100 protein-coding genes, 7 tRNA genes, 7 pseudogenes, 3 CRISPR repeat arrays and 3 other annotated features (2 of these 120 only partly in view) are annotated in these 115,343 nt (G+C 44.9%); of the genes and pseudogenes, 92 read left to right on the top strand and 22 right to left on the bottom strand.

Annotated elements, in window-relative coordinates:
• Positions 1-897: the 3' portion of a type I-B CRISPR-associated endonuclease Cas1b gene (gene cas1b / locus EYS13_RS08295; protein WP_227761724.1), read on the top strand. 96 nt of this gene lie to the left of the window's left edge; the window shows 897 of its 993 coding nt (coding positions 97-993); the start codon falls outside the window, past its left edge; the stop codon is at positions 895-897.
• A gap of 21 nt (positions 898-918) precedes the next feature.
• Positions 919-1,182, top strand: coding sequence for a CRISPR-associated endonuclease Cas2 (cas2, locus tag EYS13_RS08290; RefSeq protein ID WP_227761723.1), 264 nt, complete (start codon positions 919-921; stop codon positions 1,180-1,182).
• Positions 1,183-1,378: 196 nt separating this feature from the next.
• Positions 1,379-1,943: direct repeats of the CRISPR family, unit length 30 nt; unit sequence GTTTATAGCCTACCTATGAGGAATTGAAAC.
• 272 nt (positions 1,944-2,215) lie between these two features.
• On the opposite strand, the gene EYS13_RS16515 is transcribed toward cas2, so the two are convergent.
• The 10 genes and pseudogenes from EYS13_RS16515 to tnpA (EYS13_RS16510) all read right to left on the bottom strand — a co-directional run bounded on the left by EYS13_RS16515 (position 2,216) and on the right by tnpA (EYS13_RS16510) (position 13,416).
• Complete coding sequence (locus EYS13_RS16515) at positions 2,216-2,443, bottom strand: DUF5348 domain-containing protein (RefSeq protein WP_227761721.1); 228 nt, start codon at positions 2,441-2,443, stop codon at positions 2,216-2,218.
• Between the two features lie 153 nt (positions 2,444-2,596).
• Positions 2,597-3,397: an ExeA family protein gene (locus EYS13_RS08280; protein ID WP_227761720.1), complete on the bottom strand. Its 801-nt coding sequence runs from the start codon at positions 3,395-3,397 to the stop codon at positions 2,597-2,599.
• A gap of 18 nt (positions 3,398-3,415) precedes the next feature.
• Positions 3,416-4,680: pseudogene (locus tag EYS13_RS08275) on the bottom strand (transposase).
• A 145-nt stretch (positions 4,681-4,825) separates the two neighbouring features.
• Positions 4,826-5,371: a DUF6431 domain-containing protein gene (locus EYS13_RS08270; protein ID WP_227761719.1), complete on the bottom strand. Its 546-nt coding sequence runs from the start codon at positions 5,369-5,371 to the stop codon at positions 4,826-4,828.
• A 115-nt stretch (positions 5,372-5,486) separates the two neighbouring features.
• Positions 5,487-6,771: direct repeats of the CRISPR family, unit length 30 nt; unit sequence GTTTATAGCCTACCTATGAGGAATTGAAAC.
• 33 nt (positions 6,772-6,804) lie between these two features.
• A complete protein-coding gene (gene tnpC, locus EYS13_RS08265) occupies positions 6,805-8,400 on the bottom strand; it encodes an IS66 family transposase (RefSeq protein WP_227761718.1) in 1,596 nt (531 codons plus the stop codon).
• Between the two features lie 84 nt (positions 8,401-8,484).
• Positions 8,485-8,832: an IS66 family insertion sequence element accessory protein TnpB gene (gene tnpB, locus EYS13_RS08260; protein WP_227761717.1), complete on the bottom strand. Its 348-nt coding sequence runs from the start codon at positions 8,830-8,832 to the stop codon at positions 8,485-8,487.
• A 2-nt stretch (positions 8,833-8,834) separates the two neighbouring features.
• Positions 8,835-9,131, bottom strand: a complete 297-nt coding sequence (gene tnpA, locus EYS13_RS08255) for an IS66 family insertion sequence element accessory protein TnpA (protein ID WP_227761716.1) — start codon at positions 9,129-9,131, stop codon at positions 8,835-8,837.
• A 124-nt stretch (positions 9,132-9,255) separates the two neighbouring features.
• Positions 9,256-11,013: direct repeats of the CRISPR family, unit length 30 nt; unit sequence GTTTATAGCCTACCTATGAGGAATTGAAAC.
• 75 nt (positions 11,014-11,088) lie between these two features.
• Positions 11,089-12,683: pseudogene (gene tnpC, locus EYS13_RS08250) on the bottom strand (IS66 family transposase).
• A 79-nt stretch (positions 12,684-12,762) separates the two neighbouring features.
• Positions 12,763-13,116, bottom strand: coding sequence for an IS66 family insertion sequence element accessory protein TnpB (gene tnpB / locus EYS13_RS08245; protein ID WP_227767725.1), 354 nt, complete (start codon positions 13,114-13,116; stop codon positions 12,763-12,765).
• A gap of 114 nt (positions 13,117-13,230) precedes the next feature.
• Positions 13,231-13,416, bottom strand: coding sequence for an IS66 family insertion sequence element accessory protein TnpA (gene tnpA / locus EYS13_RS16510; protein WP_423055306.1), 186 nt, complete (start codon positions 13,414-13,416; stop codon positions 13,231-13,233).
• Between the two features lie 381 nt (positions 13,417-13,797).
• Between tnpA (EYS13_RS16510) and EYS13_RS08235 the strand changes: the two genes are divergently transcribed.
• From EYS13_RS08235 to EYS13_RS08215, 5 genes are all read left to right on the top strand, one after another.
• Positions 13,798-14,121, top strand: coding sequence for a hypothetical protein (locus tag EYS13_RS08235; RefSeq protein ID WP_227767720.1), 324 nt, complete (start codon positions 13,798-13,800; stop codon positions 14,119-14,121).
• A gap of 78 nt (positions 14,122-14,199) precedes the next feature.
• Positions 14,200-14,499, top strand: coding sequence for a hypothetical protein (locus EYS13_RS08230; RefSeq protein WP_227767717.1), 300 nt, complete (start codon positions 14,200-14,202; stop codon positions 14,497-14,499).
• Positions 14,500-14,534: 35 nt separating this feature from the next.
• Positions 14,535-14,693, top strand: a complete 159-nt coding sequence (locus EYS13_RS16700) for a hypothetical protein (RefSeq protein WP_487251813.1) — start codon at positions 14,535-14,537, stop codon at positions 14,691-14,693.
• Between the two features lie 162 nt (positions 14,694-14,855).
• Positions 14,856-15,614, top strand: a complete 759-nt coding sequence (locus EYS13_RS08220) for a type IV toxin-antitoxin system AbiEi family antitoxin domain-containing protein (protein ID WP_227767715.1) — start codon at positions 14,856-14,858, stop codon at positions 15,612-15,614.
• Positions 15,607-16,551 carry a nucleotidyl transferase AbiEii/AbiGii toxin family protein gene (locus tag EYS13_RS08215; RefSeq protein WP_227767713.1) on the top strand — a complete coding sequence of 315 codons (945 nt, stop codon included), beginning with the start codon at positions 15,607-15,609 and terminating at the stop codon, positions 16,549-16,551. Before EYS13_RS08220 ends, EYS13_RS08215 begins: the two co-directional genes overlap by 8 nt.
• Before the next feature lie 549 nt (positions 16,552-17,100).
• Here the strand turns inward: EYS13_RS08215 and EYS13_RS08210 are convergent.
• On the bottom strand, positions 17,101-17,391 hold the full coding sequence (locus tag EYS13_RS08210) for a hypothetical protein (protein WP_227767710.1): 291 nt from the start codon (positions 17,389-17,391) through the stop codon (positions 17,101-17,103).
• A 156-nt stretch (positions 17,392-17,547) separates the two neighbouring features.
• Here EYS13_RS08210 and EYS13_RS08205 point away from each other — a divergent pair, with 156 nt between their 5' ends.
• From EYS13_RS08205 to clpX, 20 genes are all read left to right on the top strand, one after another.
• Complete coding sequence (locus tag EYS13_RS08205) at positions 17,548-17,826, top strand: hypothetical protein (RefSeq protein WP_227767708.1); 279 nt, start codon at positions 17,548-17,550, stop codon at positions 17,824-17,826.
• 278 nt (positions 17,827-18,104) lie between these two features.
• Positions 18,105-19,352, top strand: a complete 1,248-nt coding sequence (locus tag EYS13_RS08200; RefSeq protein ID WP_227767707.1) for a SpoVR family protein — start codon at positions 18,105-18,107, stop codon at positions 19,350-19,352.
• A 256-nt stretch (positions 19,353-19,608) separates the two neighbouring features.
• Complete coding sequence (locus EYS13_RS08195) at positions 19,609-20,880, top strand: phenylacetate--CoA ligase family protein (protein WP_227767856.1); 1,272 nt, start codon at positions 19,609-19,611, stop codon at positions 20,878-20,880.
• A gap of 28 nt (positions 20,881-20,908) precedes the next feature.
• The gene (locus tag EYS13_RS08190) at positions 20,909-21,340 is read left to right on the top strand and encodes an ACT domain-containing protein (RefSeq protein ID WP_227767705.1); all 432 of its coding nucleotides are present in this window, start codon (positions 20,909-20,911) and stop codon (positions 21,338-21,340) included.
• A gap of 70 nt (positions 21,341-21,410) precedes the next feature.
• Positions 21,411-22,517 (top strand): histidinol-phosphate transaminase, encoded by a 1,107-nt coding sequence (hisC, locus tag EYS13_RS08185; RefSeq protein WP_227767704.1) that lies wholly within the window; start codon positions 21,411-21,413, stop codon positions 22,515-22,517.
• 93 nt (positions 22,518-22,610) lie between these two features.
• Positions 22,611-23,222 (top strand): GerMN domain-containing protein, encoded by a 612-nt coding sequence (locus EYS13_RS08180; RefSeq protein WP_227767702.1) that lies wholly within the window; start codon positions 22,611-22,613, stop codon positions 23,220-23,222.
• Positions 23,223-23,559: 337 nt separating this feature from the next.
• Positions 23,560-25,428, top strand: coding sequence for an N-acetylmuramoyl-L-alanine amidase (locus EYS13_RS08175; protein ID WP_227767700.1), 1,869 nt, complete (start codon positions 23,560-23,562; stop codon positions 25,426-25,428).
• 190 nt (positions 25,429-25,618) lie between these two features.
• Positions 25,619-26,413 carry a glutamate racemase gene (gene murI / locus EYS13_RS08170; protein WP_227767699.1) on the top strand — a complete coding sequence of 265 codons (795 nt, stop codon included), beginning with the start codon at positions 25,619-25,621 and terminating at the stop codon, positions 26,411-26,413.
• A 341-nt stretch (positions 26,414-26,754) separates the two neighbouring features.
• Complete coding sequence (gene rph / locus EYS13_RS08165) at positions 26,755-27,498, top strand: ribonuclease PH (protein ID WP_227767697.1); 744 nt, start codon at positions 26,755-26,757, stop codon at positions 27,496-27,498.
• Complete coding sequence (locus EYS13_RS08160; protein ID WP_227767695.1) at positions 27,491-28,102, top strand: XTP/dITP diphosphatase; 612 nt, start codon at positions 27,491-27,493, stop codon at positions 28,100-28,102. Before rph ends, EYS13_RS08160 begins: the two co-directional genes overlap by 8 nt.
• 180 nt (positions 28,103-28,282) lie before the next feature.
• A tRNA-Gly gene (locus EYS13_RS08155) sits at positions 28,283-28,356 on the top strand.
• A gap of 124 nt (positions 28,357-28,480) precedes the next feature.
• Positions 28,481-28,557, top strand: a tRNA-Arg gene (locus tag EYS13_RS08150).
• 19 nt (positions 28,558-28,576) lie between these two features.
• Positions 28,577-28,653, top strand: a tRNA-His gene (locus EYS13_RS08145).
• Positions 28,654-28,770: 117 nt separating this feature from the next.
• Positions 28,771-28,845: transfer RNA gene (locus tag EYS13_RS08140), tRNA-Gln, on the top strand.
• A gap of 62 nt (positions 28,846-28,907) precedes the next feature.
• A tRNA-Lys gene (locus tag EYS13_RS08135) sits at positions 28,908-28,983 on the top strand.
• A 6-nt stretch (positions 28,984-28,989) separates the two neighbouring features.
• A tRNA-Leu gene (locus EYS13_RS08130) sits at positions 28,990-29,074 on the top strand.
• Between the two features lie 90 nt (positions 29,075-29,164).
• A tRNA-Gly gene (locus EYS13_RS08125) sits at positions 29,165-29,239 on the top strand.
• Positions 29,240-29,473: 234 nt separating this feature from the next.
• A complete protein-coding gene (gene tig, locus EYS13_RS08120) occupies positions 29,474-30,811 on the top strand; it encodes a trigger factor (protein WP_227767693.1) in 1,338 nt (445 codons plus the stop codon).
• A gap of 34 nt (positions 30,812-30,845) precedes the next feature.
• Positions 30,846-31,445 (top strand): ATP-dependent Clp endopeptidase proteolytic subunit ClpP, encoded by a 600-nt coding sequence (gene clpP, locus EYS13_RS08115; RefSeq protein ID WP_227767691.1) that lies wholly within the window; start codon positions 30,846-30,848, stop codon positions 31,443-31,445.
• Between the two features lie 17 nt (positions 31,446-31,462).
• A complete protein-coding gene (clpX, locus tag EYS13_RS08110) occupies positions 31,463-32,722 on the top strand; it encodes an ATP-dependent Clp protease ATP-binding subunit ClpX (protein ID WP_227767690.1) in 1,260 nt (419 codons plus the stop codon).
• Positions 32,723-32,956: 234 nt separating this feature from the next.
• Here clpX and EYS13_RS08105 read toward each other — a convergent pair.
• Positions 32,957-34,203 (bottom strand): annotated as a pseudogene (locus tag EYS13_RS08105) (IS110 family RNA-guided transposase).
• 317 nt (positions 34,204-34,520) lie between these two features.
• Between EYS13_RS08105 and EYS13_RS08100 the strand changes: the two are divergent.
• From EYS13_RS08100 to EYS13_RS08045, 12 genes are all read left to right on the top strand, one after another.
• Positions 34,521-35,816 (top strand): acetyl-CoA hydrolase/transferase family protein, encoded by a 1,296-nt coding sequence (locus tag EYS13_RS08100; RefSeq protein ID WP_227767687.1) that lies wholly within the window; start codon positions 34,521-34,523, stop codon positions 35,814-35,816.
• A 104-nt stretch (positions 35,817-35,920) separates the two neighbouring features.
• On the top strand, positions 35,921-37,648 hold the full coding sequence (lonB, locus tag EYS13_RS08095) for an ATP-dependent protease LonB (protein ID WP_227767685.1): 1,728 nt from the start codon (positions 35,921-35,923) through the stop codon (positions 37,646-37,648).
• Between the two features lie 255 nt (positions 37,649-37,903).
• On the top strand, positions 37,904-40,237 hold the full coding sequence (lon, locus tag EYS13_RS08090) for an endopeptidase La (protein WP_227767683.1): 2,334 nt from the start codon (positions 37,904-37,906) through the stop codon (positions 40,235-40,237).
• A complete protein-coding gene (gene yihA / locus EYS13_RS08085; protein WP_227767681.1) occupies positions 40,234-40,836 on the top strand; it encodes a ribosome biogenesis GTP-binding protein YihA/YsxC in 603 nt (200 codons plus the stop codon). The genes lon and yihA overlap by 4 nt, the downstream gene beginning before the upstream one ends.
• A 122-nt stretch (positions 40,837-40,958) precedes the next feature.
• Complete coding sequence (locus tag EYS13_RS08080) at positions 40,959-41,579, top strand: TetR/AcrR family transcriptional regulator (protein ID WP_227767679.1); 621 nt, start codon at positions 40,959-40,961, stop codon at positions 41,577-41,579.
• Positions 41,580-41,604: 25 nt separating this feature from the next.
• Positions 41,605-43,056 (top strand): menaquinone biosynthesis decarboxylase, encoded by a 1,452-nt coding sequence (locus EYS13_RS08075; RefSeq protein ID WP_227767677.1) that lies wholly within the window; start codon positions 41,605-41,607, stop codon positions 43,054-43,056.
• Positions 43,037-43,891, top strand: a complete 855-nt coding sequence (locus EYS13_RS08070) for a UbiA-like polyprenyltransferase (RefSeq protein ID WP_227767675.1) — start codon at positions 43,037-43,039, stop codon at positions 43,889-43,891. Before EYS13_RS08075 ends, EYS13_RS08070 begins: the two co-directional genes overlap by 20 nt.
• 20 nt (positions 43,892-43,911) lie before the next feature.
• The gene (locus EYS13_RS08065; RefSeq protein WP_227767673.1) at positions 43,912-44,871 is read left to right on the top strand and encodes a MetQ/NlpA family ABC transporter substrate-binding protein; all 960 of its coding nucleotides are present in this window, start codon (positions 43,912-43,914) and stop codon (positions 44,869-44,871) included.
• 9 nt (positions 44,872-44,880) lie between these two features.
• Positions 44,881-45,672, top strand: coding sequence for an ABC transporter ATP-binding protein (locus tag EYS13_RS08060; RefSeq protein ID WP_227767670.1), 792 nt, complete (start codon positions 44,881-44,883; stop codon positions 45,670-45,672).
• Entirely contained in the window at positions 45,647-46,399 is a 753-nt protein-coding gene (locus EYS13_RS08055; protein WP_227767668.1) for an ABC transporter permease, read from the top strand. The genes EYS13_RS08060 and EYS13_RS08055 overlap by 26 nt, the downstream gene beginning before the upstream one ends.
• 310 nt (positions 46,400-46,709) lie before the next feature.
• Entirely contained in the window at positions 46,710-47,975 is a 1,266-nt protein-coding gene (locus EYS13_RS08050; RefSeq protein ID WP_227767666.1) for a nickel-dependent lactate racemase family protein, read from the top strand.
• Between the two features lie 159 nt (positions 47,976-48,134).
• Positions 48,135-48,653: a tryptophan transporter gene (locus tag EYS13_RS08045; RefSeq protein WP_227767665.1), complete on the top strand. Its 519-nt coding sequence runs from the start codon at positions 48,135-48,137 to the stop codon at positions 48,651-48,653.
• Between the two features lie 98 nt (positions 48,654-48,751).
• Here the strand turns inward: EYS13_RS08045 and EYS13_RS08040 are convergent, their stop codons facing one another.
• Both EYS13_RS08040 and EYS13_RS08035 read right to left on the bottom strand, forming a co-directional pair.
• Complete coding sequence (locus EYS13_RS08040; protein ID WP_227767662.1) at positions 48,752-49,603, bottom strand: DegV family protein; 852 nt, start codon at positions 49,601-49,603, stop codon at positions 48,752-48,754.
• Between the two features lie 128 nt (positions 49,604-49,731).
• Complete coding sequence (locus EYS13_RS08035; RefSeq protein WP_227767660.1) at positions 49,732-50,616, bottom strand: DMT family transporter; 885 nt, start codon at positions 50,614-50,616, stop codon at positions 49,732-49,734.
• 148 nt (positions 50,617-50,764) lie between these two features.
• Here EYS13_RS08035 and EYS13_RS08030 point away from each other — a divergent pair, with 148 nt between their 5' ends.
• From EYS13_RS08030 to minE, 15 genes are all read left to right on the top strand, one after another.
• A complete protein-coding gene (locus tag EYS13_RS08030; RefSeq protein ID WP_227767658.1) occupies positions 50,765-51,187 on the top strand; it encodes a hypothetical protein in 423 nt (140 codons plus the stop codon).
• A gap of 247 nt (positions 51,188-51,434) precedes the next feature.
• Positions 51,435-52,529: a glutamine-hydrolyzing carbamoyl-phosphate synthase small subunit gene (carA, locus tag EYS13_RS08025; RefSeq protein WP_227767656.1), complete on the top strand. Its 1,095-nt coding sequence runs from the start codon at positions 51,435-51,437 to the stop codon at positions 52,527-52,529.
• A gap of 107 nt (positions 52,530-52,636) precedes the next feature.
• Positions 52,637-55,864, top strand: coding sequence for a carbamoyl-phosphate synthase large subunit (gene carB / locus EYS13_RS08020; protein ID WP_227767654.1), 3,228 nt, complete (start codon positions 52,637-52,639; stop codon positions 55,862-55,864).
• An 88-nt stretch (positions 55,865-55,952) separates the two neighbouring features.
• Positions 55,953-56,191 (top strand) — a binding site (T-box leader).
• A gap of 169 nt (positions 56,192-56,360) precedes the next feature.
• Positions 56,361-59,015 (top strand): valine--tRNA ligase, encoded by a 2,655-nt coding sequence (locus EYS13_RS08015; RefSeq protein ID WP_227767653.1) that lies wholly within the window; start codon positions 56,361-56,363, stop codon positions 59,013-59,015.
• 39 nt (positions 59,016-59,054) lie between these two features.
• Complete coding sequence (locus EYS13_RS08010) at positions 59,055-60,350, top strand: bifunctional folylpolyglutamate synthase/dihydrofolate synthase (protein WP_227767651.1); 1,296 nt, start codon at positions 59,055-59,057, stop codon at positions 60,348-60,350.
• A 104-nt stretch (positions 60,351-60,454) separates the two neighbouring features.
• Positions 60,455-61,093: a redox-sensing transcriptional repressor Rex gene (locus EYS13_RS08005; protein ID WP_227767648.1), complete on the top strand. Its 639-nt coding sequence runs from the start codon at positions 60,455-60,457 to the stop codon at positions 61,091-61,093.
• Between the two features lie 157 nt (positions 61,094-61,250).
• On the top strand, positions 61,251-61,820 hold the full coding sequence (locus EYS13_RS08000; RefSeq protein ID WP_227767646.1) for a Maf family protein: 570 nt from the start codon (positions 61,251-61,253) through the stop codon (positions 61,818-61,820).
• A 31-nt stretch (positions 61,821-61,851) separates the two neighbouring features.
• Positions 61,852-62,538 (top strand): RadC family protein, encoded by a 687-nt coding sequence (radC, locus tag EYS13_RS07995; RefSeq protein ID WP_227767645.1) that lies wholly within the window; start codon positions 61,852-61,854, stop codon positions 62,536-62,538.
• A 179-nt stretch (positions 62,539-62,717) separates the two neighbouring features.
• Entirely contained in the window at positions 62,718-63,758 is a 1,041-nt protein-coding gene (locus EYS13_RS07990) for a rod shape-determining protein (RefSeq protein WP_227767643.1), read from the top strand.
• A gap of 16 nt (positions 63,759-63,774) precedes the next feature.
• Entirely contained in the window at positions 63,775-64,611 is an 837-nt protein-coding gene (gene mreC, locus EYS13_RS07985; RefSeq protein WP_227767641.1) for a rod shape-determining protein MreC, read from the top strand.
• 1 nt (position 64,612) lies between these two features.
• Positions 64,613-65,113 (top strand): rod shape-determining protein MreD, encoded by a 501-nt coding sequence (gene mreD / locus EYS13_RS07980; protein ID WP_227767639.1) that lies wholly within the window; start codon positions 64,613-64,615, stop codon positions 65,111-65,113.
• Between the two features lie 161 nt (positions 65,114-65,274).
• The gene (gene mrdA / locus EYS13_RS07975; protein WP_227767637.1) at positions 65,275-67,383 is read left to right on the top strand and encodes a penicillin-binding protein 2; all 2,109 of its coding nucleotides are present in this window, start codon (positions 65,275-65,277) and stop codon (positions 67,381-67,383) included.
• 540 nt (positions 67,384-67,923) lie between these two features.
• Complete coding sequence (gene minC, locus EYS13_RS07970; protein WP_227767853.1) at positions 67,924-68,445, top strand: septum site-determining protein MinC; 522 nt, start codon at positions 67,924-67,926, stop codon at positions 68,443-68,445.
• 42 nt (positions 68,446-68,487) lie between these two features.
• Entirely contained in the window at positions 68,488-69,282 is a 795-nt protein-coding gene (gene minD / locus EYS13_RS07965) for a septum site-determining protein MinD (protein ID WP_227767635.1), read from the top strand.
• A 27-nt stretch (positions 69,283-69,309) separates the two neighbouring features.
• On the top strand, positions 69,310-69,603 hold the full coding sequence (gene minE, locus EYS13_RS07960; RefSeq protein ID WP_227767633.1) for a cell division topological specificity factor MinE: 294 nt from the start codon (positions 69,310-69,312) through the stop codon (positions 69,601-69,603).
• 363 nt (positions 69,604-69,966) lie between these two features.
• Here minE and tnpC (EYS13_RS07955) read toward each other — a convergent pair.
• The 3 genes and pseudogenes from tnpC (EYS13_RS07955) to EYS13_RS07945 form a co-directional block, all read right to left on the bottom strand.
• A pseudogene (gene tnpC / locus EYS13_RS07955) lies at positions 69,967-70,684 on the bottom strand (IS66 family transposase); the annotation flags it as partial.
• 95 nt (positions 70,685-70,779) lie between these two features.
• On the bottom strand, positions 70,780-71,277 hold the full coding sequence (locus tag EYS13_RS07950) for a hypothetical protein (RefSeq protein ID WP_227767630.1): 498 nt from the start codon (positions 71,275-71,277) through the stop codon (positions 70,780-70,782).
• A gap of 237 nt (positions 71,278-71,514) precedes the next feature.
• Positions 71,515-71,763 (bottom strand): hypothetical protein, encoded by a 249-nt coding sequence (locus EYS13_RS07945; protein WP_227767629.1) that lies wholly within the window; start codon positions 71,761-71,763, stop codon positions 71,515-71,517.
• A gap of 454 nt (positions 71,764-72,217) precedes the next feature.
• Here EYS13_RS07945 and EYS13_RS07940 point away from each other — a divergent pair, with 454 nt between their 5' ends.
• From EYS13_RS07940 to EYS13_RS07915, 7 genes and pseudogenes are all read left to right on the top strand, one after another.
• Positions 72,218-73,036, top strand: a complete 819-nt coding sequence (locus EYS13_RS07940) for an MFS transporter (RefSeq protein WP_227767627.1) — start codon at positions 72,218-72,220, stop codon at positions 73,034-73,036.
• A gap of 487 nt (positions 73,037-73,523) precedes the next feature.
• Positions 73,524-74,345 carry a radical SAM protein gene (locus EYS13_RS07935; RefSeq protein WP_227767624.1) on the top strand — a complete coding sequence of 274 codons (822 nt, stop codon included), beginning with the start codon at positions 73,524-73,526 and terminating at the stop codon, positions 74,343-74,345.
• Between the two features lie 84 nt (positions 74,346-74,429).
• A complete protein-coding gene (gene tnpA / locus EYS13_RS16260; protein ID WP_265332434.1) occupies positions 74,430-74,552 on the top strand; it encodes an IS66 family insertion sequence element accessory protein TnpA in 123 nt (40 codons plus the stop codon).
• A 175-nt stretch (positions 74,553-74,727) separates the two neighbouring features.
• Complete coding sequence (gene tnpB / locus EYS13_RS07930; protein ID WP_227767622.1) at positions 74,728-75,087, top strand: IS66 family insertion sequence element accessory protein TnpB; 360 nt, start codon at positions 74,728-74,730, stop codon at positions 75,085-75,087.
• A gap of 49 nt (positions 75,088-75,136) precedes the next feature.
• The gene (gene tnpC / locus EYS13_RS07925) at positions 75,137-76,711 is read left to right on the top strand and encodes an IS66 family transposase (protein ID WP_227767619.1); all 1,575 of its coding nucleotides are present in this window, start codon (positions 75,137-75,139) and stop codon (positions 76,709-76,711) included.
• A 432-nt stretch (positions 76,712-77,143) separates the two neighbouring features.
• The gene (locus EYS13_RS07920; RefSeq protein ID WP_227767617.1) at positions 77,144-77,896 is read left to right on the top strand and encodes a hypothetical protein; all 753 of its coding nucleotides are present in this window, start codon (positions 77,144-77,146) and stop codon (positions 77,894-77,896) included.
• A gap of 385 nt (positions 77,897-78,281) precedes the next feature.
• Positions 78,282-79,528 (top strand): annotated as a pseudogene (locus EYS13_RS07915) (IS110 family RNA-guided transposase).
• A gap of 576 nt (positions 79,529-80,104) precedes the next feature.
• Here EYS13_RS07915 and tnpC (EYS13_RS07910) read toward each other — a convergent pair.
• From tnpC (EYS13_RS07910) to tnpA (EYS13_RS07900), 3 genes and pseudogenes are all read right to left on the bottom strand, one after another.
• Positions 80,105-81,677: pseudogene (tnpC, locus tag EYS13_RS07910) on the bottom strand (IS66 family transposase).
• A gap of 30 nt (positions 81,678-81,707) precedes the next feature.
• Positions 81,708-81,896, bottom strand: a pseudogene (locus EYS13_RS16505) (hypothetical protein); the annotation flags it as partial.
• 78 nt (positions 81,897-81,974) lie between these two features.
• Positions 81,975-82,283, bottom strand: coding sequence for an IS66 family insertion sequence element accessory protein TnpA (gene tnpA / locus EYS13_RS07900; RefSeq protein ID WP_227767615.1), 309 nt, complete (start codon positions 82,281-82,283; stop codon positions 81,975-81,977).
• A 302-nt stretch (positions 82,284-82,585) separates the two neighbouring features.
• On the opposite strand from tnpA (EYS13_RS07900), the gene rodA reads away from it, so the two are divergent.
• From rodA to EYS13_RS07760, 28 genes are all read left to right on the top strand, one after another.
• Positions 82,586-83,731 carry a rod shape-determining protein RodA gene (rodA, locus tag EYS13_RS07895; RefSeq protein ID WP_227767613.1) on the top strand — a complete coding sequence of 382 codons (1,146 nt, stop codon included), beginning with the start codon at positions 82,586-82,588 and terminating at the stop codon, positions 83,729-83,731.
• Positions 83,732-84,181: 450 nt separating this feature from the next.
• Positions 84,182-84,946: a M23 family metallopeptidase gene (locus tag EYS13_RS07890; RefSeq protein WP_227767611.1), complete on the top strand. Its 765-nt coding sequence runs from the start codon at positions 84,182-84,184 to the stop codon at positions 84,944-84,946.
• 8 nt (positions 84,947-84,954) lie between these two features.
• Positions 84,955-85,830, top strand: coding sequence for a M50 family metallopeptidase (locus EYS13_RS07885; protein ID WP_227767608.1), 876 nt, complete (start codon positions 84,955-84,957; stop codon positions 85,828-85,830).
• 334 nt (positions 85,831-86,164) lie between these two features.
• Positions 86,165-88,048 carry a TIGR03960 family B12-binding radical SAM protein gene (locus tag EYS13_RS07880; protein ID WP_227767605.1) on the top strand — a complete coding sequence of 628 codons (1,884 nt, stop codon included), beginning with the start codon at positions 86,165-86,167 and terminating at the stop codon, positions 88,046-88,048.
• The gene (locus EYS13_RS07875; protein ID WP_227767603.1) at positions 88,035-88,730 is read left to right on the top strand and encodes a TIGR03936 family radical SAM-associated protein; all 696 of its coding nucleotides are present in this window, start codon (positions 88,035-88,037) and stop codon (positions 88,728-88,730) included. The genes EYS13_RS07880 and EYS13_RS07875 overlap by 14 nt, the downstream gene beginning before the upstream one ends.
• Before the next feature lie 24 nt (positions 88,731-88,754).
• Positions 88,755-90,446, top strand: a complete 1,692-nt coding sequence (locus EYS13_RS07870) for an Rne/Rng family ribonuclease (RefSeq protein WP_227767601.1) — start codon at positions 88,755-88,757, stop codon at positions 90,444-90,446.
• Positions 90,447-90,768: 322 nt separating this feature from the next.
• Positions 90,769-90,840: a sequence feature (ribosomal protein L21 leader region), on the top strand.
• A gap of 12 nt (positions 90,841-90,852) precedes the next feature.
• A complete protein-coding gene (gene rplU, locus EYS13_RS07865; protein ID WP_227767599.1) occupies positions 90,853-91,164 on the top strand; it encodes a 50S ribosomal protein L21 in 312 nt (103 codons plus the stop codon).
• A 2-nt stretch (positions 91,165-91,166) separates the two neighbouring features.
• Entirely contained in the window at positions 91,167-91,511 is a 345-nt protein-coding gene (locus EYS13_RS07860; protein WP_227767597.1) for a ribosomal-processing cysteine protease Prp, read from the top strand.
• Positions 91,511-91,789, top strand: coding sequence for a 50S ribosomal protein L27 (gene rpmA, locus EYS13_RS07855; protein ID WP_277998276.1), 279 nt, complete (start codon positions 91,511-91,513; stop codon positions 91,787-91,789). The genes EYS13_RS07860 and rpmA overlap by 1 nt, the downstream gene beginning before the upstream one ends.
• A 326-nt stretch (positions 91,790-92,115) precedes the next feature.
• Positions 92,116-92,691: a Spo0B domain-containing protein gene (locus EYS13_RS07850; protein ID WP_227767593.1), complete on the top strand. Its 576-nt coding sequence runs from the start codon at positions 92,116-92,118 to the stop codon at positions 92,689-92,691.
• Between the two features lie 111 nt (positions 92,692-92,802).
• A complete protein-coding gene (gene obgE, locus EYS13_RS07845) occupies positions 92,803-94,068 on the top strand; it encodes a GTPase ObgE (RefSeq protein WP_227767591.1) in 1,266 nt (421 codons plus the stop codon).
• Positions 94,069-94,110: 42 nt separating this feature from the next.
• Positions 94,111-94,317 carry a hypothetical protein gene (locus EYS13_RS07840; RefSeq protein ID WP_227767588.1) on the top strand — a complete coding sequence of 69 codons (207 nt, stop codon included), beginning with the start codon at positions 94,111-94,113 and terminating at the stop codon, positions 94,315-94,317.
• A gap of 528 nt (positions 94,318-94,845) precedes the next feature.
• Positions 94,846-95,079, top strand: a complete 234-nt coding sequence (locus tag EYS13_RS07835) for a hypothetical protein (protein WP_227767583.1) — start codon at positions 94,846-94,848, stop codon at positions 95,077-95,079.
• Between the two features lie 53 nt (positions 95,080-95,132).
• Positions 95,133-95,534, top strand: a complete 402-nt coding sequence (locus EYS13_RS07830; RefSeq protein WP_227767582.1) for a nucleotidyltransferase substrate binding protein — start codon at positions 95,133-95,135, stop codon at positions 95,532-95,534.
• Positions 95,531-95,827 carry a nucleotidyltransferase family protein gene (locus tag EYS13_RS07825; protein ID WP_227767580.1) on the top strand — a complete coding sequence of 99 codons (297 nt, stop codon included), beginning with the start codon at positions 95,531-95,533 and terminating at the stop codon, positions 95,825-95,827. The genes EYS13_RS07830 and EYS13_RS07825 overlap by 4 nt, the downstream gene beginning before the upstream one ends.
• Positions 95,828-95,935: 108 nt before the next feature.
• A complete protein-coding gene (gene yhbY / locus EYS13_RS07820) occupies positions 95,936-96,226 on the top strand; it encodes a ribosome assembly RNA-binding protein YhbY (protein ID WP_423055332.1) in 291 nt (96 codons plus the stop codon).
• A gap of 15 nt (positions 96,227-96,241) precedes the next feature.
• Positions 96,242-97,378, top strand: a complete 1,137-nt coding sequence (gene proB, locus EYS13_RS07815) for a glutamate 5-kinase (RefSeq protein WP_227767576.1) — start codon at positions 96,242-96,244, stop codon at positions 97,376-97,378.
• 287 nt (positions 97,379-97,665) lie between these two features.
• Entirely contained in the window at positions 97,666-98,919 is a 1,254-nt protein-coding gene (locus EYS13_RS07810) for a glutamate-5-semialdehyde dehydrogenase (protein WP_227767575.1), read from the top strand.
• Between the two features lie 156 nt (positions 98,920-99,075).
• Complete coding sequence (gene nadD, locus EYS13_RS07805; RefSeq protein WP_227767843.1) at positions 99,076-99,708, top strand: nicotinate-nucleotide adenylyltransferase; 633 nt, start codon at positions 99,076-99,078, stop codon at positions 99,706-99,708.
• A gap of 93 nt (positions 99,709-99,801) precedes the next feature.
• A complete protein-coding gene (locus EYS13_RS07800; RefSeq protein WP_277998267.1) occupies positions 99,802-100,050 on the top strand; it encodes an RNA recognition motif domain-containing protein in 249 nt (82 codons plus the stop codon).
• 72 nt (positions 100,051-100,122) lie between these two features.
• The gene (yqeK, locus tag EYS13_RS07795) at positions 100,123-100,710 is read left to right on the top strand and encodes a bis(5'-nucleosyl)-tetraphosphatase (symmetrical) YqeK (protein WP_227767572.1); all 588 of its coding nucleotides are present in this window, start codon (positions 100,123-100,125) and stop codon (positions 100,708-100,710) included.
• Between the two features lies 1 nt (position 100,711).
• Entirely contained in the window at positions 100,712-101,074 is a 363-nt protein-coding gene (gene rsfS / locus EYS13_RS07790; RefSeq protein WP_227767571.1) for a ribosome silencing factor, read from the top strand.
• Between the two features lie 53 nt (positions 101,075-101,127).
• Positions 101,128-101,337, top strand: a binding site (T-box leader).
• Between the two features lie 160 nt (positions 101,338-101,497).
• On the top strand, positions 101,498-104,020 hold the full coding sequence (gene leuS / locus EYS13_RS07785; protein WP_227767568.1) for a leucine--tRNA ligase: 2,523 nt from the start codon (positions 101,498-101,500) through the stop codon (positions 104,018-104,020).
• Between the two features lie 112 nt (positions 104,021-104,132).
• On the top strand, positions 104,133-104,750 hold the full coding sequence (locus EYS13_RS07780; RefSeq protein WP_227767565.1) for a helix-hairpin-helix domain-containing protein: 618 nt from the start codon (positions 104,133-104,135) through the stop codon (positions 104,748-104,750).
• 97 nt (positions 104,751-104,847) lie between these two features.
• Positions 104,848-107,190 carry a DNA internalization-related competence protein ComEC/Rec2 gene (locus EYS13_RS07775; protein ID WP_227767563.1) on the top strand — a complete coding sequence of 781 codons (2,343 nt, stop codon included), beginning with the start codon at positions 104,848-104,850 and terminating at the stop codon, positions 107,188-107,190.
• Between the two features lie 214 nt (positions 107,191-107,404).
• Positions 107,405-109,096, top strand: a complete 1,692-nt coding sequence (locus tag EYS13_RS07770; RefSeq protein WP_227767562.1) for a sensor histidine kinase — start codon at positions 107,405-107,407, stop codon at positions 109,094-109,096.
• A gap of 3 nt (positions 109,097-109,099) precedes the next feature.
• Entirely contained in the window at positions 109,100-109,885 is a 786-nt protein-coding gene (locus EYS13_RS07765; protein ID WP_227767559.1) for a LytR/AlgR family response regulator transcription factor, read from the top strand.
• A 125-nt stretch (positions 109,886-110,010) separates the two neighbouring features.
• Positions 110,011-111,447, top strand: a complete 1,437-nt coding sequence (locus EYS13_RS07760; RefSeq protein WP_227767558.1) for a carbon starvation CstA family protein — start codon at positions 110,011-110,013, stop codon at positions 111,445-111,447.
• A gap of 121 nt (positions 111,448-111,568) precedes the next feature.
• On the opposite strand, the gene mreB is transcribed toward EYS13_RS07760, so the two are convergent.
• Positions 111,569-112,612, bottom strand: a complete 1,044-nt coding sequence (mreB, locus tag EYS13_RS07755) for a rod shape-determining protein (RefSeq protein WP_227767556.1) — start codon at positions 112,610-112,612, stop codon at positions 111,569-111,571.
• A gap of 167 nt (positions 112,613-112,779) precedes the next feature.
• Between mreB and holA the strand changes: the two genes are divergently transcribed.
• A complete protein-coding gene (holA, locus tag EYS13_RS07750) occupies positions 112,780-113,808 on the top strand; it encodes a DNA polymerase III subunit delta (protein WP_227767554.1) in 1,029 nt (342 codons plus the stop codon).
• A gap of 108 nt (positions 113,809-113,916) precedes the next feature.
• Here holA and rpsT read toward each other — a convergent pair whose 3' ends face one another.
• Positions 113,917-114,183: a 30S ribosomal protein S20 gene (gene rpsT / locus EYS13_RS07745; protein ID WP_227767551.1), complete on the bottom strand. Its 267-nt coding sequence runs from the start codon at positions 114,181-114,183 to the stop codon at positions 113,917-113,919.
• Between the two features lie 161 nt (positions 114,184-114,344).
• Here rpsT and EYS13_RS07740 point away from each other — a divergent pair, with 161 nt between their 5' ends.
• Both EYS13_RS07740 and spoIIP read left to right on the top strand, forming a co-directional pair.
• Positions 114,345-114,674: a phage holin family protein gene (locus EYS13_RS07740; RefSeq protein ID WP_227767840.1), complete on the top strand. Its 330-nt coding sequence runs from the start codon at positions 114,345-114,347 to the stop codon at positions 114,672-114,674.
• 135 nt (positions 114,675-114,809) lie between these two features.
• Positions 114,810-115,343, top strand: the beginning of a protein-coding gene (gene spoIIP, locus EYS13_RS07735) for a stage II sporulation protein P (protein ID WP_227767550.1). 612 nt of this gene lie beyond the right edge of the window; the window shows 534 of its 1,146 coding nt (coding positions 1-534); it begins with the start codon at positions 114,810-114,812; the stop codon falls past the right edge of the window.

Below are 115,343 nucleotides of genomic sequence, written 5' to 3'. Positions count from 1 at the left end.
GTAGAGGATATCAGCGATATCTTTGTTTTCGGGGAAGTCAGTTTTAACAAAAAATTGCTGGAGCTGTTGTCGCAAAAGGAAATTCTATTACACTACTTTAATTATCATGGCTATTATATGGGCACTTTTTATCCCCGTGAACACTTAAATTCCGGGTATATGATCCTGAAACAGGCGGAGTTTTACCAGGATAAGCTAAAGCGGTTGGAACTGGCCAAAGCTATTATTACAGGGGCGCTGAAAAATATCAGACAGGTGCTGAAATACTACGACAATAGGGGCAAGGAGCTTAAATCATTCCTGGAGCGCATTGAGGAATACGAAGCGCAAATCGATTCCTGCAGAGAAATTACGGAACTAATGGCTGTGGAGGGAAATGCCAGGGAGTGTTACTATCAAGCTTTTGATATTATCATCGATAACAAAGATTTTGTCTTTGAGCAGAGAAGCCGCCGCCCACCCAAAAACCATCTTAACAGTTTGCTTAGTTTTGGCAATTCCATTATTTACACAATGGTCCTTAGCGAAATTTACAAGACCCATCTGGATCCAAGAATAGGTTTTTTGCACTCCACAAATTTCAGGAGCTTTACCTTGAACCTGGATATAGCGGAGATCTTTAAACCTATACTGGTGGACAGGGCAATATTTACATTGCTGGGCAAAAAGATGATTACCAAAAAGGACTTTGAAAAAAACATGGAAGGCATAGTACTGAAAGACGGCGCAAAAAGGCTGTTTGCTGAAGAAATAGACGGCAAGCTTAAAACCACAATAAAACACCGGGAACTGGGGAGAGAGGTTTCTTATCGGCGTTTAATCAGAATGGAATTATACAAGTTGGAAAAGCATCTAATGGGCGAGCGGGAATATAAGCCTTTTGTCGCCAGGTGGTAAAACCTTGAGTAGGTGAATGGAATGTTTGTAATCCTGGTGTATGATGTGAATGTTAAAAGAGTCAATAAAGTGCTGAAAAAAGCCAGAAAATACTTGAACTGGGTCCAAAATTCTGTACTGGAAGGAGAGATCAGCGATGCCAATTATAAAAAGCTAAAAATGGAGTTGCAAAAAGTAATCAATGAAGAAGAGGATTCCTGTCTTTTTTATACCTTTAGGACAACAAGGTATACCAATCGGGAGTCCATGGGAGTAAAAAAAGGCGGAGAAGGAGTTTTTATTTAGCTTATAACTGTCGTCGAACTACAGTAGTGCAAAAAAGCCCAGGGTTCGACGACAACCAGCAGGACCTTGTATCCCTTGCGAGATCTGGAAGTCTGGACAGTTATATGGATTTTTGGCTATTGACATTAACAGTTGTACAAAATATCATTAAACCTAAGAGGCTTGAAAAGCCTAAATTTTTTTCACACCAGAACGGGTTTATAGCCTACCTATGAGGAATTGAAACTTCGCATCAGGCCCGGCTTGAGCAGACGGGACGCGTTTATAGCCTACCTATGAGGAATTGAAACTCGGCAAGCCTGCCAGCTTTACCCCTACTGTTCACGGGTTTATAGCCTACCTATGAGGAATTGAAACTAGCAACCTCTTGCTAAACGGAGGAGCCGGGAATGTGGTTTATAGCCTACCTATGAGGAATTGAAACCCTACTGTTGCAGCTGCTAACTCACGCCTTGCAACAGAGTTTATAGCCTACCTATGAGGAATTGAAACACGGCTTCTGCGACTTCCGCTACTTCAATGCCGCAGCCTGTTTATAGCCTACCTATGAGGAATTGAAACGATGATGTAAAGCAGGCTATAGAGGAGATTAAACGTTTATAGCCTACCTATGAGGAATTGAAACTTGACAAGGCAATAAGGTATAGCTTAGATCACTTGCTAGTTTATAGCCTACCTATGAGGAATTGAAACCATGGGATGACTTCGAAAGCGGGGTGTGGCTAAATGCCGTTTATAGCCTACCTATGAGGAATTGAAACTAGCTTTTTCTCTTGCAACATTATCCATGATACGAATTGGGTTTATAGCCTACCTTGTGAATTTGCAAATTAAAAGGGATGACATTTTGCAAAATAAAATGGATTAAAATTAGCTTGAATTTATCGGTTTTTGCGAAATAAATTAGCCAAATGGGCAAAATTTTTTCACATAGTCACAGTATTTTAGTTAAGATTTTTGCCAAAAAAAAAATGCAGCTAGGATGCCCCTAACCGCATTCTGACATATATTCCTCTGCCAAGAATCACTCTTTCTAAACCCCTCTTACACTGTACCTTGATGCCGGATGCAGATAAAACATAGAGTTAGCAAAGTACAATACCCAATCCCTATCTATTTCAATACGACAAGGCAAGAATGTTTCCCCAACCTTAATCTCAAAGCATTCCCCACAGTGTAGAGAGAAAGGTTCGTCGTCTATTCCATGGATCTCCCAACGGTCCTTTTGGCTAGAGTATAATAGTTTACCTTGTTTTAGCATTTTAATTTAAGCCTCCCTCCTCGGGCAGATGCCTAACAGTGAAGGATATGTGGCTTTGTCATATCATAAGCCTCACATACCATTTTCTTTAGCAGCAGGGCGAATTAATCTATCAATCTGCCCAGTTTTTTTAAGCAGCCGTAGTTCTTAAGTTTAAAGACCTGCTTCCTGAGCAGATTTAATTACCGCCTCTTCATCAATACATTCAAGTCTTTTCTGGCACCCATAAAGCAGGCAGTTAGTAGCTAAATTGTTGATGAGTCTTGGCCATCCCCTAGAACGGGTGGCAATAGCCTCCACTGCTTGTGGAGAAAATATTTCAAATTTAGCACCTGCTAACTCCAGGTGATGTAAGATATAGTTTTTCACCTCTTCTTTATCTAAGGGTGTGACCTTGTAACGCATGATAATACGCTGATTTAACGACTGATTATGGGATAAAGCTAAACGATCCAGTAGATAAGGCAATCCCGCCAATACCAAAATAAACGGATTATCCGAATCCATTGTAAAATTAAACAGGATGCTTAAGTCATTTAGAGAGGTCTTGTCAGATAACTGCATTTCATCTAGAATAAATACAGGAGTTATCTTTTTTTCATAAAATAGGCTGGTTACTCCCTCTTGAATTTGCTTAAATAGATCAACTTTTCTAAAGGTAGGTTCTTCACCTAGCCCATAGCACAGTCCCCGGTAAAAATCCATCACCGTACCTGTAGACAAAGGAAAATAAATAACTTTGTAAAGTGAGGGATTTAAGCTTAAAGCAAAGTTTCTGAGGACAGAAGTTTTACCGGCACCAGGCTCACCCACTACCACCCCAATGCCCCTTGAATCTTTAAGGTAATTAAGCCGTGCCATTAATTCAGTAAAGCTTTTAGAGGGAAAAAGGTGCTTTGTCTCAATTTCTTTGGTAAATGGTTTTCTGCTTAGAGAGTAAAATGCTCTATACATTATGTTCCCTCCCTGGAATCATACATTTCCTGAAAGGATAGCGCGGCTTCTTCTTTTTCCTTTTGCCTTTTTTTCCCTTTTAATTCTGGCGTTATCACTGTAAATTACAGGCAAAGCTTTGGCCACTTCTTTCCCCTCTACATAGATAAACACCTGTTCTAGTTTTTCAGGATCAAAACGAACCTCGATTTGTTGCCCAATAAACTGGGGAGGCACTTCAAAAAGCAAGGAATTAATTGAGATAGTGCCATCATGCTTAACCTTACGCTTTTCTCTTTTTAAGAAAAGGGCGTCCAAAGCTTTGGGGTTATCTATCATTTTTACCCGGCTAAACTGAGACATAAACATGTCTAGTGGGCTCATCTCAAGAGCGGAATGAACCTTTCGATGATAATCTTCCTCCAGCCAACGCCAAAAGGCTTGGTTTAAGGTCTCGATTGAAGTAAGAGCATCTTTAGTTAAAGTAGGCAAGAACCTCTGGCGTACGGTACCGAAAAAACGTTCGATTTTCCCTTTACTTGCCGCATCATAGGGTTTGGTATGAATTAAGGTGATACCTAACGAAGCACATGCTATGCTAAACTGGTCCGATTTGTATACTTTACCGTTATCCACATAGATCATCTTAGGAATGCCTCTACGTATTAATGCTTCTTTAAACACATGCTTTAGGGAATCAAATTTCTCGGATAAAACGAACTCAGCATAGGGAACAAGCCTTGAACAATCATCAATAAAAGCAAATAGATTTGTCCTAACCTTTTTACCGGAAACAATAATATAGGGGCCTACTGCCATATCGCCTTGCCAAAGTATGTTCACTTCTTCATAACTGAATCTTTTTCTGTCGGGAGATTTAGTTTCTACTTTCCCTACCAGCCCTTCATTTTTAGGAACCTATATAGGGTCGAGTATGAGATATTTTGAGGCAAAAAGAGTGCATCTTTAACCAGTTTTTCATAAAACAACGTTACATTCAGTTCCCGATGTTCGCTACGCAAAGCCAAAATTTTTTCTTTCAATTCTTCGGGGATGTTTCTTACAGAACCTTTATCAGACCGACCCTTAGGCTTTAATCCCTCAAAACCACATCTACGATATGCTTTAACCCAAAATTCTATCGTTTTAGGGGCAAATTCTTTTACGCCGTAGTGGGGCACATCATGGGCGTGACTAGCAATTTGAGCTAGATAGTCTTTTTGACTGGTAACCTGTCCATTTAAAATGGGCGCAATTAGGCCGTAACGAAATAGGGCAACTGCTTCTCTTTCTTTTTCATCCATTTTTTCTTACTCCTCATAATGTTTTTTTGTAGCTAGCCGGCTAGAAACTCTCAAAAAACATTTTAGAGGAAGAAAGACCGTGGCTCCACGCAAAAGTTATGTGGTTCAAGATTTAACTTAATTTTTAACGCTTTTTGTAGTAAAATTAATTTGCATTTGGTTGGGCCATGAACGCTCTTAGGAAGTGATTATGAAACCTTTGGCTGAAGGTTTCCACTGTGGCTGCAGTGTTAATCAAATCCATGAGCTTCATGGCTTTTTCTTTTTTATCCTGCATAATATAACCGCCGTAACCCTTATCCCTAAAAAAGGCCTCTATCCAGTTTAAGTTATTCATAAATCTTTTTTTAATGAACTGTAGATGCTGGCGTTTCAGGTTTAGAAGAACCTGTTTACCTGATGCAGCGCATTGGATTAATTTCATAATCACTCTTAGAGGTAGCTGATAGTAGGGTAATAGGAAGATCGGCAACAGGGAAATAGTTTTACAGCAGGAGGGGCAGAAATACCTGCAAACCGGTACTTTTACTGCCTTCTTTATGAGGTGTATATATCTCCAGTAAAAGCCATGCCTTTTTAGTTTTACTTTAGCTTTGCAGCTAGGGCATACTTCAAATGCCGGGAAATGATTCTCTATGCCTAGTTTAATGTATTTGGTCATACTGATTTTAAAGTCGTAAAGTATTTGCAAGATGCTCACCCTAATTCACTTTGACAAAATTATATCAAATAAAATTAGGGATGCTTAGCCTTAAAGGTAAATAGAAAATGAAAAATCTACTCCGGTTTTGGAGTAGATAAATTAAAAGTTTACACTACCTATGAGGAATTGAAACAGGTCTGAAGCAATTTGTTCTACTGCTGCGTCCGGCAGTTTATAGCCTACCTATGAGGAATTGAAACCGTGTTTTGTATTATCTGCCAAATGTGCATTAAGGGTTTATAGCCTACCTATGAGGAATTGAAACACCGGGTAATGGTCCAGCATAACGCCGATAAGTTCGTTTATAGCCTACCTATGAGGAATTGAAACTGCTTATTTTCTTCTTTGATGGCATTTTCTATCTTTCGTTTATAGCCTACCTATGAGGAATTGAAACAGTATATTTTAAGCTTAAAACTCGGTCGTTAACTCAGGTTTATAGCCTACCTATGAGGAATTGAAACTTTGCCGTATTTCCCACTGGCACATTCCCGGCTCCTGTTTATAGCCTACCTATGAGGAATTGAAACTATGAACACCGTCTACCATATCTGCGTTTAAATTAGGTTTATAGCCTACCTATGAGGAATTGAAACCTCTATCCAACTCGATATAGGCCAAAGCAAGCTCGAGTTTATAGCCTACCTATGAGGAATTGAAACAAACAATCAAATCCCTCGGCTGCACTAATACTCTTGAGTTTATAGCCTACCTATGAGGAATTGAAACCGCTCCGGAGTTAGAAGAGCACTATTATCGCAAAAGTTTATAGCCTACCTATGAGGAATTGAAACGCCGCTCTTCTTGAGTGGCTTTTTCTTTTTGTATGAAGTTTATAGCCTACCTATGAGGAATTGAAACAACCCTTGACTTCATCAGCAGACAAACTAAAGCCATGGTTTATAGCCTACCTATGAGGAATTGAAACTGTGAAATTGAAAGGAAAGTAAAATGTATATATTAGTTTATAGCCTACCTATGAGGAATTGAAACTCATATAAATCGCTTCCATCTGTCCAGATAATTGGTTTATAGCCTACCTATGAGGAATTGAAACATTTCCCATCCTTCATGCTTGGTAATTTCATCAAGTTTATAGCCTACCTATGAGGAATTGAAACCTTGGTATGTATAAGGGGCAATCTTGCGAACTAAAGTTTATAGCCTACCTATGAGGAATTGAAACTGATCTTCGGTGATTATCCCCGCGGCTTTTGCCTCGTTTATAGCCTACCTATGAGGAATTGAAACCTTCACTTTCCAAAACTGCTTTCGGTATGTCGAGTCCAAGTTTATAGCCTACCTATGAGGAATTGAAACGACTTTCCTTCACCTCAATAGCTATCCCCGCTACTATTGTTTATAGCCTACCTATGAGGAATTGAAACCTTCGTAAGCGTCAAAAAGAACACACCTATCCCTTAAGCCTTTAATCCAGTATTATTATCCTTAGATGACATCCTAACATTTTCAGGCAATGTTTCTGACCAGGGCAGCAGGCTGTCTACTATTTCCGGATCTGTAAGGTCAAGGTTTGGCATTTTTTCAAACAGGTGTATCAGATAGTTATAAGGTTTCAGTTTGTTCTCTTTGGCGGTCTCAACTATGCTGTAGATTATCGCACTGCTTTTGGCTCCCCTAGGGGTATTGGAAAACAGAAAATTTTTTCGACCAATCACAAAGGGTTTTATCGAGCGCTCCGCCCGGTTGTTGTCTATTTCTAATCTACCGTCTAATAAATAATGATTGAGTTCTTCCCATTGGTTAAGGCAATAGTTTATCGCCTGCCCAAATGCGCTTTTGGGCAGCGTTTGTTGTCTTTGTTTTTTAAGCCATATGTAGAATTCTTCCAATATTGGCTTGGATATTTCCAGCCGTTTTTGATATCGTTCTTCGGCAGTGGCTTCTTTTAACTGCCTTTCTACGGCAAAGAGCCGGTTACAGTATTCAAGCCCCACTTTGGCGGCTACTGGTTTGTCTTTCTGCTCTGGCGGCAGGGCTTTTAATGCTTCGGTGAATTTCCTTCTGGCATGGGCCCAGCAGCCGACTATGGTGACTCCGTTTAATTTGCCGTATCCGCTGTAGCCGTCTGTCTGCAGATACCCTTTAAATCCCTGGAGAAATTTGTCTGCATGTTTGCTGGCCCTGGTGGTTTGATAATCATAAAGGACTATGGGCGGTTCTTCTTTTCCTGTCCGGTAGAGCCACATGTATGATTTGCTTTCTGCTGTTCGCCCCGGTTCTTTTAGTACCTGCAGGGTTGTTTCATCAGCGTGCAGGATTTCTCTGGTTAAGAGTTTTTCATGCAGGCGGTCATATATGATTTTTAGCCAGGGATTAGCAGCAGCCAAGATCCAGTTGGCCATGGTTTGCCTGGATAATTCTATTCCCAGACGGGATAGCTGTTGTTCCTGGCGGTAGAGCGGCAGGCTGTTGGTATATTTCTGATCCATTATGTAGGCCAGTATGGATGGAGAGGCTAAGGTTCCCGGCAGCAGGGGTTTTGGCATTTCAGCTTTTATGATCGGGGTTTTGATGTTTTCTTTTTCACACTGCCGGCAGGCATAGATGTACTGGACATGTTTTACTACTGATACCTGGGCAGGGATAACTTTAAGCTCATGCCTGACCTGAGTGCTCATTTCATGCAGTTTGCCACCACAGCAAGGACAGACTTTTTCTTCTTCGCTAATCCTGTATTCGATGATTTCTTCCGGCAGTTCGGAGAGCTGTTCTGCTTTTTGTCCAGGCTGTTTTTTCTTCCGCTTGTAGGTGATGGTTTCTATGGTTTCTTCTTTGGCTTGGGGACTCGCTGTATCTTCCGCTTCGTTAAACAGGCTGATTTGTTCAGCCGGGGTCTTTTCGCTGGCGCTTCCATACTGTTTTTGGCGACTTAGGCGGAATTGTTCTTCATACCATTTTAGTTTAGCATTAAGTTCCGCAATCTGCTGTTCTAAAGCCTGGATGGTTATGGTCAATTCTTCAATTGTAAGTGCGGAATTGTTTTGTGTACTCATGCCTTAATTATAGCATGTTTTTATGAATTTTTAACCATTTATTTGCTATTTTCTTCGTTTTTCGCTAATTATCTTTATATTATATTATGGTGCGCTCTTTACTTCCTGATGGCCCCGGGTTTCTTTCAGTGATAAGCCATCTAACAGCCAGCGCAGCTGCCGGTAGCTGATGCTTAATATATCGGTGTTTTTTTCTGGCCAGTCAAACTTACCTTTCTCCAGGCGCCGGTAGTAGAGCCAGAAACCGTTATGGTCCCACTGCAGGATCTTTAGTTTGTCCCGGTTGCGGTTGCAAAAGACAAATAAGCAGGGGCTGAAGGGATCCAGGTTAAAGCTTTCTTTGACCAGTACTGCCAGGCTGTCTATGGATTTTCTAAGATCTGTGCTGCCGCAGGCCAGATATACTTCCTGGTTTGTAATTTCATTAATCATGGCTAGGTAAGCACCTCGATGATTTCACGCAGCAGCTTTGGGTCAAATCCCGGGGTTATTTCTATTTTTATTTGCCCAAGGGTAATGGTTATGCCACTTGTTTTGGCCGGGTTTTTAGGTACGGCTATCCATTTTATTTGGGGCTGGTCTTGCTTTTTTTCTGGCCGTAGTTTGCGGCGCCAGTAGAAAAACTGGTTGGTTCTGATATTGTTGTGTTTGCACCAGCTGGCAATGGTTTGGCCACTTTGCTCATGTTCCCTGAGCCGTTGTTCCCAGATTTCAGCTAGGTTTTTGTCCATCCCTGAACACCTCCATTTTTGTGTTCAGGTCTATTTTCTCAACTTTTGTTCTGTATTAATAGGTGTGGATTATTTGACGCTTACAAACCTTCGAGCCGCAATCGCACCGTGAGGCTCTCCGCAAGTTTATAGCCTACCTATGAGGAATTGAAACGGGACTGGCCCGTTTGCTTGCTCCCAAATCAATACATGGTTTATAGCCTACCTATGAGGAATTGAAACCCTGGCAAAGCGTGTTTTAGCCAAGGGGCGTAGGGTTTATAGCCTACCTATGAGGAATTGAAACCGGCCACAAACCTGGTCTGCTTGCCCAGTCCTTTGTCGGTTTATAGCCTACCTATGAGGAATTGAAACTGACAAATAAATAATCTATTTAAGGCCCGCCGGGAGCCGTTTATAGCCTACCTATGAGGAATTGAAACTCCACCTAACACCTATATTAGGATTTACGTCCGGCAGTTTATAGCCTACCTATGAGGAATTGAAACAACATTATACTCACTCCTTGGGGAAAAGTCCCAAAGCGTTTATAGCCTACCTATGAGGAATTGAAACTTTCATTTTTTACCTTGCTTGGCTTGTCACATTGCACGTTTATAGCCTACCTATGAGGAATTGAAACAGGAGAACTAACTGCCCTTTGCCTTGTTCGTATTTGGGTTTATAGCCTACCTATGAGGAATTGAAACCCAATCTTCGTATGAAAATGATGTTTAAATTGGGTTTGTTTATAGCCTACCTATGAGGAATTGAAACAGCTCAAACCGGGTGAGTCAGTTAAATCTCCTGGGAGTTTATAGCCTACCTATGAGGAATTGAAACTTTGTCATTGGCATGTTCCTCCTCACGCTCACAAGTTTATAGCCTACCTATGAGGAATTGAAACGCGTAGACCAAGGGCTTTGGCAGTGCTATAAGTGCGGTTTATAGCCTACCTATGAGGAATTGAAACTTTCCCGTTGTATGGCCCGATGACTCAGCCGCCTGGTTTATAGCCTACCTATGAGGAATTGAAACTGCAATTTTTTCTTTGTATTCTTTTTCGATTTCAACGTTTATAGCCTACCTATGAGGAATTGAAACTATTATAAATATAATAATACCGAGAATACAACGGGTTTATAGCCTACCTATGAGGAATTGAAACTCAAAAGTAGGAGCAGGATATTTACATCAATTGCAGGATGTTTATAGCCTACCTATGAGGAATTGAAACGTCGGTGGGCGATATATAAAAGGCTCAACAGAGGTATTAGTTTATAGCCTACCTATGAGGAATTGAAACGAATATGTCGTTCATCTTACTCATCTCCTCCCTCGTAGTTTATAGCCTACCTATGAGGAATTGAAACACTTTGAAATACAGGACATAATAGACATTTGCCACTGTTTATAGCCTACCTATGAGGAATTGAAACGCATACTGCTGACTGGTTTTTTAGTGCTTTATGCAGGTTTATAGCCTACCTATGAGGAATTGAAACTCACCTGCCCAAGGATAGCCAACATTATTTAACCATTCATGTTTATAGCCTACCTATGAGGAATTGAAACTGATAAAAGCAAAATTTTATTTAATCATCATATCCGGTTTATAGCCTACCTATGAGGAATTGAAACTCACTTCTTTGTGTGGAAACCCATTTTTCAATACGTTTATAGCCTACCTATGAGGAATTGAAACTCATTGAACCCAATTAGGTATAATGTTGCCTAATAAAAGGTTTATAGCCTACCTATGAGGAATTGAAACGTGTTCGCCCTCCATTCCCTTAAGGAAGGAGGTGAGTTTATAGCCTACCTATGAGGAATTGAAACTATGTCATTTTCTAACAAACCCCAGCTGAGATAAGTTTATAGCCTACCTATGAGGAATTGAAACGGCTGCACCACAACGCCGGAACACACCTTCATAAAGTACAGTTTATGTAAGCGTCAAAAAGAACACACCTATCCCTTAAGCCTTTAATCCAGTATTATTATCCTTAGATGACATCCTAACATTTTCAGGCAATGTTTCTGACCAGGGCAGCAGGCTGTCTACTATTTCCGGATCTGTAAGGTCAAGGTTTGGCATTTTTTCAAACAGGTGTATCAGATAGTTATAAGGTTTCAGTTTGTTCTCTTTGGCGGTCTCAACTATGCTGTAGATTATCGCACTGCTTTTGGCTCCCCTAGGGGTATTGGAAAACAGAAAATTTTTTCGACCAATCACAAAGGGTTTTATCGAGCGCTCCGCCCGGTTGTTGTCTATTTCTAATCTACCGTCTAATAAATAATGATTGAGTTCTTCCCATTGGTTAAGGCAATAGTTTATCGCCTGCCCAAATGCGCTTTTGGGCAGCGTTTGTTGTCTTTGTTTTTTAAGCCATATGTAGAATTCTTCCAATATTGGCTTGGATATTTCCAGCCGTTTTTGATATCGTTCTTCGGCAGTGGCTTCTTTTAACTGCCTTTCTACGGCAAAGAGCCGGTTACAGTATTCAAGCCCCACTTTGGCGGCTACTGGTTTGTCTTTCTGCTCTGGCGGCAGGGCTTTTAATGCTTCGGTGAATTTCCTTCTGGCATGGGCCCAGCAGCCGACTATGGTGACTCCGTTTAATTTGCCGTATCCGCTGTAGCCGTCTGTCTGCAGATACCCTTTAAATCCCTGGAGAAATTTGTCTGCATGTTTGCTGGCCCTGGTGGTTTGATAATCATAAAGGACTATGGGCGGTTCTTCTTTTCCTGTCCGGTAGAGCCACATGTATGATTTGCTTTCTGCTGTTCGCCCCGGTTCTTTTAGTACCTGCAGGGTTGTTTCATCAGCGTGCAGGATTTCTCTGGTTAAGAGTTTTTCATGCAGGCGGTCATATATGATTTTGCCAGGGATTAGCAGCAGCCAAGATCCAGTTGGCCATGGTTTGCCTGGATAATTCTATTCCCAGACGGGATAGCTGTTGTTCCTGGCGGTAGAGCGGCAGGCTGTTGGTATATTTCTGATCCATTATGTAGGCCAGTATGGATGGAGAGGCTAAGGTTCCCGGCAGCAGGGGTTTTGGCATTTCAGCTTTTATGATCGGGGTTTTGATGTTTTCTTTTTCACACTGCCGGCAGGCATAGATGTACTGGACATGTTTTACTACTGATACCTGGGCAGGGATAACTTTAAGCTCATGCCTGACCTGAGTGCTCATTTCATGCAGTTTGCCACCACAGCAAGGACAGACTTTTTCTTCTTCGCTAATCCTGTATTCGATGATTTCTTCCGGCAGTTCGGAGAGCTGTTCTGCTTTTTGTCCAGGCTGTTTTTTCTTCCGCTTGTAGGTGATGGTTTCTATGGTTTCTTCTTTGGCTTGGGGACTCGCTGTATCTTCCGCTTCGTTAAACAGGCTGATTTGTTGAGCCGGGGTCTTTTGCGCGGGCGCTTCCATACTGTTTTTGGCGACTTAGGCGGAATTGTTCTTCATACCATTTTAGTTTAGCATTAAGTTCCGCAATCTGCTGTTCTAAAGCCTGGATGGTTATGGTCAATTCTTCAATTGTAAGTGCGGAATTGTTTTGTGTACTCATGCCTTAATTATAGCATGTTTTTATGAATTTTTAACCATTTATTTGCTATTTTCTTCGTTTTTCGCTAATTATCTTTATATTATATTATGGTGCGCTCTTTTACTTCCTGATGGCCCCGGGTTTCTTTCAGTGATAAGCCATCTAACAGCCAGCGCAGCTGCCGGTAGCTGATGCTTAATATATCGGTGTTTTTTTCTGGCCAGTCAAACTTACCTTTCTCCAGGCGCCGGTAGTAGAGCCAGAAACCGTTATGGTCCCACTGCAGGATCTTTAGTTTGTCCCGGTTGCGGTTGCAAAAGACAAATAAGCAGGGGCTGAAGGGATCCAGGTTAAAGCTTTCTTTGACCAGTACTGCCAGGCTGTCTATGGATTTTCTAAGATCTGTGCTGCCGCAGGCCAGATATACTTCCTGGTTTGTAATTTCATTAATCATGGCTAGGTAAGCACCTCGATGATTTCACGCAGCAGCTTTGGGTCAAATCCCGGGGTTATTTCTATTTTTATTTGCCCAAGGGTAATGGTTATGCCACTTGTTTTGGCCGGGTTTTTAGGTACGGCTATCCATTTTATTTGGGGCTGGTCTTGCTTTTTTTTCTGGCCGTAGTTTGCGGCGCCAGTAGAAAAACTGGTTGGTTCTGATATTGTTGTGTTTGCACCAGCTGGCAATGGTTTGGCCACTTTGCTCATGTTCCCTGAGCCGTTGTTCCCAGATTTCAGCTAGGTTTTTGTCCATCCCTGAACACCTCCATTTTTGTGTTCAGGTCTATTTTCTCAACTTTTGTTCTGTATTAATAGGTGTGGATTATTTGACGCTTACTTATCTTCATCCTGCATCAGGCTACAGTGTAAGGGTGGTTTAAAAAGAGTAATAGGTAGCTTATGGTTCTTGATAAGAAGGTTTATGCCAAAATGCGGTTAGGGGCATCCTAGCTGCATTTTTTTGGCAAAAATCTTAACTAAAATACTGTGACTATGTGAAAAAATTTTGCCCATTTGTCTAATTTATTTCGCAAAAACCGATAAATTCAAGCTAATTTTAATCCATTTTATTTTGCAAAATGTCATCCCTTTTAATTTGCAAATTCACAGCACAGAGGACAGCAAATTTTCGGGCATGACCGTCAAGGACATAGACTACACCGAAAAGGCCAAGGCGGGCGTGGCCATCCTGGAAGCCTGCAAGCTGATGACCTCGCCGGAACCGCAGGAGCTGGGCAGCTACATGGGATTTTCCATGCTGTTTTCCTTTGACGGCTTCAATAAGCAGTATCAGATCACCCTGAGGGGCGCTCTGAGCCATACAGTCACACTAGGCACGGACATCCATGGTAACATCACAAGGCTTAATAACGCTCTTGCCGAAATACCGAAGAAGCTGGAATACTGCCGGGAACAATTGAAAACGCTTCACCAGCAGATGGAAACAGCAAGGGAATAGATTGACATCCCCTTTGAAAAGGAGCAGGAGCTTCAAACCAAATCTGCGCGGCTGGCAAAGCTGAACATTTTGCTCAACATGGATAAGCATGAAAACGAGGTGCCGGACAGCGCTACTCTCCGTGGAACGTTTGGCAAACGGTTTATGGGGGATGTGAACGGAAGCGACAAGCATTTCTCCTTCTCTATCCCGGCCAGGAGCGAATGCAGCAAACTGCACCTGTTTGAAAGCGCCATTGATTTATTATCCTATGGCACGTTGGAGCTGCTTTCCGGCAGGGACTGGCGGCAGGAAAACTACCTGTCCCTTGCAGGAATCTATATGCCGAAAAAGATAATCGAGGAAAGTACTCCACCCGCCGCACTCATGCAATACTGAAGGACTTCCCGCAAATCAAGGAAATTGCTTTACACTTGGACAACGACACGGTCGGACGGCTGGCGGCAAAGGCCATTCAAACCATCCTCCCGCCCTCCTACGCCGTGTCCGATGAGCCACCCGAACGCGGAAAGGATTATAACGACTATCTGAAAATCACCTTAAAGATACGGCAGCCGCGAAAACGCGAATAAGCTGCAAGTTTTATTTGCTGCTAGCACTTTAAAATTTTCATAAATACCTTTGTAAATAAAGAATAACGTGATATATTTAAAGAAATAATATAATTATTTAAAATTTGGCTGAAAATCTTTAAAAGTAAAGAAAATATCGCTGGATTTATAGAGGTGATTAACATGGTCGGATATGCAGAGCTTTCAAAAATGAATACCTTTACTTTGAATGATGTATGCAATCTTGTAGGCAATAAAAAAACGGCCTCTTCTCTTGTGTTAAGACTTTCTAAAAAGGGGCTTGTAAAAAAAATCAGAAACAATCTTTATACTTGCATTAACGTAGCTGACGGACAGGTGATAGCTTCTAAGTATCATATTGCCTGTGCAATAAATGAAACTGCTTATATATCGCATCATTCTGCTTTCGAATATATGGGAATATCCAATCAGGTATTTTACGAAATATATGTATCATCTTCTAAAAGGTTTACTGATTTTGAATTTGAAGGCATAACTTATAGATATGTTCCTTCACAATTTGATTTGGGAGTAGTTTCTCCAAAAAACACAAAGGGGATTCGGATTACTTCGTTAGAGCGTACTATAGTGGATAGTATAAAGGATTTTGAAAAAATAGGAGGACTGGAAGAACTCCTAAATTGCATCACTTCCATCCCTTATTTAGATGAGAATCAATTAATCAAATATTTGTCTGCTTATGATATGCAGTTTTTATATCAGAAAACAGGATTTATACTGGAGCATTATAAAGATCAGCTGCATCTTTCCGGTGAATTTATAGATTACTGTAAAAGTAAAATCGGAAAAAGCACCAGATATTTAACGAAAGAAAGCACTAAGTACGATAGTCAATGGAAATTGGTTGTCCCCGATGGCATTTTTCAAATGGTAGAGCAGGGAGGAATGCCCCTTGTATAACTATGACAAAAACTATATTTCTCAAAGTGCGTCCAAATTTGGATTTATCCGGGATACATTGGAAAAGGTATATCGATTGGCGGATATTTTAGAATATATAAACAGTGTTCCAATATTGAAGGGTAAATTAGCTTTAAAAGGCGGAACTGCAATAAATTTAATAATATTCAATCTTCCAAGATTATCTGTGGATATTGACCTTGATTATTTAGGCAATGACAGTAAAGAAGAAATGCTGCAAAACAGAATGATGATAAACACAGCTCTTGCAAAATTTATGGCGCTTAACGGTTACAAGCTCAGTCCCAAAACTAAAACACCTCACAGTCTTGATTCTTGGATTTATGAGTATGTTAATTGCGGTGGCAACAAAGATACCATTAAGATAGAAATTAACTATTCTTTAAGAGCGCATGTTTTCCCGGTACAAGAAATGAAAATCATTACAGAACACTTTGAAAGTGAATATAATTTGAATTGCCTTAATGCTCTTGAGATTTTCGGCAGCAAGATTAATGCACTTATAAGCAGAGCTGCGGCACGAGATTTATATGATGTTTACAATATGATTAAGTTTAGGCTGTTTGATGAAAGTGAAGAACAGCTTCTCAGAAAATGTGTGGTGTTCTACGCTGCAATATCTGCCAGGGAAATAAATAAAAGCTTTGATACAGGGGCTATTGATGGCATTACAAAATATAAAATCAGGACTGATTTGCTTCCGGTGTTAACCAAACATGATTCATTTGACGTGGATTCAGCTAAAAAAGCCACAAAGGAGTATATATCAGAATTAATGGTATTAACATCTCAGGAACAGGAATTCTTGGAGCGGTTTGAAGCAAAAGAGTATAAGCCGGAGCTGCTGTTCGATGATGCTGATATTATTTGTCGCATCAAATCACATCCAATGGCATTGTGGAAGATCAGACAGTGAGATGGAAATTGGGTATAGTATAGGAGAAGAATTACGAAATTATAGCAAGCTTTTAGGAGGTACTTATGATTTACTCAGTTCATTTTTATTATCACAAAATCAATAGTAAAAAAGCTCGAAATAAGTTTGAAGGTATTCTATTTGCAAAAAGTCAAGAATATGCAGAAGAATTAGTCAGAAAAATGAAAAATGATTTCTAATTATCCTATTGAAGTAGAAGAACCTTTTAGTATTATTATTGGGAGTTTATCAGAAAAAACATTACAAGAAATATAAACTGAGCGTCCGGAATTAAAAAGAATATTGCCGGAACTGTAGCAAATGCTATCGCTACAGTCACAGGTTGTTTATAGCCTACCTATGAGGAATTTAAACAAGGAAAAGCATCTCTTAAGCCCCCTGACTAGGTTGTACATCGTTTCTTAAGAAATGATAAACTTAGTGTAGGGGGAATTTTTTATGAACAGGAACCTCTCCTGACATTCTTTTAGAATTTGTTCTTAAAATTCATGACTGTGCTTATTTTTTATCACTCTTATTAACCCCTACTTAAATACTAACATATACGTGCATTTTCTCCAAAAGTTCAAGGGGGCTAAATAGTTCCAAGCCTTTTGTGTGATAGGCTGCCAGATAATGTTCAAGAGTGCGTAAGCCCAGTCGAAAGGGCTTCCCATCCGAGTCATTGTATTCCTTGGTAGCGATTTCGGCTAACAGCCCTGTTACCGTTTTCCCGGAAACCAGGCCGGGACGAGAGCTAAGAATATAAACCAATTCATTCCAGGAAATGTCATCATTAACTCTAAGACAGACTGCTTTTTCAACAAATTCACTTAGCATGCTACGAAAAGGCCACAGAAAACTCAGTAATAAAGTCTTTATAACTGCCCGCTCACCTACTATGACGGAAAGTAAGCGGTTTTTTCTTACCCATCATGGCGGGTTGATGGATGGATCATCCAAGTCAGCTGATAACCGCCAGGTGTTTGAAGTCCCGTGCAGTACCTGGGACCGGAGGTATACGCACACTGGAGCGGTATCTATCGCTTTACCGCCAGGGTGGCTATCCCCTTAAACCTGGTCCGTTCCCACGAGCGCCGGGTGAAACCCAAAGAGCAGGAAAAGGTGTCACCGGATACAAAAGGAATTTCCTTCTTCCAGGCAGCTGAGCACAAACGTAAAGAATCTCTGACCAGAGAGTCTATGACCTATGCCCCCAAGGGAGATACTACCTATGAGGTTTGCGGTGTTTTTTTAATGACCGGGTGGTATTAAACAGTTGCCCGGCCAAATAAAGTAAGATGAAAATGCGGCAGTCAATGTGAGCTAAACACTGTCAAATTTTGTGAGCCGCTACTCTTGAGGTTGTTGGCTACTATGAAAATAGCATAGTAGCTTTTTGCTTTTCTAGATACTTGTAGGGTAAGCGAAATCAGCATTTCGAATTTTTCCACGGCTTAAGAGCTGACTTAAGGGCACGGTGGCAGGCCGATGCTGATGACTGGCATTTTTTCTTCCACCGCGCCATATGGTAGAAGCAAGGGGGGATTACCGTGAACTCGCAGGAGGAACTCGCTCTTTTACAGGAAATAAAAAAAATCGCTGTCAAGGCCAGGGAGTTTGGGCTTGACTTTTATGATACATACTTTGAAATTTGCCCCGCCGATATTTTGCATACGGTGGCTGCTTACGGGATGCCGGTGCGTTTCGGGCATTGGAGTTTCGGCAAAAGTTTTTTCAAAATCAAGAGCAAGTACGACTATAACCTGAACAGGATTTATGAGTTGGTGATTAACGCCAACCCTTGCTATGCTTTTTTGCTGGACAGCAATTCACCGGTGCAGAACAAGGCTGTAATTGCCCATGTTTTTGCCCACAGCGATTTTTTTAAGAACAACTATTATTTCAGCCATACTTCCAGGCAGATGCTGGACTCCATGGCTGTTCACGCCGAGCGGATTACTGGCTTTGCTGACCGGTATGGGGCCAGGGAGGTAGAGATAGTCCTGGATGCGGTGTTATCCATTCAGGAACACATCAACCCTCATGTTTTTTGCCAAACAAAGGAAGGCGCTCATGATTGCGATCAGAAGGATTTGCTGCTCTGTATTGCGAAATACGGGCATTACCTGGAAGAGTGGCAGCGGGAATTAATCATGCTGGTTAGGGAAGAAATGCTTTACTTTTGGCCCCAACTGCAGACTAAGATTTTAAACGAAGGTTGGGCTACTTACTGGCATACCCGGATCATGCATACATTGCCGCTGGACTCTGCGGAAGCCGTAGAGTTTGCCAAACTCAATGCAAATATTACCATGCGCAGCGGGCCAAATTTGAACCCTTATTTAATTGGTTTCAAGCTCTTGGAACATATTGCCGCTAATTTCGGGGAGCAGCAACTGTTCAATGTAAGGGAGGCTGAAAATGACCTGTCCTTGGTGCGCAATTATTTAACCCCGGAGTTGTTAACGGAACTTGACCTCTATGTCTATCAAAGCATTGGACACGAATGGGTTGTTGTATCCACTGACCCGGAGGAAGTGAAAAAAGAGTTATTAAAAATGCTTGTTAACTGCGGTTTCCCCACAATACTCGTAGCCGATCTTGATTATCAATCCAAAGGGGAATTGTATCTGCGGCACCGGTACGAGGATGCGGAACTGGACATACCTTTTTTGGAAAAAACCTTGCCGCGGATTTATTTATTATGGGGACGCGGGGTCCATTTGGAAACGGTGGTGGATAACAGGCCGGTGGTTTTCAGTTACGACGGACAGAAAAACAGCCGCCACTTCTTATAGACAAAAAAATTCTGGGCAGTAACCTTCATTACGGCAGCAGGAATAGGGAGGAAAACGTGGAATTTATATACCTTATATAGTTTCACTCGAGGGCTAAGCGCCGCTAATATTCCCGCCTCTTTCGGCAGGCGTTAGCTTCCGGAGTGGCTTAACTGGCTGCAGAAGGGGTAAAAACATCCTGTAGCAAGTTTTGTTTTAAAGTATGGTAGGGTAAGGAGGAAGTAAAAAATTGTACTGGAATGCCAAATATGAATGTATGCCAAGGGAAGAGCTGCAGGAATTACAGCTGGAACGTTTGCAGCAAACTGTAGAAAGGGCCTATCATAATGTACCCCATTACCGCAAAGCCATGCAGGAGGTGGGTGCGGAGCCCGGGGATATCAAATCGTTGCAGGACCTACAAAAATTGCCTTTTACTTATAAAACCGATCTCAGGGACAATTACCCTTACGGGATGTTTGCGGTGCCTTTGAGTGAAGTTGTCCGTATCCACTCCTCTTCCGGAACCACAGGGAAACCAACGGTTGTGGGTTATACCAGAAATGATTTAAACGTTTGGTCGGAGCTGATGGCCCGCTCTTTAACCTGCGGGGGTGCAACTAAAAACGATGTGATCCACAATGCTTACGGGTATGGCCTGTTTACCGGGGGTTTAGGCATCCATTACGGTGCTGAAAAAATAGGTGCTTCGGTAATACCCATTTCCGGCGGAAATACCAAGCGCCAGGTGATGATTATGAAGGACTATGGCAGCACGGTTTTGACTTGCACTCCTTCTTACGCTTTAAATATTGCGGAAGTGATGGAGGAGATGGGTATTACGCCCGAAGATCTGAAGTTAAAAGTAGGTATCTTTGGCGCTGAGCCATGGTCGGACAACATGCGTAAAGAGATTGAGCATAAACTGGGTATATTGGCGCTGGACATCTACGGTCTAAGTGAAATTATCGGGCCGGGTGTAGCCATAGAATGTCCGGCAAAACAGGGGCTGCATATTTTTGAAGATCACTTCATCCCGGAAATTATCAACCCTGATACCGGCGAGGTCCTGCCTTACGGCAGCGTGGGAGAGTTGGTGTTCACATCACTAACCAAAGAAGCTCTGCCCATGATCCGTTACCGCACCAGGGATATTAGTTCTTTAAGCCTGGAAGAGTGCAGCTGCGGCAGGACCCATGTGCGGATGAAACGGGTCAGCGGGCGGACTGATGACATGCTGATTATCCGGGGTGTCAACGTGTTCCCGTCCCAAATCGAAAGCGTCCTCCTGGAAATTGGCCAGACTGAGCCTCATTACCAGATTATTGTGGACAGGGTAGGTACTTTAGACACTATAGAAGTTTTGGTAGAAGTTTCTGCTTCCTTCTTTTCCGATGAGGTGCGCAGGCTGGAAGAGCTGGAGAAAAAGATCAGGGGCGAAATTGAAACTACTTTAGGTTTGACTGTGAAAGTGCGGCTGGTCGAACCGAAAACCATTGAGCGCAGTGAAGGTAAGGCTAAAAGGGTAATAGACCGGAGAAAAATATAGGAAATCCAGTAAAAAAAGGAGGATTCCGATGAAAGTCAAGCAAATCTCAGTTTTCCTGGAAAATAAGTCCGGAAGGCTGGCAGCAGTTACTGCCGTTTTAGCCAAACATGGTATTAATATCAGGGCCTTATCTATTGCCGACACTTCGGATTTCGGCATTTTGCGGCTAATAGTGGACCAGCCGGATAAAGCCTTTGAAGTATTGAAGCAGGAAGACTTTACTGTAAGCGTGACTGATGTAATCGGTGTAGAGATGCCAGACCAGCCCGGCGGCTTGGCACAAGTACTGGCTGAGCTGGAAAAAGCAGAAATCAATATCGAATACTTGTATGCATTCCTGGGGAAAGCTCCTGGCGGCGCCTTGGTGGTGTTTAAGGTGGAGAATATTGATACCGCAATTGAAAAATTGCTTGCCAGCGGCGTAAAGTTGTTGCCGGGAGAAACGCTGTACAAGATGTAAGATATTTGCCGGTCTCGAGGATGTGGATTATTGTAAGCTGAATTTGCTGTAAGATTAAGGAGTGTTGGAAATGGCAGACAGGAAGTTGCCGGTGGCACGGAAAGCTTTGGAAACCATTAAACCTTACGTGCCGGGAAAACCAATTGAAGAAGTTGAAAGAGAATTAGGGATTAAAAACGCAGTTAAAATGGCCTCCAATGAAAACCCCTTAGGCCCTTCGCCCAGAGCGGTCGTGGCCATGCAGGAACTGGTGCATAAAGTCCACCTCTACCCTGACGGGTCCTGCCATTATTTGCGGGGAAAATTAGCTGACGCCGTGGGGGTCGGACCTGACCAGATTATTGTAGGCAACGGCTCAGATGAAATTATCAAATTGTTGGCTGAAACCTACATTAACCCGGGAAACAGCGCGGTCATGGCCAACCCCAGTTTTTCTGAATATGATTTTGCCGTTAATCTCATGGGAGGGGAATGCAGGCAGATCGCATGTGTCGATTTTAAACATGATCTGGAGAGCATGGCAAAAGCTATCACTCCCGATACAAAACTGGTGTTTATCTGCAACCCCAACAACCCCACGGGCACCATTGTTACCAAAACAGAAGTTGGTGCTTTTATGTCCCGGGTCCCGGAGGACGTGGTGGTAGTATTTGACGAGGCTTATTATGAATATGTAAGCCATCCCGAATACTGCTCCGGACTGGAATATGTTAAGAAAGGCTTTAAAAATGTCATTGTTTTGCGCACTTTTTCAAAGATATACGGCTTATCGGGGCTGAGGGTCGGATACGGTATCGCCCATCCTGAGCTTATTTCATGGATTAGCAGGACGAGAGAGCCATTTAACGTTAATTCCATGGCTCAGGTAGCAGCCAGAGCGGCCATAGATGATGAAGAACATGTGGCTCTAAGCAGGGAAGAAAACCAAAAGGGCAAGGAACTGCTATACGGGAAGTTTGAGGAAATGGATCTACCCTACTGGCCCACGGAAACTAATTTTATCTGGGTCAATATTAAAACTGACTGCAGGCCGGTGTTCCAGGCCATGTTGAGGGAAGGGGTCATAATCCGGACAGGTGACATTTTCGGGTTCCCTGAATTTATCAGGGTGACTATCGGTACGGAAGAACAAAACCAGAGATTCATCCGGGCGCTGACCAAAGTACTGGGGAAATAATTTTCGCTGGATTTATCTCAAAAAATAGTAATAATTGCCTCCTTTGCCTTATATCTATTAGTAGTAACAAATTAAGGTGGAGGAGGTAAGTTGATGCTTAGCCAAAAGTTGAAGAAGAGTATATGCTTGCTGGTATTTGTGGTCGTTATAGTGTTAATCACCGCCGGATGCAGTGCAGTTGATACCCTGTCTTCCTTAAAAGCCCGTTTTGCAGGCAGTGAAGAGCCGGTAGCAGTTACTCCTGAGGAAGAGTTGGAAGGTTCCGAAGTTGATGCTGAACTCACCGGGGAAACCAAGGAAATTGTATTGTATTTCAGCGATGCCGAAGGAAAAGCCCTGGTGGCTGAAGAGCGCACCATTCCTAAAGTGGAAGGCATAGCCAGGGAAACGATTAAAGAATTAATTAAGGGCCCCCATCCCGAAAGCGGCTTAAAAGCTACATTGCCGGAAGGCACAGCCTTGAAGGATATTAATATCCGCCCCGACGGGCTGGCCATCGTGGATTTTAGCAAAGAATTGGTCTCCAATTTTGACGGCGACAGCAATTCGGAAACGTTGGCAGTCTACTCTATCGTCAACACCCTAACCCAGTTTGATACTGTCAAAGAGGTACAGATCCTGGTTGATGGAGAGCAGGTGGAGACAATTAACGGGCATGTAAATGTTTTTGCCCCCATTGCCCGAGACGATGCTATTATAAAGTAGAGCATCATGGCGCTTTAACGCAGTTTTAGCCATAAGTCACCAGCACGGCTAAAAGCCACGTCCTCAGTCTTTTAAGTCCCCGGTTTTTAGCAATACTCACTGGGGAGTGAGGACTGATGACTTATTGCTAACGAACGACTACATGTAAAAAGCCCGGCATTGTTAGTCGGGCTTTTTACATGTATTAGTAGGTGCCATCTTCCAGTCTTGGCAGGAAATTCGACATTTAAGTCGAATTAAATAATCTGGATAGGTGCGACAGCTTGGGAAATGCATGAGGAAGGTGGTTTAACTGAATATTTGCCAAAAGATTAGTTTTAAGTTAGCGATTTGGCTTTTGCTGCTCAGCATACTTGCTTTGGCTGTGCCTTTTCAGGCACAGGCTGCTGCGGTAAAGTATGTGGCGGTAACTGTCGATGGCAAAAGGGTAAATTTCGACGTCAAGCCTTTTATCGATGGCCAAAACCGGACTATAGTCCCCATTCGGTTTATTGGGGAGGAGATGGGGTATGGTTTTGGTTGGGATGAAAACGCTAAGGAAGTTATTGTAAACGGCAATGGCGTTTTTATTAAACTATGGATTGGTAAAAAAGAGGCACTTGTAAATGGGCAAAAAGTCGTGCTGGATACGACCGCTGTGCTGCAAAACGGTCGGGCAATGGTGCCGCTGCGCTTTATTTTGGAAAATATGGGTGCCAGCGTGCAATACGACAGCAAAGCTAATGTTGTCAACGTGGTAAAAAAGCAGCCGGAAACGGTTTCTGAACCAATCTCCGATGTGACGGAGATAGTTCAAATCAACTCTCCGCTAGTTAACCTGCGCAGCGGACCGGGAACTCAGTATGAAACGCTGAAACAGGCTAAGCAGGGAGATAAGTTTCTGGTTACAAGCATTCAGGGTGACTGGTACGAAGTTGCCATTGAAGGAGGCAAAAAGGCTTGGGTAATTAAAAAAGCGGTAGAACCAGTCGATCTATCAAAAGCTGGGAAGGACGACTCTGAAAATAGTGCTGATAAGCAATTACACGGTAAAGTGGCAGTTATTTCCGCTTCTATTGTCAATGTCCGCAGCGGGCCCGGAACTAGCTACTCTGTAGTTTCCAAAGTTACCAAAGGAGACTCCTTTGATGTGCTGGCCCAAAACGGTGACTGGTACCAAGTTGCACTGTCAGACAATACTACCGGTTGGGTTGCAGGTTCGCTGGTTACACTGCGTTTCACAGGTAACTTGGCTGACAGGAGTCCGGAACCGGGGGAGGGGAGACCGGACCCGGCGGTTCCAGAAACCCCTGGACCGAAGGAACTTGTTAATATCTCAGAGATTAAGGTGGATACCAGCGGTGAAGAAATTACTTTCACAGTAAAGGGCGATAAAAAATTAAGTTATTCCACCTTTAATTTGGACAACCCCAGGAGGATGGTTTTTGATTTCTTTGACAGCATCCTGAACAGCAATGAAAGTGGTTCAGAAACCATCACGGTGGAGAAAGGTTTAGTAAAAGCCATCAGGGCGGCACAGTACACATCCAATCAGGTCCGGGTGGTACTTGATCTCTCAGGTCCGGCGGGAGTGAGCCTGCTTTCTTCGGAGGACAATGATTCCAAACTCACCTTTAAGATAGGTAAACCCAGTCTAGTAGGCAAAACCATAGTTGTAGACCCTGGTCACGCCAGTATTCAACCTGGCGGCTGGTCCGATCCTGGAGCGGTAGGGCCCACAAAGCTCTATGAAAAAGATGTGGTGTTGGATATAGCTCTCAAGGTAGCTGAAAAACTCAAGGCCAAGGGAGCCAAGGTAATTTTGACCAGGACAGGCGATACCACCTTGACTTTAGCCGGGAGGGCCGAGGTTGCTAACAGCAACAATGCGGACCTTTTTGTGAGCATTCACACTAACGCTAACCCCAACAGGGCTATTGGCGGCACTGCAACATATTACTATAGCGGTATTGACGGTCAAGGGGAGGTACGTAAAAAACTGGCTTTAGCTGTACAGAAGGAACTGGTTAATGCTTTGGGTCGCAGGGATATTGGTATTCTGGAAGAGCGGTTTGCAGTTTTACGCTATACAAAAGTGCCCTCTATTCTGGTGGAGACTGCTTTTATCTCGAACTATGAAGAGGAAAAACTCCTGGCCGATCCGGAGTTTCGGACTAAAGCTGCCGACGGCATAGCTAACGGTATAGAACGTTATTTTCTGGATTAGGATTTTTCAAGCCAGGTATCTATTTTTTTACGGTTACATAACATATAATAGATTCAGGAACTAAGAGTGGTGAAATGTCACCACTCTTTGGTTCGTTTTAGGAAATTGTTACTTGTGCTTAATTTTCCATGAGCGCTCATATTAATATTTCACCAGCAAATGTGGCATGCGAGGCAGGAGTGATTATTTTATGGTGGTTGTTGGTCTTTTTGATTCCGGAGTTGGAGGGCTAACGGTAGCCAGGCAGGTTTTTCAGCAGCTGCCGGCGGCGCATATTATTTACTATGGTGATACAGCCAGGGTTCCCTACGGCGGCAAACCGGTGGAAGAGCTTGTGTACCTGGCTGATGTCATAACCGGTTTTTTAATTGAACAAGGTGCAGAGGTAGTAATAGATGCCTGCAACAGCACTTCGGCAGTTGCTTTGGAATATTTACAAACAAAGTATGATGTCCACGTTATCGGGGTGATTGAGCCCGGTGTGCAAGCGGCTTTAAATGCAACCAAAAATGGAAAAATAGGTCTGATTGCCACTGAGGCGACAGTAAAGAGCGGTGTGCATAGGCGAAAACTAATGGAATTTGCTCCGAAGACAACACTTTTTGCCCAGGCCTGCCCGCTCTTCGTTCCCCTGATTGAAGCAGGCGAAATAGACAGCCCCAGGGTTAAAGCTATAGCCGAAGAATATTTGCAGCCACTGCAGGAGGCGGGTATAGACACGTTAATTTTGGGCTGTACCCACTATCCATTTTTGGCACCGGTGCTGGCGGAGATTCTGGGCGGAGAAGTTCAGCTTGTTGATCCTGCGGTAGAGACGGTTCACCGGCTGCTGGATGTTGTTCCAACTCCTAGTGGTGATGGCAGCAATGCGGAGGGAAAACATCTGTATTATGTAAGCGGCGACCCGGGTCAGTTTGCAAAAGTTGGCAGCATGCTTTTGCCCGGTTATACTATAGACAAGGTGGAAAAACTAGTGGTCGGGTAATTAGCGAACTTTTAAGCATCGCATTCTGACCAGTCCTTAGTCCTTGGTCGTTAGTTGTTAGTCGTTAGTTGCATGTCATCTTTATCAGCTTTCATGTTTTATTACTAACGACTAAGTACTAACGACTTACCAGAAGGTTATTCCGAACAACTAAGATGACAGTGGGTGATAAACCAAGTTTGAAAAACGGGAAGCTGCTGCTGAATTTTCGGGCATAATTAAATTGGCTAGTTTAGAGAGTAGTTATATAATAGAATAAAACGGTATGGTCTGCTTGTTGTTATAACCAACAACTAACAACCGACAACCAACAACTTTTTAATTTTTATTGGAGGACAAAAATGGAGAGAATAGATGGCAGGGCTCTTGATGCTTTAAGGCCGGTTCAAATTACCCGCAATTATTTACAGTATGCTGAGGGCTCTTGTTTAATCACTGTAGGCAATACAAAAGTGATTTGTTCAGCTTCTGTGGAAGAAAAAGTTCCGCTTTTTTTAAAGGGTGAAAACCAGGGCTGGGTCACCGCCGAATATGCCATGCTTCCCAGGGCTACCCAGATCCGAACCGCAAGAGAAATAAGCAAAGGGAAGGTAAGCGGACGCAGCCAGGAAATACAACGCCTGATTGGCAGGGCGCTCCGTTCCGTAGTGGACCTAAAAGCATTGGGAGAAAGAACAATTTGGATCGATTGTGATGTAATTCAGGCCGACGGCGGTACCCGTACGGCGGCTATTACAGGTTCTTTTGTAGCTCTGTTTGATGCATTGCAGGGATTGGTTGAACAACAACTCGTGAATGAGCTTCCCATAACTGATTTTTTAGCGGCAACAAGTGTAGGCAAAGTCAATGGTAAATTGCTGCTGGACCTCTGCTATCTTGAAGATTCGCAGGCAGAAGTGGATATGAATGTGGTGATGACAGCCCAAGGAAAAATAATTGAGATCCAAGGGACGGCAGAAAAGCAGCCATTCAGCAGGGCTGAATTGGAGCAACTGCTCAGCTTAGCTGAAAAGGGTATTAGGGAGTTAATCACGCTGCAGCGTAAAACTTTAACCGGTAATTTGGAGAAGGTGCATCATGCATAAAATTGTAATTGCCACGAGAAACAGGGGGAAATTAGCGGAGTTTAGTAGGCTCCTGGATGACCTGCCTGTTGAAATTTTTTCCCTTGATGAATTTGAGGATATTCCCGAGATCGAGGAAACAGGCGCTACTTTTCAGGAAAATGCCGCTGTGAAAGCCCGTACGGTAGCTGATTTGACCGGACTAATAGCAGTTGCCGATGATTCAGGTCTCGAAGTTGATGCTTTAAACGGCGCTCCAGGAGTATATTCGGCTCGTTTTGCCGGAGAAAAAAGCAGCGATGCCGATAATAACGCTAAACTCTTAAAATTGCTGCAGGGCATACCTCTTCCTAAAAGGACGGCCCGCTTTCGTTCTGTTATTGCTGTTGCTTTACCCGGGGGAGAATGTTATTTTGCTGAAGGAAAATGTGAAGGCTTGATCGGCTTGGAACCCAGTGGAGCAAATGGTTTTGGGTATGATCCCTTATTCTTCCTGCCTTCCCAAAAGCTTACTTTTGCCCAATTATCTGTGGAAGAAAAAAATAAAATCAGCCATCGGGCAAAAGCAGTTCAAGGGGCAAAAAGGATTTTAGAGCAACTGCTTGCCAAGAAAAATAACCGGTAAATTAGCGGTAAATTATCTTTGAATCCTCTTGCAATAGGTATAAGGACATGCTATAATTTATTTCGTTCCGCGGGAAAGGAACAGGAAACAAAACAGAGGAAACGATTTGGTAAAAGTTTCCTTTTGACTTGTGCGCGGATTTGAGTTATACTAGTCATTGTCAGTTTTACGAGCAGTTGTGCGGGTGTAGCTCAATGGCAGAGCCCCAGCCTTCCAAGCTGGTTGTGTGGGTTCGATTCCCATCACCCGCTCCATTTTGTCTCATAAGCATTCCTGCCAGTTAGTCACCGGTTGTCAGTGGCAAGTTTCAGTAATTTAAGTATGAAACTGATGGCTGACAGCCGATAGCTGACCAAAGCTAATACAGCAAAGCAATATGCGCCTGTAGCTCAGATGGACAGAGCAACGGACTTCTAATCCGTGGGTCGCAGGTTCGAATCCTGCCAGGCGTGCCACAAAAGCCAGGTTTACGTGGTGGGTGTAGCTCAGTCGGCTAGAGCACCAGATTGTGGCTCTGGGGGTCGTGGGTTCAAGTCCCATCATCCACCCCAATTTAGTCCTTCGTCCCCAGTCGTTTAGTCCTTAGTATTAAAGTGAGCATTAAAGCAGTGCTCATAACTGACGACCAACAACTAACGACTGACCAAAAATTGAGCTTTTAAGTGCATTGGGGCGTAGCCAAGTGGTAAGGCAGCGGATTTTGGATCCGCCATGCGTTGGTTCGAATCCAGCCGCCCCAGCCAGAAATACAGTTTAATAGTTGTTAGTTGCTCAACCAGCAACTAACAACTAGCAACTTTTATATGAGCCATTAGCTCAGCCGGTAGAGCACCTGACTTTTAATCAGGGTGTCCCGCGTTCGAGTCGCGGATGGCTCACCATTTTTTGCGGGAGTGGCGGAACTGGCAGACGCGCCAGACTTAGGATCTGGTGGGTAACACCGTGGGGGTTCAAGTCCCTTCTCCCGCACCAGCAAGCGTAACAATTGCTGCCAGGTGAAAGCTTGACTCCTGTAAGTGATTGTTGTATAATAACCTTCGCGGGGTTGAAAAACCGCAAGATGCGGAAGTGGCTCAGTGGTAGAGCATCGCCTTGCCAAGGCGAGGGCCGCGGGTTCGAATCCCGTCTTCCGCTCCACTATCATAATAACAATTGCCAGCAACCTCGGTAGGCAGTAGTCCCACCGGGGTATTGTTTTGTTTATAATACTTTTACTATGGCTATAATATTAGCTGTACTGGCAGAAAATGCAGGAAAAAGCGGCTTTATGCCGAAGTACTTGTTATGGCATTTTTTAGCCCTGGTTATAATAGTGGTACGTTTTTCTGATAAATTACATATTAATGAACAATAGGAATAGGGGGAGCATAAATGAAGTCAAACGTGGAAAAGATAGAGAGGAACCGGGTGGTGTTACAAGTAGAGGTAGAAACTGGAGAGCTGGAAAAGGGTATCCACCAAGCGTATAAAAAGCTGGTTAAAAAGGTGAATATACCTGGATTTAGGAAAGGTAAAGCACCACGCAAAATACTGGAAAATTACATAGGCAAGGAATACCTGTTAAGTGAAGCTGCAGATATTATTCTACCCAATGCCTACTATGACGCGGTCCAGGAGAATGCACTTGAACCCATAGATCAGCCTGAAGTGGAAGTTGTTCAGCTGGAAGATGGCCAGCCTTTCATTTTTAAGGCAACTGTGGATGTCAAACCGGAAGTTAAATTAGGCGAATATAAAGGTTTGGAAGTCAAGAAAAAGGCCTACGAAGTAAAAGAAGAAGATGTGCAAAAATTTCTGGAAAACCTGCAGCAAAGGTATGCCAAACTGGTCAACAAAGAAAACGGAAATGCGGAGAAGGGAGATATCGCCCTTATCGATTTTGAAGGTTTTATAGACGGGGAGGCTTTTCCGGGTGGTAAAGGGGAAAATTATTCCCTGGAAATTGGTTCGGGAACTTTTATCCCCGGTTTCGAAGACCAGCTAATCGGTATGGCAGCAGAGGAAGAAAAAGAAATCAATGTAACATTCCCGGAAGATTATCACCAAGAAGATTTGGCAGGCAAGCCGGCAACTTTTAAAGTTAAAATTAAGGGGATCAAAACTAAGGAGCTGTCTCCCATTGATGACGAATTCGCCAAAGATGTCAGCGAGTTTGAGACCCTGGAGGAATTAAAGAATGACACACGGAATAAACTGAAAGAAACAGCAGAAAACAGGAGCCAGGACGAGATACGCACGGAGCTCATCAATAAAGTTGTTGAAAGCTCTGAGGTAGAAATTCCAAATATAATGATCGAGCGGAGAATTGCAAGTTTCGTCAATGATTTTGCCAACAGGGTGCAGCAGCAAGGCTTAAGTTTCGAAAAGTATCTGGAGTTATCCGGGCTAAGCCTGGATCAGCTCAAGGAGAATTATAGAGCCCAGGCAGAAAAAAGTGTGAAGACAGATCTTGTGCTTGAGGCGGTTGCTAAGAAGGAAAACATCGACGTAAGCGAAGAAGAGCTGGATAAAGAAGTAGAACAGATTGCTAAAGTGTACAGGCAAGATCCTAAGGCTTTTAAGGCTTACTTAGCTTCTCAAGGAACCTTGGATTCTCTGAAACAAAGTATAATATTGGATAAGGCAGTTGACCTGCTGGTAGAAGAAGCAAAAATAGAAGTTGTTCCGGCAGATGCCGAGGAAGCTCAGGAAGAAAGAGAGAGTAATTAAAAAATTCTTTAGTGGAGAGCGAGGTTGATAGGTTATGTCAGTTTTAGTGCCAATGGTGGTAGAGCAAACAAACCGGGGAGAAAGGGCTTATGATATTTATTCCCGTTTGTTAAAAGACAGGATAATTTTCATTGGCAGTGCCATTGACGACCATATTGCCAACCTGGTGATAGCCCAACTCCTGTTTTTAGAAAGCGAAGATCCTGACAAAGACATCAGCTTATATATCAACAGCCCTGGCGGCTCAATAACTGCAGGGATGGCAATTTTTGATACCATGCAGTATATCAGGCCGGATGTTTCCACTATCTGCGTCGGTCTGGCTGCCAGCATGGGTGCCTTCTTGCTTGCTGCCGGCGCTAAAGGCAAAAGATATGCTTTGCCTAACAGCGAAATTATGATTCACCAGCCGTTAGGTGGGACCCAAGGCCAGGCAGTGGATATTGAAATTCATGCTAAGAGGATTATTAGGATTAAAAACGACTTGAATAGAATTTTATCGGAAATCACCGGCAAACCACTCAGTCAAATTGAAAAAGATACTGACCGGGATAACTTCATGTCAGCCATGGAGGCAAAAGAGTACGGACTCATTGATGAGGTGATCACCAAGCGAGAAATTAAGAGAAAATAGAAGGGCGGGGTGAAAGGATGTATAAATATACTGATGATAAAGGGCAGCTAAAATGTTCCTTTTGCGGTAAACTGCAGGATCAAGTCAAAAAACTAGTCGCCGGCCCGGGAGTATATATTTGTGATGAGTGTATTGAGCTTTGCAATGAAATAATCGAAGAAGAACTCAGTGAAGACCTCGGCTTGGAAATGGGTGATATTCCTAAGCCTAAAGAAATACGGGAAATCCTTGACCAGTATGTTATCGGCCAGGACCAGGCAAAAAAATCTTTGGCTGTGGCGGTATATAACCACTATAAACGTATCAACCTGGGTATGAAAATTGACGATGTGGAACTGCAAAAGTCAAACATCGTCATGCTTGGCCCCACCGGCAGCGGAAAAACTCTCTTAGCCCAAACTCTGGCCAAGATCTTAAATGTACCGTTTGCCATTGCCGATGCTACTTCACTGACTGAGGCGGGGTATGTAGGTGAGGACGTAGAGAATATACTCTTAAAATTGATTCAAGCCGCCGATTATGACGTAGAGAAGGCGGAAAAAGGCATAGTCTATATCGATGAGATAGACAAGATCGCCAGAAAGTCTGAAAACCCTTCTATAACCAGGGATGTTTCGGGCGAAGGAGTCCAACAGGCTCTCCTAAAGATCTTAGAGGGTACGGTGGCCAGTGTCCCACCCCAGGGAGGGAGAAAGCATCCTCACCAGGAATTTATTCAATTGGATACTACCAATATCTTGTTCATCTGCGGCGGGGCATTCGATGGTATTGACAAAATTATACAAAACCGGATTGGCCAAAAGGCCATTGGCTTTGGCGCTGAAATCGCAGGTAAGAAGGATAAGCCTATCGGCGAAATTTTAAGCAACATTTTGCCGGTTGACCTTTTGAAATTCGGCCTTATACCGGAATTTGTTGGCAGGCTCCCGGTGATTGTAACCTTGGACGCGCTGGACGAAGATGCTTTAAAACGCATCCTGGTTGAACCGAAGAATGCTCTGGTCAAGCAATACCAGAAGCTATTTGAGCTGGACGGCGTAACTTTGGAATTTAAGGATGATGCCTTGGAGGCTGTAGCCAGAGAAGCTATTAAACGCAATACAGGGGCAAGAGGTTTAAGGGCTATCCTGGAAGATATAATGTTGGATGTAATGTACGATATTCCATCGAGGACCGATGTCACAAAATGCGTAATTACCAAAGAGGTTATCCTGAAAAAAGAAGAGCCCCTGTTGGTTTCAGTGGACCGCAAAAAGAAAAAAGAAGAATCAGCTTAAACAGCAGCTTTGGCTGCTGTTTTTTGTGTGCGCCTCACTGCCCGTTTTACCTCATGCTTTTTGTAAGCTGTTCTTAGCACCAGGTACTATACATTTAGTACGAAAATAAATTTGAAATATTCTTTAACAACTGCATATGGCAACCAGGATAACCCGTAAAAAGGTAATAATTAACTAGCCAATGCAGATCTTGCATCAGTGAAATTAATTCTTTTGGAAAAACCATTGTAGCTGTTAAGCAACCTCGTGGGGTTCTATCACCTCCAGACCTAGTTTCTTAGCTTCAGCAATAATCCTTTTAACTCGGAACTTTTCCTGTTTTTGTTTGGCTTTTTCAAAGGATGTTTCATCGTAATCAGCATCATTTTTTAACAGGTTGTATATTATTACGAGAACTTTTCTGGCTAATGCAACAAGAGCTTTTTTGGCGCCACGGCGTTGTTTGATTTTCCAATACCAGGATGATAAGTAGCTTTGACGTATTCGGGTGATGCACCAAGCAACTTCACATAGGATCCGTTTTAAATAGGTGTTACCGTTGGTGGTACGAGTGGACTTTTTTTTCCTGCACTTTCATTGTTACCGGGGCTTAAGCCCGCCCAGGAACAGATATGTTCAGCGGTTTTAAAACGACTCATATCAATTCCGATTTCCGCCAAAATGGCTGCTGCTGCAGTTTTATCAATGCCCGGTATGCCGTCTAGTTGCTCTAGTTGTCTTTGATACTGAGCCAGTTTTTCTTCTAAGTTTTGCTCTACTTGACGGAGATGCTCGTAATGCTGATCTAGCCAACCTAACAATAGCTTTAGAAACTCTCTTTGATGAACATCCATTTTGCCATTGACAGCCTGTTTGATCTCATGGAGCTTATTCTTAGCACGCCCCTTTACAAAATTCTCTACTTCCCGGGCGGATATTTTCCCATGGTGGCTAAGATGATCCATAATCGCCCGGCCCGATACGCCGAAGATATCGGTCAGGAAGGTAGAGAGCTTAAAGCCGCAGCTTTGTAAGTGTTTTTCGATCCGGTTTTTCTGTGACGTAATTTCCTCGATGATACTTTTGCGGTACCGGGTCAGATTACGGAGTTCCCGGATTGGTTTGGAGGGAACAAAACTTCCTTCTAATAATCCGGCACGCAAAAGGGTAGCTATCCATTCGGCGTCCTTCATGTCGGTCTTTTTACCGGGTACATTTTTCATATGCCGGGCATTGGCAACAATCAAAACCATACTGCCGTCAAAGGCTTCTTCCAACACGTTATATACAGGCTGCCAATAGATGCCGGTGCTTTCCATTGCAACATGCCGACAGTTCTCATTTTCTAGCCAAACTTTCATTTCATCTAGCCCGGCAAGAAGGGTGGAAAAGGTGCGGATGGTTTTAACCGGTTCCCCGTCAACATTGCCTTTTAATAGGCAGGCTACAACCGTTTCTTTGTGGACATCAAGACCACAACATATTTCCAGGATGTCTTGCATGTAACTCACTCCTGCTCCAAAGAATTTCAGGGATGATTGCTCGAGAAATAAAGATTTTAGTACCCGTGCTGTTCCCAAGTCCTTAAGAACAAGGGGCGACAATTGGCTGTGCTCAAAAGCAATCAAGTTAGGTTATTTAACGAGGTTATACCATCAAAATAAAATCAACCTTTGTCCCTGATAATTTCAATGTAGCAAAAAATCCAACCTTTGCAATAACTTAGCTAATTTTCATGATTGGTTGTGCCTTCCAGGCATGGGTGGTTATTTGGACTTTTAATAGAATATTAGTAAAAACCTGTGTAGGAGGATTGGGAGTGCGGGATTATCGGAAGGAATACGCAATGAAATTAAGAACGGCTGCTGAAGCCGTGCAGGCGATAAAATCGGGAGACAGAATTGTCTTGCCTTTGGGCTGTGGAGAGCCGCCCGCTTTGCTGGAAGCTATGGCTGCCCGTAGGGATGAATTGGAAGGAGTAATAGTTGACCAAATGCTTCCCCTGCGCAAGTACACTTACATGCAGGAAGGCATGGAAAAGCATTTTCGGCATAACTCCTGGTTTATCAGCGGCGCCAGCCGCCAAGGAGTAAACCAAGGCAGGATGGATTTTACCCCCAATTTTTTTCACGAGGCGCCCAGGATCTATCGCGATTTTGTTCCTGTAGACGTGGTGATGGCGGTTGTTTCACCCATGGACAAGCACGGGTATTTTAGCCTGGGAGTTTCTGTCGATTACACCAGTACTGTTGCCCGGTTAGCCAAAACATTGATTGTTGAAGTAAATGAACACATGCCCCGGACCCATGGGGAGAGTTTCATTCATATTTCCGAAGTAGATTATATCGTGGAGCATAATGAACCTTTAATCACCCTGCCACCTCAGGAATTATCGGAGGCTGACAAGGCCATCGGAGCATATATTGCAGAGCTAATTGAAGACGGTTCAACCATCCAGTTGGGAATTGGCAGCATGCCCAACGCTGTAGCCCAGATGCTGTTGGATAAAAAATGTTTAGGGATTCACTCCGAAATGCTCACTGACAGCATGGTAGACCTAGTGGAAGCAGGGGCGGTAGATAATTCGGTCAAAAGCATTCATCCGGGAAAAATCGTGGGTTCATTTGCCGTGGGGACGCAAAGACTCTATGATTTTTTGGATGACAACCCCATGATCGAAATGCATCCCGTGTCATATACCAATGACCCGTACGTCATTGCAATGAATAATAAGATGGTTGCCATCAACGCCACCGTTGAAGTTGATTTGCTGGGCCAGTGCGCTTCTGAATCAATCGGCACCTACCAGTACAGCGGCACGGGAGGACAGGTGGATTTTATCAGGGGTGCTGAACGTTCTCCCGGCGGCAAAGGAATTATCTGCCTGCATTCCACCGCCAAGGGAGGTACTGTTTCCAAAATAGTCCCCGCCCTTCAGCCTGGAGCGGTAGTCACCACTTCCAAAAACGAAGTGAATTATGTGGTAACTGAATACGGCGTAGCCCAGCTCAAAGGCAAAAGTGCCAGGGAAAGAGCGCTGGCTTTAATTAACATTGCCCATCCCGATTTCCGGGCAGAGCTCCGAAAAGAAGCGGAGCGGCGGAATTTACTTTAAACTCATTATGCAAAATCCCTTTTTAAAAGCAAAAATCGGGATAAAAACAGACCCGCTGGAGATAATACAATAACGAGGAAAAGGTCAGGAAGGATTGGTGCAGCATGGTGGATTACGGTTCCAGTCTCGGCGGGTTTTTGAGTTTTATCCAGATCTTTTTTGCCATAGTGATTGGTATGTATTTTTGGAATTTGCTCCGCAGCCAACAGGGCAATAAGATTGCTGTAGAAAAAGAATCCAAAAAAGAACTGGAGAAATTGGAAAAATTGCGCAAGATCTCTTTAACCCAACCCCTCTCTGAAAAAACAAGGCCAAGCACTTTTGCGGAAGTGATTGGCCAGGAGGAAGGTATCCAGGCGCTGCGGGCGGCCCTCTGCGGGCCTAACCCCCAGCATGTGATTATTTACGGCCCTCCCGGTGTAGGTAAAACAGCAGCCGCCAGGCTCGTATTAGAAGAAGCTAAAAAGAACAGTGAATCTCCTTTTAAAGAGGATGCTAAGTTTGTTGAAGTTGACGGTGCTACCTCCCGTTTTGACGAGAGAGGAATCGCCGATCCGCTGATCGGTTCAGTTCATGACCCCATTTACCAAGGTGCAGGGCCTTTGGGAATGGCAGGCATACCCCAGCCTAAGCCTGGAGCAGTTACTAAAGCGCACGGCGGGATGCTGTTCATCGACGAAATCGGGGAATTGCATCCCATTCAAATTAATAAACTGTTGAAAGTTTTGGAAGACCGCAAGGTAATGCTGGAAAGTTCTTATTACAGTTCTGAAGATACCAATATTCCCAGTCACATTCACGATATTTTTCAAAACGGTTTACCGGCCGATTTTCGCCTGGTTGGGGCTACAACACGGCTGCCTCACGAAATCCCTCCGGCCATCAGGTCTCGTTGCCTGGAGATTTTCTTCCGAGCTTTAACTCCGGAAGAAATTGGCATAATTGCCAGAAACGCGGCCCAAAAGATCGAATATCCTATCGAGGACCAGGCTGTTGAAGTCTTAAAAAGATATGCTACCAACGGCCGGGAAGCGGTCAACATCATTCAAATTGCTGCCGGGATAGCGCTCTCCAAGGGCAGGAAAAATATCGAAACGACTGATGTGGAGTGGGTTGTACATAGCGGGCAGTATTCACCCCGTCCGGAGAGAAAGATTCCCCCACAGCCCCAAATTGGCTTAGTAAATGGACTGGCTGTTTTCGGACCTAATTTGGGCGCTCTGATTGAACTTGAAGTCAGCGTAATTCCGGTTCGCCGGGGAAGAGGTCAGGTAATAATAACCGGCGTTGTGGAGGAAGAAGAGCTGGGGTCAAGCGACGGCAAGAAAATGCGCCGTAAAAGCATGGCCAAAGGTTCTGTGGAAAATGTGCTCACTTGTTTAAGAAAAACTATGGATGTTGATCCGAGGGATTATGATATTCACGTTAATTTCCCCGGAGGCGTGCCAATTGACGGGCCTTCTGCAGGAGTTACCATTGCTACGGCAATCTACTCTGCTATTAAAAATATTCCCGTAAATAATACGGTGGCCATGACAGGGGAAGTTTCTGTCCGTGGCAACGTTAAACCGGTAGGAGGGATAGTGGCTAAAGTGGAAGCGGCCAGGCAAGCCGGTGTAAAAAAAGTATTTATTCCTGCGGAAAACTACCAGGAAATCTTTAAAGAGATGGAAGGTATTGAAGTAGTCCCGGTTGAAAAGCTGGAGGAGGTAATACGCGGCGCTTTGGTTGCACCTGTACAAGAGGCCGTTTATGAGGTGACACGCCTGCAGCCTGAGCTGCTGACAGCTTGCCCGGTTTTCAGTTCCAAACCCGGAATTACACCGCAATAAACTAAAAGACGAGATGACTCGTCTTTTTTTCATTTGGCGGGTATAATTGGGATGTAACTTCAGTTTTGCCGCGCGGTAACGGGAGGAATAAGCAGTTAACCGTAGAATAGTAGAAAAGACCGGTGGGTTTAATGCACAAAACATTGCCAAAATCGGCGGAGTAGCGTAAAATGCTTTTATCATATATTTCGTATGTAATGTCCAGGCGCAGTAAAAAATAAAGTAGAAATGGCATACTAGTTGGAGGTGGAAGGAATGACCGACGTTACAGAGAGAAGGCCCAGGGAATTGCCTCTTTTACCGCTAAGGGGCGTTTTAGTTTTTCCTTTCATGGTTATTCATCTGGATGTTGGGCGCGAGCGGTCAGTTCATGCAATTGACGCAGCAATGGTCGGTGACCGGGAAATATTTTTATCGATGCAAAAAGATGCCCAAACCGACGAGCCGGACCTTTCGGATATTTATGAATTTGGTACAATTGCTGAAATCAAGCAGCTTTTAAAATTACCCGGAGGTACAATTCGGGTATTGGTAGAGGGAATTAGCAGGGCAAAAATTAAGAAGCTGGTCAGTGAGGACCCTTACTTTAAAGTAGAGGTTGAGGAATACCGGGAAAAAGAGCAAAAGGACTTAGAGGCCGAGGCTTTAATGCGCAGCCTCATCGATCTTTTTGAACAGTATGTGAAGCTGAGCAAAAAGATACCTCCGGAAGCTGTTGTTTCAGTTGTCACCCTGGAGGAACCGGGGCGATTGGCCGATGTGGTTGCTTCTCATTTGTCTTTAAAACTGACTGATAAGCAAAAGGTCTTGGAAGCAACAGAGGTGAAAGCCAGACTGGAATTGTTATGTAAGATTTTGACCAATGAAATGGAAATCCTGGAACTGGAGCGTAAAATTAATGCCCGGGTCCGCAAACAAATGGAAAAAACCCAGCGGGAATATTACCTCCGTGAGCAGCTGAAAGCTATTCAGAAAGAACTGGGTGAAAAGGATGACCGGGCAGCGGAAGGGGAAGAACTCAGGGAGAAACTTGAAAAAGCAAAGCTCCCCAAAGAAGTAAAAGAAAAAGCGTTAAAAGAGATAGAGCGCCTGGAAAAAATGCCGCCCATGGTAGCGGAAGCCACTGTTGTCCGCAACTACCTGGATTGGCTGTTGGCTCTGCCGTGGAATAAGCAGACCAAGGACCGGCTTGATATCAATGTGGCTGAACAAATCCTGGATGAGGACCACTACGGCTTAAAGGAAGTAAAGGACAGGATCCTGGAGTATTTGGCTATCCGCCAGCTGGCCCAAAAAATGAGAGGCCCCATTCTTTGCTTTGTAGGGCCGCCGGGCGTGGGTAAAACATCGTTGGCAAAATCCATTGCCCGGGCCCTGGAGAGAAAATTTGTGCGCATGTCCCTGGGCGGGGTGCGGGATGAAGCGGAGATTCGCGGTCACCGGCGTACTTATGTGGGTGCTATGCCGGGACGGATTATTCAGAGCATCAAGCAGGCAGGGACTAAAAACCCTGTTATCCTTCTGGATGAAATCGATAAGCTGGGCTCCGATTTTCGCGGCGACCCGTCATCGGCGCTGCTGGAAGTTTTAGACCCTGAACAAAACAATGCTTTTAGCGACCATTATATTGAATCGCCATTTGATTTGTCCAAGGTGATGTTCATTACCACTGCCAATGTGCAGTATACTATCCCGCGGCCTTTGCTGGACAGGATGGAAGTAATCCACATTTCCGGCTATACCGAGGAAGAAAAGCTGCAGATTGCCATACGGCACCTCGTCCCCAAACAAATCGCTGAACATGGCCTGAAGCTGGAGCAGTTGACAATTTCCGAAAACGCCATCCGCAGGATTATCAGGGAGTATACCAAGGAAGCAGGTGTCAGAAACTTAGAAAGACAAATTGCAACCATCTGCCGGAAAGTGGCAAGGGATATTGTGGCCGGGAAAGCAACAAGTGGTAAAATCAGCGCCCAAAACGTAGAGCAGTATTTGGGAATTCCCCGTTTCAGATACGGGATGGCTGAGCAAAAGAGCGAAGTAGGAGTAGCCACCGGCTTAGCAGTTACCGAGGTAGGCGGAGATGTCCTGAGCGTAGAAGCTACTGTACTGAAAGGCAAAGGCAACCTGACCCTGACAGGAAAGCTGGGCGACGTAATGAAAGAATCAGCCTACGCCGGTTTCAGCTACATCAGGTCCAAAGCTGCTGACCTGGGTATTCCGGAGGATTTCTACGAAAAATATGATATTCATATCCATGTGCCCGAAGGGGCCATTCCCAAAGACGGTCCTTCTGCAGGCATCACCATGGCTACAGCATTGGCTTCAACTCTCTCCAACCGCCCGGTCCGCAAAGATGTGGCCATGACGGGTGAGATCACCCTACGGGGCCGGGTACTGCCGGTAGGAGGAATTAAGGAAAAAGTGCTGGCAGCCCACAGGGCAGGAGTCAAGACAGTGATTATTCCCAAGGAAAATGAAAAGAACCTGGAAGATGTTCCCCCCAATGTTAAGCGCAAGCTGGAATTTGTGCTGGTGGACCATCTGGACCAGGTCTTACCTAAGGCCTTAGAAAACCTGGAGCAATGAAAATCACTTCTGCGGAATACGTAATCAGTGCTGTCGGTCCTGCTCAATATCCGGAGGGAGGGCTGCCGGAGGTTGCCCTGGCGGGCAAGTCCAACGTGGGCAAATCGTCCCTAATCAATGCTCTGACCAATCGCAAGGGTTTGGCACGGACCAGCCAGCAGCCGGGCAAAACCCAAACCTTAAATTTCTACTTAATTAATAAGAATTTCTACTTGGTGGATTTCCCTGGCTACGGCTTCGCCCGGGTATCCCAGGGAGTTAAAAAACAGTGGGGCAAAATGATTGAAAGGTACCTGTATGAGCGGAAAAACCTGGTCGGCACAATTCTACTGGTGGATATAAGGCATCCGCCATCAAAACACGATGTGCAGATGTTTGCTTGGCTGAAAACATTCCAGAACAAGACCGTTATCGCCTGCACCAAGGCTGATAAAATCAGCCGAGGCAAGTGGCTGAACCACCTGAAGGTAATTAAACAAGACCTGCAAGTAAGGCCCCAAGATGTAGTTATCCCTTGCTCAGCAGTTTCGGGGGCGGGGATTGAAGAGTTGCGCAAGGTAATAGGAGAACTTACTGGAAGTACGCAAGCACCGGTCTAAACCGGTGCTTAAATTTATTATAGACTAAAAAACAATTTTCAATGTTATCTTGACTTTTGCCATATGATACCATAAAATTCAATTAAAAAATGAACCATTATTCATTTTTTGGCGGGAAGGCAATGGTTTACCGAAAAACACCGAAGGTTAAAAAAAAGCTTGATAACAGGGAAAAAGCCATTCTGGAAGCGGCGAGGCAAGTTCTGGCAGAAAAGAGCTATCATGAGGCCTCTGTGAAGTCTATTGCCCAGAAGGCGGGAATTGCAGCAGGTACTTTTTATCTTTATTTTCGCAATAAAGAAGCCCTTTTTAATTCCCTGGTTGACGAAGTATATAACGAACTGCTTGATGCCATTCGTTTCGAAAGGAGTAAGCATACAGGAGTTTTAGATAAATTAAAAGCTTCAATGGAAGTATGCGCAAAATTGTTCGTCAAGGAAAAGAAACTTGCCAAAATTCTGCTGGTGCAGTTACCGACTGTTAATAACTTACTAAACAATATACTGACTGAATTGGAAGATGAACTAATCAAACTTACCAAGCAAGACCTGGATGAGGCAGTCGGTGCAAATTTGCTACCCCCCCAAGATACGTTCGTAAGCGCAACAGCATTTGTAGGTACGTTCCACCAGGTTGTAATCAGCTGGCTAAGAAAAGGAGAACCTGCGGATTTACAAAAAGCTTTTCAAATACTAATGCAATACAATTTCCAGGGACTGGGGGTAAAAGGCGAAATAGTATGATTTATTTAAATGGAGGGTATGGCTGATGGTCTATAAAAATTTACAGGATTTTATCGCGGTTCTGGACAAAAGGGGCTGGTTGCAGAAAATTTCTGCCCCGGTAGATCCGGAACTGGAAATTGCTGCTATAACTGATCGCGTCAGCAAAAACAACGGCCCTGCTTTGTTTTTTGAAAATGTAAAGGGGTCCCGCTATCCGGTAGTCACCAATACCTTTGGCAGTCTGGAAAGAATGGCTTTGGCCCTGGGTGTTGATGATCTGGATGAAATAGGCCGAAGAATTGAAATGCTGTTTAATGTGCCGCGACCGGATAACCTGTTGGGTAAGTTGAGAACATTCCCCAAGTTGATGGAATGGTCATCTTTTTTGCCAAAAACGGTTAGGTCTGCTCCCTGTCAGGAAGTGGTGGAAGAAAACCCTTCTTTGGTAACACTTCCTGTTTTAAAGTGCTGGCCAAAAGACGGAGGAAAATTTATCACCCTACCTTTGGTTTTTACAAAAGATCCTGTTACCGGGCAGCAGAATGCAGGAATGTATCGCATGCAGATTTACGATGGGATTACAACCGGAATGCACTGGCATGTGCACAAAGACGGGGCCAAGCATTTTAAAAAGTCACTGGAAAAGGGTAAGGAAATTATGGAAGTGGCAGTAGCTTTAGGAGGTGACCCGGCTACTATTTACGCCGCAACTGCCCCTCTTCCCGGAAATATAGACGAAATGGTTTTTGCCGGTTTTTTAAGGCAGGCTCCTGTGGAAATGGTGCAATGCAAAACTGTTGATTTAAAAGTTCCGGCGGAAAGTGAGTTTGTGTTGGAGGGTTACGTAGATCTGTCGGAAACAAGAACAGAAGGACCCTTTGGTGACCATACAGGTTACTATTCGCCGGTCGACGCCTATCCTGTATTTCACCTGAACTGCCTTACCAGGCGCCGCAATCCGGTTTATCCTGCCACTGTAGTAGGGATACCCCCTATGGAAGACTGCTATCTTGGCAAGGCTACCGAAAGGATCTTTTTACCCCTTTTGAGGCTGCAGTTGCCGGAAATTGTAGATATGCATCTTCCCTTTGCAGGAGTTTTTCATAATTGCGCTATTGTTTCCATTAAAAAAGAATACCCGGGTCATGCTAAAAAAGTGATCAATGCCCTCTGGGGTATGGGGCAGATGATGTTTACGAAAACGATTATCGTTGTAGATGATGACGTGAATGTTCAGGATGTGCCACTGGCAGCATGGAGGATATTCAACTCAATTGACCCTAAACGGGATTTTGTTTTTACGGAAGGGCCCGTTGATGCCCTTGATCATGCCGCACCTTTGCCGAACTACGGCAGCAAGGTTGGGATTGATGCCACAAGAAAATGGAGCTCAGAAGGATATAACAGGGTGTGGCCAGAGGAGGTAAAAATGCCTCAAGCAATTGAGGAACTTGTTGACAGAAGGTGGAAGGAATATGGTTTTAAAACAGACTAAGACTTTTGCCGAACTGGTCAAGTTTGAACACAGCATTTTTGCCCTTCCTTTCGCTTATACAGGTTCTTTTTTGGCTGCGGGAGGTTTTCCGGGGTTTTGGAAATTTGCCTGGATTACGATAGCCATGGTAGGGGCTCGCAGTGCTGCTATGGGCTTTAACCGGCTGATCGACAGGGTAATAGATGCCAAAAACCCGCGGACGGCCGACAGGCATCTCCCGCGAGGCCTAATTTCCCCCCGACAAGTACTAATTTTTTCTCTTGCCGGTTTTGGGGCGTTGGGCATGGCAATCTGGCAGTTGAGCCCCAGGCATATGATCTATCTGCCTTTACTGGTTTTCATCCTGATTTGTTATTCTTATACAAAACGTTTTACACCTTACTGTCATCTGGTCCTTGGGCTGGCTATTGCTTTTGCTCCCCTGGGCGGATGGATCGCTGTACGGCAGCAAAGCAGTTTGGCGGCGTTACTGCTGTCTGCTACTGTAGGGTCTTGGGTGGCTGGTTTTGACATAATTTACGCCATCCAGGACATTGACTTTGACCGCTCGTACGGCGTCCATTCCATTCCGGCTGATTACGGCATTAATGCCGCCCTGTGGTGGTCAAGAGGTCTGCACAGCTTATCGGTGCTTTTTTTGGTCATGATCTACAAACTACTCCCGCTCGGTTTTTTATATCTTGTAGGGATTATCATGGCGGCAGGATTGCTCTGCTATGAACACTTATTGATTTCTCCCCGGGATTTTTCCAGGATCAACGTGGCTTTTTTCAATGTTAACGGCTTAATAAGTATGATAGTTTTTGTTTTCACGCTGCTTGACTTACTTAGCTAATTGAAAAGGAGGAGAAACAAGTGAGAAAAAAATTGTGGTTACTGCCTGCTCTCATTTTGCTGGCTGTTTTAGCTGTGGGATGCGGACAGGACAAGGTTACACAGAAAAAAGCCGAAAACAGCGTTTTAAAAATCGGGCTTCTTCCCGTAGAAGATGGATTGCCGCTGGTTCTTGCGGAGCAGAAGGGATATTTTGCCGAGCAGGGACTGCAAGTGGAATTGGTGCCTTTTCAAAGTGCGGTGGAAAGGGACAGCGCTTTGCAATCAGGTGAGTTGCACGGCGTTGTAACAGACGTGGTGGCGGCAGCCCTTTTAAGGGATTCAGGACTGGATATTAAAATAACCACTTTGACATTGGGCGCATCACCCCAGGAAGGACGCTTTGCCATCCTGGCAGCCCCAGGAAAGGGCTTTGAAAAACTTGCTGACCTAAAGGGCAAAACCATAGGCATTTCGCAAAACTCAATTATTGAATACGTAACTGATGGCCTGCTCAAACAAGCAGGAATTGCCCCAGAGGAAATACAAAAAATTGCGGTCCCTAAAATCCCTGTACGTTTAGAAATGCTTTTAAATGGACAGCTGGACGCTGCTACCCTGCCGGACCCTTTGGCTACATTTGCGGAATTCAAAGGGGCGAAAATTATTGCGGCAGATACTGCAACAAACCTTTCACAGGTGGTCCTGGTTATGACAAATAATGCTTTGCAAGAAAAAGGTGAAGTGATGCGGCGGTTTTTCACAGCTTATTCCCGGGCGGTGGCCGAATTAAACTCTTCCCCGGAAAAGTACCGGCAGCTGTTGGTAGAAGAGGCTAGGATTCCGGAGCCAATTAAAGACATATACCAAATGCCTCACTTCCCTGAGCCGCAGCTTCCCGAGGAAGAGGTGGTGGAGGACGTACTTATGTGGCTTACCTCAAAAGGTCTGTTGCAAAAGGAAATTACTTTTGACGATATGGTAGAAACAGGGCTTTATTAGGTGTTTCTAATGCCGTTTGAAACAGGAAAATACATAGAAATCAATAATTTAAAAGTTGAATATATCCGCCAAAGACAAAGGGTGACGGCCCTGGAAGGTGTAGACCTAATCTTGGAGCAAGGGCAAACAGGGGTTATTATCGGTCCTTCCGGTTGTGGGAAAAGTACTTTGCTTCACGTTTTGGCAGGGCTAAAAACAGAATATGAGGGGCAAGTTTTAATTAACGGAAAATTTCCTGGTTATAACATGGGGACCGCCTTAATTCTTCAGGATTATGGCTTGCTGCCATGGAAAACAGTATGGTCTAATGTAGCTTTGGGTCTGAAGGTGCGGAAATTGCCAAAAGCAGAAATCCAAAAGACTGTAAATGAAATTCTGCAGAGGTTTAGCTTAATGGATTTAAGGGACAGGTTCCCTTCTCAGTTAAGCGGCGGTCAGCGCCAGAGAGTGGCTATTGCCCGAGCCCTGGCTCTTAAACCGGAGCTTTTACTCATGGATGAACCTTTTTCTTCTTTAGATGCTTTAACAAGGGAAGAACTGCAGGATTTCTTGTTAAGGCTTTGGGAAAACACGGGAATGAGTATTATCTTGGTGACTCACAGCATAGAGGAAGCTGTATTTTTAGGGCAGCGCATATTTGTCATGTCTGCGTCGCCGGGGACTGTGATTGCAAAAATAGACAACAAATTAGCGGGGGACAGAGGTTTAAGAGGTAAGAAGGAATTTTATCAGCTCTGCAGTTACTTGCGCTCACTTTTAAAAGGGAGAAAGAGGAATGAACAGATTAGTGAATATTGCTAAACAAAGCCGCGTAGGAACTGTTTTACTGCTGCTGTTTGCTTGGTGGCTCGTGGCAGAGTTAGTGAATAAAGCCGTGCTGCCGCCCCCGCAAGAGGCATTTTTTTCCTTTTTCAACGCTTTACAAAAGGACCTTGCTATGCATCTGGGTGTCAGCTTGTTAAGAGTTGTAACAAGTCTCGCTTTAGCATTTATTACCGCAGTGCCTTTAGGTTTGTTCCTGGGGAAGAATTCCCGCTGGGACGAAATTTTGGCTCCTGTCATTTACCTGACCTATCCCATACCTAAAGTGGTCTTTATGCCTGTAATATTTATTTTGCTTGGCATAGGTAATATCTCTAAAATTGTCCTTATTTACCTTATAGTCTTCTATCAGATCTTGGTTGTAACTCGAGACTCGGCGAAAAATCTTGAACAAGCTTATATTCTGTCCGTACAGTCACTGGGGGCTAATTCTTGGGAACTCTACCGTCACGTATTTTTACCGGGCTGCCTCCCAGAAATCCTTACTTCACTGCGGATTGGACTGGGTACAGCTATAGCGGTACTGTTTCTGGCAGAAACCTATGCCACCCGGACAGGTATTGGGTATTTTATTATGGATGCTTTATCTCGCCTGGCGTACCAAGAAATGTTTGCAGGCATAATTGCCATGGGAACCATGGGATATGTACTATACTTTATACTTGACAAATTGCATAGGTTTTTATGCCCTTGGGGGAATACCTAGGAAAATATTTGTTTTTTGTGCATCAACCTAATTATATTCTGAAGGAACTGAGTGAGATAATAGGTGAACTTACAGGAAATACGGAAGCAACGGCTTATAGCCGGTGCTTTTTGTTTTTTAGCTGAAAGCCAGCAACCTCTGCAAACAGGATACATCTATGCGGGCAAAGGAACTGCGCATTTTAGGGTCAGATATTGAATATTGAATGGTGAGGTTTTAAGTTTGGTCCGAAGCTATAGTAGAAATTAAAATTGCCGGGCAACAGTGAATGGTATATAATGTACTAAAAATAGCGGAGGAGAGATGAGCAGTGAGCGAGTTGAGAATTAGTTTAAGCTGTGGGGAGAATACAGAGGATTTTTGTTTGTCTCTGCCTTCCGGCGCTGCCCGGAATATAATACAGGCATCTCCGGTACCAGGGTTAGCAGATTTTGGTGAGGCCGTTCGCCAGGCATTATCTGACCCCATAGCTTCTCCCCCTTTAAAAGAGTTGATTTTACCCGGTCAAAAGGTAGTTATTATAGTAAATGACATTACCAGGCGAGTCAAAAGCGAGGAGTATATGCCGGTTTTGGTGGAATATCTTAATGACGCAGGCATACCTGACCGGGATATTACTGTTTTGATTGCCACGGGGACCCATCGTCCTGTAACGGAGGAGGAATTACGAAGACTCCTTGGCAGTGATCTGGTTTCCCGACTAACCATAAGAAACAATATAGCAGGTGAGCCGGCGGAACATATATATCTGGGAACTACCAGCAGGGGTACACCGGTTAAGCTGAACCGGCTAGCTGTTAATTCCGACCATGTAATTCTAACCGGAGGAATCAACTTCCATTTCCTGGCCGGTTTTAGCGGTGGGAGGAAGAGTATCCTGCCTGGAATTGCTTCTAGTGAATCTATTCAGGCCAACCATAGCCTTGTTTTGGAGGCCGGTTTCAACGTAGCCCAGGGATTGCTACAAGGAAATCCTATAGCTGAGGATATGCTCGAAGCTGCTGCTTTAATTAAGCCCACATTTCTTTTAAATGTAGTGCTAAATGAAAAGGGGCTACCCGCCGGAGTTTTTGCCGGGCACTGGGACAAGGCCCACCGGGCTGGATGTGATTTTGCAGCTCGGTGTTTTGGGATAAAAAACCCGGAAAGGCGTCCGCTGGTTATAGCGTCCGCCGGCGGGTTTCCAAAAGATATAAATTTATATCAAGCGGCTAAGGGACTTTTAAATGCTATGTTGGCAGTGGAAGAAGGCGGGACTGTTATTTTTCTTGCCGAATGCCGGGAAGGCATAGGGGACGATGATTACTACCGGTTTGCTTATAGTGGACTGTCTCAAGGGGAAAAAATTGCAATCTTGCGGCGGGAGTTTAGCATTGCCAGGTTTATTGGATATTTAAACAGCCTATGGGCAACTAAGGCAAATATCAAACTTATATCCACATTACCTGAAGATAAAGTTAGGGCAATGGGGATGCAGCCTTGTAGGACATTAGATGAAGCTATGATAGATGTAACTGCTTCGCAGCTGGAAAACTGTTGGGTGATCCCTCATGCTGCGGTAATATCATTGGTTTGATAACATCATTTTTATAAAAAGTAGCTTTACAAAATTTATTTATTATAGTATCATTTCCATATTACACAAGATTGCAAGCAGAAGGAGGGGTCTCTTGAGGAGAGCATAGTGTAGCACAGTGCAGTAGAGTTTTAAAAAAATATAATGAGGTGAGATGAGATGAGTTTAAGAGACATGACCCTGATTGCGCTGCTTTTGGCGGTAGGAACGGTACTTAGAATTATAATGCCTGCCTACGGGGCTGGCATGAAACCTGATGTTGCTTTAGCCATGCTTTTCATTATCATCGTTTTAAAGCCAAACATCAGAGTTGTGTTGACAGCAGGTGTAATTGCCGGGCTTTTGGCGGCATTGACAACAGGTTTTCCCGGAGGTCAGATACCAAATATAATTGACAAACCGTTGACTTCATTATTCGCTTTTGGCATTGTAACTTTGTTAAAGGATCGTATTCCTAATCCCTATATTTGCTATATTCTGTCCCTTATAGGTACCGCATTTAGCGGCACAGTATTCTTATTAAGCGCACTAAGTATTGTGGGTTTGCCGGCGCCGTTCAGTATCTTATTTACCACGGTAGTTCTTCCGGCCACTGTGCTTAATACTATTGCAATTGCAGTCTTGTATCCGGTAATTACTTTCAGCAAATCTTTAGTCGAAAAGACAAGACAAGCGTAAAGCAAGCCCCCGAATATTCGGGGGCTTTGGCATATCTTAACAGTTTGACCGGGGGTGCTGGGAAGAAATCCCCGGTCAAACTTTGCTCTACACGGCTATTATTTGCGCACATATATTATTCCAATTGTCCTGGGACCACAATGGGAAGAAATAACACAGCCTGCTTGGGTTAAATATATGTTTTCGATTCCGGTATGTTCCAAAAGCTTGGATTTTAAATATTTTGCCTCTTCTTCACTACCTTCTGAACCCGTAATGATGATAGTATCATACCCAATGTTATCTTTGTCCTCAATAGTTTTTTCTAACATTATGTCTACAGCTTTTCTCATTTTCCCCCTGATATTTTCAGCAAGGATCATCTTTCCTTCTGTAACTTGTACAATGGGGTGAATATGAAATAGGCTACCCATAAATCGCTGAAGAGCGTTACAGCGTCCGCCCTTGTAAAGGTACTCAAGAGTATCTATTACAAAGGATACCTGTACTTTCGGAACCAGATTTCGTACCTTCTCCGCCAGTTTGCCCAGGCTAACACCTTTTTGATTCATAATCCAGGCTAGTCTGACCAAGCTTCCAATACCGGAAGAAAGGTTTAGAGAGTCCACGATTTCTATTCTCCCTTTAGGAAATTCCTGAGCTGCCAATAGTGCGTTTCGTATTGTTGCGGATATTTGCGATGAAATACCAATATAGAGAACGTCTTTCCCTTGTTCGACATACGTCTTAAAAACTTCTGTGAAATCTCCCGGTGAAGGAGCCGCAGTTTTAGGCAGGAAACCTTTTTCCTTAACCAGCCGGAAAAGTTCTTGGGGAGTAATGTCGACCCCGTCTTTGTAGTCCCTGTCCCTAAAGGTGACGTAGAGAGGCACGATAGCCACATTCATCTCTGCAAGCATTCCGGGAGTCAAATCATTGGTACTATCGGTAATAATCTGAATATTACTCATGAAAGAGCCTCCTATGTCAGCTGTTTAATTTGATATGGAAAAAATTCGCCAACCTTTGGGAAATCCCCTACCTTGTAAGTCAAAATTAGTAGCAAAAATCAGCTATATTATCCCAAGCCAACAAGGAATTAAGCTGAGTCAAATGTTGACAAATCTGAGTGACCTTTTAGCTCCGCTAAAAGCATCCCTGAAAGCATCAGCGCCGCTCCGGCCAAGTCCCTGCCCGTAAAAAATTCCTTTAAGAGTAAAAAGGCAAAAAGCATGCTAAAGACAGGTTCCAAGGCAAAGATTATAGCTGTCCTGGTGGGGGTGGTGAATCTCTGGGCCCAGTTTTGAATTAGGTAGGCAAGGGAAGTGGCCGGAATCGCTGTGATTAGGAGAGCCAGCCATACCTCAAAAGTGAAGGAGCCGGGAACAGGCTCCTGCCACCAGCCAACCAGTCCGCTGGATAGTGCTACCGCTCCGACCTGCACCGTCACAAAAGGCAGGGTAGGGAAACTGTTGGCATAGCGTCCCACCAGTACTATATGCAAGGCAAAACAGAGGGCACACCCCAACGTCAACAAATCGCCTATGTTGAGACTCAGGTTACTTTCCAGGGAAAGCAGGGCCAGGCCGATGGCAGCACAAGCTGCTCCTAAAACGGCATAGCCCGAGGGCAGTTGCCGTTCAAGGACGATCATGAGCAGCGGTACAATCACTACTGTCAGGCCGGTGATAAAGCCTGAGTTGGAGGCGGTGGTATAGTTTAAACCAATGGTTTGCAAGCTGTAGCCGCCAAATAGAAACAGCCCCAGCAGGAAGCCCTTCAGCATCATCTCCCGCGAAAATAGTTCCTTATTTTTGAAACAAAACATCACTAAAAACATAAAGGCAATGGCAAAGCGCACGGCGTTAAAATAAAAGGGAGTGATATCAGCCAAAGCGTTTTTGACTACCACAAAGGTTAACCCCCAGACAGCAGTAACTCCGATTAGCAGCAAATCAGCTTTGCTCTGCGTGGAAAACTTCATTTATAATCACTTCCTTGGCAATTACTCTTGGATCCATTTTCCATGCAAATTGGCGCAGCGTCAAGAATGAGCGGTTATAAAAAGTATTTTTTCTGCGTATCATATGGTAATTAGGCTGCAGCCAAAATTTTGCTTGGGGGTGGCTCTGATGAGAACAATAAAAGCCGTGCTGGGAGGATTGGCTTTAAGTATAACCGGCAGCATACTTTTTGTGGCTTTGGGGTTAGCTGCTGCTGTTTTTAGTGGGGCTGGCTTTGTCTATCTATCCTCATACATGGGTTACGTAACTACGGGGAGTCTTTTGGCGGGAAGTTTTTTGGCAGGGTATTTGAACGGTAAAAGAGGAGCTTTTAGTGGGGGAGCTGTTGGTTTTACGATTTGCCTTTTGAGCATTGTATTCTCCATAACACTCCTTCCTAAGGCCATATCTTTGTCGGAATTCATATTAGCAGTTTTTCCCGGAAGCTTGCTGGCCGGTATGGCCGGGGCTTGCGGAGTTAATGTGGCCAGGGCCAAACGGAAGAAAAAGAAAAGCACTCAGGCAAAATTTAGCGCCTCAAATAAACAATGAGCTAAAATAACTATTGCTTTCTTTGAAACTTTGGTTTAGTATATATAACAACAAATGAACAACATGGCTAGTTGTATACAGTGCTAATCTAGCTGTAATATGTTGCTCCTTTAACTCTAGTCCCGCGAGGCTAGTAAGGAGGTGAAAAAGCTTAAAAACAATGCTTTTTTAGGCCTTCTTGCTGTACGCGCAAGGAGGCTTTTTTTGGTCTCTGTTTGTAACACGTCAAATAAAGGTGGTGTAAAACGTGATTGGGCTTTTGGTGCTGGAAGACGGAACTGTATTTCAAGGTAAGGGCTTTGGATATGAGGGTAAAAAAGCAGGTGAAGTTGTTTTTAATACTTCCATGACCGGCTATCAGCAGATCTTGACCGACCCTTCCTATTGCGGCCAGATTGTGGTGATGACATATGCTCTCATCGGTAATTACGGTGTAAACCGGGAGGACATGGAGGCGGTATGCTCCTATGCCAACGGGTTTGTTGTTCATCAACTTTGTACCGAACCAAATAACTGGCGGGCTTACGGCAAATTGGAAGAGTTTTTAGTTGACCAGCAAGTGATTGGCTTGCAAGGGGTCGATACCAGAGCTTTAACATTGCATCTGCGTCGCCATGGTACTTTAAGGGGCATAGTGGCAGCAGGGGATTATAGTCCGGAGGAATTGCTGCTCCAGCTTCATAACCTGGCGCCGGGGGAAAACTGCCCGGTTGCCAAGGTGTCGACGGCAAAACCCTATGTCTTACCCGGCGGTCCGCTAAAAATGGTAGTTATGGATTTCGGCGTTAAACAAAACATTTTACGCTGGTTCCAAAAAAACGGTTGCAAACTAATTGTTGTGCCATTTGACGCCCCGGCCGAGCAAATAATGGATTATCGTCCCGATGGAATTATCTTATCCAATGGGCCCGGTGACCCTGAAAACATCCGTCATGTTACCAAGACTGTTTCAGCAGTGCTGGAAAAAGTACCGGTTTTAGGGGTTTGCTTAGGACATCAATTGTTAGGTTTAACTTTAGGGGGTAAAACATATAAGCTGCCTTTCGGCCACAGGGGTGGCAATCACCCGGTGAAAGATTTGAAAACAGGAAGAGTGTTTATGACGGCCCAAAACCATGGCTATGCTTTGGAAGCCAATTCCTTGCCCGGTGATGAAACTGAAATATCTCATATCAGCTTATTTGACGGTACTGTGGAAGGCATCAGGCATCGCAAATTGCCTGTTTTTTCAGTCCAGTTTCATCCTGAAGGGGCCCCGGGACCGCAGGACAGCGAGTATATTTTCCGCCAATTCCTTGACGCAGTTAAGCTTCGTCGTGCTATACAGCAGGTTGCCGGCTAGTTAAATGAGTCGTTAGCCGTAGTCGTTAGTCGCTCTGTGGAATATAGATAGGTTCTTGCGAGCTATAAAAGTTTAGCCAATCTTGGCGCAAAAGGGGGAGAGGGGAAATGCCAAAAAAAGAAATGCTCAAGGTGCTGGTAATCGGTTCCGGGCCTATTGTAATCGGCCAGGGCGCTGAATTCGATTACGCCGGGACCCAGGCTTGCCGGGCACTGATGGAGGAAGGGCTGGAAATAGTACTGGCTAACAGCAACCCTGCTACCATCATGACTGAGGCGGATATGGCCCATCGTATCTATTTTGAACCACTGACTGCGGAATTTCTAACCCGCATCATCGCAAAAGAGCGGCCGCAAGGAATACTACCTACCATGGGAGGTCAGATCGGATTAAATTTAGCCTCGGAACTGGACCGCAAAGGAGTTTTAAAGAATTATGGTGTGCAACTGCTGGGTACTCCTTTGGAAGCAATAGAACAATCAGAAGACCGGGAGCTGTTTAAAAAGTGCATGGAGTCAATCGGCGAACCTGTTCTGGAAAGCTTTATCGCCAAAACTGAAGAAGAAGCGGTAAAATACGCCCGATCTATAGGTTATCCGGTGATTATCCGTCCTGCTTATACATTAGGTGGCACAGGAGGCGGCATAGCTACCAGTGAAGAAGAAGTAAAGACCATTGCTTTCCGGGGGCTCAAGGCCAGTCCGGTTGGACAGGTATTGATAGAGCGTTCTGTGGTAGGATGGAAGGAAATAGAATATGAAGTAATCAGGGACGGAAATGATAACTGCCTGGCTGTCTGCAGCATGGAAAACGTTGACCCCGTTGGCATCCATACCGGTGACAGTATTGTGGTAGCTCCGGTACAAACCTTGTCAGACGTGGAACACCAAATGTTGCGCGCCGCAGCTTTAAAGATTATCAGGGCTTTAAAGATTGAGGGGGGATGTAATGTCCAGTTTGCCCTGGACCCTCAGAGTTTAAGCTACTATGTAATTGAAGTCAACCCCAGGGTAAGCCGTTCCAGCGCTTTGGCGTCCAAAGCGACAGGTTATCCTATTGCCAGGGTTGCAGCCAAAATTGCCGTGGGTTATACTCTGGACCAAATTCAAAATAAAATTACCGGTACAACTTCATGCTTTGAACCTGCTTTGGACTATGTTGTAGTAAAGATACCGCGTTTTCCCTTTGATAAACTGCGGGGAGAAAGGACTTTAGGGACTCAGATGAAGGCCACTGGAGAGGCGATGGCTATAGACCGGACTTTTGAAAGGGCATTACTCAAAGGATTGCGGGGACTGGAATTAAGCAACGGCAGCCAACACCTGTGGAAGATTAAACAGGCTTCATTGCAGGAAATCCAGGAACAACTGCGGCTGGCCAGTGATTTGCGTATCTTTTATATTTTTGAGGCTTTTCACCGGGGATTAAATGTGCTCGAAGTAGCTGAATTAACAAAAATAGATCTTTTCTTTTTGGCCAAAATGCATAAGATCGCAGTTCAGGAGCAAGAACTGCAAGGCAATCGTGGCGTTTTAAACAAAGAACAGGTACAAAAAGCTAAGGTACTTGGTATTAGCGATACCCGGGTGGCTGAACTTTTGGGGGTATCAGAAAAAGCCGTTAGGGAGTTTAGGAAAGAACAAGGCATTTGTCCGGTTTATAAGATGGTGGATACGTGCGCTGCTGAATTTGCTGCTTTAACCCCATATTATTACTCTACCTACGATTGGCAAGACGAGGTTGAGTTGAAACCCGGACGGAAAATTGCGGTGCTTGGTTCCGGACCAATCCGTATCGGTCAGGGCATAGAGTTTGATTACGGGGCAGTGGAATGTACCCGGGCTTTGAAAGAAGCTGGCATTACAGCCATAGCTGTTAATAATAATCCCGAAACAGTGAGCACTGATTTTGATATAGCTGACAAACTTTACTTCGAACCGTTGACTGTGGAAGATGTAATGCATATTTTAGATAAAGAGCAGCCCGAAGGGGTGATTGTGCAGTTCGGGGGACAAACAGCCATTAATTTAGCAAAAGGGTTGGCTGCTTGGGGGGTGCCCATTTTAGGTACTACTTTGGAGGCAATAGATTTGGCGGAGGACAGGGATAAGTTTGACCGGCTGTTAACAGACCTAGGGATTCCCAAACCCCCCGGCTCAGGAGCTGCAAGCCCGGAAGAAGCAGTGCAAATTGCAGCAAACCTGGGGTATCCTGTAATGGTCCGGCCCTCTTATGTTATAGGGGGCAGGGGAATGGAGATTGTATACAACCAGGAAGAACTGCTGCACTATTTGACAGAGGCCCTGGAATTATCCCAAGACTGCCCCGTATTGATCGACAAATATTTCTCAGGAACCGAAGTAGAGGTGGATGCCGTCTCGGACTGCGAGGAAGTGTTAATCCCCGGAATCATGCAGCATATTGAAAGGCCCGGAGTTCATTCAGGGGACAGCATTGCGGTATACCCGGCCTTTGATTTGAGTCACAAAGCCGTAAGCAGGATTATAGAATATACCAAACTGCTGGCTAAGGCGCTGGCTGTTAAGGGGCTGTTTAATATCCAGTTTATAGTACAAGGTGATGAGGTGTTTGTGCTGGAAGTAAATCCTCGTTCCAGTAGGACTGTCCCTTTCCTGAGTAAGGTGACAGGGATCCCTTTAACGGCTATTGCAACCAAAGTAATTTTAGGTGAAAGGCTCAAGGACCAAGGCTATGGGACGGGTTTATATCCCCCGGCAGCTCATTTTGCCGTTAAAGTTCCCGTATTCTCGCTGGCTAAGCTGCAGCAAACCGATGTTTCTCTTGGGCCGGAAATGAAGTCCACCGGAGAGGTTATGGGAATAGACTATAGTTTATCCGGGGCTTTATATAAGGGATTGGTAGCAGCGGGATATGATTTACCGCAGAGGGGGAAGGTCCTTGCTGCCATTGCTGAACGGGATAAGAGAGAATCTTTGCCGTTGTTACAAGAACTGGCGCAGCTTGGCTACACAATCTATGCTACTCCCGGAACTGCTAAGGTGCTGCGGCAAGCAGGTTTGACAGTGCTGGAAACAGGCGATGAGCAAAGCAGAGAAACAGAGCTGCTAAAACTTCTGCGGGAAAAGCATTTTGATATTGTTCTAAATACCCTGACCCAGGGTAAAGATCCCTCCCGTTTAGGATTCCGGATCCGCAGGACTGCTGCGGAGTACGGCGTAACCTGTTTAACTTCCTTGGATACTGCCAAAGCGGTTGTTCGGCTTTTGGCAGAGTTAAGGCAGTCACAAAGCCAGATAACAGTTAATCCTATTCAGGAATATTTGGGTTGTCTGGAAATTGAACAGGTCGGTTGACGTCTTTTTCGACAGTTTTTTGCAGCCAGTGTGTAACAATCTTGACAGCCGGTAATAATATGGCTAATATTAATCTTAGTTTAATAGGGTACTGTTGATGAAGGGGAGGAGTACTCCCAGGCTGCCTTAAAGAGAGGGGAACCTTGGCTGGAAGTTCCCCAGGCCGGTTGGGAAGAATGTCGCCCTGGAGCGGTAAACTGAAAGTCAGTAAGTTTTCCGGGTTTGCCCGTTACAGCAACCTAAGTGCGCTTGCTTTACAAGCCGTCTTTCCCGGCGGGTCGAGTAAGCGGAAATAAGGTGGTACCGCGGAGTTCCTTCGTCCTTAACAGGCGAGGGAATTTTTTGTTAGCCGTCAGCCATCAGCTAATAGTTATTAGCAATTAGCTATTAGGGCTGGACCGTGGGCTGGTGCTAACCACTTAGGACTAACGATTAAGGACGCGGTCGAACAACCAGCAACTGTTGTCTTACATTCATGTAAAGGGGAGGTTTATAGATGAGCTCACAAGTTAACATTCCCTCGACGTACAATCCTAAAGAAGTGGAGGAAAAATGGTATAAGTTTTGGGAAGATAACGGTTTTTTTCATGCGGAGGTAGAGCGGGACAAAAAGCCTTTTACCATTGTGATGCCGCCGCCTAATGTGACCGGCGCCTTACACCTGGGACATGCTATTGATAATACCCTCCAGGATATCCTGATCCGCTGGCGGCGCATGCAGGGCTACAATGCCCTGTGGGTGCCGGGCACAGACCATGCGGGAATTGCTACCCAGGCCCGGGTAGAAGAGCACCTGGCCCAGGACGGCATCAGCAAATATGACCTGGGAAGGGAAAAGTTTCTGGAGAAGGTCTGGGAGTGGAAGCATGAATACCATGGGCGGATCAGCAAACAGCTCCGCTTGTTAGGCTCTTCCTGTGACTGGGACAGGGAGCGTTTTACCATGGATGAAGGCTGCTCCAGGGCGGTCAGGGAAGTATTTGTCCGGCTTTTTGAAAAAGGTTTGATCTACCGGGGTAACTACATCATCAACTGGTGTCCCAAATGCCAGACCACTATTTCCGATATCGAGGTAGAACACCAGGAGCAGCCCGGACACCTGTGGCATTTGAAATACCCGGTGAAAGGTGAAGAGGCATATATTGTAGTGGCCACAACCCGCCCGGAAACTATGCTGGGCGATACGGCGGTAGCGGTTCATCCCGATGATGAACGCTATACTAAGCTGGTAGGAAAGACTGTTATCCTCCCTATCGTTGGGCGGGAGATTCCCATTATCGCCGACAGCTACGTGGATCCTTCTTTTGGTTCCGGGGCGGTAAAAATTACGCCGGCTCATGACCCGAACGACTTTGAAATGGCCTTGCGCCATGACCTGCCCCAGGTTGTGGTAATCGACAAGCAGGGTAAAATGACCGCTGAAGCCGGAAAGTACGAGGGCATGGACCGCTATGAATGCCGCAAACAAATTGTCAAAGACTTGGAAGAAGCGGGGTATCTCATTGAAATAGAAGAGCATACTCATGCTGTAGGTCACTGCTACCGCTGCGACACTGTAATTGAACCTTTGGTTTCCAGTCAGTGGTTTGTGAAAATGAAGCCCCTGGCTGAACCCGCCATTAAAGCTGTAGTCGAAGGTAGGATAAAATTTGTACCCGAAAGGTTTACCAAGATTTACCTTGGCTGGCTGGAGAATATCCGGGATTGGTGCATTTCCCGCCAGCTCTGGTGGGGACATAGGATCCCCGTGTGGTACTGTCAGGACTGCGGGAAGATGATCTGCACTTCAACAGACCCGGAAGTATGCCCGGAATGCGGCAGCGGGAAACTTGAGCAGGACCCTGATGTTTTGGATACCTGGTTCAGTTCAGGGCTCTGGCCGTTCTCCACTTTGGGTTGGCCGGAAAAGACTCCGGAACTGGAGCATTTTTACCCCACTTCGGTGCTGGTTACCGGACGTGATATTATCTTTTTCTGGGTAGCCAGGATGATCTTTACAGCATTGGAATTCATGCAGGAAGTGCCTTTCCGGGAAGTGTTCATCCACGGTCTGGTGCTTGATTCCCAGGGCAGGAAGATGAGCAAGTCTTTGGGCAACGGGGTAGACCCTATTGAGGTAATTGAACAGTACGGTGCCGATACCCTCCGCTTTATGCTGGTGACCGGCAACACGCCTGGTAATGACCTGCGTTTCCATTTTGAACGGCTGGAAGGCACCAGAAACTTTACCAACAAGATCTGGAATGCTTCACGGTTTGTGTTGATGAACCTGGCAGATTATGAACCGGGAAGCTCCAAGCCGGAATATATGTTGGCCGACCGCTGGATTTTATCCAAGTATAATCAGACGGTGCGGGAGGTAACACAGTATCTGGAAAGATACGAACTGGGCGAAGCGGCCCGAACAATCTATGATTTCATCTGGAACCAGTTCTGTGACTGGTATATCGAGCTGGTAAAACCAAGACTTTACGGGAAAGAAACTTCCATCAGCAAATATACGGCCCAGCATGTTTTGCATCATGTTTTAAGCAATACTTTAAAACTGCTGCATCCCTTTATGCCGTTCATCACCGAAGAAATATGGCAGCATCTGCCTCATGAAGGGAAAACAATCATGCTTTCCTCCTGGCCGGTTGAAGATAAAAGCTTGATTTTCCCGGAAGCGGAGAGCCAGATGGATCTCCTTATGGAAGCCATTAGGGCTATCAGGAATATCCGGGCAGAGATGAACGTTCCGCCAGGTAAAAAAGCAGAAGTAATTATTGCCGCTAAAAGTGAAGCAGACTATAAAGTTATGGAAACCGGTCAGAAATATCTGGCCCAACTGGCCAATGCGGAGCCAATTAAACTTTGTGCCCGTTTGGAGCAAAAGTTAGCCAAAGCTGCTACAGCAATAGTCGGTGATTTGGAAATTTACCTGCCTTTGGAAGGATTAATTGATCTCGAGCTGGAAATCGCGCGCCTGGAAAAAGAGCTGGCAGCTACCCGTAAAGAACTGGAGCGGCTGGCCGGTAAGCTCAATAACCAAGGATTTTTAAGCAAAGCGCCTCAGGAAGTCATTGCCAAAGAACAGGAAAAGCAGAGGGAAATGCTGGTCAAGAAAAAAGCACTGGAAGCAAGGCTGGCCATGTTTAAAAGAGAGGCTTAGCAGAGACAGGCAGTTTAGTCTTTAGAAAAGGTGTGAGAAATGAATTACCAAGAAGCTTTGGACTACCTTAAGCAGCTGACTAAATTCGGCTGGAATCCTGGGTTGTTCAGGATTCAAAAATTAATGGAGATGCTTGGCAACCCTGAGCAGAAATTAAAAGTAATTCATATCGGGGGGACAAACGGCAAAGGCTCAACTTCAGCTATGGTGACCAGCATTCTGCAGCAAGCAGGTTACAGGGTGGGGCTTTTTACTTCGCCCCACCTGCATTCCTATACGGAACGGGTACAAATTAACGGCAAGCAGATTCCCCCGGAAAGGATTGCGGAACTGTTAACTACCTTAAAGCCTCTTTTGGAGGAAATGGTTGCGGCCGGTTACGAACACCCGACCGAATTTGAAGTGAATACTGCGCTGGCTTTACTTTATTTTTACCGGGAGCAGGTTGATTACTGCGTGTTGGAGGTCGGTTTGGGAGGGGCCATCGATTCTACTAACGTAGTACAGCCTTTGGTAGCGGTGATTACCAATGTAGGCATGGACCACATGGACTACCTGGGTAATACCCTTACCGAGATTGCCAGGGTGAAAGCGGGGATAATTAAAAGGGGTGTCCGGGCGGTTACTGCGGCAGATCGTCCCGAAGTGCTTAAAGTTATTGAAGGTGTTTGTAAGGAAAAAGGCGTGGAATTAGTACATGTGGGGCGCGACATTGCCTATGAGGTTAAAAACGTTACCCCGGCGGGAACTTGCTTTTCAGTTAAAGGGCTTAAACAGGATTACAATGACTTGTTTACTCCTTTGGTCGGCTCTCACCAGGCAGTCAATGGAGCGACAGCAGTTGCCGCTATAGAATCCTTAGCTCACTTTGGAATTGAGATTGCTCCTGAGCATATTAGGAAAGGCTTAGCTTTGACTTCCTGGCCGGCACGCCTGGAACTATTCCAAAAAGATCCGGCTGTTCTAATCGATGCCGCCCATAACCTGGATGGCGCACGGACTTTGCAGGAAGCTTTACAAAATGTCTTCACGTTTAAACGGCTGGTCTTAGTCATCGGCATGCTGGCTGACAAGGAGAGGGAAAAAGTGTTGGCACTCCTGGCGCCGCTGGCCGACAGCATTATTGTTACCAAACCAAATAGTCCCAGAGTGGGACAGTGGCAGGACATGGCCCAAATGGCTAAAAAGTATACATCAAATGTCTATTTAGTGGAAGATATTGCAGCAGCGGTAGAGAAGGGCTTGAGTCTAACAGGGCCCGACGATCTGTTGTGCATTACAGGGTCCATTTACATGGTTGCTGAGGCAAGAGCCTTTTTATTAAGCAATAAATAAGCTTGTACTAAAGTATTGCTTTGAAATTCTGACTATTTATATTATAATTAGTAGTAATTAATTATAAATTACGCTGGCAGTATCCTTGTAAGGAGGCTATACTTTTGAAAAGTCTCAAAATACCAGAAGCGACGATAATCAGGCTCTCTGTTTACTCCAGATACTTATCAGAAGTTGACCGCAAAGGCGTTGTCACTATTTCCTCCAATGAAATTGCTGAAGGAGTTGGAGTAAGTTCTGCTCAGGTCCGCAAAGACCTGGCTTACTTTGGAGAGTTCGGTACACGCGGAGTGGGATATAATGTTAAAGACTTGCACAGGCATATTATCAAGATTCTAGGCTTAAATTACGAGTGGCCGGTAATAATTGTCGGTGCCGGTAACCTGGGAACAGCCCTTTCCATGTATGGGGGTTTTAGGCAGCGGGGTTTTAAAATAGTCGGTATTTTTGACAACGATCCCAGTAAGATTGGCTACAAGTTAAATGGGGTAGAAGTATTCCCCATGGGCCGCATACCGGAAGTAGTAGAAGCAGAAGATGCGCAAATTGGCATTATTGCCGTTCCTGCAGATGTGGCGCAGGAAGTGGCAAATACGCTGGTGCAAGCGAACCTGAAAGCAATTCTAAACTTTGCTCCCAGGGTCTTAACAGTTCCTAAAGATGTGGAACTCCGCAATGTGGATCTTTCTGTCAACCTGGAGATCCTGACTTTTAACCTCGGAATGAAGAAAACAAAGGAATGAAGCTGCACATCAACGTCTTTTAGCCTAAAAGGCGTTGTTTTTCTTATCATGCATGTAAATATGAATGCTAGCCTTCAGCTATCAGCTAATAATAATTAAGTAAATTGCAGCTAATGGCTGAAGGCTGATGGCTGACAGCTGACGGAGGGAAATACTTATGAGACTGATCCTCGCTTCCCAGTCACCCAGGCGCAAAGAGCTGCTCAAGCAGATTGGTTTGGAATTCGAGATCATCGTAAGCCAGGCAGAAGAAAAACTGGAAGGCGATGATCCGGTGATACTAGCAGAAAAGCTGGCCTTAAAAAAAGCAGAAGAAGTGGCCGGGCAAATTGACGGCGGTCTGGTGCTGGGTGCGGATACAATTGTGGTTTTGGGCGGAACAATTTTAGGCAAACCACAGTCTAAAAAAGAAGCTGTACAGATGTTAACACTTTTAAGCGGTCAAAAACACCGGGTAATTACCGGTGTGGCACTAATCGATGCCGCTACAAAGGAACGGCGTTTGGGCCATGAAATTACTGAAGTGAAGTTCAGAGAGTTAACAGAGCAGGAAATAAGAGGATATGTGGAGACAAAAGAATACTTGGACAAGGCAGGAGCTTACGGTATTCAAGGGTTAGGGGCGCTGTTGGTGGAAAGGATTGAAGGATGTTATTACAACGTGGTAGGCTTGCCCTTAACCAGGCTGTACTTAATGTTAAAAGATTTCGGCTTTAATGTATTTTAATATAATTGGGAAACGCTTCGGGAGAGGGAATATGGAATATCGTTTAACCATCAAAGAAATGCCGGAGGAACTGCGGCCCAGGGAACGCATGCTTAAGGCCGGCCCCCATAGCTTAAGCAATTCTGAACTGCTAGCAATCCTTTTAAGGACGGGCAGCCGGAAAGAGTCGGCATTGGATCTGGCCAGCCGGATCCTGAAAGAGAAAGAAGGGCTGCAATTTTTAGCAGATGCCGCTCTGGAAGAACTGGTAGGGATTCAGGGTGTAGGTTTAGCCAAAGCGGCTCAGATTAAAGCTGCGGTTGAACTGGGCAAACGGTTGGCCGCCTATAAAGGTGAACAACGGTTTACTGTAGAGTCCCCCGCTTCGGCAGCTAATTTATTAATGGATGAAATGCGTTTTCTAGATAGGGAGCATTTTAGAGCCATCCTTTTGAACACCAAGAATCATGTCTTAGGAACAGAGACAATCTCCATTGGCAGTTTGAATTCTTCTATCGTGCATCCCAGGGAGCTGTTTAAACAAGCAATTAAAAAGAGTGCGGCTGCGTTAATTTTAGCTCATAACCACCCCAGCGGCGATCCGACCCCTAGCCGGGAGGATGTAGAAGTTACTAAGCGGCTTTTGGAAGCCGGAAAAATTATTGGCATTGAAATTTTAGATCATTTGGTTATTGGCAATGGTATTTACGTTAGCTTCAAAGAACGCGGGTTAATTTAAGGGTGGGATGTTAGCAGATCTTTCCCTTGCTACCTATGATTGCGTTACTTTATAATTACTTTGAATGGGGACTTCCTTAAGTAAAACTTTGTTAATTGAGGACATGCTGTGACAAAGTTGAAGTTCTAAACTGCAGATCCAGTCGGAAAGAGTATAAACATCAGGAAGGGGAACATGCAATGTTGTTAGGAAGAGATTTGGGCATAGATCTGGGAACGGCCAATACTTTGGTACATGTAAAGGGCAAAGGTATTATCATGCAGGAACCTTCTGTAGTAGCCATGCAAAAGGATACAGGGTCAGTACTGGCTGTAGGGGAAGAGGCTAAAAAGATGATCGGCAGAACTCCGGGCAATATTGTAGCTATCCGGCCTCTAAAAGACGGTGTTATTGCAGATTTTGACGTTACCCAGGCCATGCTGCGCTATTTTATCGGGAAAGCGGTTAAAAAATCCTTGTTATCAAAGCCCAGGGTGGTGGTAGGAGTTCCTTCCGGGGTTACAGCCGTGGAAGAAAGGGCAGTCAAGGAAGCAGCATTACAAGCCGGTGCCAAGGAAGCCTATCTTATTGAAGAGCCCATGGCGGCAGCTATTGGCGCAGGACTTCCTGTTCACGAGCCAACCGGAAATATGATTGTAGACATCGGGGGAGGCACCACTGAGGTTGCCATTATTTCTTTAGGCGGGATTGTGACCAGCCGCTCAATCAGGATTGGCGGCGACGAAATGGATGAGGCAATCGTGCAGCATATCAAACGCAAATATAACTTGATGATTGGCGAGCGCACAGCAGAGGAAATTAAGATTGACATAGGTGCTGCCTATTTTGGCGATACGGAGCAGGACCGCATCAGAAAAGAGCGTATTTACCCCGTTAGAGGGCGGGATCTGGTTACCGGTTTGCCTAAGACCATTGAGATCAGTGCTCTGGAAGTGCAAGAAGCACTGGCTGAGCCTGTTTCCGGCATTTTGGACGCAATTAAAGTGTGCCTGGAAAAAACCCCGCCGGAATTGGCGGCCGATATTATGGACCGCGGTATTATGATGGCAGGCGGTGGTTCACTGCTCTGGGGGCTGGACCGTTTAGTCAGCGAAGAAACAGGTATGCCGGTACACCTGGCTGATGATCCGTTAACTGCTGTTGCCAACGGCACCGGCAAAGTTTTGGAAAATATCGAAGTATTGAAGAGAGTGTTAATATCCCCCAAAAGGTTAGGATAGAGGGGCGTGGTTGAGGTTGGCCCGTGTTCGTATTAATAAATCTCTGATCGGTTTTATAATTCTCATAGGCGTAGGTTTATTTGCTGTACGGTTTTCTACGCCCGGGAGAAATGCATTGACCCCGGTCGAAATCTGGTTCCGGGATATTTTAGCCCCGCTGCAAAGCGGGGTTACGACTGTAACTCGCTTTACCGGCACAGTAGTGAACAACATTCTGTCTTTCAAAGATCTACAGGCAGAAAATAAGGCCTTGAGGGGCCAGATTGAGCGTTTAACCGAAGAAAACAACCAGTTGGAAGAATACAGACAGCAAAACTTGCGCTTGCGGCAGTTGCTGCGTTTGGAAAAAATGCTTGGTTCCCAGTTTGAGCTGGAGGCCGCAGAAGTGATTGCCCGGGATATTAAAAACTGGAATCAGAGCTTAACCATCAATAAAGGCAGTCGCCATGGTCTAAAGAAAGGCATGGCCGTAATTACCCACCAAGGTTTGGTGGGCCGGATTAGCGCCGTCAGCGAAAACACGGCAGAAGTGCTTTTAATCTTGGACAGACAAGGGGCTGTGGCAGGCTTGCTTCAGGCTTCCCGTTTTCCCGGGGTAGTAGAGGGTACCACAGATGATTCAGGCTTGCTGCAGATGATCCACCTGCCTTATGATGCCCCGGTACGGGAAAATCAGGTGGTTGTTACTTCCGGTTTGGGCCAGGTAATTCCAAAGGGGCTGCGGATTGGCTATGTGGTTGGAATAAAACCTGAACCCAACGGCTTGATGAAGCGGGCTCTGATCAAACCGTTTGCTGATTTGGACCGCTTGGAGGAAGTGATGGTGGTTAAGGCAGTAAAAGGGGGTATGTAGGATGCGGACTGTAATTTTGGGAGCCTCTTTACTGGGTAGCTTAATACTTGAATCCACTGTCCTGGAATATTTTAAAGTGGCGGGTGTTAAACCCGATTTGCTTTTAATATTAGTGGTATTCAATGCTTTGCTGCACGGATGTTATCATGGTGCCAAACTTGGCTTTGTTTTTGGACTGGTGGAAGATGTTTTTATTGGCAAGTTTATCGGTTTAAATGCATTGACCAAAATGCTCACCGGCTACCTGGTCGGCATGGGCGAAAACAAGGTATTTAAGGAAAATCTGCTTATTCCTGTTTTCGGTCTCTTTACTGCCACATTTTTAAACAATATTCTCTACGTTTTTTTAGCGGGACTGGCCGGGGTGGAACGGAATCTGGCCTTTTACGTCTGGGATGTAACCTTACCTACAGCTTTATACAATGCCTGTCTTGCACCGCTCTTTTACGGGAAATTTTATCACTCGGCCACAAAAGGATACTTGAGGCTGAGCCGGTATTAATCCGGTCACCTGTTACCAGTCTCGGCCTTTGGTCGAGTCATCAGTCCTCAGTTCCTAGTCCCCAGCCATCAGCAACTAGCTGCTAAATGCTGACGGCTGATAGCTGAAGGCTGAAGGCTAACGACTAACTAACAACTAACAACTAATAAGGGGGGGCCGTTATGGATGAACAGCGCAAGAGGCTGGAACGCACTCTTAAATTATTTTTGGTGGCGATTATTTTCATTTTCGCCAGTTTAAGCATACGGCTCTTTTTTTTACAGGTAATCGGTGCTGAGGAATTTCAAACAAAATCAGAAAAAAACCGGATCCGGCTTTTAGAAATTGAAGCCAGGAGAGGTGATATTCTCGACAGGAATAATCAAGTTTTGGCTACAAGCAAGCCGGTCTTTACCATTTCCCTGTCTCACCTGGATGATAAAGAGGAGCAAGAACGTTCAATTGTTAAACTGGCGGAAATTTTACAAATGCCGGAATTGACCGCTGATGTTATCAGGGATAAGGTTAAAAAACACACTCGTAAATTTGAACCGGTGGAAATTGTTACAATACCTTGGGGGAAAGAATCGGTTGAATTAATCAGCAGAATTGAAGAAAACCGGCCTGAATTGCCAGGAGTGAATATTTTGGAGCAGCCCATGCGGTATTATCCTAACGGCAGTTTAGCCGGCCATCTGTTGGGTTTTATAGGGCGGATTGATCAACAGGAGCTGGAGAAGTACGGCAGGGATACCTATGGCTTAAATGACAAGATTGGGAAAACCGGTCTGGAAAGAGTTTATGAGCTTGTCTTCCAGGGCGGCAAGGAGATAGGCTTAAGGGGAAAGAAAGGCGCCCAGCAAGTTGAAGTCAACGCCAGGGGGCAGGTGGTAGGGGAATTGCCTTTGAACATCCAACCGGTTCCAGGGAACAGCCTGCAATTAACCATTGATGGTAAACTGCAGAAGGTTATGGAAAAGTCCATGGATGAAGTGATTGCTGAGGTGAAGAAAAAGTTTCCAAAAGCCGGTGCCGGCGGGGCCGTTGTAATTGATGTAAAGACAGGGGCAATTCTGGCCATTGCCTCGAAACCGGACATGAACCCTAATGACTTTGTAGACGGCTCTTTTGCTCAGAAGCTCTCTTACTATAATGACCAAAAACTGCTGCCCGTTTTTAACCGGGCAATACAGGCAACATATCCACCTGGCTCAACCTTTAAAATGATTACAGGGATGGCTGCTCTGGCCTCGGGTAACGTCAAGGCCACCGATAAAGTCACCTGTACAGGAAGGTATTGGAAGCCACCATATATTAAGTGCTGGGATGTGCATGGGGTGGTAGACTTTTACCGTGCTATTGCGGTCTCTTGCAATACTTTTTTCCAGTATGCGGGCGAAAAAGCAGGAATAGAGTGGATTGATAAAGTGGCCAAAGAATTCGGGTTGGGAGAAAAAACCGGTATCAGCGATCTTTTAGGTGAGGCTGCCGGAATACTGCCTTCACCGGAACGGAAGGCTGAACTGAATGAAAGCTGGGTTGAAGAAAAGCACCAAGAAAAGGTGGCTGAAATCGAAGCTAAATACGGGAAGCTCCTGGAGCAGGCGGACAATGAAAGGGAGCGCAAACAGCTTTTGAGGGAGAAAGAGCAAGCCTTAAAAATAGAAGAGTCAAGGTATAAAATTGATTATGATTTCTATGTAAAGTGGAGGCCTTACGAAACTTATAACACGTCTATCGGTCAGGGGGACAATAACTATACTATTTTACAACTGGCCAACTATATTGCCACTTTGGCTAACGGTGGAAATCGCTATCAACCTTACCTGGTCAGTAAAATCATATCGCCTGACGGCAAAGTACTGAAAGAGTTCAGGCCGAAGCTTAAGCATAGAGTATCATTAGATCCGCAAATTTTAGCTGAAGCCCGCAAAGGAATGCTGGCTGTTACCCAGCCTGGCGGTACAGCTTACAGTTTATTCAAGAACTTCCCTGCTGAGATCAAGGTTGGCGCCAAAACAGGGACTGCCCAGACAGGCAGGGCCGGTGATGACAAAAGAAAGGAATTCCATGGTGTATTTGTAGCTTTTGCTCCCTATGATAACCCGCAGATTGCTTTTGCAGGTCTTATTGAGTATGGGGAAAGCGGCGGAGCTTCAGCAGGTAAAGTGGCTAAAGCCGTATTTGAAGAATACTTCGGGATTAATCCGGTAAATGAAAATATAAAAGATAGGACCTTGGAATCACCGTTAAACGAAGATCTTCCGGCGGAAATACCAATGGAAGATTAGAAAGGTAAAGTATGTCTCAATTGAGGCAGTGAGTGTTGTTGAAGCATGTCTTCAGTTCGGTTAATCTGTCCGATTTTGCAGGAAAAACGAGGAAAAAAGCCCCTCGTTTTTTTCTATCTATAGCAGGATTTGGTTTTACCTGCGTAGAAACATAAAGACTAGCAAATGCTACTCTTTTTAGAAATAGTTTGACACAAGAAATATACTTTCGCCATGCTTTTGCGTTCTGGGAAACTTGTTTTGAGCTTAGACCCCCATGCAGTTTCGCAGCACCGGACGTACAATGAAAATTATTATATACGTTATGTCCGTGGAAGCGACCTTTGTCTGAATCCTTAGAGCACCCTGCGAGGGCAAGGACTGAAAGCGGACGAGCAGCATGGACTGAGATGAGCAGTGGAGCGACAGGACATAAACGTTATAGCTATTTTCGAGATAGATGGTTAACTTTGTAAGTTGTAATTCAGTACTACTTTAAGTAATTGCCATCCTAACAGGCGCAGCAAGGGTTTCACCATTTATCTTAGGAGGAAAAAGTTGATGAAAATTTCAACCTCGACATTTAATAATTCTCAATTAATGGGACAACCTTCCTCCTTGCTTGCCAAAAAAAGAGTTTCCGAGGCAACTTCTAGCCGAGATGATACTCTGGGTATTGCTCAAAAGGAATTTGGTACTGTTCACGATGATGTAGCCATTTCCGACGAAAATACAATTTTAATCCAGCGGACCATAAGGTCGGGTCAAAGTATTCGTTACCCCGGAAATGTTGTAGTAATGGGAGATGTAAATCCCGGCGGGGAAATAGTGGCCGGAGGTAACATTATCGTGATGGGTCATTTAAGAGGGGTTGCGCATGCCGGAGCTACGGGCAGCGAAAAAGCGGTGGTTGCTGCTTTTAGGTTACAGCCAACACAGCTAAGGATTGCTAATCATATTACCCGTGCCCCCGACGGGGAGGAAATCAAGCCGGATCAACCGGAAATAGCCAGAATTCAAAATGGTGTTGTGGTGATTGAAAAATACCACCCCAACTCCAACCGTCACCTGAATCTATTTTAAAAACATTTCATGGACCGATATGCGTAAAGAGGAGGAAGAAGTATGGGAGAAGTAATTGTAATTACCTCAGGTAAAGGGGGAGTAGGGAAAACTACTACCAGCGCAAACATAGGTACCGGTTTAGCAGCCATGGGTAAAAAAGTTGTGCTGGTTGATACCGATATTGGTTTGCGTAACCTGGATGTGGTTTTAGGTTTGGAAAACAGAATTGTATACGATATCGTAGATGTGGTAAACGGCAACTGCCGGCTAAAGCAGGCGCTGATTAAGGACAAGCGTTTTGAAGATATGTGCCTCCTTCCCGCAGCCCAAACAAAGGATAAGACCGCGGTTTCCCCGGAGCAAATGAAGGAACTTTGCGCCCAGCTCAAGGGTGATTTTGATTATGTGATCATTGATTGTCCTGCAGGTATAGAGCAAGGCTTTAAAAATGCTATCGCGGGAGCGGAGAAGGCTATTGTGGTAACGACTCCCGAAGTAGCGGCTGTCAGGGATGCGGACAGGATTATCGGTTTATTGGAAGCTGCTGAACTTAGAGATCCCAAATTGATTATTAACCGGCTGAGGCCTAATATGGTCAAAAAAGGCGATATGATGGATATCGATGACATGATCGATATCTTAGCAATTGGGCTTCTGGGCGTTGTTCCGGAGGACGAGGCCATAGTTATTTCCACCAACAAAGGGGAGCCTGCTGTTTTAGATAAGAACTCCAAAGCCGGGGAAGCATACCGCAATATTGCCCGTCGGGTTACCGGTGAAGATGTGCCGTTAATGAATTTGGAGGCAAACGAGGGTTTTATGGGTAAGCTTAAAAGGCTCTTCGGAGTAGGGTAAGTATTTCGGGACAGGAGGCGTGGAACAGTGTTAGAATTTTTACAACGGGTATTTGGAAGGGATACGGCTTCTGCAAGCAAAAAAGTGGCAAAGGAGCGGTTGCGCTTGGTATTGGTTCATGACAGGGCCGATATGTCACCACAGATACTACAGTCCCTTAAAGAAGATCTAATCAGGGTAATTTCCGAATATATGGAGATTGACCGAAACAACCTGGAAGTTAGTTTCGCTAACGAAAGCGATTCAGTAGCATTGGTGTGCAATATACCTGTTTTAAGGGTGAAAAGAACCGCCGGCAGCCAAATAGCCAGTAGCCGGTGATCCTAGCCGTCAGCTGTAAGCCAGCAGCTAGCGGCTAGTAGCTATCAGCTAAAAGCTAAGCTGTCAGCCAGCAGCTAACGGCTAGTTGCTGCCAATCTTTAGCTTGCATTCTTTAATTGGTTATATCTGCTTGAGTTTTTAAATCTCGGCTAGCAATCTGCTCTGCGTAAGGGCAGATTTTTTGTCTTTTTCAAGTGACAATCAGCAACTCTGCTAAGCCAAAAGCTAAGGATTTCAGGCTAATAGCCAATAGCTTAAAGCTAAAAGCTGAAGGCTGATAGCTGACAGCTAATAGCTAATAGCTGCCAGCTGATGGCTGATAGCTGTTAGCTACAATGATTTCCCTCTGGCAAGTTCCTCCCTGAGTTGATTGCAGAATTCCAATCCCTCTTTGGCAGCTACGCTGTATTGCGCTTTTCCACCGGCAACGCTTTAAGCGCCTCATCAAACTTGCGCCGGGCATGGGCCCAACATCCAACTAACGTGATGTCTGGCAGCCCATTATAGCCGGCATAGCCGTCGACGTGCAAATACCCCTTAAAACCTGATAAAAACCGGCAGGGATGCTTGCTCGCCCGGGTCGTCCGGTAATCATAGAGGACTATTGCCGGGCCTTCCCGTCCGGTACGGTAAAGCCATAGGTAAGACGTACTTTCTGCCGGGCGGCCTGGTTCACGCAACACTTGCAAGGTAGTTTCGTCAGAATGCAAGATATCTCGCTTCAGCAGATGCTGGTGCATCCTCTCGTATAGGGGATACAGCCATCGTTCTGCACCCTGGACCATCCAGTTGGCCAAAGTTTGCCTGGACAGTTCTATACCCAGACGGGACAACTGCTGCTCCTGACGATAAAGCGGCATGCCTTCCACATATTTTTGTGTCATAATGTAAGCCATGGCTGAGGGGGAAAACTAAACTTCCCGACAATACAGGTGGTACTCATTTCATGTAACGATTCGCCACAACAGGGACATACCTGTTCTTCGGGAGGCAGGCGGTATTCGATGGTCTCTACCGGCAGGTTTTCCAACTGCGCCTCACGGTGCCCTTGTTTCTTGCGACGACGATAGGTAATTTCCTCATAGGCTCTCTAAAAACCTTTAAAATCGAGACTTACTTTATCAGCTCTATTTTGATAGAGTATCTCATAAAGAAGGATGGTGGGCTAGGTGGGAGCTATTTGACGCTTACTTCTTCAAGAGCTTTTAATTTATTAAAAAATTCTTGGCTAATTTTAGCTTTAGCAAAAAAAACTGATTTACCGTCTTCGGTTAACAATGGTATCACAATGGATTTATCCTTTGCTACGATAATATATCTTAAATCGTTCTTATAACTAGTTCCTTCAACTCCTCTCTCTTTGTTGTCTATTAAATCAAAAGAAAATAATATTTCATGGCTAGGTTTATAGTTTTTATCACGTATAATCCGAGCTTTAAGGCTATTTATTTCTTTAAATATTTCGTTGATTAGCTGCTCATCGTCTATAACTTCTCTGCTCTCAAAAATTACTTTTACTAATTCCTCATTAGACCCAGCCGATCTTTGTAACTTTAATTTTTCAATTTTCTGAATGAATTCGGAGGAATTAATAATCATCGCCTCAGGAACTTTTAGCTCTAAATCTATAGTGTTTTTTGATTGACAGGAGTAAGCAGCAATTAGTAGAAACATTCAATATTATATAAACATATTTTTTCAGCATGTACCCCTCCAGAGAATATTTTTATAATTATTTTGACATCCTGGAAAGCAATGCAAATAGAATGTTTTAAAATGTGTTTGTAGTTACAGAAGAAGTTTTTTCGCTAGGGAACCATTCGCTGTACTTGTTTGAAGTTCAACTTTTTCTATAATGCCATCACCATTTCCAACTTCAGATGGCCAAATTGGGTAATTATTTGCGCTTCTCTACATAAAAAAATCTTGTTTTTCTACTGCTTGGTAACTAGACCCACTCTCGACACCTTCATACTCATCTCCTTGATATTCTATTGTAAAATATTGTCTTTTAATTCCATAATCTGAGCACCAGGGATCATAGTAAAAGGTACCGGATGCTGCAACAAAGGTGGCAGCCATTGCCATTGTGGTACCTAATATTGGGAATAGCAAACAGATTGTTAACATTATAGCAATTAATTTTTTGTATTTTTTCACTTGAAACCTTCCTCATAAGAATGTTTCTGTTATAAATCAAGCTTAAGGTTATAGCCTTTGTCATCAATAATTTTAACTGAAACTTTAGCTTTCAATTCTTTCTTAAAGACTTTCCAATACCGTTCAAATTGTTTTTGCTTTTCCTGATCAATCTTATCATCATCGAAACTGTTAGGTGTCGGCAATGAGCTATGCAAATTTGGGGAATTCCGCGCGCAAAAGTAGGGAATTTATTTGCAACTTGTCCATTTCCATTATGTAATAAATACCTAAAGTAAGTAGGAAAAATTACTTTCAAATTACAAATAACGACATTGTTGGTAATAATTATATGTTAAAATTTTGCATGTATAACTAAAGGTTTCAACGTTTTAGACTAAAAACTAAAATAATGCATTTTCGGTTCTACTTAAGATATGCATTCTTTTGGTATTAATTTATTGGAGAAGCAAAAATGAAAACATTTAATTTTTTTAAAAAAAGTGACCTAGAATGGTTGATTATTGGTGAAACAGTTTCAGTTTTGGGGGATTGGGCAAGTTACGTTGTAATTCCAATAATATTATATGATTTAACAAATGATCCAATTTCAGTAGGAGTTTTAATGATATGTCGTTTTCTCCCAAGTATTTTACTACCGTTTTTGATCAACCAAATCATTAGCAAATTTAACGTTCTTAAAATAATGATTTTTTGTGATTTTTTAAGAAGTGTATCCACCATGGGATTTATATTTGCTACTGAGCCTTTACAATTCTATATGCTAACCGTTATTAACTATATAGGAACAGCTATTTTTAACCCTGGTAAATATTCATTAGTTTCACTTATTGTTGATAAACACCAACTCTCAGAGGCTAATAGTTATATTGGGTCGATTAATAAATTATTTATGCTAGTTGGGCCAATATTTGGTGGCGTTGTCTATAATTATATAGGAAAAGAAGGTGCATTAATATTTAATTCTGTTACATTTATATTTTCTATGTTTGCATTATCTAAGATCACTATAGAAAGTAGTAAAATTGATATTCGAAAAGGAAAAGAAAAAGAAAAAGACCAAAAACAAACAAGGGATTTAGTATTTAAATTTAGTTTATTTAAAGATGTTATATACAAAAAAAGGTTAGGCAACTTAATATTTAGTGATGCATTAGGTAGTTTGGCTTTTGGATCTCTTAATGCCTTATTTCCAATTGTATCCAAAGATATTTTTAGGTCCCCGGATATTGTTTATGGATATATTATGTCTTTTTTAGGGGGGGGTTATTAATAGGAAATATTATTTCACCATTTTTAAACAAATATATATCTAACTATTTAATTTATGCCGTAGCAACATTAAGCGCTGCTCTGTCATTAATATTATTTGGGTTATCAGAGTATTTGATTTTATCATTGATGGCCATTTTTTTAGTAGGAGTCGGCAATGGGTTGCAAGAAAATTCTATACTTACATTTATTCAAGAATATTCTGAAAAAGAAAAGACCATGAATACTCTTTCCTTAAGTCAGGCGCTCACTTCTTTTTTTATTATAATATCTATGACATTTTCTGCACTAATGGTTGCTAAAATAGGATTAACTTTGACAATTTTAAGTTTGGGTTTAATACCGTTCTTTATTAGTGTATTTTTATTATTTACTGAATTCATTGGGGGATTCAACTAGAACAATTTTTCTGTGAATAAATAACAAAGAGTTTAAAATAGATTTTTTAGAGTACTTTGAATTCCTAAAAGAATTAAGGAGGGTTCTGTGTGCCAATTAAAACATTATTAATTTTTCCACCCGGATGGGTACCATTTGCCCCATATTTAGCTTTACCAGCTTTAAAAGGTTATTTAGAACATAACGATATCGAAATCGAGATTACTGATTTAAACGCTGAATATTATGATTATACTCTATCCCCAGAATTTTTAAATAGAATTTATAAAGAATGTTTGAATCGTTTTAGTCAATTAAATCTTCAAAAAAATTTAGGTAGTTATGATAAACAACTCTATCAAAAGTTAGCAAAAGCATTACTTTTGAAACCAGTAATTTCAAACATTGATGATGCAAAAAGGATTATTCGAAGTCAGGAATTTTTCAAACCAAAGGAAAGAGAGAAAGCAAAAAATACATTAATTGATGCTTTATATTTAGTTGAAGCTGCTTACGAAGGACTATCTCTAGATTTCAACAAGGTTGAATTTAAATATTCAAAAACCTCCACTAAACAAATATTAAAAGCTTTAGAAGATAGAAAGGCCAATCCTTTTATTGAGTTTTATGAAGAGAAAATTCTTAATGTATTAAATAAATGTGATTACGATTTAATAGGATTTTCTGTGACAGGTAGCTCTCAGCTAGTACCTGCTTTAACTTTGGCAAAGTTAATAAAAGATCAAAAGCGCAGTAATAATATTCATGTGACTTTTGGGGGAAATTTTATAACTAGGTTAGCAAAAGAGTGGGAGACATATCATCCTTTTTTTAATATCTTCGATTCATTAGTAGTATATGAAGGAGAAAAAGCTTTGCATAGTCTAATTGAAGCATTGGAGCATAAAAGTGATTTTTCAAATGTACCGTAAGCGTCAAATAGCTCCCACCTAGCCCGTGATCCTTCTTTATGAGATACTCTTAGCAAAATAGAGTCGATAAAGGAGGATTTTTTCATGACTAAAGAAGAACTACGAGACTTTTGGGCAGCCAGGGTAAAGGAATTTAAAGAGAGCGGCCAGAGTGCACCGGCATGGTGTGTGGCCAACAACGTAAAGCTCCATCAATTAAGATATTGACTTAGAAAAGAGAAACAGACATCCACTGTGACTACATTATCTTGGCTACCATTGGATCTTAGCGATGCAGGCTTTCAAACTTCTTTGTTAGTAAGGGTAGGCCAGGTCGCTGTAGAAGTCAAGCCAGGGTTTGATCCAAAATTACTAGTAGACGTTGTGAAAGCGTTAATTGACAATGATAGGTGAATCAAGCTTAGAACGGGTTTATCTGGCCTGCGGGAGCACGGACCTTCGTAAGTCCGTTGATGGGTTAGCTGTTTTGGTCAAGGAGGAATTTGCACTAGATCCTTTCTCTCCTGCCCTTTTTGTATTCTGTAACCGAAAACGTGATAAACTTAAAATCCTCCAGTGGGAGCATAATGGGTTTTGGCTTCATTACCGGCGGCTGGAGAAAGGAAAATTCCAGTGGCCGGAGAAAAACAGTACAGCCGCTGTCACAACGATTACTCGCCGGGAGTTACGCTGGTTACTCGACGGCCTACCCCTTCAGCAACGTCAGGCTCACCCTAAGGTTACTGCACGGACAGTGCTGTAACCTTTTTATTTGGCTTTAAGTCTAGATTTTAAAGGTTTTTAGAGGGCCTATGTCGAATCAAAACTTTATGAATAATACAGCCAAAACCATCGAAGAACTTCAAAATAGATGCGCTTTACTGGAGCAGCAAAACGCAGAACTTACCGCCAAGCTAAACTGGTTTATGGAACAGTTCCACCTAAGCCAGCACCGACAATTTGGCACTTCCAGCGAGAAGACTAACCCAGATCAACTGCAGCTTTTTAACGAGGCGGAAGCGGAGGCTCAACCGTTTTTAAAAGAACCCACAATTGAGGAAATTACCTATCGTCGTCGCAAGAAACAAGGGCACCGTGAGTCGCAGTTGGAAAACCTGCCGGTAGAGACCATCGAATACCGCCTGCCTCCCGAAGAACAGGTGTGTTCCTGCTGCGGTGGAGCGCTACATGAAATGAGCACAGAGGTAAGGCAAGAGCTTAAGATCATCCCTGCCCAGGCTTATGTAGTCAAACATGTGCGTTATGTCTACGCTTGCCGGCACTGTGAGCGGGAGAACATTCAAACGCCTATCGTAATTGCCCCCATGCCTACGCCTGTATTGTCGGGAAGTTTAGTTTCCCCCTCAGCCATGGCTTACATTATGACACAAAAATATGTGGAAGGCATGCCGCTATATCGTCAGGAGCAGCAGCTGTCCCGTCTTGGTATAGAACTATCGCGTCAGACTTTGGCCAACTGGATGGTTCAGGGCGCGGAACGCTGGTTATACCCCCTTTACGAGAGGATGCACGAGCATCTGCTGAAGCGAGATATCTTGCATTCTGACGAAACTACCTTGCAAGTACTGCGTGAACCAGGCCGCCTGGCAGAAAGCACGTCTTACCTATGGCTTTACCGTACCGGACGGGAAGGCCCGGCAATAGTCCTCTATGATTACCAGACGACCCGGGCGAGCAAGCATCCCTGCCGGTTTTTATCAGGTTTTAAGGGATATTTGCACGTCGACGGTTATGCAGGCTATAACGGACTGCCGGACATCACTTTAGTTGGATGTTGGGCCCATGCCAGGCGTAAGTTTGATGAAGCGCTTAAAGCTTTACCCGTGGAAAAGCGCAACGCAGCGGTAGCCACTAAAGAGGGATTGGAGTTCTGCAACCAACTCTTTGCCATCGAACGTGAAATACACGATGCTACACCGGAGGAAAGATACAAAACTCGGTTAGAGCGCAGCCGTCCAATACTGGAGGCTTTTTTGGCATGGCTAAAATTCCAAAAGCCAAGAGTATTGCCGAAAAGTGCTTTTGGTCAGGCTATTAGCTATTGCCTCAGCCAATGGGATAAACTGACGGCCTTCTTGCAAGACGGAAGGTTAGAACTGGACAATAACCGCAGTGAGCGTTCGATTAAACCCTTTGTAATAGGACGAAAAAACTGGCTGTTTGCCAACACCCCCAAAGGGGCCAAAGCCAGTGCAACGATATACAGCATCGTTGAAACAGCCAAGGAAAATGGCCTTAATCCATTTAACTATCTCCAGTACCTATTTGAGAAACTGCCTAATGTAGATATCCAAGATCAAAACGCCTTAGATGAGTTGCTTCCCTGGTCGAGCACCTTGCCGTCAGGCTGCCGCATTCAAAAATAAGATTTACACAAAGCCCGCCCTGCTTTCAAGGTGGGTTTTATTTTACGCTTACGTCTAATTGAAGCATTGGAGCATAAAAGTGATTTTTCAAATGTACCCAACTTATATTTTATTAATGATGGAAAGTTAATTAAAAATGAAATCTCAACTACTGAGGCTGCTAAATTTACAATTCCTAATTTCGATGGTTTTCCTTTAGATAAATATTTCATGCAAATAAGTATTCAACAAGAGGGTTTGATACTTTTGGGCTTGATAAATACTCCCATGTATGGTTAAACCCTAGTGAATACCATATAGAATTGGTTGACCCGGGAGAAGAGGATTTAACTATACATTTTCAATATAAGTCGAAAGTAGGCTTTACACCGCAAGAAGCAGCAGATATAGTTAATTTATATACAAAAAAAAACTTATCTATCATTTGAAGCAATGGGGTATAAGCCGTTTTACGAAATTAATAAAGAATTTACATCAGAAGAAGAAAAGTTTTTATATGCAGCTAATAATGCTGAAATCTATGATCATATTGATTTAAAAGTAAGGCATAGATTGGGAAAATTGCCAGGAGAGCTTTCATTGAAATTAAATAAAAACATATCTGTTATTGACCTAAATTACGATATTCTAAACGTTGAGGTGAAGCCCAAGAAAAATTATATTTTTTATAATTATGAAAATCAAACAGTTTACCAATTAGATTTTAATCTGCATTCAATTGTTGAATCCATTAAAGCTGGTCTTACAATTAAGGAAATTTTAAATTTTGATGAAGAAACCGTACAGATTTTAGAAGACTTATTATATTTCCGAATTTTAGAGCCTTCCGTAATCTTGCCAATAGAAATAGATATGGATTTGCGGAAACAGTATTTAAGATTTAACAACAAACTATTAATTTACGATTCCGATGTTAATAGTAAGATTTATCTGTTTAACCAAAATACAGGTAATGTGATGAGAGTAAATAGATTTAGTTATATGCTTTTAAAGCTTTTTAGCGGTAATTCTAGTACCTCGGAAATTCTAACTTCATTAATGAAAAAAGATATTGCTGTAGAAGAAACAACTTTTTATAACTTGGTTAATGAAGCTATAAGAAGCAATATTTTAGAAATATTGAATACTAATATTGCAGGGCCTGCAATTAACATACAGGAAAGGAGGAATAGTTATGTCTCTTGAAGAAATAAAGGCTTATGTAGAGGAACATGACAATACTATTGAGTTTGAAGATCTAAGAGACGCAAAAGCTAGTCATACAAAATATGCATAAGATTCGTTTTTAGTTAGAATTACTAAATAACCACCCATGCCTGGAAGGCACAACCAATCATGAAAATTAGCTAAGTTATTGCAAAGGTTGGATTTTTTGCTACATTGAAATTATCAGGGACAAAGGTTGATTTTATTTTGATGGTATAACCTCGTTAAATAACCTAACTTGATTGCTTTTGAGCACAGCCAATTGTCGCCCCTTGTTCTTAAGGACTTGGGAACAGCACGGGTACTAAAATCTTTATTTCTCGAGCAATCATCCCTGAAATTCTTTGGAGCAGGAGTGAGTTACATGCAAGACATCCTGGAAATATGTTGTGGTCTTGATGTCCACAAAGAAACGGTTGTAGCCTGCCTATTAAAAGGCAATGTTGACGGGGAACCGGTTAAAACCATCCGCACCTTTTCCACCCTTCTTGCCGGGCTAGATGAAATGAAAGTTTGGCTAGAAAATGAGAACTGTCGGCATGTTGCAATGGAAAGCACCGGCATCTATTGGCAGCCTGTATATAACGTGTTGGAAGAAGCCTTTGACGGCAGTATGGTTTTGATTGTTGCCAATGCCCGGCATATGAAAAATGTACCCGGTAAAAAGACCGACATGAAGGACGCCGAATGGATAGCTACCCTTTTGCGTGCCGGATTATTAGAAGGAAGTTTTGTTCCCTCCAAACCAATCCGGGAACTCCGTAATCTGACCCGGTACCGCAAAAGTATCATCGAGGAAATTACGTCACAGAAAAACCGGATCGAAAAACACTTACAAAGCTGCGGCTTTAAGCTCTCTACCTTCCTGACCGATATCTTCGGCGTATCGGGCCGGGCGATTATGGATCATCTTAGCCACCATGGGAAAATATCCGCCCGGGAAGTAGAGAATTTTGTAAAGGGGCGTGCTAAGAATAAGCTCCATGAGATCAAACAGGCTGTCAATGGCAAAATGGATGTTCATCAAAGAGAGTTTCTAAAGCTATTGTTAGGTTGGCTAGATCAGCATTACGAGCATCTCCGTCAAGTAGAGCAAAACTTAGAAGAAAAACTGGCTCAGTATCAAAGACAACTAGAGCAACTAGACGGCATACCGGGCATTGATAAAACTGCAGCAGCAGCCATTTTGGCGGAAATCGGAATTGATATGAGTCGTTTTAAAACCGCTGAACATATCTGTTCCTGGGCGGGCTTAAGCCCCGGTAACAATGAAAGTGCAGGAAAAAAAAGTCCACTCGTACCACCAACGGTAACACCTATTTAAAACGGATCCTATGTGAAGTTGCTTGGTGCATCACCCGAATACGTCAAAGCTACTTATCATCCTGGTATTGGAAAATCAAACAACGCCGTGGCGCCAAAAAAGCTCTTGTTGCATTAGCCAGAAAAGTTCTCGTAATAATTTACAACCTGTTAAAAAATGATGCTGATTACGATGAAACATCCTTTGAAAAAGCCAAACAAAAACAGGAAAAGTTCCGAGTTAAAAGGATTATTGCTGAAGCTAAGAAACTAGGTCTGGAGGTGATAGAACCCCACGAGGTTGCTTAACAGCTACAATGGTTTTTCCAAAAGAATTAATTTCACTGATGCAAGATCTGCATTGGCTAGTTAATTATTACCTTTTTACGGGTTATCCTGGTTGCCATATGCAGTTGTTAAAGAACATTTCAAATTTATTTTCGTGTTAAAAATGAAAAATTTTTTCGTGTAGTAACATTCTATTATTAGCTTCTTTTATTGGCGGTAAAATTATCCGCTAATGAAAGAGGCTAATTGTTTCATATTCAACCCTACTTAATTGGACTTATCCCACCGGCGGAGTGTTTATTGCATAATGGAAATGAACAAAGTTGCAAATAAAATTCCCCACTTTCTTAGTGTAAAGTATTTGTAGGAAAAAAATAAGAAGAGACCTTCCTTCTTTGGTAAAATGAAAGTTGACAAACAAAACAACTACCAAGGAAGGAGAAGTCTCTTGAATAATATTATACTCCAAATATGTCAACAATTCATAACCGAAGTAATGGAATTTTTTAAAGAAGGTAAAGCAGTAAGCCTGGCAGAGATGGAAAGTAAGCGTAAAATAAAACCCACCTTGAAAGCAGGGCGGGCTTTGTGTAAATCTTATTTTTGAATGCGGCACTCTGACGGCAAGGTGCTCGACCAGGGAAGCAACTCATCTAAGGCGTTTTGATCTTGGATATCTACATTAGGCAGTTTCTCAAATAGGTAGTGAAGATAGTTAAATGGATTAAGGCCATTTTCCTTGGCTGTTTCAACGATGCTGTATATCGTTGCACTGGCTTTGGCCCCTTTGGGGGTGTTGGCAAACAGCCAATTTTTACGTCCGACGACAAACGGTTTAATTGAACGTTCACTGGGTTATTGTCCAGTTCCAACCTTCCGTCTTGCAAGAAGGCCGTCAGCTTATCCCACTGACTGAGGCAGTAGCTAATAGCCTGCCCAAAAGCACTTTTCGGCAATACTCTTGGTTTTTGAAATTTTAGCCACGCCAAAAAAACCTCCAGTATTGGACGGCTGCGTTCCAACCGGATTTTATAGCGTTCCTCCGGTGTAGCATCGTGTATTTCGCACTCGATGGCAAAGAGTTGATTGCAGAATTCCAATCCCTCTTTGGCAGCTACGCTGTATTGCGCTTTTCCACCGGCAACGCTTTAAGCGCCTCATCAAACTTGCGCCGGGCATGGGCCCAACACCCAACTAAAGTGATGTCCGGCAGCCCGTTATAGCCTGCATAACCGTCGACGTGCAAATATCCCTTAAAACCTGATAAAAACCGGCAGGGATGCTTGCTCGCCCGGGTCGTCCGGTAATCATAGAGGACTATTGCCGGTCCTTCCCGTCCGGTACGGTAAAGCCATAGGTAAGACGTACTTTCTGCCGGGCGGCCTGGTTCACGCAACACTTGCAAGGTAGTTTCGTCAGAATGCAAGATATCTCGCTTCAGCAGATGCTGGTGCATCCTCTCGTATAGGGGATACAGCCATCGTTCTGCACCCTGGACCATCCAGTTGGCCAAAGTTTGCCTGGACAGTTCTATACCCAGACGGGACAGCTGCTGCTCCTGACGGTACAGCGGCATGCCTTCCACATATTTTTGTGTCATAATGTAAGCCATGGCTGAGGGGGAAACTAAACTTCCCGGCAACACAGGTGCAGGCATGGGTGCGGTTACGATGGGCGTTTGAATGTTCTCCCGCTCACAGTGCCGGCAAGCGTAGACATAACGCACATGTTTGACTACATAAGCCTGGGCAGGGATGATCTTAAGCTCTTGCCTTACCTCTGTACTCATTTCATGTAACGATTCGCCACAACAGGGACACACCTGTTCTTCGGGAGGCAGGCGGTATTCGATGGTCTCTACCGGCAGGTTTTCCAACTGCGCCTCACGGTGCCCTTGTTTCTTGCGACGACGATAGGTGATTTCCTCAATTGTGGGTTCTTTTGAGGATGGTTGAGCCTCCGCTTCCGCCTCGTTAAAAAGCTGCTGTTGTTCTGGATTAGTCTTCTCGCTGGAAGTGCCAAATTGTCGATGTTGGTTCAGGTGGAACTGTTCCATAAACCAGTTTAGCTTGGCGGTAAGTTCTGCGTTTTGCTGCTCCAGTAAAGCGCATCTATTTTGAAGTTCTTTGATGGTTTTGGCTGTATTATTTATAAAGTTTTGATTCGACATAGGCCCTCTAAAAATCTTTAAAATCGAGACTTAAAGCCAAATAAAAAGGTTACAACACTGTCCGTGCGGTAACCTTAGGGTGAGCCTGACGTTGCTGAAGGGGTAGGCCGTCGAGTAACCAGCGTAACTCCCGGCGAGAATCGTTGTGACAGCGACTGTACTGTTTTTCTCCGGCCACTGGAATTTTCCTTTCTCCAGCCGCCGGTAATGAAGCCAAAAACCATTATGCTCCTACTGGAGGATCTTGAGCTTATCACGTTGCTCCCGCAGGCCAGATAAACCCGTTCTAAGCTTGATTCACCTATCATTGTCAATTAACGCTTTCACAACGTCTACTAGTAATTTTGGATCAAACCCTGGCTTGACTTCTACAGCGACCTGGCCTACCCTTACTAACAAAGAAGTTTGAAAGCCTGCATCGCTAAGATTGAGTGGCAGCCACGATAATGTAGTCACAGTGGATGTGTGTTTCTCTTTTCTAAGCCAGTACCTTAATTGATGGAGCTTTACGTTGTTGGCCACACACCATGCCGGTGCACTCTGGCCGCTCTCTTTAAATTCCTTTACCCTGGCTGCCCAAAAGTCTCGTAGTTCTTCTTTAGTCATGAAAAAATCCTCCTTTATCGACTCTATTTTGATAGAGTATCTCATAAAGAAGGATGGTGGGCTATGTGGGGGCTATTTGACGCTTACTTTTCAAGTGACAATCAGCAACTCTGCTAAGCCAAAAGCTAAGGATTTCAGGCTAATAGCCAATAGCTTAAAGCTAAAAGCTGAAGGCTGATAGCTGACAGCTAATAGCTGATAGCTGCCAGCTGATGGCTGATAGCTGTTAGCTACAATGATTTCCCTCTGGCAAGTTCCTCCCTGATAGGATATAATCTTTAGAAGGATAAGGGGGGAAGAGTATGATAGAAAAGAAGCTGTTAAAGAATCTTGACTGGGTTTTTTTATTGGCTGTAATTGCTATCTTAATTATGAGTGCATTGGTTTTGGCCAGCGCTTCTTCCAGTGTAGTACCTGATGACCCCTATTATTATGCCAGGAAACACCTGCTCTATATAGCTACCGGCTTAGGGCTGATGTTTTTTGCAGCCGGCTTTAATTACGTGCAATTGGCTCGCATGCAGCGTTTTTTATATGTTTTAAACCTGCTGTTTCTAGGAGCTGTGCTTGTTCCGGGTGTTGGCAAGGTTTCCAATGGAGCGCAAAGCTGGATTGGAATTGGCAGCTTTACCCTGCAGCCTTCTGAATTTGCCAAAGTGTTTTTAATTATTACATTTGCCCAGTTTTTGGTCAGCCGGCAAGGCCGGTTAAATACATTTAAAGATTTAATCCCGTGCTTTTTATATGTTGCCGGTCCGTTGGTACTGATCTTTGCTCAGCCTGATTTGGGTACTTCGCTGGTCTTCATTGCTATTATGTTTGGCATGATGCTGGTAGCCGGAGCAAATCCTAAGATACTGGCCCTGCTTTTTTTCGGTGGGATATTCCTGATTGTTGCTGTTCTCTGGCTGCATTTTCATTTGAAAGTGCCCATTCCTCTGGAGGATTACCAGATCATGCGGCTTGTGGTCTTTCTCGACCCTTATGCCGACGGTAAAAACGGCCTTGGTGCCGGATACAACATCATCCAATCTTTAGTGGCAGTGGGTTCCGGCGGTTTTTGGGGTAAAGGATTGTTTAAAGGCACTCAGGGGCAGTATAACTTTTTGCCATATCACCATACCGATTTTATTTTCTCCATAATTGGCGAGGAACTTGGATTTGTAGGTGGAATGTTGTTGTTGATCCTCTATTTTATCCTCCTGTACCGGGCCTTGCGCATTGCCATGCAGGCTAAGGATTTATACGGAGTACTTCTGGTGACCGGTGTGGTTTCTATGCTTACTTTTCATATTCTGGAGAACATTGGAATGGCAATCGGCATGATGCCGATTACAGGCATTCCGCTCCCGCTCTTCAGTTACGGCGGCAGCAACATGTGGGCTAATTTGCTTGCCTTGGGTATTATTTTAAGCGTAAACTTAAGGAGGCAGGTCATTCCTTTTTAATATTCTTAAGAAGACTGCCAAAAGAGAGTTTCGGGCTGCCGGCAAACTATTATTAGCCCTCTCAAAATTGTAACCCTTGTACCGCTGCTCCGGAATGACTTCGCCAAGAGCGCTGGTGCTGCTCAGCGTTTGACTTCCAGCGGCACGCGGTGACGCGACGTCCTATCGCTCCACCGCTCTCGCGGCGTCCGTGCCGCTCGGCCGCTTCCGGTCCAACCCTTCGCAGAGCGCTCTATGCCTTGTCATATGTCGCAGCTACATACAATGGGTTACCATTTTTCATTTGCCAACAATCTGAGACTGCTAAAAGAGCAGTCTTTTATTTTGCCCGAATGCTTGCCACATGTCATATTATTCCATTTGCCGCATATATTACAAGTAACGCCGCCTCTTTAACTAACAACCAACAACTAACAGCTAACAACTACATCTAGGCCTGGGGGGATTGCTTTGAAGGATCCATGGAAAGATTTTGACAAGGATAACTGGAAGGATAGCTGGGACCTGGACAGGTACAAGCCGCTTACCTTAGGAGAGGCATATGGCAATAAGAAAATAGGAGGGCCTTTCTTAGAATTTCGCTGGCTAAGACAGGCAGCCGTTGCCATTGTTTTGTTTTTTGTCTTTTTGGTATTTTTTACCTGGGATAGCCCTAAAGCTGCCAGCTTGCAGCAGAATATAAGGTATTTGCTGGTCGAGGAACAAAGTGATTTCACGCCTGTGCTGGAAGCTATGGTTAAGGACGGGTTATGGCTGGATACTTACGACCGGGAAGTATATGAAAAAGAGGTCAAACAAGTAACCCGGGAAAAGTCTCCCATGTCTATCCCCGTTTCGGGTAAGTTTGCCAGGCATTTCGGTTGGGTTGAAAGTTCGGTCACGGGTAAAAAAACTTTCCATGCAGGTATAGATATCGAAACTGAACTGGGTGCTCCTGTCAGGGCCGCTCTTGATGGTACTGTGCTGAAGGTAGAAGAAACACGTCAACTGGGAAGAGTTGTAGAAATAGATCATGGCAACGGGCTGACCACCGTATACGGCACATTGGGGGAGATATTGGTAGCGGAAAAACAACAGGTCAAGCAGGGAGAAATCATAGCTAAAACCGGAACGATTATTAAAAGCAAAAAAGGACAGCTGCACTTTGAGATAAGGGAAAAAGGCAAAGCTGTGGATCCTCTCACTAAAATTACCGATGTGCGTACCAGCATTTAGGAGCGGCTATGAGGGTTGGAACAATTAAGGGAATTGAATTTAGGGTAAATGATTTCTTCCTCCTTTTAATCATGGCCTATGGCATGCTGGGAGTGTTCTACCAGGCAATGCTTATTTTTACCCTGGTTTTGGTCCACGAATCAGCCCATGTTTTTGTGGCCAGGCGCGGGGGAATAAAAGTAAAAGAGATCGAACTTTACCCTTTTGGCGGGGTAGCGCGGCTGGGCGATATTTTGGAGGTTAACCCTGGATTGGAAGCTAAAGTTGCTCTGGCAGGTCCGATGAGCAACTTTTTTATGCTCGGCCTGGGGTTTTTCTTACACTATAATTATAACTGGAACGGCGCTTATTACCTGTTGTTTCAACATGCCAATTTATCCATGGGGCTTTTTAATCTCCTGCCTGCCCTGCCGCTGGACGGTGGCAGAATTTTACGCTCCTTTTGGTCAAGTAGAATCGGGCTGGCGGAAGCTACCTGGAAAACTTCGCTTTGGGGAAAGTACTGGGCAGTTTTAATCGGTGCTGTCGGAAGTGTCGGTGTGCTCATGCACTGGAATGATCTCAATGTGGTAGTTTGCGCAGTTTTTATTTATTTAGCAGCAGCCAAGTACCAGGAGGGAACAATTTATATTTTTTTGCGTTACCTGATGCGCAAAAGCCGGGAGTTGGCACAACTTGGTGTGCTGCCCGTAAGACAGCTGGCAGCGACGCCCAAATCAACGATTAAAGAAGTGCTGCCAAAATTCACTCCGGGCAACTATCACCTGATAATTATTTTAGACCAGGAGGGGAAGTTTCAAGGACAGCTGTCAGAGCACCAGTTAATTGCAGCTCTCTTCGAACAAGGCAGTTCCTGCCGGCTTGGCAAGCTGCTAGATGTATAGGTTGGCGTATCCCCCTGACCTCTGCGCGAGCAGTTGGTGCTCTCGATTCAGACAGCGGAAACGACAGGACATAGCCGGTTGCAATTGGGGTATATATTAGCTTCCAAGCAAAAAATGAGTAACATTTACAGAAAATAAAAGGGAAATTAATTAATATGTAGAAAAAGTCTATGTTTTAGGGAAAGAATATGTTATAGAGTCCCTTGTCCCTAGTCACAGTTTAAGACCGAAAATCAAGTTAGAAATTGGACTGATGCTAGGAAAAAATGACCTTAATAAAAAAACTGCTAGCTGATGGCTGACAGCCTCATGCATATTTTGGGAGGATAATGGATTGCGACAACTGATTGAACAACAAATTTTACCCAGGGTTACAAAACCCATCAGATACCAAGGCAACGAATTTAATTCTGTTCACAAGGACTGGGGCAAAGCGCAGGTCAGAATGGCTTTTGCCTTTCCTGACTTATATGAAGTGGGCATGTCCCATTTGGGTCTGCAGATACTTTACGGACTGGTCAACGACCGGGAGGACCTGCTTTTGGAGCGTGTCTTTGCCCCTTGGACAGACATGGAGGATTTGCTGCGCCGGCATAATCTTCCCCTTTTCAGCCTGGAGTCTTACCGCCCCCTAAGGGACTTTGACATTTTAGGTTTTACCCTGCAGTACGAGATGAGCTTTACCAATATCCTGAATATGCTGGATTTAGCCGGCATTCCGCTCCGAGCTGCTGAAAGAAGCGACAGCTTCCCGCTGGTGGTGGGGGGAGGACCTTGTGCATATAATCCGGAGCCTTTAGCAGATTTCTTTGATTTTTTTGTCATTGGTGATGCGGAAGAAGTGCTGTTGGAAATCATGGACACAGCTAAGGCTTTTAAGCAGGGCCCCTCCGGCAGAATAGCCAAGGGAGATTTCCTGGCCGAAATCAGCCGCGTCAGGGGAATATACGTTCCCAAATTTTATGAGGTTAGCTATAATGCTAGTGGCGGAATTGAAAAAATCGAACCTGTCAACCCCCGGGTTCCAGCCAAAGTGGTAAAAAGGGTAGTGAAAGATCTGAATACCGCCTATTTTCCTACCAAACCCATCGTACCCTTTGCTGATACGGTTCATGACCGGGTGATGCTGGAAGTGCTCAGGGGCTGCACCAGGACCTGCCGCTTCTGCCAGGCGGGGATGATTTACCGCCCTGTGCGGGAGAGAGACCAGGAAACGTTGTTGAAACAAGCGAAAGAACTGGTCAGGAATACAGGACATGAGGAGATTTCACTGACTTCACTCAGTACCGCTGATTACAGCTGCGTGCAGCCGCTGATCACTTCGCTCATGGAAGAATTCAAGAATGAAATGGTTGGTATCTCTTTGCCTTCTTTGCGGGTGGATGCTTTTTCCGTTGACCTGGCTAAGGAGATCCAGAAAGTCCGCAAAACAGGACTCACCTTTGCTCCAGAGGCGGGTACCCAGCGGCTGCGGGATGTAATCAACAAGGGAGTAACGGAAGAAAACCTGATGGAAGCTGTAGCGGGGGCTTTCGCGGCCGGATGGACCACTATCAAGCTCTATTTCATGATCGGGCTTCCTACCGAAACTAAAGAGGATGTAGCCGGTATCGCCGAATTGGCTTATAAGGTCTTAAAAAAAGGGAAAGAGATTTTAAAAGAACAGAAGAGCAAAAAATCCTTAAAAGTAACAGTAAGTGTTTCTTCTTTTGTGCCTAAATCTCATACGCCTTTCCAATGGGTAGCCCAGGACCCCGTTGTTATGTTGCAAGAAAAACAGCAGTATTTGAAAAGCTTGCTGAAAGACAGGCACATCACCTACAATTACCACGATGCCAGGCTCAGCTTCTTGGAAGCGGTTTTTGCCAAAGGAGACAGGAAGCTGGGGCAGGTGCTGGAGACCGCCTGGGCTAAAGGCTGTAAATTCGACAGTTGGTCCGAGTATTTTAAATACGAGACCTGGCTGGAGGCTTTCCGGGAGTGCGGGATTGACCCCGAATTCTATGCGTACCGCCGGCCCGGTTTTGAGGAAACGTTCCCTTGGGAGCACCTGCATACCGGTGTCAGCAAAAAATACTTGTTTGAGGAATACCAAAAGGCCTTGCAAGCGGAACTGACTAAGGACTGTCGGCTCGACCGCTGCCCCGGCTGCGGGGTTTGCGGCGATTTAAATGTAAAATTGCTGCTGCAGAGGAGGGGCAAAGGTGGGGCGTTATAGAATTGAATTCGGCAAGGAGAGTGGGGCCCGCTTTCTTTCCCATCTGGAGTTGATGAAAGCTTTTGAGCGGGCACTGCGGCGGGCAGGTTTGCCCATGGCTTTTTCGGAAGGATTTAACCCTCGCCCCAAGATGTCTTTTGCTTCGGCTGTAGCAGTGGGAGTAACCAGCGCCAGGGAATATCTGGACCTTGAACTGCGGGAGGAACTGGAAGCTGACCAGGTGTTGGAGAAGCTGCGTAACACTTTGCCTCCCGGGCTGTCGGTGGTATCCTGCCGCAAAATCCCGCCCAAAGTTCCGGCATTGATGGCGGAGATTGAGGCTGCGGAATATGAGGCAAGGCTTAAACTGACTGATAAACTTACAAAAGCAGAAATAGATGACGCGATTGCAAAGCTTCTGGAGCGGGACTCGATCGTTGTGGTGAAAGAGGGTAAGAAGGGGCCGGAAAATAAGGAATTGAAAGAGGGGATTTATGAGCTGAGATGTACTGCGGTGGAGGAAGGCTGGGCCCATTTATTGATGCGGGTTAAATCGGGCAGCAGGGGCAATATTCGCCCGGAAGAAGTGCTTAAAGCTTTGCAAGAATTAGCGCTCCTCTCTTTTGAGCCGGAACTGGCGGTTATACACCGTACCGGTTTATTTGTGAACAGAAAGGGGCAATTAGTTTCTCCTATGCAGTAATCCTTTGGCTTGGAGTTGATGCTTTTGTTTAAGGAAATTGTTGTTCATATTACCCCGGAGGAAACTGTGGTAGCAGTTTTGGAAGAACATAAGTTGGTGGAAATTTACATTGAAAGGTCTTTAAATCAGCGGCTTGTGGGCAATATTTACCGCGGCAAGGTAGCTAACGTTTTGCCGGGCATGCAGGCAGCTTTTATTGATATTGGCCTGGAGAAAAATGCGTTTCTCTATGTGGAGGATGCTTTTCCTGGCAGGGTGACCGGTTCGGAAGAGGAAGTGGATGAGCCGCAGCAAGTGCGGCCTAATATCGGCGATTTGCTGAGAGAGGGCCAAACCATCACGGTACAAGTGATTAAAGAACCCTTTGGCACCAAAGGGGCCCGCGTTACCACCAACATTACACTGCCAGGCAGGTATCTGGTTTTAATGCCCACCTTGAATTATATAGGAGTGTCCCGCAGAATCGAAGGGGAAAGCGAACGCAACAGGCTCAAGGCAATTGCCGGGGAGCTTTGCCGGGACGGCATTGGAGCCATAGTCCGGACTGTGGCTGCAGGAGCCAATGCGGATGAACTAAAAGAGGATTTTAATTCATTATATAAACTCTGGCAGAAGATTAAAAACCGGCCAACGGGAGCCACCCCCGCCCTCATTCACCGGGATTTAGAGCTCCTGGAGCGCGTATTAAGGGATATTTTAGCGGAAGATATCAACAGAATTTTGGTCAATTCCAAAGAGGCTTACCAGAAAACCCAGGAATTCGCAGAGATTTTCGCCCCTTACCTGAAATATAAAATAGTCCTGAAGGAAGCTGACCTTTTAAAGGAGTACAACATTCCTGCCCAGATCGAGCAGGCCTTAAAACGCAAAGTTTGGCTGGACTGCGGCGGTTATATCGTGATCGATCAGGTTGAAGCGTTGACGGTAATCGATGTTAATACCGGGAAATATGTGGGCGGTACTACTTTAGCTGACACGGTGCTCAAGACCAACTTGGAGGCTGCCCGGGAAATTGCCCGGCAACTGCGTTTAAGGAACATTGGCGGAATTGTAATTATCGATTTTATTGATATGAATGATAACGGGCATCGGGAGCTGGTGCTGGAAACTCTTGAACAAGAGTTAAAAAAAGATAGGACCAAGACCAATGTCTTGGGCATTACTCAATTAGGGCTGGTGGAACTGACCAGGAAAAAATCCTGCCAGGGTTTAGGCAGCATGCTGCAAAAAGACTGCCCCTACTGCCAGGGTAAAGGCAAAGTGCTGTCGGAAGAGACAGTCAGTCTTAAAGCAAAGCGGCAGATTCTGGCTACTGCCGAATATACTCAAGCACCAATTTTACTGGTTGAAGCTCATCCCAAGGTAGCCGCCCTTTTGGTAGGCAGCGGAGGCGAATTACTGAACCAGCTGGAACAGCAGACCGGTAAAAAGATTTTGGTTAGGGGTTTAAGTTCTATTCATCTGGAGGAAGTTAAGCTTACGCAAGTACAAAACGAGGAGCAGCTGGGGGAACTGGCCAGTCCGGTTAAGGTAGGTGAAATTTTACAAGTCAAAGTTGAGGAGCCGCTGGCCGCAAACCCCCGGGACGGCATTGCCCGGATAGACGGCTATATAATCAATGTTACCGGAGGTGGCGCCTATATCGGGGTGGAAATTCCCGTGGAAATTACCAGAGTTAACAGGACTTCGGCCAAGGCCAGGCTGGTAAACTCTTAGTCCTTATTAGTCCCCAGCCACCGGCAGGCTAACGCGGCGTAAGCCGCAAGTACACTTATGGTTAAGTCGTTAGTCCTTAGTCGTCAGTGATTAGCCATCAGCTGTAGTTGTAAGTAATAGTTTCTACCAGCCATCAGGCATATCGGTATTTTTTGTAAGTATGCTTTATCTCGGCAAGTTAAAGATAATTGTTTGCTGTAAGCTGACGGCTACAAGCTGATAGCTGCGATAGCTGCCAGCTTTATTGACTTAGCTTTTAAGGTATGATAAAATTCGTTATTGTAAGTGTGCTAACGGGATGGGGCTTAAGTTAAGGCGAATCCCGGCACTGAAACCGCTCGGCCATGGTATTAAAACCTTTTGGTTACCTCAGCCGGCGAGTCTTGAATGAGGGGGTGCACGGACAGTGTACGCAATTATTGAAACAGGTGGAAAACAGTACAGGGTTTCCGAAGGAGATGTTTTAAAGGTTGAAAAGCTGGCAGCAGCTGAAGGTGAAACGGTTTTAGCCGACAAGGTTCTGGCTGTGGGCAGCGAAAGTGGTCTGAAAGTAGGAACCCCGGTAGTTGACGGGGCTAAGGTGAGTTTAAAAGTTCAGGCTCATGGCAAAGGCGAGAAGATTATTGTCTTCAAGTACAAGCCTAAGAAAAATTACCGCAGGAAAAAAGGTCACCGTCAGCCATATACTCAAGTGGTTGTAGAGAAAATTGAAGCCTAAAAATGATTGAGGTCGAAATATTCCTTGATGATTCCGGGCGAATTAGAGAGTTTACTTTGCAAGGCCATGCAGGCTTTGCGCCCCATGGCAGCGATATTGTCTGTGCAGGGGTTTCGATCCTGGCACAGACAGCAGTCATGGGACTATATAAGTACCTGACTGCCGCACCGCGGGTGGAAAAGGAAGCGGGACTGTTAAGGTGTCTTTTGCCGGTAAATCTCCCGGAAAAGGAAATGGAATTGGCACAAGTTATTTTGCAGACAATGTTACTGGGTTTGGAAGCAACTGAGCAAAATTACCGGAAGTATATACGAATCTACAAGAGGAGGTGGACGGAGTGTTTGTAATGGATCTACAGCTTTTTGCACATAAAAAAGGTGTGGGTAGCTCCCGTAACGGTCGTGACAGTGAAGCCAAAAGACTGGGCGTAAAAAGACATGACGGCATGTTGGTTAAAGCCGGCAACATTTTGGTCCGTCAAAGGGGCACCAAAATCCATCCGGGAGTTAACGTCGGAATTGGCAAAGATGATACCTTGTACGCTTTGATTGACGGTTATGTTAAATTCGAGCGTAAGGGTAAAGATAAAAAGCAAGTAAGCATTTATTCGGAACTGGCTATGTAGCCCCGTCCCCTGTTTTACACAGGGGATTTTTGTTTGTCTACTTGCTGCCGCTCCAGCGCTTTTCTCAGTCCATGCTGCTCGGTTGGACAGAGGTCAGGGGACACACCCCTATGCAAGATTAATATTTGCTCGGGGAATGTCCCCAATTAATACTCTTCACAGAGCGCTCTACGGCTCGTCAAAAGGAGCAGCTACTATACAATGGGTTACGATTTTCATTTATCTGATGGTGTTGCGACAGCAGCATGAATATCTGTCTACAAAGAGGAAAAAGAAATAAAAGGGCGAATAGGATACTTGCAAGTTATTTTGTAAGGAGAGTTTCCATGACTGGTACCGCTAAGGATTTTGTGCAGCTTTTAAGGGTATACAAACATGACTATTTAAATCATTTGCAGGTGCTTTTGGGCTACCTCCAGCTTAAGAAACCGGAACTGGCCCTGGACTATGCGCGGGAAGCCATAGAGGAAATTCAGGAAAACGGGACAATTATGCGCTTGGGGTTGCCAAAGCTTACAATTTGGCTGCTTTTAAAACGAATGCAGCTGGAAGAACGGGGAATAACCCTGACCTTGCAAAATGAGACTGACTTTGCCGCACTGGAGTGTATGGATGAGGAATTGCTGGAGTGGTTTAAAGCTGTCGAAGATGTTATTTCCTTAAAGTTAAACAGCCTGCCTGTAGAAGCTCAGGGCTGGGAGATTTGCTTTGATGGGAGCGGTCCTTATGAAATTGTCTTTAACCTTCCGATTTTGCAAGACAATCCCTGGCCGGGTTGTTTGGAGCCTTGCTTAGCCCGTTTGGCTGGGGGAATTACTGCTACATGGTCAAGTAATGAACAAAAGTTTGCTCTAAAGCTCCTCATTCCGACTAACCTTTGCAAGAAACGGTTAAACTTCTAGCAGTACCAAAATTTACCCAACAATTATAAGCCTTTTTCGTATTGATCCTGCTCTGAAAAGGATGTTCAAAACGAGCGGCATGCTATATAATTTGAATTACCAGGTGATGAGATGTTTTACGACAGCGCAAAAATCTATGTTAAAGCAGGAGACGGTGGAAACGGAGCAGTTTCATTCCGCCGTGAAAAGTATGTTCCGGAAGGCGGCCCTAACGGCGGTGACGGCGGCCGGGGCGGGGATGTAGTCTTGGCAGCGGATCCGGGCCTTAGAACGCTGGTTGATTTTAAATACCGCAGGCATTATAAAGCGGAGCGGGGTGAACACGGCCAGGGTAAAAATATGCATGGCCGGGGAGGCCAGGACCTGGTTTTGCATATCCCGGTGGGAACAATTGTGAAAAATGATGACACCGGTGAAATTATTGCCGATCTGGTTGAAGCAGGCCAGCAGGTTATAGTGGCTAGGGGTGGTCGGGGAGGCAGGGGTAATGCCCGCTTTCTGAGCAACCAGAACAAGGCGCCCAGGCTGGCTGAAAAAGGGGAGCCGGGAGAAGAGCTTTGGTTGACATTGGAATTGAAACTCCTGGCCGATGTGGGCTTGGTGGGGCTGCCAAACGCGGGCAAGTCGACGCTAATTTCCCAAATATCTGCAGCCAAACCCAAAATCGCCGATTATCCTTTCACTACTTTGACGCCTAATTTAGGAGTAGTCAAAATTGACGACAATAGCTTTGTGGTGGCCGATATCCCCGGTCTCATTGAAGGAGCCCATGCCGGAGCAGGTCTTGGCCATGACTTTTTGAAGCATATTGAAAGGACCCGGGTTTTGATCCATGTGGTTGACGTAGGTAATGTCTTTGAGCGGGATCCCTATGCAGATTTTGTAGCAATCAATAAAGAACTGGAACTGTATAATCCGGCTTTGGCTAAAAGGCCCCAGGTAATTGCAGCCAATAAGATTGACCTTTCCGGGGCGGAAGAAAATCTGAAGGATTTTCAGGCTAAAGTGGAGGGCTACGAGGTATTCCCTATTTCGGCTGTTACCGGACAAGGGATTGAACCTCTCATGCGGCGGGTTGTGCAATTGCTGGAAGAAGTTGGGGAAGCAGAACCCTGTATTTCTTTAGAGCCGGAAAGAGTCGTCAAGGCTGAACCAAAGGAACGCTTTAGGATTGATATGGAAGATGGTGTTTTTATCCTTTCAGGCAAGGAATTGGAAAAACATTTTGCCATGACAAATTTTGAAAACGAGGAATCTTTAAGGCGTTTTCAAAATATCATGAATAAAATGGGTGTAGTAGATGCATTACGGGAGAAAGGAGCCAAGGCCGGTGATGTGGTGCGGATAAAAGATCTGGAATTTGACTTCGTGGATTAAACTTTTAACTTAAAATTTGTGGGAGGTTTATGAAGGGACACCATGAGTCAATGTTTTCACTGCGGAAACTGCCAGCAAAACGGCACTATGTATTACTGTACCGCGCGAAATGAATTTATAATTCCAGAGAAGAGTATGGTGGTGGAAAAAGACCGCACCAACAGCGGTTGGAAAAAAGGCGACCCCAACTACGAAAAGCGCCGCAGAAAAGTCCGCCAAGAGCGGGGAGATTTAAAGAAAATAGTGTAAGTTGAGCTAAGTACAGCAGCCTGTGCCAATGGGCTGCTTTTTAATGTAGTTTCATAATAAAATGCATCCAGTACAAAAAAACTTAAAAAAAAAGCTTAACAACTTGATGCAAAAAAAGAGCTTCTTGCAAGGTCAGGCAGACCAATTGGATAAGGAAAGCTGCTAGCGTGAAGTTTTAGGACCAATTATTCCTCCTAGTGTAGTTATGGTTATTTTAGGAGCGACAGCTGAAATATCTATTGGGTATTATCACACCGCAGCATTATTATTAGTAATTTTCTTTCCTCAAATTTCTACTTGGATACCTAATGCTGTATTCAAGAATCCCTAATAGCTTTTGGTTCAGAAAGAGCATCTGATAAAGTCCTTCGGGACTTCTTTTTCTTTACAAGCGGAATTAATTTTTAACAATTCCTCTCGCCAAATTATGGAACAGCCGTATCTTATGCTATAATAGATGCTAATATCCGGCTAATTTGAGGAGGTGACACCGGCCTTTTCTACAGGCTGGTGATTTGATGCTGAGGGGTGTATAAAGCGGTTAAGCGGGAAATTAAGCAGAAGGATGTCGCCTGCTTGCTGCTGGAGGCGGCATTTAAGACTAGTGATAAACTGTATCACAGTTATACTAACATACACAAATTGAAAGAATTGTTTCCTTTTATTTTGGATATCGGGATTGATGATCTGAACCAATGGCAAAACTTTAGACTTAATAGAATGGGCGGAGAAACTATGGTAAGCATTGGTGGGGGTTTGTAAGCCGGTACCATGGGATAATAGGTGGTAGTGGTCTATACGAGGAGGTAATTATTATGACCATGGAGCAGGTAATAGAAAAGTTGAGAAATTATAAGCAGGCTTTGGCAAGACTTGAGGAAGCTTTGGCAGTAAATGAGCCGGACCAGTTTGTACACGATGCTGCAATTAAGAGGTTTGAGTTTACTTATGAACTGGCTTGGAAACTATTGAAAGTTTTAATTGAATATAAAGGTGGAGAGGATGTGCGTTTCCCAAGGGATATATTTAAAGAGGCTTATTCTAAAGGGGTGCTTGAAAACGGAGAAATTTGGCTGGATATGCTTAATGACAGGAATCTCTCCAGCCACACGTATAACCAGGAAAGGGCATTGGAGATTTTTGGTCGGGTCAAAAATAGATATTTAGCTGAATTAATCCGGCTGGCGGAAACTATTGAGGGAGAACTTGGCAAATGATGTTTGGATTGAAAGAACAAATAATAGAATCCATCAAGGATGTTTTATCGAGAAATCCGGCGGTAGTCCGGGCGGTCATTTTCGGTTCCCGTGCCCGGGGAGATTATAAATACAATTCTGATATCGACCTTGCTATCTACTGTGAGGGGAGATTGCCTTCCGGGCTATGGCTTGACCTGGATGGGGCGGCAGGAATATATAAAATTGATGTCATCGATATGAACAGCCCTTTGGAGGAAAATTTTCGCCAAAGGATCGAGGAGCAGGGTGTGGAAATTTACCGGCGAGAATAGATTTCCGGAGTCCAAATTATGGAACGGACCAATTGTATGCTATAATAGATGCTAATATCCGGTTAATTTGAGGAGGTGACACTGGCCTTTGTAGGGGCCGGTGATTTGATGCTGACAGGAAAACAAAAAAGGTTTTTAAGAGCCATGGGCAATGAAATTGAGCCTATTATCCAGGTAGGCAAGGGTGGCGTTAACGATAATGTGGTCAAGCAGGTGGATGAAGCTCTGGAGGCCAGGGAGCTAATCAAAGTCCGCGTGCTGCAAAATTGCCTGGAGGAACCGGAAGATGTTGCAGAAGCCCTGGCTGAAGAGACTAAAGCTGAGTTGGTACAGGTTATAGGCAGGAATATGCTCCTTTACAGGGAGTCCAGCGAAAAACCAAGAATTGAGTTGCCATAAAAGCGAGTGAGAGCATTGAATAGTGTACAGCACCATGAGATTTTTAAAAATGCCGCAAGGATTGTGGTTAAAGTAGGGACCAGTTCCTTGGCCCATAATACGGGAAAGTTAAACCTATTGCAGTTGGAAAAGCTGGTCCGGGAATTGGCCGATTTGCGCAACCAAGGCAAACAGGTGATCTTAGTGACTTCCGGGGCAGTGGGAGCCGGCGTTGGCAAGCTGGGGTTAAAATGCAAGCCTAAAACCATGCCGGAAAAGCAGGCAGCTGCCGCAGTGGGCCAAGGTGTGCTGCTGCATATGTACGAGAAGATTTTTGCAGAATACGGCCAGGTGGTAGGACAGGTACTCTTAACCAGGGAGGATCTGGCTGATCGCAAGAGATACCTGAACGCCCGGCATACTTTGATGGCGCTATTGCAGTACGGGGTACTGCCCATTGTCAACGAAAACGATACGGTCGCTGTAGAAGAAATCCGGCTGGGAGATAATGACACCCTGTCTGCTTTGGTAGCAGGTTTGGTGGATGCCGATTTGCTTGTCTTATTATCGGATATAGAAGGTTTGTATAACGGAAATCCCAAGACGAACCCTGAAGCATGTCTCATTCCGGTTATCGAAGAAATCACGCCTGAGGTTGAGGCTTTGGCCGGGGGAGCCGGTACAAGCCTTGGTACCGGGGGAATGGGCACCAAATTACAGGCAGCCAAAATTGCTATGAACTCAGGAATTCCCATGGTGATTGCCCATGGGGCTAAGCCGGGAATTTTACAGCAGATAGTTACAGGAGAGTTTACAGGAACTTTATTTGTCCCCAGAGAGGCACGCTTGCATACCAAGAAGCGCTGGATTGCATTTGGCTCCGGCATTCAGGGGAAAATCACCGTAGATGCCGGAGCCCAGAAAGCGGTGGTAGATGACGGCAAAAGTCTTTTGCCTATCGGTATTACCGCAGTGGAAGGCAATTTTGAGGTGGGCAACGTAGTCAGCATCCATGGACCTTCGGGCGGGGAATTTGCCCGGGGCATTGTTAACTATGCATCCTGGGAAATTGAAAAGATCAAGGGTAAAAATACCTCGGAAATTCTGGGGATTCTGGGACATAAGGACTACGATGAAGTCATCCACCGGGATAATCTGGCAATAAAGTTATAAATAATTCGCTCGTCTAAGTTAGTCACCGGTAGCCAGCATCCACTTGCAACCGCGTCCTTAGTCCTTAGTTGCATGTATGGCTTTTATGGACTTATAAAATCATTAGCCACTGGTCATTAGTAATTATGAAGCCAATGGATAATAGCTGAGAGCTGATGGCTGACAGCTGAAAGCTGAAAATCAACGACTAATGACTCGGCACAAGCCGGCGCCAAGCTCTATGGACTCGGCGCCGCAGGCCGGTGCTGGGGACTGGGGAATGGTGACTAGGAAAGGGAGGGGAACAAATGATCAAGGAGCTTATCTACGCGCAGGGAAAAAAGGCGAAAGAGGCGGCCAGAGTGCTGGCCACTGCTCCGGAAGGTAAAAAGAACGAGGCGCTGTTAGCTATGGCTAAGGCCCTGCGGGAAAAGGAAAGACTGATTGTGGACGCTAACCAACAGGATTTAGCAGAAGGAGAGAAAAAAGGCCTCAGTAAGGCGCTGTTAGACCGGCTGCTTTTAAACAGCAAAAGAATTGCTGAAATGGCCCAGGGGCTGGAGGCAATTGCCGCTTTGCCAGACCCGGTGGGTGAAGTGGTTTCCATGTGGACCCGGCCAAACGGGCTGCAGATTGGCAAAATGCGGGTGCCTTTAGGCGTAATTGGCATAATTTATGAATCAAGGCCCAATGTTACTGTGGACGCAGCAGGTTTATGCTTAAAGACCGGCAATGCGGTCATTCTGCGGGGAGGCTCTGAGGCTTTCCGTTCCAATAAAGCTATTGCGTCCATTCTAAGGGAAGCGGTGGCTGCGGTGGGCTTGCCGGAAAATGCCGTGCAGCTGGTGGAGACTACCGATAGGGAAGCTGTGGACGTAATGTTAAAAATGAACCAGTATCTGGATGTTCTGATTCCCCGGGGCGGCGCCGGTCTGATTCAAAATGTGGTCCAAAACGCCACTGTTCCGGTAATTGAAACCGGGGTGGGCAATTGTCATGTCTATGTTGACCAGGGCGCGGATTTGGAAATGGCTAAAGAGATTGTGATCAACGCCAAAACCCAGCGTCCCGGTGTATGTAATGCTATGGAAACTTTGCTGGTGCATGCGGAGGAGGCAGACAAATTTTTACCTGCACTGGCTAAAGAACTCCTGGAACGTGGGGTAGAACTGCGGGGCTGCCCCAGGACAAAAGCTTTGATTGCTGAAGCTTTGGAAGCCACGGAAGACGACTGGTACACGGAATTTTTAGATTTGATTTTAGCAATCAGGATAGTGGACAGCATGGAAGAAGCAATTGAGCATATTGCCAAATACGGCACCAAACACTCGGAAGCAATTATCACCAAAGATTATGCCCGGGCCAGACAGTTTGTGCAGCAAGTGGACGCTGCGGCGGTTTATGTCAATGCTTCCACCAGGTTTACTGACGGCTACCAGTTCGGGTTCGGTGCGGAGATAGGCATCAGCACCCAAAAGCTTCACGCCCGCGGCCCTATGGGACCTGTTGAGCTGACAACTTTTAAGTACATCATTTACGGTGACGGACAGATTAGAACATAAGGACGGATAATTGCAAAGAGCAGCTTCTTTTGCTAAAATATGGTTCAAAGCAGTCAAGCGGTACTGCAGTTTTCTGCTGTTGTTTGGGAAAATCTTCTTAACCGGGGTATTTTTATGACTGAGGAACAACTGCAAAAACTTGTAGAGGAAAAGTCAATGCAAGGTCCCGGTAAACGTAAAATCCGTCGTTTTGCCATTATGGGGGGGACTTTTGATCCTATCCATTACGGCCATTTGGTAGCTGCGGAGGCCGCCCTCGATAGCTTCAGCCTGGAACAGGTGCTTTTTGTGCCCTCCGGCAATCCACCCCATAAAAAAGAGTACCCTGTTACTGAAGCCAGGCATCGCTATTTGATGACCATCTTGGCAGTGGCCACCAATCCCCATTTTGAGGTGTCCACCGTTGAAATGGACCGGCCAGGATATTCCTATGCAATAGATACGGTTGCCGAGTTCCACAAAATATATGGGCCGGATACTGAGATCTACTTTATTACCGGAGCCGATGCCATTTTAGAAATATTAACATGGAAAAACGTGGAGAGACTCATGGAACTCTGCCAGTTTATTGCTGCCACCAGGCCTGGCACTAATTTGGATGTATTGCATGGCTTTCTTGATAAACTACCGGAAAACCTGCGCCGCAGGATTCATCTCATGGAGGTACCGGCCCTGGCTATTTCTTCTACCGATATCCGCAAGCGGGTGGCACAAGGCCGTACTATTAAATACCTTTTACCCGAATCAGTTGAACAATATATCGCGAAAAATAATTTGTACCGCCCATAGTTTTGGATTTATTTGTCTCACTCACCGTGTATAGATTTGAATCTGTAGTACATAATAGAAGTGATTTAATTTTTCCACGGTGAGGTGAAAATTTTGACCCGTACGCTCTACGTAGGAAATTTGCCTTGGGCTACTACTGAGGAACAACTGGCTGAAGCATTCAGGCAGCATGGAGAAGTAATCAGCAGTAGGATCATAACTGACAAGCAAACTGGTCGTTCCCGCGGTTTCGGTTTTGTGGAAGTTGCTGACGCAGATGCAGAAAAAATGATTGCAGCAATGAACGGTGCAGAGCTCGGCAACCGCGCTTTAACGGTTAATGAAGCTAAACCAAGGGAGTAATTGCTTGAAAAATAACCTCCTACGTCGGGCTCGGGCGAGGAGGTTTTTTAGATCACTGCTAGTGTTCAGCAATTGATAGAAGCAAAAATTCATTTATTGCAGGCTTTAAAGATTAAATTATCAGAACATCGGTTTACCCATACAATTAATGTAGCTAAAGAGGCAGGCAGAATGGCTTTGACCTATAAAGTTAACGCTGAAGCAGCTGTAGAAGCGGCTTTGCTCCATGACTATGCCCGGGAATTGAAGGAAGCAGAGCTGTTGAACCTGGCTGTACAGGCAGGTTGGCCGGTGAATGCCGTAGAAAGGGTGACCCCTTTATTATTGCATGGTCCCGTAGGAGCCTTTCTGGCTGCCCTTGATTTTAACATTTCGGATAAAGGCGTTCTGGAAGCCATTAAATTTCATACCACGGGCTGTGCCGGTATGGATAAGCTGGCAAAAATTGTTTATTTGGCAGATATGTTGGAGCCGGGCCGCAAGTTTCCCGGGGTAGAAAAGTTACGACCATTGGCTTATGAAGATTTGGATCAGGCACTGCTCAAGTGTTTGGAGCATACAATATTCTACGTTATCAATCAAGGTCAAATGCTGCATCCTTTGACAGTAGAGGCAAGAAACGAACTTCTGGCCGAAAAACTAAAATTAGGGAGAGGTTAATTTGTTAGAGGCAAAAGATAAAGCGCTACTCGTTGCTAAAGCTTTAAGCGATAAAAAAGGACAGGACATCGTAATTCTTAATCTTCAGGGGCTGACCCTGGTAGCAGATTACTTTGTGCTTGCTACCGGCAAGTCAGGCATTCAGGTCCAGTCCCTGGCTGACAACGTTTTAGAGGAGTTAGCCAAAGCCGGTTTGAAAGAACTTCGAGTAGAAGGATTACGGGAGGCCCGGTGGGTGCTGGTGGATTATGGGGATGTGGTGGTGCACATTTTCCAGGAAGAAGAGCGCAGGTTTTACGACCTGGAACGCCTTTGGGGCGATGCCAAGCGCATCGAATATGGGGAAGAAACTGCAGAAATCTAGTATAATTGACTTTTTTTGCCTGGTACATTATAATATCCGCGTAGGGAACAAAGCTTATAGCAATGAACAGGAGCAGTAAATTGCCTTGATTTGTGCAGAGAGCTGTTGGACGGTGCAAAACAGCCAAATCAGGAATTGAACTCGCCTGGGAGCTGTGCGGTGAAAACAAGTAGTCGCACCGGCAATCCGCCGTTACCGGAGGTAAAGTGGGCTTTTTTAGTCAATACGGGTGGTACCACGGGAGTTACCCTCTCGTCCCGAACGGGATGGGAGGTTTTTTATATGCATGTAGTAAAAAAAGCAGCTATAAGTTTTTAGTTGTTAGTTGTTGTTTTGAAAAATGATTCAACTAGCAACTAACAACCAACAACTAACAACGAACTTAAGTGACGTTAGTTTTTCTTAAACGTAAAGTTTTTACATATGAATTTACTTTGCACAAAATACGATATTGGGGAGTTGAAGCAGTTGGAAGAACGTTATTTGTTTTCAGAAATTGAGCCAAAGTGGCAGAAAAAATGGGATGAGCAGGATATCTATAAGACCAGGGAGGATTCCGGCAAGCAGAAATATTATGTCCTGGAGATGTTTCCTTACCCATCAGGCAATTTGCATATGGGCCACGTGCGCAACTATTCTATCGGCGATGTGGTAGCCAGATTTAAAGTAATGCAGGGCTACAATGTGATTCATCCCATGGGTTGGGATGCCTTTGGACTGCCGGCTGAAAATGCTGCCATCCAGAGGGGTATCCACCCTGCCGATTGGACCTGGAGCAACATAGCCAACATGAAAAGACAGCTCAAATCCATGGGTATCAGCTATGACTGGGAGCGGGAAGTGGCTACCTGTCATCCTGATTACTACAAATGGACTCAGTGGCTGTTTATCCAATTTTACAAGCATGGTCTAGTTTACAAGAAAAAGGCTCCTGTTAACTGGTGTCCGTCTTGTGCCACAGTTTTGGCCAATGAGCAGGTGGTTGAAGGAAGATGCGAGCGCTGTGAGAGCGTTGTGGAAAAAAAAGACCTGGAGCAGTGGTTCTTTAAAATTACCGCTTATGCGGACCGCTTGCTTGAGGACCTGGAAAAGCTGCCCGGTTGGCCCGACAAAGTTAAAATCATGCAGCACAACTGGATCGGTAAAAGCACCGGCGCCGAGGTTACTTTTAAAACTGAGGCGGGCCATGATCTGACTGTATTTACTACCCGGCCTGATACGATTTTCGGGGTTACCTATATGGTGATTGCGCCTGAGCATCCATTGGTGGAAGAGTTGACCAAAGGGACTGCTGAGGCTGAGAGGATCAAAGAATTTGCTAAAAAAGTACGGCAGATGTCGAACATTGACCGCATGGCTACCGACATGGAAAAAGAGGGCATGTTTACCGGCGCTTATGCCATTAACCCTTTGAACCAGGAACGGGTCCCGATTTTTGTAGCCAATTATGTATTGATGGAATATGGTACCGGTATCGTAATGGGTGTCCCTGCCCACGACCAGCGGGACTTTGAGTTTGCCCGGAAATATGATTTGCCGGTCAAAGTGGTAGTCCAGCCGGAAGGGGAACTTTTGGACGGTGCTACCATGGAGCAAGCTTTTCCTGCAGAGGGAATAATGGTTAATTCCGGGCAATTCAATGGAATGAACAGCGACGAAGCCCTTGAAAAGATCATCGACTATATGGAGGAAAAAGGCATCGGCAGAAGACAGGTCAACTTCCGCCTGCGGGACTGGCTTATTTCCAGGCAGCGTTACTGGGGAGCTCCCATACCTTTTGTTTACTGTGATAAGTGCGGCGTTATACCTGTACCGGAAAAGGATTTGCCGGTACTCTTGCCTACTGATGTAGAATTCAGGCCTGGCGGGGATTCGCCCCTAACCACCAGTTCCTCTTTTATGAATACTACCTGTCCTGAGTGCGGCGGCCCTGCCACCAGGGAGACAGATACCATGGATACCTTTGTGGATTCTTCCTGGTATTTTCTCAGGTACTGCGATCCGAAAAATGAAAGCGCCCCTTTTGCCAAGGACAAGGCTGACTACTGGATGAACGTGGACCAGTATATTGGGGGTGTGGAGCATGCTATTTTACACCTGATGTATGCCCGCTTCTTTACTAAAGTGCTCTACGATATGGGCATGGTATCTTCGGAGGAGCCCTTCCAAAACCTTTTGACCCAGGGGATGGTGTTAAAAGACGGCAGCAAGATGTCCAAATCCAAGGGCAACGTGGTAAGCCCCGAGGAAATTATCAACCAGTACGGTGCTGACACTGCCCGGCTGTTTATCCTTTTCGCTGCTCCGCCTGAGCGGGATCTGGAGTGGAGCGACCAGGGGGTGGAAGGCTGTTTCCGTTTCTTAAACCGCGTCTGGAGATTGGTGTATAGCTATGCCGATAGATTAGCCCGGGTTGAGGAGGGTAACCAGGTCTCAACCAAAGCAGATAAAGAACTGCGCCGCCTGATTCATGCCACCGTTAAAAAAGTTACAGAGGATGTGGGCCAGCGGTTCAACTTTAACACCGCAATCAGTGCTATCATGGAAATGGTCAACGGGTTGTACCAGTACCGGGATAACATCAGCGAAGCGGAGCAGAATCTGCCTTTAGTGAAAAACGGTTTGAAGCATTTGGTGCTGTTGTTGGCGCCCTTCGCGCCCCATATCGCCGAAGAGCTCTGGGAAGCGCTGGGTGGTACCGGCAGCGTCCATCTGGAGTCTTGGCCAAAATTTGACCCTTCCGCCCTGGAAATGGATGAGGTAAATATTGTGGTACAGGTGAACGGCAAAGTGAGGGATAAACTGGATGTGCTTCGCGGCATAAGCGAAGAGGAACTGAAAGCTAAAGTGCTTTCTGAGCCTAAGATCGCCAAGCACATTGAAGGCAAGCAGATTGTCAAAGTGATTAGCGTGCCTGACAAACTGATTAATATCGTTGTGAAGTAGTTTCATGCCCCCGCACGGGGGTTTTTCTTTTTGGAAATTATGGTTAAATAGGAGGAAAAAGACAGCATCACGTCGTAATTACCGGAAAAAAGGAAATAAGGGGCGAAAAATAATGTGGGAGCAATTGCCCAGACAAGTTAAATCCCTGTTTTTAATACTCCTGGCAGCTTTGATTTTCGGTTCCGGAATGCTCTTGGCCAAGGTACTGCATCCTGTACCTAAGGCAGAGGCTGAGATTGCTCTTGAACAAGCGCCTGCGGCAGTGGAAGAAAAAGGTTTAAAAGAGCCGGAGGGAGTGAAAGAAATCCTGGTTCACATAAGCGGGGCGGTGGAGAAGCCGGGAGTGTATAGCCTCAAGTCCGGTTCGCGGGTGAATGATGCTGTATTCCTGGCTGTCCCCCTGGCTGAAGCTGATCTGGATGCTCTTAACCTGGCAGCGCCCCTGGTTGACGGTCAAAAGATACCAGTGCCGAAAAAAGGGGAAGCTCCGCCGCAAATTGCCGGCGCGCAGGGCATATCCTCCGGCAGCGGTACGGGAAAAGTCAATATAAATACTGCCGGCTTGGCGGAACTGGACAGCTTGCCGGGCATTGGTCCCGCTACGGCGCAAAAAATCATCGATTATCGCACCCAGCACGGGGGCTTTAAAAGCGTAGAGGAGCTGGATCAGGTTTCGGGCATCGGGGCAAAGAAGCTGGAGGAACTGAAAGAGCTGGTAACGATATATTAGTCGTTAGTCGTTAGCCTTCAGCCGTCAGCAATTGCCCGTCGGCTGACTGGCCTAAAAGCTGTTGCTAACGATTAAAGATTCGACCGGAGGTCGTAACATGCACCGTATTCTAGTATTAGCCGTTTGTGCTTATATTTTAGGCATCCTGGCTGTCCGGTATAACTTGCTGCTTTTCACCCTCCTCTTTGTGGGAGGGTTGATTTATTATGTCCTTGTATTTTTATCGTTAAGCCCTTACAAACCTGTGAGCACTGTACTCATAATTGTGCTCTTTTTTAGCGCCGGGTTAATTAGAACCGCCATTGTACACCAAAAGATAAACAATTTGCCGCCGGAGTTAGGCCAAGAAACGGTCATGCTTGGACAAATTTATGCGGAGCCTCAAGTTTACGGGGAGCGGACAGCTTATTTTGTCAGGATAAAAACTTTAGGGGACCATGAGTCAGATTTCAAAGCGCTGCTTAACATTTTGACCCCGGAGCCGCTGCCCTACCGCTACGGGGATTACCTCAGGATTTCAGGTAAGCTGGAACTGCCCAAAAGGGCAAAAAACCCGGGTGAATTCGACTACCGCCGTTATCTGGAGAGGCAAGGGGTACTGGTGCAGCTCAATGTTCGTCCAGACCAGGTGGTTTTACTTAAAAAAGCTTCGGGGAATCCATTCCTTAACGCAGCGCTGTCGGCTAAAAACAGAGTAGAACAATCAGTCAAATCAATTCTGCCCAAAAAAGAGGCGGACTTGTTTAACTCCATTTTTTTCGGGGATAAGGGACTGTTGACAGCGGAGCAAAAAGAAATGTTTTCGGCATTAGGTATTATGCATGTTTTTGCAGTTTCAGGTTCTAACGTGGCTGTTGTGCTTTTGGTGCTGCTGGGACTGGCAATTCTTTTCAAGCTTGCGCCTTTAGCCAGGAACAGCATGTTTGTAGCAGGCCTACTCTTCTATGCTGCGGTAACCGGTTTTACCCCTTCGGTACTTAGGTCTACTGTAATGGCTTTGGGGGTGCTCTTAGCCCAATGGACTCTGCGGCAGTGGGACTTTTATGCCGGTTTGGCCGGGGCTGCGCTTTTTCTTTTGCTCTGGAACCCCCTAATGCTCTTTGACAGCGGCTTTCAGCTCTCCTTTGTAGTTACCTGGGGATTGGTTTATTTGACGCCTCTACTGGAGGAAGCGCTTTCCTTTTTGCCCCCTTGGCGCACTTATTTAACGGTTTCTTTAGCTTCCCAAGTGGCGGCACTGCCACTGACTGCTTATTATTTTAATATCATCTCCCTGGCCGCCCTGTTAATGAATTTGCTGGTTGTCCCGGTAATCGGCATTACTGTGATTTTGGGGATGGCTGTTTTCCTCCTGGCACTCCTGTGGGCTCCCCTGGCGGCGCCTTTCATTTACAGTGCCGGCTTTTTAATCTCCATTCTGGTACGATTTTTGGAATGGGCAGGACAGTATCCTTGGGTTGCTTTAAAAACAGCTACCCCAAGTATGCTGCTTATACTTTCAAGTTATCTGTGCCTTGTGGCTGTGGTGGAACTGCGTAAAAACAAGGATATCAGCACACGCTGGTTTAAACTGACACTGGTTTTTGCTGCCTTGATATTTGCGGTCTATCTTTTGCCCTTGCCGGGACATGGAAAACTGGAAGTGACTTTTCTGGACGTGGGGCAGGGGGATGCGGTTTTTATCCAAACGCCGGGAGGGAAGAAAATCCTGCTGGACGGTGGCGGGGAGAATTTTGCGGGTACGTATAACGCCGGGGAGAGGGTGGTAGAGCCTTACCTGACCAGGAGGGGCGTTTTTACGCTGGATGCAGTGGTCAACTCCCATCCTGACGGGGACCATCTGGATGGATTGTTCCCGGTATTGAAGCGGGTTAAAACTAATTTCATTATCACACCCCCGGCAGCGCATTTTGCTGCCGGATATGATGAATTTTTAAACCTGGCTGAAAAACTTGGCTACAAGCACCAGGAGTTGAACAGGGGGGACAAACTTAAACTAGATGGGGAAAAAGTTGTAATGGAAGTGCTGCATCCGGGAGATAGGCCACTGCCAACGGATAAAAGCCCCGACAATAATAATTCCCTGGTGATCCGTTTAACCTATGGCAAGGTGAGTTTTCTCTTAACCGGCGATTTGGAAGCGGAAGGTATGGCAGAGCTGATGTCTCAGGGTGTGAACTTGGCTGCAACCGTTTTAAAGATTCCCCATCACGGCAGCAGATATGGCTATGATGAGGCTTTTTATCAGAAGGTCTCCCCGAGAGTAGTAGTTTTTTCAGTTGGCAAAAATAATTTTGGACATCCTGCCCCGGAAATTACAGGCTATTGGGAACAAGAGCAGGTAAATATTTACCGCACCGACTGGGATGGAGCTATCACTTTTTTAACTGATGGCCAAAGCCTGACGGTCAATACTATGGGCAGGGAGGTTCGTCCTTAGTCCTTGGTAGTTGGTCCTTAGTTTATGCACAGACCTACGGCTACTCGTTAGTCAACAGCCAGTCGCCGGTAACTAGCCGCTGATGGCTGACAGCTGAAAAGCTGAAAACTAACGACTAATGATTAATAACGATATTTACGCTAGGCAGATTTAGCTCTGAAGATGTGATAAACTTAAGGTACAGACTACTTTTCCGCTAAAAAGAGGGGTTGCCATGTTTGAACTGCTGTTTACCCTGCTGGAAAGAATGAGCATGATTGTTACCCTGGCTTTTTTAATGACCAGATTTAATATTGTCCGGCAGTTAATTCAGCGCCAGGCCAATTGGCGTCAAAAACTGACTCTCACTCTGGTCTTCGGGATTTTAGGCATTCTGGGCACTTATATCGGCATTCCCGTCGAGGGAGCCTTAGCTAATTCCAGGGTAGTGGCGCCTTTGGTGGGCGGTCTCTTGGGAGGCCCTTTTGTAGGGCTCACAGCCGGCTTAATTGCCGGGACGCACCGGTATTTGCTCGGGGGTTTTACTGCCCTGTCCTGCGGCATTTCCACCACTCTCGAAGGTTTGCTGGGCGGCATTGTTGGCCAGCGGCGTAAAATTGGGGAATTATCCTGGCAAACAGCTTTTTGGACCGGTTTTTTTGCTGAAATGGGCCAGATGGCGATCATCATGCTCATTTCCAGGCCCCTGCAGGAGGCCTGGGAATTAGTCAGGTTGATTGCAGTGCCAATGATTGTGGTTAATGCTGCCGGTATCGCAATTTTCATTTTAATCATCCGCAATGTCTTTTTGGAGCAAGAGCGGGCGGGGGCGGTGCAAGCACAGAAAGCGTTGAGGATTGCTGATAAGACCCTTCCTTACTTAAGGCAGGGCCTGAGCTTTTCCTCGGCGCGGAATGCGGCCCAAATTATTTTTGACATGACCGATGTGCAGGCAGTGGCTATTACCGATCACGAGCAGTTCTTAGCCCACGTAGGCTTGGGGGCTGATCATCATTTGCCCGGACAGCCGGTGATGACAGCTGCCACCAAAAATGTGCTGGCCACCGGTGAGCCGGCCATAGCTAAAAATCAGCAGGAAATAATCTGCGAACAGGAAGGCTGCCCGCTGCAGTCGGCGGTAATTGTGCCTTTAAAAAAGCGCAAACAGGTGGTAGGGGCTTTAAAAATATACCAGAGCAAGCAGAACGCCATTGGGCAGTTGGAGATGGAGCTGGCGACAGGACTGGGCCATCTCTTTTCCACCCAGCTGGAGCTGGCTGACCTGGAAATACAGTCCCAACTCCTGGCCAAAGCTGAAATCAAGGCATTACAAGCCCAGATCAATCCCCATTTTCTATTCAACTCTTTAAACACTATTATGGCCTTTTGCCGCACCAGCCCTGAAAAGGCCAGGGATCTGCTGGCTAGCCTGGCTAACTTTTTTCGCATGAATTTAAGCCATGTTGATGATTATGTCAGCCTCGAACGGGAATTGGAACATATTAAATCCTATCTGGCATTGGAGCAAGCCCGTTTCGGACCCAAACTGCAGGTAGAATACCGGATACCCCCTGAGGCCAAGGAATGGCAGCTGCCGGCATTGACTCTGCAGCCCCTGGTGGAAAATGCCATTAAGCACGGATTACTGCCCAAAAAGAACGGAGGCTGCGTTCTGATCCAGGCTCAGGTACTTGGTGATGAACTAGTGGTTACCGTGGAAGATAACGGGGTAGGTATGGAAGCGGCGCAGGTAGAGCAGCTTTTTACCACAAAGGGCTCGTCGGCTTCAGGTATTGGTATTGGCTTCAGCAATGTTAACCAGCGTTTCAAAAGCATTTATGGGCCCAAGTCAAGCCTGCAGGTAACCAGTAAGCCAGGCGTAGGAACAAAAGTCGAAGTACGGATTCCCAAGCTAAGGGAGGGTTAAAACATGCCGGCCAAAGTAGTCATAGTTGACGATGAGATTCCGGCCCGGGAGGAATTGCGCTATCTGCTGGAACAAGCAAGTACATGGAAGATCTTGGGGGAAGCCGACAATGGCCAGGAAGCAGTGGAGCTAATCAAAGAGCTGCAGCCGGACGTAGTCTTCCTGGATATTCACTTGCAGGACATGAACGGCTTTTCCGTTGCCCAGCAAATTCTGGAAGGGCCCAAAATGCCTTTGATTGTTTTTGCCACTGCTTACGATGAGTATGCGGTTAAAGCTTTTGAGGTGAATGCAGTGGATTATTTGTTGAAGCCTTTTACGATTGAACGAGTGAAAAAAACTGTTGAAAGAGTGGATAGTGTCCTAAAGGCAGGTACTGGCAAGCCAGGTAAGGAAAAATTCACTCTCAACCTGGAAAAAATGCTACAAGAACTTAATTTCCGGAAATCAAAAATTAACACAAAATTGACAGTCTGGGAAAATGACAGGCTGCTGGTGCTTAACCCCAAGGATATCATATTTGCCTTTACTGATGGTAAAGCTGTGGTGCTGCGAACAGCTACCAAGGACTATGTTTCCGATTTTACGCTGCAGGAGTTGGAAGACAGGCTGGCTGAGTACGGTTTTTTACGCGTGCACAGGGGCTATCTAATCAATTTAGATATGATCAAGGAGATTTTGCCCTGGTTCCATAACACTTATAAAGTGGTGATGCGGGATAAAGAAGAAACGGAGATTCCGGTAGGGAGAACCCACCTGAAAGAACTTCGGGAAATACTTAATTTTTAAAAAACATTCAGCGTCAAAATCACGTCGTTCGGACGTGGTTTTTTGCTTTTCATCCCCGTTTTATATTTTTGCGTTTTCGCTTTTTCTATAATTAAAACAGAAAGACTAGAGGAGGTCGAAAAAAGATGTTCACTTTTTTAGCTTCCATTGCACTGTTGATCCTTGGCTACATGGTTTACGGCGCGATTGTGGAACGGATCTTTCGCCCGGAAGAAAACAGGCCCACACCAGCCGTTAAACTTTCTGACGGCGTAGACTATGTCCCCATGAACTGGAAAAAAGATTTCTTGATCCAGCTCTTAAACATTGCCGGCCTTGGGCCAATTTTTGGCGCCATTCAAGGAGCCTTATGGGGCCCGGCAGCTTTCCTGTGGATTGTTTTAGGAGGCATTTTTGCCGGTGCGGTCCACGACTATTTATCCGGAATGATTTCGGTAAGAAACAATGGCGCCAACTTGCCGGCTATGGCTGGCAAATATCTGGGCAACGGGATGAAGCAGTTTGTTAACCTCTTTACTGTTGTGGTGTTGGTATTGGTTGGTACCGTGTTCATGACCGGCCCGGCCCAGCTGCTGGCTAAACTGACCCCCAACTGGATGACTGTCAATGTATGGTTGGGAATTGTGCTGGTATATTATTTCCTGGCAACTATTCTACCCATAGATAAAATAATTGGACGGCTCTATCCTGTGTTTGGTGCTGTGCTGATTATCATGGCTGTAGGAATTATCGGAGGATTGTTCATAGAAGGGTATCAGATCCCGGAACTGACGCTGGCTAACTTGCATCCAAAAGGCGCACCCATTTGGCCATTGTTATTTATCACCATTGCCTGCGGCGCTATTAGCGGCTTCCATGCCACTCAGTCACCGCTCATTGCCAGATGTCTCGAAAATGAGCGCCATGGCCGCAGGGTGTTCTACGGCGCTATGATTGCTGAGTCAATTATTGCTTTAATCTGGGCTGCTGCCGCTATGACCTTCTTTAATGGTACCGGCGGTTTAGCCGGTGGCCTGGCTGAGCTTGGAGGCCCGGCAGGGGTAGTTAATAAGATTTCTATGACTCTGTTAGGAGCCATAGGCGGCACTTTAGCTGTGCTCGGAGTTATAGTGTTACCCATTACTTCCGGGGATACTGCCTTTAGGGCAGCCCGGCTGACGCTTGCCGAATACTTTAACCTAAGCCAGGCTAAGATCCTAAACAGGTACGCTATAGCAATCCCGCTTTTTGCTATCGGTTTCGGGTTAAGCCAAATTGACTTCACCATTGTATGGCGCTACTTTGCTTGGTCTAACCAGACCCTGGCAATGATTGCCCTCTGGACCGGGGCGGTTTACCTGGCTAAGCATGGTCGTAACCATTGGATTGCCACTGTCCCCGCTACCTTTATGACGGCTGTTTCCATCACCTATATCTTCCAGGCTCCTGAAGGATTTGCATTGCCAACCGGCATTTCCTACCCGGTAGGCCTGGTGGCAGCGGCTTTAGCATTATTGCTGTTCATGTTTAAAACGGCCAAATATGCCAAAGGACCTGTTCTGGCAGAGAATGAATCAATGTAAAAATTAAAGCGGTGGTGTTACCCACCGCTTTAGGCTGTCTTACTTAAAATTATATCCCATGTGTCCACTGCTCCAAAGACTATCGCCAAGAGCGCTTACAACCAACAACTAACAACTGCTCTCAGGCATGATACAGAGCCAGCCTGGTTAAATTATTCATTTGACTGATTATCTTACCGGTACCGATAGCCACGCAGGCCATGGGGTCCTCAGCTATGGTAACCGGTAAATTCATTTCTTGGCTGATAAGTTGGTCTATGTTTTTCAGCAACGCTCCTCCCCCTGTTAAGGTAATACCCGTATCGATAATGTCAGAAGCCAGTTGGGGAGGGGTTTTTTCATAGATGCGTTTGATGCCGGTAAGCATGTTGCTTAGCGGCTCTTCCATGGCCTGGGAAACCTCTTCCGCTTTAATTTCGATAGCAGCGGGTAGACCTGTTCTTAAATTGATGCCTTTAACCTCCATTATAGCAGCCGGGTCGGGGTCGGTAGCATACCCGATTTGAATTTTGATGTTCTCCCCGGTCCGTTCTCCTATTTCAATTCTGTAATTTTTGCGCATATATTCCACTATGGATCTGTTTAGGGCGTCGCCGCCGCTTCTGACGGAAACTCCCCTGACAATTCCGCCCAGGGCAATGACCGCGATTTCGGTAGTGCCGCCTCCGATATTAACGATCATGCTGCCCACCGGTTCCTCAACGGGGAGTCCTGCCCCAATGGCTGCTGCCAAAGGCTCTTCTACCAAAAAAACCTCTTTTGCGCCTCCTTGTCGTGCAGCTTCAATTACGGCCCTTTTTTCCACCTGAGTGGTGCCGTAAGGAACACTTATAATTACCCGGGGTTTTAAAACCCGATTTTTACCCAAGACTTTTTCGATAAAGTAGTTGATCATTTTGCGGGTAGTTTCAAAATCTGCAATAGCACCTTCCCGTAATGGGCGGATTGCTACAATATTGCTGGGAGTGCGCCCCAGCATATCCCTGGCATCAGAACCAACAGCCAGGATGGTGTTGGTATTTAAATCCACTGCTACTACCGAAGGTTCCCGTAATACAATGCCTTTGCCTTTAGCGTAAACCAGCGTATTAGCAGTGCCCAGATCGATCCCTAAGTCCCGCACCGGACCGAAATTCCAGGGAGCTTTTATTTTTAGGCCCAACATAGATCACGTCCTCTAGTTACCGTTCAGTATTTTTAGTATCTGTTTTTTAGTCTATGGAATACATGGAAAGATTTTAAAATTTTTCTTTGCAAGGTTAAGTTTCTAGTTAGGCTGTGATAGAATAAAAAAGACTCAAGACTTGCAATTAGGTTCGGAGTGGAGCGCCAATGAATTATCAGGAATTTAAAGAACTGGTCGCTAAGTCCCAAATTGCGCCCGTTTATCTTTTTCATGGTGATGATGATTTCTTAAAGGCGGAGGCGGTGGAGTACCTAAAAAATAATCTCCTGCAAAAGCATTCAGGTAACTTGACCATTGAAATACTGGAAGAGGCTTATACGCTGGAAGAGGTTTTGGAAATTGCCAATACTCTGCCCCTCTTTAGCCACAACAAATTGATTGTTGTGCAAAACTGCCAATTGTTCCAGGCGAAAAAGGCTCAGGGAAAACAAAAAGAACCCCCCGCTTCGGAAGAAGAAGAGTTAAACTCTTATTTGGACAATCCGTCGCCTTTAAGTCATGTGGTTTTTGTGGCTAAAGGCAAAGCTGACAGCAGGAAAAAAGTTGTGCAACTCCTTATAAAACGGGGCTGTGCAGTTGAGTTCGGACAGTTAAAAGGAAAAGAACTGCTGGACTGGGTAAAAGGGCGTTTCGCGCAGCGCCACAAGCAGATTGACTTCGCTGCTCTGGATTACCTGGTGGCCAGCATTGGTAACGATTTGACTGCACTGGAACAAGAAATAGAAAAGATTTGCCTCTACCTGGGGGAAGAGCCGGGTCAGGTATCCATGGAAGTAGTACATGAATTAGTAAGCAAAACCGCCCAAACCACCATTTTCAACTTAGTCGATGCTTTTGCTGAGCGCCGGGGGTCTGCTGCGGTCCAGTACTGCCGGGATCTGCTGAAAACGGGTGAGCCCGAAGTGTTGATTGTGTATATGCTGGCCAGGCAATTCCGCTTAATATTAGAAGCCAAATTGCTTCTGGAACAAGGTTATATGCAGGGAGAGTTGCCTCAAGTTTTACAAGTGCCGGCTTTTGCAGCAAATAAGGCAGTCAAACAAGGACAGAGGTTTAGTGTGGCACAAGTGGTCGATGTTTTGGAGAAGCTGCTGGAGTTGGATGTAGCTATCAAGACTGGGCAGGGAAGACCTGCACTCCTGCTGGAACTGCTCATCGCTGATTTTTGTAAATAGATTTTCGTACCGCTGTAGCGGCACTAACAAATACCGGGTTTTTGTCTAGTTGTAAAATTAAAACAAAAGACCTGCTTTGCACGCAGGTCTTTTCTACTTATTTCTCTCTTAGCTGGCGGAGGCGTTGAATAGTTTCTGTAAACGGGATTTTTTCCTGGCAGCTTTATTTTTATGGATTAAACCTTTAGTCACTGCTTTGTCAATAGTACGAATAGCGCGCACTAAAGTGTCCTTAGCTTTATCTAAATCGCCGCCTGCAGCTGCTTCTTCAAACCGTTTGATGGCAGTTTTCAGGTTAGATTTCAAAGCTGCATTTCTTAATGTACGTTGGCGAGTAATTTCTACTCTTTTTTTGGCAGATTTGATATTAGGCACTGTCCTGTCACCTCCTTAAACCGCAAGAGCAAATATGCAATAATTAACAGATTATATTCTATCACGAATGGCTTTTTAAAGCAAGTAATTAAATTCTTGTATATTTTCACCGGGAAAAGGAAAAAATTTAAAAAAAGGAGGTGAAGTTATCGATGAAAAGGATTTTCGGAACCATCATCAGGTTTATTGTTTCCGCTTTGGTTCTAATGTTGGTAGGTTGGTTATTACCGGGTATTACTGTTGCAGGATTTACTGGAGCGCTTTTGGCTGCAGTCGTAATCGCAATTTTAGGTTACATTGCGGAGAGTCTTTTTGGTAAATCCCTCTCGCCCCAGGGTAGGGGAATAGTAGGCTTTATCAGTGCTGCTGTGGTAATCTATTTAGCCCAGTTTATTGTCCCCAGCTTTTTAAGAGTTAATATCTTAGGAGCGCTGCTCTCGGCTCTGGTGGTCGGTATTATTGATGCGTTTGTACCAACAGAATTACGTTAATTAAGGTTTGGGAGCAGGGCGCGAAATGTATTTCGCGCTTTGCTTTTTTCGGGGTAAAATTGGGAATGCTTTTTGTACTAAACAGGTTGTAGCACGCATAAGTTAGGGTATGTAACTTATTTGGGGGGACATACCTTGCGCTCTGTAATTTTTTTTCGCATTTCACCACGTCTGAAAAAGAAATTTAAAACAACATTGTTGCTTGTACTGTTGCTGTGCGGCGCCTGGTTAGGAGGGCGGGAATTGTCTTTTTTAGGCGGGCATTGGCTGCAAAGCGGAGGAGGAGAGATCAGCCCTTATCTTTTAATGGACAAGGCTTATCGTTTGCTGGCAGTGGAAAAAGCAAATTGCCTCGGCATCTTGCTAGAGACAATGCCGGTGCTGGCTACTACGGCAGATACCCAGGCTATGGCAGGGCAGAAGGTGCAAAAATCGGGGCTGGTTGAAAGCGCCTTGTCGGCGGTAGTTGATATTGACTTGCAGGACCCCAAAAGTTTTTTAGGTTCCCAGCTGACAATATTTAAAATGGTAGCTGCCGGAAATGATCTTCCTTCTTTAACAACTTTAGAAGGTGAGGTTGAAGAAGAGGAGATTATGGAAGAATATATTCCGGAGCTGGAGGAGCCTACGGAAAACCCGCTGCCCGAGCCTAAATTAATCAAAAGCGAT

Source organism: Zhaonella formicivorans, assembly GCF_004353525.1.
GTDB lineage: Bacteria > Bacillota > DUOV01 > DUOV01 > Zhaonellaceae > Zhaonella > Zhaonella formicivorans.
This window is presented reverse-complemented; position numbering and strand designations above follow the sequence as displayed.

What these genes read in the sequence shown, in the direction of transcription:
- cas2 (WP_227761723.1), top strand. Translation starts at nt 919, where the DNA reads ATGTTTGTAATCCTGGTGTATGATGTGAATGTTAAAAGAGTCAATAAA.
- EYS13_RS16515 (WP_227761721.1), bottom strand. Translation starts at nt 2,443, where the DNA reads ATGCTAAAACAAGGTAAACTATTATACTCTAGCCAAAAGGACCGTTGG.
- EYS13_RS08280 (WP_227761720.1), bottom strand. Translation starts at nt 3,397, where the DNA reads ATGTATAGAGCATTTTACTCTCTAAGCAGAAAACCATTTACCAAAGAA.
- tnpC (WP_227761718.1), bottom strand. Translation starts at nt 8,400, where the DNA reads ATGAGTACACAAAACAATTCCGCACTTACAATTGAAGAATTGACCATA.
- tnpB (WP_227761717.1), bottom strand. Translation starts at nt 8,832, where the DNA reads ATGATTAATGAAATTACAAACCAGGAAGTATATCTGGCCTGCGGCAGC.
- tnpA (WP_227761716.1), bottom strand. Translation starts at nt 9,131, where the DNA reads ATGGACAAAAACCTAGCTGAAATCTGGGAACAACGGCTCAGGGAACAT.
- tnpB (WP_227767725.1), bottom strand. Translation starts at nt 13,116, where the DNA reads ATGATTAATGAAATTACAAACCAGGAAGTATATCTGGCCTGCGGCAGC.
- tnpA (WP_423055306.1), bottom strand. Translation starts at nt 13,416, where the DNA reads ATGGACAAAAACCTAGCTGAAATCTGGGAACAACGGCTCAGGGAACAT.
- EYS13_RS08235 (WP_227767720.1), top strand. Translation starts at nt 13,798, where the DNA reads ATGACCGTCAAGGACATAGACTACACCGAAAAGGCCAAGGCGGGCGTG.
- EYS13_RS08230 (WP_227767717.1), top strand. Translation starts at nt 14,200, where the DNA reads ATGGATAAGCATGAAAACGAGGTGCCGGACAGCGCTACTCTCCGTGGA.
- EYS13_RS08220 (WP_227767715.1), top strand. Translation starts at nt 14,856, where the DNA reads ATGGTCGGATATGCAGAGCTTTCAAAAATGAATACCTTTACTTTGAAT.
- EYS13_RS08210 (WP_227767710.1), bottom strand. Translation starts at nt 17,391, where the DNA reads ATGCTAAGTGAATTTGTTGAAAAAGCAGTCTGTCTTAGAGTTAATGAT.
- EYS13_RS08195 (WP_227767856.1), top strand. Translation starts at nt 19,609, where the DNA reads ATGCCAAGGGAAGAGCTGCAGGAATTACAGCTGGAACGTTTGCAGCAA.
- EYS13_RS08190 (WP_227767705.1), top strand. Translation starts at nt 20,909, where the DNA reads ATGAAAGTCAAGCAAATCTCAGTTTTCCTGGAAAATAAGTCCGGAAGG.
- hisC (WP_227767704.1), top strand. Translation starts at nt 21,411, where the DNA reads ATGGCAGACAGGAAGTTGCCGGTGGCACGGAAAGCTTTGGAAACCATT.
- EYS13_RS08180 (WP_227767702.1), top strand. Translation starts at nt 22,611, where the DNA reads ATGCTTAGCCAAAAGTTGAAGAAGAGTATATGCTTGCTGGTATTTGTG.
- murI (WP_227767699.1), top strand. Translation starts at nt 25,619, where the DNA reads ATGGTGGTTGTTGGTCTTTTTGATTCCGGAGTTGGAGGGCTAACGGTA.
- rph (WP_227767697.1), top strand. Translation starts at nt 26,755, where the DNA reads ATGGAGAGAATAGATGGCAGGGCTCTTGATGCTTTAAGGCCGGTTCAA.
- EYS13_RS08160 (WP_227767695.1), top strand. Translation starts at nt 27,491, where the DNA reads ATGCATAAAATTGTAATTGCCACGAGAAACAGGGGGAAATTAGCGGAG.
- tig (WP_227767693.1), top strand. Translation starts at nt 29,474, where the DNA reads ATGAAGTCAAACGTGGAAAAGATAGAGAGGAACCGGGTGGTGTTACAA.
- clpP (WP_227767691.1), top strand. Translation starts at nt 30,846, where the DNA reads ATGTCAGTTTTAGTGCCAATGGTGGTAGAGCAAACAAACCGGGGAGAA.
- clpX (WP_227767690.1), top strand. Translation starts at nt 31,463, where the DNA reads ATGTATAAATATACTGATGATAAAGGGCAGCTAAAATGTTCCTTTTGC.
- lonB (WP_227767685.1), top strand. Translation starts at nt 35,921, where the DNA reads ATGGTGGATTACGGTTCCAGTCTCGGCGGGTTTTTGAGTTTTATCCAG.
- lon (WP_227767683.1), top strand. Translation starts at nt 37,904, where the DNA reads ATGACCGACGTTACAGAGAGAAGGCCCAGGGAATTGCCTCTTTTACCG.
- yihA (WP_227767681.1), top strand. Translation starts at nt 40,234, where the DNA reads ATGAAAATCACTTCTGCGGAATACGTAATCAGTGCTGTCGGTCCTGCT.
- EYS13_RS08080 (WP_227767679.1), top strand. Translation starts at nt 40,959, where the DNA reads ATGGTTTACCGAAAAACACCGAAGGTTAAAAAAAAGCTTGATAACAGG.
- EYS13_RS08075 (WP_227767677.1), top strand. Translation starts at nt 41,605, where the DNA reads ATGGTCTATAAAAATTTACAGGATTTTATCGCGGTTCTGGACAAAAGG.
- EYS13_RS08070 (WP_227767675.1), top strand. Translation starts at nt 43,037, where the DNA reads ATGGTTTTAAAACAGACTAAGACTTTTGCCGAACTGGTCAAGTTTGAA.
- EYS13_RS08060 (WP_227767670.1), top strand. Translation starts at nt 44,881, where the DNA reads ATGCCGTTTGAAACAGGAAAATACATAGAAATCAATAATTTAAAAGTT.
- EYS13_RS08055 (WP_227767668.1), top strand. Translation starts at nt 45,647, where the DNA reads ATGAACAGATTAGTGAATATTGCTAAACAAAGCCGCGTAGGAACTGTT.
- EYS13_RS08045 (WP_227767665.1), top strand. Translation starts at nt 48,135, where the DNA reads ATGAGTTTAAGAGACATGACCCTGATTGCGCTGCTTTTGGCGGTAGGA.
- EYS13_RS08040 (WP_227767662.1), bottom strand. Translation starts at nt 49,603, where the DNA reads ATGAGTAATATTCAGATTATTACCGATAGTACCAATGATTTGACTCCC.
- EYS13_RS08035 (WP_227767660.1), bottom strand. Translation starts at nt 50,616, where the DNA reads ATGAAGTTTTCCACGCAGAGCAAAGCTGATTTGCTGCTAATCGGAGTT.
- EYS13_RS08030 (WP_227767658.1), top strand. Translation starts at nt 50,765, where the DNA reads ATGAGAACAATAAAAGCCGTGCTGGGAGGATTGGCTTTAAGTATAACC.
- carB (WP_227767654.1), top strand. Translation starts at nt 52,637, where the DNA reads ATGCCAAAAAAAGAAATGCTCAAGGTGCTGGTAATCGGTTCCGGGCCT.
- EYS13_RS08015 (WP_227767653.1), top strand. Translation starts at nt 56,361, where the DNA reads ATGAGCTCACAAGTTAACATTCCCTCGACGTACAATCCTAAAGAAGTG.
- EYS13_RS08010 (WP_227767651.1), top strand. Translation starts at nt 59,055, where the DNA reads ATGAATTACCAAGAAGCTTTGGACTACCTTAAGCAGCTGACTAAATTC.
- EYS13_RS08000 (WP_227767646.1), top strand. Translation starts at nt 61,251, where the DNA reads ATGAGACTGATCCTCGCTTCCCAGTCACCCAGGCGCAAAGAGCTGCTC.
- radC (WP_227767645.1), top strand. Translation starts at nt 61,852, where the DNA reads ATGGAATATCGTTTAACCATCAAAGAAATGCCGGAGGAACTGCGGCCC.
- EYS13_RS07990 (WP_227767643.1), top strand. Translation starts at nt 62,718, where the DNA reads ATGTTGTTAGGAAGAGATTTGGGCATAGATCTGGGAACGGCCAATACT.
- mreD (WP_227767639.1), top strand. Translation starts at nt 64,613, where the DNA reads ATGCGGACTGTAATTTTGGGAGCCTCTTTACTGGGTAGCTTAATACTT.
- mrdA (WP_227767637.1), top strand. Translation starts at nt 65,275, where the DNA reads ATGGATGAACAGCGCAAGAGGCTGGAACGCACTCTTAAATTATTTTTG.
- minC (WP_227767853.1), top strand. Translation starts at nt 67,924, where the DNA reads ATGAAAATTTCAACCTCGACATTTAATAATTCTCAATTAATGGGACAA.
- minD (WP_227767635.1), top strand. Translation starts at nt 68,488, where the DNA reads ATGGGAGAAGTAATTGTAATTACCTCAGGTAAAGGGGGAGTAGGGAAA.
- EYS13_RS07950 (WP_227767630.1), bottom strand. Translation starts at nt 71,277, where the DNA reads ATGTTTCTACTAATTGCTGCTTACTCCTGTCAATCAAAAAACACTATA.
- EYS13_RS07940 (WP_227767627.1), top strand. Translation starts at nt 72,218, where the DNA reads ATGAAAACATTTAATTTTTTTAAAAAAAGTGACCTAGAATGGTTGATT.
- tnpA (WP_265332434.1), top strand. Translation starts at nt 74,430, where the DNA reads ATGACTAAAGAAGAACTACGAGACTTTTGGGCAGCCAGGGTAAAGGAA.
- tnpB (WP_227767622.1), top strand. Translation starts at nt 74,728, where the DNA reads ATGATAGGTGAATCAAGCTTAGAACGGGTTTATCTGGCCTGCGGGAGC.
- tnpC (WP_227767619.1), top strand. Translation starts at nt 75,137, where the DNA reads ATGTCGAATCAAAACTTTATGAATAATACAGCCAAAACCATCGAAGAA.
- EYS13_RS07920 (WP_227767617.1), top strand. Translation starts at nt 77,144, where the DNA reads ATGGGGTATAAGCCGTTTTACGAAATTAATAAAGAATTTACATCAGAA.
- tnpA (WP_227767615.1), bottom strand. Translation starts at nt 82,283, where the DNA reads ATGACTAAAGAAGAACTACGAGACTTTTGGGCAGCCAGGGTAAAGGAA.
- rodA (WP_227767613.1), top strand. Translation starts at nt 82,586, where the DNA reads ATGATAGAAAAGAAGCTGTTAAAGAATCTTGACTGGGTTTTTTTATTG.
- EYS13_RS07885 (WP_227767608.1), top strand. Translation starts at nt 84,955, where the DNA reads ATGAGGGTTGGAACAATTAAGGGAATTGAATTTAGGGTAAATGATTTC.
- EYS13_RS07860 (WP_227767597.1), top strand. Translation starts at nt 91,167, where the DNA reads ATGATTGAGGTCGAAATATTCCTTGATGATTCCGGGCGAATTAGAGAG.
- rpmA (WP_277998276.1), top strand. Translation starts at nt 91,511, where the DNA reads ATGGATCTACAGCTTTTTGCACATAAAAAAGGTGTGGGTAGCTCCCGT.
- EYS13_RS07850 (WP_227767593.1), top strand. Translation starts at nt 92,116, where the DNA reads ATGACTGGTACCGCTAAGGATTTTGTGCAGCTTTTAAGGGTATACAAA.
- obgE (WP_227767591.1), top strand. Translation starts at nt 92,803, where the DNA reads ATGTTTTACGACAGCGCAAAAATCTATGTTAAAGCAGGAGACGGTGGA.
- EYS13_RS07840 (WP_227767588.1), top strand. Translation starts at nt 94,111, where the DNA reads ATGAGTCAATGTTTTCACTGCGGAAACTGCCAGCAAAACGGCACTATG.
- EYS13_RS07830 (WP_227767582.1), top strand. Translation starts at nt 95,133, where the DNA reads ATGACCATGGAGCAGGTAATAGAAAAGTTGAGAAATTATAAGCAGGCT.
- EYS13_RS07825 (WP_227767580.1), top strand. Translation starts at nt 95,531, where the DNA reads ATGATGTTTGGATTGAAAGAACAAATAATAGAATCCATCAAGGATGTT.
- yhbY (WP_423055332.1), top strand. Translation starts at nt 95,936, where the DNA reads ATGCTGACAGGAAAACAAAAAAGGTTTTTAAGAGCCATGGGCAATGAA.
- EYS13_RS07810 (WP_227767575.1), top strand. Translation starts at nt 97,666, where the DNA reads ATGATCAAGGAGCTTATCTACGCGCAGGGAAAAAAGGCGAAAGAGGCG.
- nadD (WP_227767843.1), top strand. Translation starts at nt 99,076, where the DNA reads ATGCAAGGTCCCGGTAAACGTAAAATCCGTCGTTTTGCCATTATGGGG.
- leuS (WP_227767568.1), top strand. Translation starts at nt 101,498, where the DNA reads ATGAATTTACTTTGCACAAAATACGATATTGGGGAGTTGAAGCAGTTG.
- EYS13_RS07780 (WP_227767565.1), top strand. Translation starts at nt 104,133, where the DNA reads ATGTGGGAGCAATTGCCCAGACAAGTTAAATCCCTGTTTTTAATACTC.
- EYS13_RS07775 (WP_227767563.1), top strand. Translation starts at nt 104,848, where the DNA reads ATGCACCGTATTCTAGTATTAGCCGTTTGTGCTTATATTTTAGGCATC.
- EYS13_RS07770 (WP_227767562.1), top strand. Translation starts at nt 107,405, where the DNA reads ATGTTTGAACTGCTGTTTACCCTGCTGGAAAGAATGAGCATGATTGTT.
- EYS13_RS07765 (WP_227767559.1), top strand. Translation starts at nt 109,100, where the DNA reads ATGCCGGCCAAAGTAGTCATAGTTGACGATGAGATTCCGGCCCGGGAG.
- EYS13_RS07760 (WP_227767558.1), top strand. Translation starts at nt 110,011, where the DNA reads ATGTTCACTTTTTTAGCTTCCATTGCACTGTTGATCCTTGGCTACATG.
- mreB (WP_227767556.1), bottom strand. Translation starts at nt 112,612, where the DNA reads ATGTTGGGCCTAAAAATAAAAGCTCCCTGGAATTTCGGTCCGGTGCGG.
- holA (WP_227767554.1), top strand. Translation starts at nt 112,780, where the DNA reads ATGAATTATCAGGAATTTAAAGAACTGGTCGCTAAGTCCCAAATTGCG.